Genomic DNA, 113,413 nt, shown 5'->3' on the forward strand with positions numbered 1-113,413 from the left:
CGCCGAGGATTCTGCGCATCGGCTCTCTCCGTTCGCTGTGGTGGTGGGTCGGTTGGTCTGTCATCCCGCCAGCTCGGCGCGGTACGCGGCGGACGCCCACGGCACCGCCAGCTCGCTCGGCAGCGCCGCCCGGTCGGCCGCCCGGCGCAGCACGTCGACGACGCCCCGTAGGTGGCGGACCCGCTCGCCACCCTGGCCGACGGTGGTCACCAGATCGCCGTCGAGCAGCCGGGGCTCCGGCGCGGGTCGCAGCGCGTCAAGCAGCGCGGTGAACGGGGCGGTACGGGCCAGCGGCGCGATCAGCGGCACACCCACCGGGTCGACCCGGTGGGCGAGCAGGTTCTCCAGCAGCCCCAGCCGCCCCGGCACCCGCCGGGTCACCACGTCCCCGGGCAGGCGCAACCTGTCGGTCGGGTACTCCAGGACCGCCTGCCCCGCCGTGCCGGTCACCACCACCTCGCCCGCCACGAACTCCTCGGCGGCAAGGGTCACCGCCACCAGCACCGGCGGGCCGGCGCGGAACCGGACCCGCAGCACGGCGGTGTCCTCCACCTCGATCGGCCGGACCCGGTAGCGTTCCACCTCGATCGCGACCGGCCAGGGCGTCGCCCCGGCGAGGGCCTCGGCGATCGCCAGGCACTGCATCACGGCGTGCGCGAGCGGGTTGACGAGTGCGCCGTCGAGCACCGGCCGGCCGTCCAGACTCCGTCGACCGGCCCAGGGGGAGCGGGCGTAGTAGGCGTCCGGCCGCTGCCAGGCGGCGATCGTGGAGATGCCGGTGACCGTGCCCAGCCGGCCGGCGGCAAGCGCGTCGGTGAGCGCGGTGAGGGCCGCCGAGCCGAGCGCCTGGAAACCGACCTGGGCCACCCGGCCGGCGGCGGTGAGAGCCCAGGTCAGCTCCTCGTGCTCGGCAAGCGACAACACCGGTGGCTTCTCCAGGAGCAGGTCGGCGCCGGTGGCCAGGGCGTCGCGGGCGATCGCCAGGTGGGTGTGCGGCGGCGTGCAGATCACCACCACGTCCGGCCGGGTGGCGGAGAGCATCGCCCGGTGGTCGGTGAAGACCGCCACCCCGGGTGGCACCGGGGCGGCCTGGTCGTCCTCCACCGGCCGTACGTCGACAAGGGCGACCAGGCGCAACTGACCGGTGGCGTGCAGGGGCGCGATCACCCGCCGGTGCCACCGGCCGTGCCCGTTCGCCCCGATCACCGCCACCCGGGGCGGCGGGGTGGCCCCACTCACCGCCGACCGGCCCGTGTCGACCCGGTCACCGGGCACCGGCCAGGGTGGCCTCGACGCCGTGTCGTTCCAACGCGGTCAGCCAGGCGATCACGTCGGCGCGGACCTCGTCGTCCTCGGCCACCTCCACCGGGATGACCTCCCGCAGCGCGAAGACCGCGTCGACCGCACCCGCCGGGCTCTGCGCCCCGTTGTCGAGCGCGGCCCGGATCGGCCCGGCCAGTGGGTCCTGGAACGGCAACGGGCGGCCGTCGTCGGCGTACCCCAGCGCGAAGCGCAACCAGGACGCCACGACAAGCGCGCCCCAGCGCGCGGACCGCCCGGCCGCGCGCAGGTCGGCGATGGTGTGCAGGACGCGCTGCGGCAGCTTCTGCGAGCCGTCGATCGCCACCTGGAGGGTGCGGTGGCGCATCGCCGGGTTACCGAACCGGGCGAGGGCCTGCTCGCCGTAGTCGACCACCTGGACCCCGTTCGGCGGGGTGAAGCTCGCCGCCACGTCCTCGGCGATCAGCCGGCGCAGCACGTCGCGCAGGTGGGGGATCTCCAGCGCGTCGGCGATCGTCTCCCGACCCGCCAGGGCTCCGAGGTAGGCGACGGCCGAGTGCACGCCGTTGAGGGTGCGCAGCTTCAGCCGCTCCCACGGGCCGGCGTCGTCGGTGAGCACCGCCCCGGCATGCTCCCAGCCCGGCCGTCCACCGGGGAAGTCGTCCTCGATCACCCACTGCGCGTACGGCTCGGCGGCCACCGCGGCCAGGTCGGTCACGCCGAGCGCCCGGCGGGCCGCCTCGATCGTCTCCGGCGTGCTCGCCGGAACGATCCGGTCCACCATGGTGCCCGGGCAGGTGACGTTGCCGGTCACCCAGTCGACGAGCCCGGCCGGCACGCCACCGGCCCGGTCGACCGCCTGGTCGAGCATGCCGCGCAGTCGCCGGCCGTTGGCCGGCAGGTTGTCGCAGCTCACCAGGGCCACCGGCCCGGCGTCCGCGGCGGCCCGGGCGGCCAGCCCGCGCAGCAGCAGCCCCGGCACGGTGCTCGGCGGGCCCCCACCGGCCAGGTCCGCGGCGAGGGCCGCGTCCGGGCAGAGCTGACCGGTCACCGGGTCGAGCTGGTACGCCTTCTCGGTGACGGTCAGGGTCACCACCCGCACCGCCGGGTCGGCGAGCAGCGCCACCACGGCGTCCGGGTCACTGGGGGCGTGCCGTACGCCGCTGAGGGCGCCCACCACCCGGGTGGTGCTGCCGGCGGCGGAGAGGGTGCTGACGCTGAACAGGTTGTCCTGCGCGGCGAGCGCCTCGACCAGGGCGGTGCTGCGCGGCGCGACGGCCACGATGCCCCAGTCGCCGCCGGCCGCGCCGACCGCCGCCTCGGTGAAGACGGCCTGGTGCGCCCGGTGGAAGGCCCCCAACCCCAGGTGTACGACGCCGGTCGGCACGGTGCCCGGCCGGATCAGCGGTCGGGCCTCGGCGGGTAGCCGGCGCAGTATGCCCAGGCCGAGCCGGGAGGCGCCGACGGTCACCGCCATGCCGGACCGTCCGGGAAGCGGAACTCGGCGATCGACGCCGGCTTCATGGTCGCGCTGTAGCCGGGGCGCTCGGGCAGCAGGTAGCGGCCGTCGCGGGTACGCACCGGGTCGACGAAGTGTTCGTGCAGGTGGTCGACGTACTCGATCATCCGACCGTCCAGGCTCGTGCCCACCCGCAGGTAGTCGAAGATCGCCAGGTGCTGGACGTACTCGCAGAGGCCCACGCCGCCGGCGTGCGGGCAGACCGGCACGCCGAACTTCGCCGCCAGCAGCAGCTCGGCCAGGACCTCGTCGACACCGCCGACCCGGCACGCGTCGACCTGCATCACGCCGATCGCCTCGGCCTGCAACAGCTGCTTGAAGATGACCCGGTTGGCGGCCACCTCACCGGTGGCGACCCGGCACCGGCCGCCGGTGAGCTGGGTCACCGCGCGGGCGATCCGGGCGTGCCCGAGGATGTCGTCGGCGTGGGTGGGCTCCTCGATCCAGTACGGGTCCACCTCGGCCAGCGCCGTCATCGCGGTGATCGCCTCGTCGACGTCCCAGACCTGGTTGGCGTCCATCATCAGCAGCGCGTCCGGGCCGATCTCCTCCCGGATGATCCGGGCCCGCCGCAGGTCGTCGGCGAGCGGGCCGCCGACCTTCATCTTCATCGCCCGCCAGCCGTCGGCGTACGCCTGCCGGGTCAACGCCCGCACCTTGTCGTCGGGGTAGCCGAGCCACCCGACCGAGGTGGTGTACGAAGCGAAGCCGTCCCGTTCGAGGGTGGTCAACCGGTCGGCCAGCCCGTCACGCCCCTTGTCCAGGATGGCCGCCGCCTCGTCCGGGGTGAGGGCGTCGCGGATGTGCCGGAAGTCGACGCTTGCCACCAGCTCCTCGGTGGGCAGTTCGGCGAGGAATCGCCACATCGGCTTGCCGGCCAGGGTGGCCCGCAGGTCCCACACCGCGTTGACGAGCGCGCCGGTCGCCATGTGGATGACGCCCTTCTCCGGGCCCAGCCAGCGCAACTGCACGTCCGCGCTGAGCGAGCGCCAGAACGCGACAGGCTCGGCAGCGATCTCCTCGATGGTCCGTCCCCGCACGTGGTGGGCCAGGGCACGGACCGCCGCGCAGGTGATCTCGTTGCCCCGGCCGTTGGTGAAGGTGAACCCGGCGCCGACCGGACCGGCGTCGGTGCCCAGCTCCACGTAGGTCGCCGAGTAGTCACCCCGGTTGATCGCGTCGGAGCCGTCGCCCCGGGCTGCGGTCGGGAACCGCACGTCGTGCACCTCGACGGAGGTGATGGTCACCGTCACCGTTACTCGCCTTTCCCGAAGTGGAAGACCCGTTTGGGCAGCCGGTACGCCAGGTCGACGATCGTCTCGGCGGCCTCGTCCAGCGGCAGCCGGTGTTCGGCGACGAGCCGGGCCAGGAAGCCGGCGTCCACCCGGCGGGCCACGTCGTGGCGGACCGGGATGGAGCAGAACGCCCGGGTGTCGTCGACGAACCCGGCGGTGTTGTAGAAGCCGGCGCTCTCGGTGACCGCCTCCCGGAACCGGCGCAGCACCTCAGGGGAGTCCAGGAACCACCAGGGCGCGCCGAGGAGCAGCGCGGCGTACCCACCCGCGAGGGGCGCCAGCTCCCGGGTGAAGGTGTCCTCGTCGAGGGTGTAGAGCACCACGGTCAGTCGCGGGTCGTTGCCGTAGCGCTCCAACAGCGGGGCGAGAGCGTGCACGTACTCGGTGGCCTGCGGGATGTCGCCGCCCACGTCGCGGCCGTGTCGGGCGTGCAACCAGCGGTTGTGGTTGCGCACCGCGCCGGGGTGCAGCTGCATGACCAGGCCGTCGTCGAGCGACATCCGGGCGAACTCCACGAGCATGTGCGCCCGGAACGCCTCCGCGTCGGCGGCGTCGGCCTCGCCGCGTCGGCCCCGGTCGTAGAGCCGCTCGGCCTCGGCCGGGGTCAGGTGGAGGGTGCGGGCGGTGGGGTGGCCGTGGTCGGAGGAGGTCGCGCCGGCGGCGACGAACGCGGCGCGGCGGGCCCGCAGCGCGGCCAGGTAGCCGGCGTACGTGGTGGTGTCCTCGCCGGCCCGGTCGCCGAGCCGGTCCAGGTTCGACGACCAACCCTCGTACTCCATGTCCACCACGTCGTCCGGGCGGAACGTGGTGACCACCCGGCCGCCCGGCCCGCCCCAGCCGTCGGCGGCGAGCTTGGCGTGCTGCCCGAGGTCGTCAAGCGGCGACTCGGTGGTGGCCAGGACCTCGATGCCGAACCGCTCGAACAGCGCCCGGGGCCGGAACTCCGGCTCGGCGAGCCGGGCGGCGATCTCGTCGTACACGGCGTCGGCGGTGCTCGGGCCGAACGGGGTGTGCACCCCGAACACGGTGCGGAAGGTCTGCTCCAGCCAGAGTCGCGACGGGGTGCCCCGGAACAGGTGCCAGTGCGCGGCGAAGCGTCGCCAGACCACCCGCCCGTCGGTCTCCACCGGGCTGCCGTCGCGGGTGGGCACCCCCAGGTCCGCCGGGGGTACGCCCTGGCTGAGCAGCATCCGGGTCAGGTAGTGGTCGGGCACGATGAGCAGCTGCGCCGGGTCCGGGAAGGGGCGGTCCTCGGCGAGCAGGGCCGGGTCGACGTGCCCGTGTGGCGAGATGATCGGTTGCTCCGCCGCCAGGGCGTACAGCTCCCGGGCCAGCGCGCGCTGGCCCGGTTCGGGCGGCAGGAGCAGGTCGGTGTGGTCGAACGTGGGCACGGGGTGCGGCTCCTCGTCTCCTGTGTCAGCGGGGGGTGAGCAGGTCGGCGACGCGGACGGGTTTGCCGGTCTCGAAGGACCGGTTGGCGGCCAGGCCGGTGAGCAGGGCCAACGCGCCGTCGTCGGCGGTCGCGGCGCGGCCCAACGGGTCGGGTCGACCCCCCAGGAGAACGCCGGTCATCCGGGCGTCCGCACCGCCGTGCCCGTGCCGACTGCGACCCTCCACCGGGATCTGCCGGGGTGGGGCCCAGAACGGGCGCAGGGTCAGCGTCGCGCCACCGCCCTCGGCCGGCGCGTCGGTGCCGTGCAGGGCGGCCCCCTTGACCGCGCCGGCGGTGCCCCGGTCGACGAAGTCGTTCTCGGCCACGTCCAGCTCCAGTCGGCCCCGGCTGCCGTTGACCATCACCCGGTAGCCCTCCCAGGGCGCGTACGCGGTGAGGTGGTAGGTCATGGTGGCGCCGGTGGAGTAGCGGGCCAGCACCGCCATGTCGTCCTCGATGCTCACACCGGGGGCGAAGACGTTGCGGTCGCGCTGGTAGCCGTCCTCGGCCTCGGCGTCGAGGTACAGCTCGCGCAGCCGGGGGTGGGCGTCGAGGCGCAGCGCGAACGGGTCGTCGGCGGCGGCGGGGGAGCCGTGCGCCCGGTCGTAGTCGCGCGCGTAGCCGTGCCGGCGACCGTCCTCGCCGTAGAAGAAGAGCCGGCCGGCCGCGTACACCTCGACGGGGGTGGCGGCCAGCCACCAGTTGACCAGGTCGAAGTGGTGGCTGGCCTTGTGCACCATCAGCCCACCGGAGGTGGCCTTGTCGCGGTGCCAACGGCGGAAGTAGTCGGCGCCGTGCCGGACGTCGAGCAGCCACTCGAAGTGCACCGAGCCGATCTCGCCGACCGCGCCCTCGGCGAGCAGCCGGCGAACCTGTTCGTGCAGCGGGTTGTAGCGGTAGTTGAAGGCGACAGTGACCCGGCCTCCGGTCTCGGTCACCGCGTCCAGGATCCGCCGGCAGCGGGGAGCGTCCACTGTCATCGGTTTCTCGGTGACGACGTCCCGGCCGGCGCGCAGCGCGGCCACCACGTACTCGTCGTGGGTGACGTCCACGCTGGTGACCAGGACGACGTCGACGCGTTCCTTCTCCAGCATGGCCGCGAAGTCCGCGGCCGGGTACGTGGGCACCGGGCGGTGACCCAGCTCGCCCAGCCAGCGGTTGTGTGCGTCCATCCGGGCCTGGTTGGTGTCGGCGAAGGCGACCAGCTCGGTGGTGTCGGCGTGGTCGAGCACCAGCGCCCGGACGAACATCTCGGCCCGCGCGCCGGTGCCCACGACGGCGTAACGGGCCCGTCCGGCGGCTCTCGGTGACATGGGGTCGCCTCTCCTGGGGCTGCAAAGGTTTGCAATGAAGTAATCACGATCGATCCGATCGCGTCAACGACGGCAACGGGATCGGCGTCATTTGTCAGTGTTTGCGGGGTGGCAGGTCACCAAAGGGAGTGCGGGTGCAACGAAGCCGTAACCATTGACCGTTGACACTGGCGCAACCGTTTGCATTAATGGGCCACACCCAGTGACCGCCACCACATCGGACGAAGGGGTCGCCGTGCCAGTCACCATCCGGGACGTCGCCCGGGCGTCAGGTGTGCACATCTCCACCGTGTCCCGCACCTTCTCCGCCCCGCACCTGGTCAACCCGGAGACCCGGGTCCGGGTGCTGGCCTGCGCGGAGGACCTGGGCTACCGGCCGAACCGCGCCGCCCGCGCCCTGATCACCGGGCGGACGCACAACATCGGGCTGATCATCGCGGACATCGCGAACCCGTTCTTCCCGCCGTTGATCAAGGCGGCGGAGAGTCAGGCCCGGCACCGCGACTACCACGTCTTCGTGGCCGACACCAACGAGGACCCGACCGCCGAGGAAGAGCTGGTCCACGCGCTTGCCAAACAGGTGGACGGGGTGCTGCTGTGCAGCCCCCGGATGAGCAACAGCCTGATCGAGCAGCTCAGCCGCGAGGTCCCACTGGTCGTGGTGAACCGCCAGGTGACCGGCCTGCCCTGCGTGCTGATGGACGTCGGGCAGGGCGCCCGGTCGGCCATCGAGCACCTGGTCGGCCTCGGGCACCGGCGCATCGCGCTGCTCGGCGGTCCGCGCAGCTCGTGGACCAACCGGGAGATGCGCCGTGCCGCCGGCGCGGCGGCCCGCGCCGGTGGCGCGGAGCTGACCGTGCTCGGCCCCAACGCGCCCACCGAGGTCGGCGGCTCCGCCGTCGCCGAGCAGGTGCGGCGCAGCGGCGTGTCGGCGGTGCTCGCCTACAACGACCTGATGGCGATCGGCCTGATCGAAGGGCTCGACGCGCTCGGGGTCCGGGTGCCGCAGGAGGTGAGCGTCGTCGGGGTCGACGACATCACCCTGAGCCGGCTGACCCGCCCCAAACTGACGACGGTGGCCACACCCACCGGGGCTGCCGGCCGGACGGCCGTCGACATGCTGCTGCAACAGGACATCGAGTCACCGCGCGGCGCGCGGGGGCCCGGTGCCGGCACGGCGCTCGGCGTCCGTCGTACCACCGCACAGGTAATGCTCCAGACCGACCTGGTCATCCGCGACTCGACCGGCCCGGGCCCGTACGCCCGACCGGCACGTCCCCTGGCCGCACCGCATGGCCCGGACCCGCATTGCCCTGCGGGCCCGGGCATCCCGACTGCGGCCACCGGTGACGCCGTCGCCTCCTAATGCCGAGGAGTGAGCGCACATGCACCCCGCAACGCCCCCCACCACTGACGCGCCCGCCGGGCGCGCCCACCGTACCCCGCTGCCCCGGCGGCGCCTGCTGCGTGGCCTGCTCGCCGTGACGGTCGCCGCACCGCTGATGTTCGGCGCCGCCGCCTGCGGAGACGACGGCGGGGCCGCCGACCCGAACGCGCCGGTCAAGCTGTCCATCTTCTGGTGGGGCGGCGACGCCCGGGCCAAGCTGACCGAGGACGCGCTGGCCCTCTACACCAAGAAGCACCCGAACGTGACCTTCGAGAAGACCTGGCAGGCCAACCAGGGCTACTTCGACAAGCTGGCCACCCTCACCGCGGGTGGCAACCCGCCCGACCTGTTCCAGATCGACGACAACTACCTCGCCGAGTACGCGGCCCGCAACACCACGCTCGACCTGACCCCGTACCAGGAGTCCGGCAAGCTGGACACCTCCAAGTTCCCCAAGAGCCTTTGGCAGTACGGCGTCGTCGACGGGAAGCTCGCCGGCCTGGCCGCCGGGGAGAACACCCAGGGTCTGGTCTACAACAAGACGCTGCTGGCCAAGCACAACCTGCCCGAGCCGACCACGGGGATGAGCTGGGAGCAGCACATCGCCTGGGCCGAGCGGGTCACCGCCACGACGAAGGTGCCCGGCACGCAGGACCCGAGCGCCGACTACAAGGCGTTCTGGGTCTGGCTGCGCCAGCAGGGCAAGGACCTCTACAAGGGCAAGGAGCTGGGGTTCACCGCCGAGGACGTGACCGCGTGGTTCGACCTGTGGAAGGGCGCCCGGGACCGTAAGGCCACCCCGACCGCCGACGTCATCCACGAGGGCAACTCCAGCGACGTCACCAAGCAGTTGGTGGTCACCGGCAAGTCGGCGACCTCCTGGGTCTGGGCCAACCAGATGCCGGACCTGAAGAAGAACACCAAGGACGAGCTGGGCGTGATCGCGTACCCCGGTGACCCGAGCGCGCAGTGGGCGCGGGCATCGATGTACTGGTCGGTGTTCAAGGGCAGCAAGCACAGGGACGTCGCGGTCGACGTGATCAACTTCCTGAACAACGACCTGGAGGTGGTCAAGCTGCTCGGCACGGACCGCGGTCTGCCGTCCAACCTGGACCTGCGCCGGGTGGTCAGTGACGACACCACCGACCCGGCCATGAAGCAGTCGATCGCCGTCGAGGCGGAGCTGACCCAGAAGTTCGGCGAGTCGCCGCAGGTGCCGATCAAGGGGCACAGCAAGGTGAAGTCCGAGCTGGTCAAGGCCGCCGAGAACGCGCAGTACGGCCGGGCCACCCCCGCCGAGGCCGCCGCCCAGTTCGTCGAGGCGTGCACGTCCGCGATCGCCTGACCGCCTCGCGAGGCAAGGAGAGGAGCTGTTCGTGGCGTTGACCACGGCGCCCGACCCGACCCGACGCGGCCCCGGAGCAGACCGGGCCCACGCCGAGAGGCGTGGGCCCGGACGCTTCCGGCACAGCGAGGGTCTGGCGGGGTACGTCTTCCTGTCGCCGTGGCTCATCGGCCTGATGGGTGTCACGGCGATCCCCATGCTGCTGTCGCTCTACCTGAGCTTCACCAACTACGACATCCTCACCCCCTTCTCCGAGGTGCGGTGGGTGGGGCTGGCCAACTACGAGCGGATGTTCACCGCCGACCCGTCGTACTGGCACGCGGTGCGGGTGACACTGACCTTCGCGCTTGTCGCGGTACCGCTGAAGCTGGCCGCGGCGCTCGGCGTGGCGCTGCTGCTCAACCGCGCCTGGCGCGGCGTCGGTCTGTTCCGCGGTCTGTTCTACCTGCCGTCCCTGCTCGGCGGCAGCGTCGCGCTCGCCATCGTCTGGGTCAACATGTTCAACCGCGACGGCGCGTTCAACTCGCTGCTGAGCCTCTTCGGCGTCACCGGCAAACCGTGGGTCAACGACCCCGACTGGGCCCTCGAAACCCTGATGGTGCTGGCCATCTGGCAGTTCGGCGCACCGATGGTGATCTTCCTGGCCGGGCTCAAGCAGGTGCCCACCGAGTTGTACGAGGCAGCCTCGGTCGACGGGGCCGGCCGGTTCCGCCAGTTCCGCAACGTCACCCTGCCGATGCTCTCCCCGGTCATCTTCTTCAACCTGGTGCTGGAGACCATCAACGGCTTCCAGGGCTTCACCGCCGCGTTCGTGCTCAGCAACGGCACCGGCGGGCCTGTCGACTCCACCCTGATGTACACGCTGAACCTCTACATCACCGGCTTCACCGACCTCAACATGGGTTACGCGTCGGCGATGGCCTGGGTGTTCCTGCTCGCCATCGCGGTCATCACCGCGGTCTTCTTCAGCACCGGACGGTTCTGGGTGCACTACTCCGACGGGGAGGACCGGTGATGGTGACGGCGACCCCGACGGCCGACGCGCCGACCGCAGCGCCGCCGACCGCGCGTCGCCGGCCGGGCGGACGGCCCGTGCTGCGACTGCTGATCCTGGTGGCGATCGTCGTGGTGGTGCTCTACCCGCTGATCTGGATGGTGGGCACCTCGTTCAAGTCCCAGGAGGAGATCGTCAACAACGTCGGGCTGCTGCCCGAGCGGTTCACCCCGGGCAACTACACCGCCGGCTGGTCCAACTTCGACGTCAGCTTCGGTCGGTTCTTCCTCAACAGCGTCATGGTCAGCCTGCTCACCGTCGTCGGCAACGGGCTCTCCTGCCTGCTGGCCGCGTACGCCTTCGCCCGGCTGCGGTTCCGACTGCGCGGCATGTGGTTCGCCGTCATGATCGGCACGCTGCTGCTGCCCCAGCACGTGCTGATAGTGCCGCAGTACATCCTCTTCCGGACGCTCGGGCTGGTCGGCGGCGACTGGCCGTACCTGCCGCTGCTCATCCCGCAGTTCCTGGCCACCGAGGCGTTCTTCGTCTTCCTCATGGTGCAGTTCATGCGCGGCGTACCCCGGGAGTTGGACGAGGCGGCCCGCATCGACGGCGCCGGCCCGTTCGGCATCTTCCGGCACGTCATCCTGCCGCTGAGCCGTCCGGCGCTGGTCACCACGGCGATCTTCTCGTTCATCTGGACCTGGAACGACTTCTTCCGCCAGCTGGTCTTCCTGTCCCAACTGGAGGACTACACCGTCCCGGTGGCGCTGACGCTGTTCATCGACTCGACGAGTCAGAGCGCGGTCGGCCCGATGTTCGCCATGTCGGTGCTGTCCCTGCTGCCGGTCTTCCTGTTCTTCGTCGCGTTCCAACGGATGCTCGTCGAGGGGATCAACACCAGTGGCATCAAGGGCTGAACCCGACGACGCCGGCGGGCGACGGGACTGGCGCGACGTGGTCCGCGACGCCGCCGACCTGGCGCTGCTCGGCATCCTGCTGACCCTCGCGGCGGCACCCCTGCTCACCGCCGCCGCGGCGGTCGGCACGGCAAGCGCGGCGCTGCACGACTGGACGCGTACCGGCAGTTGGCCGTCGGCGGGCACGACCGTGCGTCGGTTCGGCCGCTCGCTGCTGCCAGGTGTGCCGGTCAGCCTGCTCGCCCTCACCGTGGCCGGGCTGCTCGCCGTCGACCTGGCCGCGCTGGGCACCGACCGGGTGCCGGGCGGCACGGCGGCGCTGCTGGTGACGGCGCTGATCGCGGCCAGCCTGGCCGGGTACGCCGGGCTTGTCGTCGTCGAGGTGGGCGGCAACGGGGGCGGGCGGTGGCGGGCCTGCGCCCGGTCCGCCGCCCGCGCCTGCCTCGACGCGCCCACCCGCTGGGCCGCGCTCACCGGGGTCGTCGCGCTGGCCGGGCTGCTCGCCGTCCTGGTCACCCCGGTCGCGGTGCCGATCCTCGCCGGTTACACCATGGCCGCCCTGCACGCCGTCACCGTCCGCCGGCCGGTCCCGGCCCACCCCACCGCCGGCCGGCGGAGACCCGCCGACCCGGCCGTCGTCGGCGGGCGCGGGGAGCTGCCGTGACCGGGGCGGGGGAGCCGGTGCGGCTGACGGTCGGGGCCACGGAGGTGGCCGCGTACGTGCTCGACCCGGCGCTCGACGCGCGGCACGGGCCGCGACCGTACCTGCACCCGGTACGCACCCTCGGCGGAACGGTGGTCACCGACGCGCTCCCCGCCGACCACGTGTGGCACCTCGGCGCCTCACTCGCGGTGCAGGACGTCAACGGCAGCAACCTCTGGGGCGGGCGCACCTACGTGCGCGACGTCGGCTACACCTGGCGCGACGACCACGGCGTCATCGTGCACACCGGGGAGGTCGAGCGGTCCCCGGGCCGGTACGCGCATGATCTCCAGTGGCGCGACCGGGCCGGTCGGGTGCTGCTGACCGAGCGTCGGTGGCTCGCCGCGTCGGTGCTCGCACCGGACGTCTGGCGGCTCGACCTGGAGTCCGTCCTCGTCGCTGCGGACGACCGGGAGGTGCGCCTGGGCAGCCCGGCCACCAACGGTCGCCCGGGTGGGGCCGGCTACGGCGGGTTCTTCTGGCGGGCCGTCGCCGACGGCGAGCCGGAGGTGTTCACCGCCGACGCGGCCGGGGAGGAGACGGTCAACGGCAGCGCGGCGCCGTGGCTCGCGCTGACCGGCATTGGGTCGGGCGGTGGGGCGTACACCCTGGTCTTCGCGGGTCTTGGGCGTGGCGACAGGTGGTTCGTGCGGACCGGAATGTATCCGGGGGTCTGTGTGGCGTTCGCGTTCGACCGTCCGGCGGTGCTACCGGTCGGCGGCAGCCGGCACGGCCGGTACCGGGTGTGGGTGGTCGACGGGACCCTCGACCCAGACGGTGTGGCGGCCCTGGTCGCGGCGGTGCCGTGACCGCCGGGTAAGCCCGGCGGTCAGCCGGATCGATCGGTCAGCTCACGGATCGCCGCCTGGTACGCCGCCTGGGTGTGGTACGGCCAGTGCCCCTCGATCGGCGGTGGCACGGTGTCCGCCGGGTCGATGGTCAGGCTGCGGGGGTCACGTAGTCGGATGTCGACGTCGACGCCGGGCGGTGGCCCGTCCGGGCCCGCAGGGAAGGTCGGGCCGCCGATCGGGTCGGTGTCGCGCCACAGGTTGCGCCACCGCCACCCGATCCGCCCACCCAGGTCGTGAAGCGTCTGCGGCCCGAGGTATGCCGGGTAGAGCCGCGCGTAGGTGCGCCGCAGCGGTGAGCCGTAGGTCAACAGCGAGACCCGGGCCAGCACGGACGGCGGTAGTTGCAGGATGGTGGCGGCGGCGAGCACCGAGCCGTGGCTGTGCCCGGAGATGACCACCGGCCCCCGTTCGGTGAGCCCGGTGACCCGTTTCGCCAGCTCCGGGACGGCGCGGGCGGCGTAGCAGGGCGGCGCGAACGGGTGCACCGTCCGGGGCCAGAAGGTGCCGAGGTCCCACAGCACCGCCACCACCCGCCGAGTCTGCGCGGACCGGTACGCGCGGAAACCGAGGATCAGGAGGCAGATCACCAGCAGGCTGATCACCCAGACACCGGCGTCGGTGACGTAGGCGGCGAGCACGGCGAAGGCGCCCCCGTGCCCGCCCAGGCGGGCCGCGAGTTGGGTGGGACCGATCCCGATCACGTCGAAGGCGACGGTGGCCAGCCCGAGCGACGCGATCAGCAGGAACGCGACAAGGACCGGCCCCAACTCCTCGGCGACCCGGGACCGGGCGATGGTCTCCCGGACCAGACGCAGCCGGTGCACGTCCTGCGCCGACACGTCCGGGTAGTCCCGCTCGATGATCCGTGCCGCCAGTCCTCGTCGCCGTCGCCGGCTCAGCAGGAGCGTCACCGAGGTCACCGCCGCGCCGATCAGCAGCGCGGCGAGCCCGGCGAGCGCGGCCCACCAGTAGGCGACCGGGGGCTCCAGCGGCCCGACGATCGGCGGGTTGGGCCGGATCGGGTCGGGAATCGCGCCGTGGTCGAGGGCGTCCGCGACGCGGTAGACCAGGGTCGCGGTGAAGGCCGCGCCGACGCTCACCGCCGCGGCCGCCATGATCGGGGTGCCGAGTCCGCGCAGGACGGGACGTTCGTCGCCCTGGGCAGCGCGCTGCCGGGTGTACGTGACGACGGTGAGCACGACGAGCAGGACGCCCTGCGCGGCGACCACCCCGGCGGCGGCGCCCTCGTACCCGGGCAGTTTTCCCGAGCCGGCCGGCGTCGCGCCCGCGAGGGTGGCCGACCCGAGGCACAGCACGGTCACCACGACGCTGGCCGCCCAGAGGGGACGCAGGAACCGACGGGCCTTCGCCGGGCTGGCTGGCACGGGCAGGGCGAGCAGGACCACCCCGGCCCCGAGCAACCCGACGGCGATCCCGAACAGCGCGACCTCACCGGGCGCGCCGACCACGCCCGGCGCGACGCCGGCGAGCAGCGCGACGTTGAGCGTTCCGATGCCGAGCACGACGTGGATCTGTCGCAGCCAACTCGTGGTATGCGCGTCCTGCCAGAAACCGGCGTCGGTGAGGCTCGCGGCCCCGTTGCCGGACAGCGGTGGCGCCGACGACGGGCCGAACCCCTCGAAGGCCCGGGCCGACCGGGTGCCGATGGCCCAGACGACCCGCAGCGCCAGCAGGGGTACGACCGACAGCAGGGCCAGCCGGGGCCCGGCGGGGACGGCGTGCAACCACGCCAGGTAGGGGCGGTTGGCCCGGCACCCCGGGTACGGCACACACTGCCAACCGACCAGGTCCAGCGTGACGCCCACCGCCGCCAGCACGAACGTGGCCGTGAGGGTGCCGGCGAGCAACCGGCACAGCACGCCGAGCAACCCCCACCGGTCCGGCCCCGGCGGTCGGAGCCAGATCGCCAGGTTGCTCAGCATGAACGGCAGCAGCAGCAACATCGAGGCCGTCCGCACCGCCGCGCCGGCGGTCAGCGAACCCCAGCGGTACGCCTCGACGGCGACCCCACCGGTGGCCCCGCCCGCGGTGCCGCTCCCCGGTCGGGGTCGGAAGAAACCCGCGTGCGTGTCCCCGGCGACCCGGACGACGATCGGGTGGTCGAGGATCCGTTCGGCGGTGACGCCGGAGATGCCGTGGACGCGCAGCTCCACCGCGTCACGCCCCGGCGTCTCGTCCACGCCGTCAGGGTCACAGACAATCCACCCGGCCGCTGCCGATACCGCAAACGCCAACGGATGGGCTCTGCCCCGGGTGGGTTAGCGGGACGGTAGTGCCGCGGTTACGCGGATGGCTTTGACGATCGCCGGGATGGAGCCGATCAGCAGCACCAGGCCCCAGATGATCGCGATCACCGCGAAGACCAGCGCCGCCACGTCGTCGACGATGCTGACCAGGATCACCGGCACCAGATTGTGCAGGAACTCCAGCACCACGGTGCACAGCAGGGTGGTGAGGATCAGCAGGACGAGACCCTTGTTCTGCAGGAACCGCGGCTGGGCCAGCACCAGCATCCCGGCCCACACCAGCTTGAGCAGCAGCACCAGCCCGAGCAGCACCGCCGCCTCGCCGACCGGGAAGAACCCCCACAGCGCCAGGTACGCAAGCGTTCCGAACGGGACGGCCAGGAAGAGCGACACCATGATCATCAGCTCGACGAACGCGACGACCAACGCGACAAGCCCGACGAGGATCAGGATGATCGAGAAGATCAGGCTGGCGACACCCTGCACCCGACCCTGGACACGCTCGGGCAGCAGCAGGCCCAGGCAGAACAGCCCGGTGCTCCAGACCGCCACCGCGTCGATCAACGCCAGGTAGCCGGTGCCCCGACCGGACGGTTCGCTGACCCCGGACACATCGTCGATCTCCACGTCGAGCGCCCCGGCGCTGTCCGCGAGCGCCGCGCCGGCGTCGGCGCCGCCCAGCAGCAGCCCGGCGCCCAGCTCCACCCCGATCGCCAGGACGATGGCGAGCATGGCCATCAGCAGGAACGGCTTGCGCAGGTCACCCACGGCGGCACCTTCCTCTCGGTCCCTGTCGACTCAGGACGTGGCCACGACGACGGTGCAGCCGCCCAGGCCGGGGCAGGTGAGGCCGACCTCGGTGGCCTCGTCCACGGCGACCTTCGCCACCGCGCCGGTGCCGTCGTCGGCCGGCTCTACCTCGTCGCGGATGGTGAGGTCGGCGTCGCCGGGCGCCGGGGCGACGACGGTGAACCGGGTCGCGCTGCGCAGCACCAGGGTGCGCAGCCCGCCGGGGTCCGCGACCCGCACCACACAGGTGCCGGTGAACTCCAGCCGGCCCGTCTCGTCGGCGCAGTCGGCGCTGACCGTCGCCGGATCGACCGAGGATCGCTCACCGCCAAGCGCGCCCAACCTGTCGACGAACCCGTGCCGGGCCCCCGGATCACCCCGGTCGCCGCGGCCCGCGCCGACCGCGACCACGAAGAGCCCCACCAGCAGGACGGCGAGCAGCCCCAACAGCGCCTTCTGCCGACCACTCATCGCGCCACGGCCTGCGCCACGAGCTCGGTGAACCGGATCTCGTCGACACCCGCGAAGTAGCGGTTCGTGCCCTGCGTCTTGCCGACCACCAGCAACGCCACCTGGTGTGGGCCCTTGGTGAGCTGGACCGTGCCGACGTCCAGGAACTCCGTCTTGCGCACCGTCGGCGTGAAGCCGAGGAACGTGCCGCCGACCTGTTGGCCGTCGATGGTGAAGACGGTGTTGGCGTAGTCGAGGGAGGTGGTGCGTACCGCCGCGAAACGCCAGGTGCCGTCGGCCGGGATCTGCACCGTCACGGTGACCTTGTCGCCGATGGCCAACCCCTGGAAGAACAGCTGCTTGTCACCGGACCAGGTCACCCCACAGCAGTTGGGTTGCTCCTCCACCTTCGCCGCGCTCTTCCGCGGAGACTCCACCACCGCGGCCGGCACCAGACTCTCCGCCTCGACGGTCACCACCCTCGGCTCGCCGGGGACCGGGTCGCCGTCGCGGGTCAGCAACACCACCCCCACGGCGACCACCACGAGCACCAACGCCGCCGCGGCGGCGATCCACAACCATGGGGTACGCCGTGGCGGCGCCACCGCCCGCACCTCGTACGTGACCCGGCCGCTGGAGCGGGAGCTCTCCTCCGGCGCGGTGTTGGCCGAGTACGCGAACCCGGTCATGTCGTAGCGCCGGGGCGGGGTTCCCGCCGGCACGGCGAGCTTGACCAGGAACGACACCGAACCCTGGCCGGGTACCACCCGTTGCGGCTCGGCCACGGTGAACCACGCCCGCTGGGAGCCGTCACCGGGCGCCACGTCGAACACCACCGTGTCCGGCGCGTTGCCCGGGTTGGAGACGGTGAAGGTCAGCTCGCCGCTGTTGCGCGGGTCGAGGGTGAACTGCTCGGCGGCGGCGACGACCGCCCACTCGGTGGTCATGACGACTCCTCTGTCAGGACGATCTCGACGGTGGCCGAGGCGGGTTTCTCCGCCTCGACGATGCGGGTGATCACGGCGAGCTGACCGGCGGCGGCGGCCGGCACCCGTACCACGACGTGGAAGGGCTGCTCGGCGGGTTCGTCGATGGTGAAGCCCGACATCCCGGTGGCCAGCTCCAGGGCCCGGCGGATGCCGTACGGGGTGCCGCGCCAGCGGGCCAGCAGGGCGGCGTTGGCCACCAGGTCGCGCAGCCGACCCACCGGCAGTGGCAGCGGGGCGTCCGGCCGGGGCGAGGCCACCACGTGGTCCATCGCCACCCAGCGGGTCAACCGCACCACAAGCGCGTCCGGCGCCCGGTACGGGTCGAACAGGGCGTCCACCTCGGCGAGGACCGCCTCGTCCGGGGCGTGCAGCCCCTCCATCACGTCCAGCAGCGCCCAGAGCACGCTGCCCGGCACGCAGGCCCGCTGGTAGGCGGCGGGCAGCAGCCGTTCAATCGCCGAGCGTCGCATCCTGGCGCACCACCTCGATGTCGTGCTCGCCGGAGCAGAGCAGCCAGGTATCCGGAACGGTCACCACGTCGGCGGTGGCCTGGTTGGCGCTTGGCGTCCAGGTGACGGCGTCGGCGCTACGGTGTACGCCGCGTTCGCCGCTGGCCAGGATCAGCCGCTCCGCCGTGCCGGTGCCGCCGCCCGGCGCGCCGCCGCCCGTCGGGCCGCTCACCGCGATGGCGTCGACAGGCACGAACCGGGTCCGGTCCCGCAGCGGCAACCCGCAGTTGACCGACACCGGCTGCCACTGCGGCTGCGCGGCCAGGGTGTCCAGCCGCAGCACGCCGCCGCTCTGCGTGGCGGCCACCGCCTGCTGACCGGCGAACGCGAGGTCCCGACAGGTGCCGCCGATCCACCCGCTCTGCATCGACTGCCACTTCACGTCCGACTCGAACAGCCGCGTGCGGTGGCAGCCCTGCCCGGGCTTCTTCGGGTCCGGCTCGCCCGCGCCGCTCCACAACAGGGTGGCCGGGCCGTCGTACTGCACGGCGAGGACCCGGTTGTCGACGTTGGCCAGACCGACGTGGCTGAAACTGCCGGGTCGGCCGCCGCTCGTCGACAGGTACACCCCGAAGCTGGCCTGCGCCGCCACCGCCACCCCCGGCGCACCACGCTCGGAGACGAACGTGCGGACCGCGTAGAAGCCCCGGTCGGCGTCGGACGGGTCCACCAGGATCTGCAACGGCACCGCCCCGGGCAGCAGCGACACCTCGTACAGGCCGGTGTCGGTGGCCACCAGCAGCGCGCCCGCGCCGTCGCGGTCCAGCCAGGCCACGTCGGAGATCCGTGCGTCCAGGTCGGTGAGGAGCGACCACGTCTCGCCCAGGTCGGTGCTCAGGTGCACCCGGGAGCCGCCCGAGTCGCGCAGCGTCACCACCGCCACCGAACCGGCACGCGCGACGATGCCCGGACGCACCGGCGCGGGCGCGGGCGCCACCCGCACCACGGTCTCGTCGTCGAAGCGTCCGGCCGGCTCCCAACCGGCGCCGCCGTTGCTGGAGCGGAACAGCACCGGGCCACGCCCGGCGTACCAGGTGCGCGGCTGGTACTGGTCCACGGCGAGGGCGCGAACGTTGGCGTCGGGCGCCTCGTCGACCACGAACCGTACCGACTCGACGTAGCGCACCCCCGGCTCGGCGTGCTCCAGCAGCCGGTACACGTTGGATGCCCGCAGCGGCTCGCCGAACGGCCAGCCGGTCGGGTTGAGCGCGGTGGGCAGCGGGCTCAGCGTCTGGTGCAGCCGGTCGTGGATGCGGCGGCGGACCGCGTCCACGTCCTCCTCGCGGCGGACCACCACCCGGGCGCGTACCGACACCGCCTTGAACCGCGCCCAGGTGGCCCGTGAGCGGATGCCGACCATCCGGCGTTCCTCCAGGTCCGCCTCGACCCGGTGGCGGGCCTCGGGCACCTCGTGCTCGCGCAGCACGGCCACCGGCAGCCGGCCGCCCGGACGGGCCGCCTCCGGCACGTACGGCACCAGCACCACCTCCACCTCGCCCGGCCGGGCGAAGCTGTACACCGCCGCGCGGGTGAACGCCCGCGCCCGCGCCACCGCGCCGGAGCTGGTCGCGAGGACCTCGAAGTCGCGGGCGGTGACCGCGCGCTGCTGGGCGAAGAACTCGTAGGGGCCGCGCAGCAGCACGGACTCCAGCGCCTCCATGTCCCGGCCGCCGGCCGCCGGGGCGGGGTTGTCGACGCGTACCCCGGGTAGGGGGTCGCGCAGGTTGGTGAGCGTGCCCGCCGCCACGTTGCCGGTGGGCCCGCCACCGGCGCGGTACCAGAGTCGGACCTGTCGTCCGGCCGGCGGCACGGCCGCGACGGTCACCGCCGGCGCGGCGCTCGGCGCGGCCGGTGGGTCCGCGTCGGCCGGGACGTCGCCGTGCCGGGTCGCCCCGGCGGCGGGTCGCAGGTCGAGGGCCGGGGCGAAGGTGACGGTGCCCGAGCAGCGGTCGACCAGGTACGCCTTGGCCTGCGGGCCGAGCCCGGCGAAGCTGTCCACCGGTTGCCAGATCTCGAACGTGCGGCCGTCGTGCTCGCGGGCCGCCGCGCCCAGCTCGACGGTGCCGGTCGGCACCTCCACCCCGAGCAGCAGGTCCAGGGCCTCGGCGGTGTGCGTCAGCGGCGCGTGCGCGGCGCGCAGCACCTGCCCCGGCTGGCCGGTGCCCACCCCGAGCAGCTCCGCCTCGACGGGTTCGCACTGGTGCATCCGTACCGTCACCGACGTCTCGTCGGCGGGCAGCAGCGTCGGCTCGGTGGTGACGAAGACGACCGGCCGGGGGTCCGCGCCGCGGGCCGCCGCGACCCGCAGCCCGGCCGGGATGCGCACCGCGGCGCGGTCGGTGCCGGTGCGGGTGAAGCAGACGTCCGCCCAGGCCGCGGTCGGCGCGTGCCGGGTGACCCCGAGCAGGTTCAGGAACGAGACGTAGGCCTTCTCCGGCAACTGGTTCAACCGATAGATCATCACCTCGGTGAGGTGGGCGAACGTCTCCACGAGCGCCATCCCGGGGTCGTGCGCCGACAGGTCGGTCCACGCCGGGCAGGACTGCCGGATCCGTTCCCGGGCCTCGGTGACCAGGTCGAGGAAGCCGCGATCGTCCAGGTGCGGCACGGGCAGCGTCATGACGGTCCTCCCTCGGTGGGCTCGTCGGCCGGGAGCAGGTCCACGGAGAACACCAGGTGCCCGGGTGTCAGGCTGGCCCGCACCCGGTAGTCCAACCGGATCACCAGCCGCCACGCGTCGTCCCGGTCCGGCCCGGCGTCCACGTCGATCACCTCGACCCGGGGCTCCCACCGGGCGATGGCCTGCCGCACGTAGTGGATGGCCAGACCGGCAGTGGTGTCGTCGTTGGGCGCGAAGACCAACCGGTGCAGCCGGGAGCCGTACCCGGGTCGCATCAGCCGCTCGCCAGGTGTGGTCGACAGGAGCAGGAACAGGGCCTGTCGTACGCTCTCGTCGCCCTCGGTCATCGCCAGGCCACCGGCAGCGGTGAGCGCCAACCCGCCGGTCCGGCCGGCGTCGAAGCCGGCGCCGACGAAGCGGAACGCCCTCATCGGTCCGCCCCCAGGAACTGCTGGCGGGGGTCGCGCACGGTGTGCTTGACCAACCCCGGCGGGGTGCCGTTGGTGAACCCCTCCAGGTGCGACAGCACCACCCGGTGCCCGTCGACGCGGACCCAGTCGCTGTAGCCGACCCGGACGGTGAGGGTCTTCGTGCACGGTTTGATGGTCGGGCCGTAGTTCGGGCAGGCGATGATCTTTCGTCCCTGCGGGTCGTCGTCGACAAGCACGGGTACGCCGGTGACAGTCACCCACTGCCGCGACGGTTGGTTCTCGACCCGGCCGTCGTGGTCGCAGGTGATCACGGAGTCACGGTGGATCCAGCGCATCAGCCGCCTCCTTGGTGGTGGGCGCGGGCAAGCGTTCGGGCCTGCTCCGCCGCGGTGGTCGGGTCCTCGGTCGAGTCGGCGTGCAGGAAGTCCACGCTGCGGGCGCGCACCACCATGGCCCGGCCGGGTGCGGAGATCACCAGGTCGGAGGCCGCGTGCAGGGTGGCCAGGTCGGGGGTCAACTCCAGGAAGCTGCCGTCCTCGGTGGCCAGCCGCAGGCTGCGCCGCACGTCGTCGACGACTATCGACTGCCCACCGGCGGTACGCATCGTCCAGCGGCGGGCCTTCCCGTCGTCGATGCCCGCGTCGTACGGCTCCACGGCGCCGAACAGCGAACCGAGCACGATGCCCGAAGCCGGCTCGCCGCCGGGCAGCACCACCAGCACGGTGTCGTCCGGGTCGGGGAGCGCCACCAGACCCTTGCCCGGCCCGGCGCCGGGGCAGAGCACGGCGAGCCAACCGGCGTCCAGGTCCCCGTACGCCGGCAGGGTCAACCGGACCCGACCCAGCCCGTCCGGGTCGGCGACGTCGGTGACGGTGCCGAGGGTGACCACCGCGCCGCCGGTCGGGGTCGTGGAGCTGACCGGCGGCACCGTGGAGAAGCGGGTCAGGTGTCCGTTGCCGTCCACCGTGTGCACCACCTCGGTCAGCACGTACGCCCCGCGGACCGGGTCGGGCACCCCGCCGAGGTCGACGCGGCGGCCCGGCCGCAGCGCCGGGTCACCCTCGGCGACCCCCTCGGCCGTGACAAGCGTGGCCGCCCGGGTGTCCAGTCGAGCCTGGGCCAGCGCCGCCAACTCGTCGTCGCTGCGGCCGGGCTGGTCCACGGCGGTGCGCACACCGTCGGCACCCACGTCGGCCGGGTCCGGGCGGTCGTCCGCGGGTCGGCCGCAGCGCGCCTCGTCGGCCTGCTGGCTGATCACCTCGGCCCGCTGCGGGTGCCAGCCCAGTGCCGCGCTGGCACCACTGGCCTGGTCGGTGTTCGTGGACAGCCGCAGGGTGTGCACCTCCTTGCCGAGCGTCAGCGCCACCGGCTCCCCGTAACCGGCGAGGGTGACCAGCCGCACGGCGTCACCGTCGGTGGCCAGGTGCAGCCCGGCCCGGCCGGCCACCTCACGCAGCAGGTCCAGGTCGCTGTGCCGGTGCTGGAGCAACCGCTCCAGCCGGGGGCCGTCGACCTCGGCGGTCACCGCCAGCCCCACCGCGCCGCACAGTTCCCCGGCCAGCTCGACGGCGGTCACCGAGGTGAAGACCCGCAACCCCTGCCTCTTGCGCAGCCGGTGCAGCGGGTCGTACGCCCGCAGCCGCAGCACCGCCGCCCCGTCGGCGGCGTACTCCACCTCCACGCAGGTGACCTCACCGGTGAACAGGGCGTCCGCGTGGTCGACGAGCCGTACGTCGAGTGCCGTGCCGGGGCGCACCGCCGGGTCGAACGCGCCGGCCCCGGCGCTGGTGGCGAGCACCAGCTCGGCCTGGGTGGGCTGGTCGAGGCGGGCCGCCACCCGCAGCGAGCGGACCCGCTGACGTGCCGCGCCGACAAGTTCGGCGCCGTCGAGCAGGATCGTCAACGCCCGGGGCGCGATGCTCGTCACGGCGTACCCCCGAGGTCGCCGCGCGGACCCGTGCTGGTCGTGGTGTCCCACGATGGGCCGGCGACCGAGGTGCCCCCGTACGATGCCGCCACCGCACCGGCCACCGCCTGCGCCAGCCCGGTCACCGCACCGCCGACCGTCGAGCCGACCCCGGTGCCGACGGCCGGTGGGACGGCCAGGGTGGTGCCGGCCGGCACGGCCAGCGGGTCGGTGATCCGGTTGTGCTCGGCAAGCAGCCGCCAGCGCAGCGGCGAGCCGAGCGCGTCGTTGGCCAGCAGGTCGAAACGCACACCGGAGCGGCCCGGCTCGGCCGCGCCGTCACCGGCGGCGATCACCGCGCTGCCCGGCGCGGCGGTCGGGGTGCTGGCGGCGGCCAGCTCCTCGGCGAAGCCGGCCTCGGCCTGGTCGGCCGTCTCCGCGGCGCGGACCAGCTTCAGCCGCAGCCAGGACCGTCGCGGCGACCCGGTGCCGGTGAACGCGTCGAAGCGTTCCGCCACCGCGATGATCACCCCGGGCACGTTCCAGGTCTTGCCCCAGACCAGCCGGACCAGCGGCGGTCGCAGCCAACCATGCTCGACCGTGGAGTTCTCCGCGAGCATCCACAGCGGACGGGTGAGCACCCGGACGTCTGCCGGCCGCAGCTGCGCCTCCACGAAGTCGACGTCGAAGAGCAGGTCCAGCACCAGCTCGGTCCGGCCGCCACCGGTGAAGACCAGCGGGTCGTCGGCCAGGCCGGATCCGGTGAGCTGCCCACCGCCGGCACCCCGTTGGCGTACGCCGGCAAGCCGGGTCACCTGCACGGTCTCCGGGTTGAGCAGGCAGTCCACCCGTTCGCCTGTCGAGTCGATGAGGAAGGCGACACGCTCCATCAGTCGCCCGCCTGTTCCTGGTCCAGCCGGGTCGACTGGACGGTGTCCAGTGCCGCCCCGGCGACCGACCACAGAACGCTGTCGTCGGGCAGCGCCGGCCACGGGTCGACGCCCCTCGACGGCACGACGGGGCGCGGCGCGTCGGTGCCCGCCGCCCGTCCGCCGTCGGCCACCGTCGTCCTGACGTCGTACGACGCGCCGGGGGGTCGTGCCGGCTCACCGGGCAGGGCCAGCCAGGGCCCACCGTCCACGACGCGGGCAAGGTCCCCGCGTGCGCGGGTCGAGGTGTCCTCGACCGCTGTCGAGCCGGTCCAGGTGGCCTCGCGCCTGCCCGGGTTCGGCCACTCCACGTGCCCGTACGACGTCGAGCCCGTCGCCGCGTCCGCTCGCGACGACAGATCCTCGCTGTCGCGTCGGCTGTGCTGTTCCCGCCTGAGCCGGGGCGGACCGTCCGAGTCGCCCCGGAACCCGCCAGCGGAGAGGTGGTCGTCGGACGGTCCGGCGGGAGAGGGGTCCGTGGCTCGCCGGACGCCGTGGTCGACGTCGGCGGAGCGCCGTGGATCGAGCGGCGGGCGCGGAGTGGGTCCGGCCCCCGGTCGACGGGGTTGGCTTCTCGCTGCGTCGGGTGGCCCGAAGGTCATCGAGCGGACCGGCGGCGGGGAGCCACCGGGCCGGGCCGGCCTGCTCGCGTCGATTGTGGTGTCGGCGGCTGTGGTGTGGCTCCGGGCGGCCGGTCGCACCGCGGGCACCGCCGCGCCCGGTCCCGCCGGCGAGGTCATCCCGGGCGACCGCGTCGCTCCCGTCGGCCTGGCTGCCGGGGGCACCCGCTCTGCCGTGGACGACCGGGCGCTGCCGCCGGACGGGTCACCGATCCCGGTGCCGGTGGGCTGGTCACCGGCCTGCGACTGGCGGCCTGCCCCGCCGCGCCGGCTGGGGGCAGCCGACCTGGTCGGCCCGTTGTACCCGCTCGCGGCGGTACCCCGCCCGGTGGTCCCGCGAGCGCCGCCCGTGACCGGAGGGTGCCCGTGGGTCGCGCCGGCACCGCCCGGGTCGGCGGGAACGACCGGGTCGGCCCCGCTGCCGCGCCTCCCGTCCGCGACGGGATCGGTGCCGACGGCGTCGGTCCGAGCCGGCAGCCCGCCCCGGGCCCGGTCCTCGGCGTTGCCGGCCGGGGACGGGTCGAGGGCGAGGTCGTGCAGGAGACCGGGCGCGTGGGCGGCGACCAGGTCCAACCAGTGCTGCGGAGGTTCCCCGAAGCGGCGTGGCGCCACCACGGGCGTCTCCGGCGGCGGCTGCGGCGGAAGGTGTCCGGCGGGTTCGACCCGCCCGGCGAGGCGCTGGACCGCGCCGGCCGCCGAGCGCAACCGGCCGGCCAGCCAGCTACGCGGGTGCTGGCGCGGTGGCACCACCGGCCTCCAACTCCAGGCGTTCGTAGCGCAGGGTCAACGAGGCGATGGCGATCTCGTGGCTGAGGGTGTTGAGGTGCGCGCCGCGCCAGCGGGTCGGCCACGCTTCGATCAGGTTCCAGCGCAGCACCTCGGCCGTCCCGACCGAGTCGAGCAGCACCACCGAGACGTTGCGGCGGTTGAGGGTGCCCTGGGCGGTGGCGTTCACCCAGTCCCACAGCTCGCGCGAGGCGGTGAGGCCGAAGTGCAGCGTCACCGGCTCGTACTCGGCCTGACCGGGCACCATCCGCATCCGACCCAGGCCGTGCTCCCGGTACGGCTGACCGGGGATGTTCACCTCCAACCCGGTCATCTCGGTGAAGTGGCCGTTGGTGACGCCGTTGATGAGCAGTCGGAAGTTGTACGCCCGGTACGGGTCGACCGGGGCCCCGGGCTGCGGGGTGGCGGTGGTGGGCATGTCAGCCTCCGATCGTCTCGGTCTCGGTGCCGCCGGCCCACTGGCTCAGCTTGAACACCACGAACTCGGCCGGCTTGACGACCGCGATGCCGATGTGGGCGATCACCATGCCCGCGTCGCGGACGTCCGGCGGGTTGGTCTCCTCGTCGCACTTGACGAAGAACGCCTCCTCGGGGCTGCGTCCCAGCAGTGCGCCGTCGCGCCACACCCGGGTGAGGAACGCCCCGATGTCACGCCGGATCGAACGCCACAGGGTGAAGTCGTTGGGTTCGAACACCATCCACCGGGTGCCGTTGGCGATGGCCTGCTCGATGGAGATGCTGAGGCGTCGCACGTTGAGGTAGCGCCACTCGCTGGCCTCGGCGGCGAGCGTACGGGCCCCCCAGACGCGGATGCCCTCGCCGGCGAAGTAGCGGATCACGTTGACGCCCTTGGGGTTGAGCACGTCGTGTTCCGGTCGGGTAACCAGGTAGCCGAGGTCGACGGCGCCGCGTACGGGTTCGTTGGCCGGGGCCTTGTGCACCCCGCGCAGGGCGTCGGTGCGGGCCCAGATGCCGGCCAGGTGCCCGCTCGGCGGGGTGAGTTCCAACTCGCCGCTGATCGGGTCACGGACCCGCAGCCAGGGGTAGTAGAACGCGCCGAACTCGGACTGTCGGGGCCGGTAGGCCGCCCCGTCGTGCCCGCCGGAGCCGCCCGGCTGGGACGCGCCGCCGCCGGGACCGCCGCCCGTACCCTCGGCGGGCTTGGGGGGTTTGCCGGAGGACGGCGTGGCGACCCGGGTCAGCGCGGAGATGTCGTCGATGTCCGGTGCCGGGTCGCAGATCGCGACCATGGTGCGGGTGCGCTCGGCCATGCTGAGCAGCGCCTCGTGGGACACCACGTCGTGGAAACCGGGTGCGGCGATGATGGAGATCTCGTCGACGGCCTCCAGGAGTTGCAGACCCCCGCGCCGCTGGCCGGAGCCGGTGATCGCGCCACCCTCACCGACGTTGACCACCCAGCAGCGGGCGCCCCCGTTGTCCAGGAAGCCGAAGACGGCCCGGGCCAGCGGGGTGCTCTCCACCCGCTCGCCGCCGGCGAAGAGCCGCAGGAACTCCGTCCAGTTGTTGACCGGCACCGCCTTGCCCAGGTGGGCGGAGCGGTCCGGGGCGACTCCGACGAAGGCGGCGATGCTTGTGCTCACCGGCCCGATCGGTCGGGCGCCGCTGGGGACCTCCTCGACGTAGATGCCGGGGGAGAAGTAGCTGGGCATCGATCCTCCTGTGCCTGTGGGTGTCAGTGGGTCGGTGGCGCGCAGACGATGACGATGTCGTCCTCGGCCGCGTCCACGTCGGCGGTGAGGACGAGCCCGCGCCCGGTCAGCCGCAACCGGACCGGGCCCGGGTGCTCGGGGTCGTGCGGGACGCCACCGATCAGGAATCGGCCGTCGGTGTCGGTGCGGGTGGCGGACCCGGTGCCGGGCAGCTCGACCCGCATCGCGGCCAGTGGCTGGTCCTGGGGGCCGACCACCCGTCCGCTGAGGCTGCGGACCTCGAGCTGTCGGAGCCGCAGCGGCTGCAGCACCGGAGGCGCGGCCGGCGTCGGGTGCTCCACCTGCGCCGCCACGTCGATCAGCAGCGCCGGTCGGGGCGCCGTGCCGAACGCCGTCCACAGTGGTGCGTCGCCGGCCTCCAGTACGACCGGGTACCGACCGTCGCCGGTCGCGGCGGTGAGCACCCGGTCCAGTCGGGGCAGCCCGGCCGGCCCGGTGACGCAGAGCAGGTGGCGGACCGTGAACCGGTACGGTTCGCGGACCGCGCCGCTGGAGCGCGTCTGCCGGGCCGGGCGCAGTTCGAGCGGCCAGAGGGTGAGCCCGTCGGCGTCGTCGCACGCGCGGGGCGGGCCGACCGTTACGGGTTCCCCCGCCGAGCTGGTCACCCAGGCGACCAGCTCGGCGGTGGCGGTCTCGATCGGCCCGCGCCCGTGGGTGGTCATCGCGGCGGCGTCCCCTGGATCCGGTACGCGATGGCCTCGTTCCAGACGTGCGGGTAGACGCCGATCTCGAAGTACCGGGTGAAGCGGTTGATCGGCGCGTTGGTGTGGTCGTGGTAGAGCAGCCACACCGGCGCGATGGTGAACAGGACGTAGTTGGCCAGGACGAGAGGGATGTAGAGCGGCCCGAGCAGGCGGCCCTGGAAGATGTGCACGTCCTCGTGCCGTTGGATGCCCGAGCTGGAGCCGGCGCAGACGGTGCCGATGGTGGTGGCGTAGCGGGGCGAGACCCCCTCCACCACGCTGACCCGCCCGCTGCCCAGCGAGGTGGGCCGGTCCAGCGAGTGCCCGAAGATCAGGTGCACGGTCAGGTAGATGGCGCCGACGACCGTGTTGAGCAGACTCCAGCTGTGGTCGACGACGAAGAGGAAGATGCCGCGGGCGTCCGCGGCGTACACCCCGGCGGAGGCCACCGACCAGCCGAAGACCGCGCCGACCACCAGGCCCACGACGGCGCCGATCAGCAGCCCGATCGGACCGCCGGCGAGGAAGCCGAGCAGGGCGCCGAAGCCGACCTGTACGGCCGCGCTGAGAATTCCGAAGACCATGACGGCACCCCTCAGACCCAGGAGCGGAAGACGCGGGGTTCACGACCCTGTGCGACCTGCGTCGGCGACGGCTGGGTCGCCTGCCGGTTGCCGGGCGGGAACTGGTTGACGCCGAGCGCGGCGGAGAAGATGACAAGCGCGTTGAAGAACGCGATGACCCACTTCTCGCCGCCGGCGTCGTCGGCGAATGCCGCTGTCACATAGGACAGCAGCAGCGCGATGGCGATGGCGATCCACTTGCGGAGCTTGTCGCCGCTCGGGCCGATCAGCCCGCCGATGACGTTGGTGGCCAGCAGGGTGGCGGCGCTCGCCCCGGCGATGGTCCCCAGGGCTGCCCAGGTGAAGAGATCGTTCATGGCGACCCCCCTTTTCTGCGATGGTGCGACCGGGATGTGGTGGTGGTGAGGTCCGGATGGATCAGCCGGGCCCCGGGGCGCCGGCTGGTGGGCCGGGCGGCGGGGTCGGACCGGGCGTGGCCGGCGCCGCGGGGCGACGGCGCACCAGGAGTACGCCCACCGCGGCGATCAGCAGCAGGAGGAGGACACCGCCGACGACAAGCAGCCACGGGAACCCGCCGTCCTCCTCGTCGACGGCGGCGGCCGGTGAGGTGGAGGGTTTGGCCGGCGCCTCGGCCACGGCCCGCAACTCGGCCGGCTTGTCCTGGTTGGCGTCGACCTTCCAACTGACCGAACGGCCGTTGACCGTGCCATTGCTGTCGATCACCCGCCCGGGAAATGTCACCGAGATCTCGAACGACATGAGCTTGAGGAACGCCTGTTGGTTTTGTGGATTCTGCTCCGCAACCTTTCCGCCGTATTTCTTGGGGTCGAGTGGCAGTGTGAAGCGGTACAGGTCGCCGTCCCTGACCAGTTTGACGCTGTCCGTGTCGAAACCGGCGAGCGGCGCCTTGCGGTAACTGATCTGGGAGCCGTAGTAAGTGTCGTCCTGGTAGAGGGTCTCCTCGCCGGCCGGCAGGGCGGGGATGTTCTGCCGCAGCTCCGCGAAGGCGACCGGGATGTTCTTGTTCCGCGAGCTCAGCACGGACTTCTGCGCGGTCAGCAGCAGTTGCCCGTCGACCGTGTCGTCGGCGTTGACGGTCAACCCCATGTTCAGTTGCATGCAGCCGCTCAGTGCGGCGAGAAGGACGAGGCACACCGCGACGCGGAGTGCCGTACCGCGGTTGACTCTCCTGTTCATGGGCTCAGTGTGTGTGATCGCTTTCATCATCAGCAGTCAGCGATCGGTCACAACGAAGTCGCCGATTGTACCGGCGCGCTGTCGCCTTTGATTAGCTTCGACAACGACCCGAATGACTATTCTGGAGCTTTGTGGCGACGGCGGTTTCCCCGTCGACCGTAGGCTGGCCGGACGACTCAGCCCGCCGGCGGTCGCCAGTCCGCGTAGCGGGCCATGCTGCGCAGGGCCAGCCGGCCCGGGGTGAGCCGCAACGCGATGGTCCGCATCGCGAAGGCGACCGGGCGGGCGCCTCCCTGGCGCCGCCGGCGCAGACCGCGCCGAGCACCACCGCGTCCTCGATGGCCTGGCCGGCGCCCTGCCCGCAGCCCGGTGATCAGGTCCGACGCGTGGTGGGGGACGATCGCGTCAGGATCCTGTGCGCCGCCGGTGTGATGCCCTGGAGCGGCCCTTTGGAGCTGAGTCGTTCACGACATCGAGTCGGACGGGGTTCTGGACATCGAGCCTGATTCGTTGACGGCATCAGCTCCAAAGGGGGAGTGGACGACGTGCTCGGGGTCGCTGTTTCACCATGCGTCACCGTGAGCTGACGGTGGGTCGGAGAGGTTGGGCGATGGTGCGGTTCAGCGGCCTGCGGACGGCCGGCGGGCGGCTGCGGCACGGCTGGCGGCCGGTGCTGGAAGCGACAGTCGCGGCGACAGTGGCCTGGCTGCTGGCCACCCGGCTGCTCGGGCACCCGCAGCCCTTCTTCGCGCCCGCCGCCGCGCTGATCGTCCTCGGTCAGGCCCGGGGGCAGCGCATCCGCCGGGCCGTCGAGGTCGTCCTCGGGGTCGCCGCCGGGGTGCTCGTCGCGGATCTGGTGGTGCAGGCGCTCGGCCCGGGCAGCACCTGGACGGTCTTCACCGTCATCCTGCTCACCGTCCTCCTCGCGGTGGCGTTCGGCGCCACCGGCGTGACCCTGGTGCAGGCGGCGGTCTCCGCGCTCTACCTCGTGGTGGTCGCACCACCGGACGGGTCGTTGGTGCCGTTCCGCTTCGTCGACGCGCTCGTCGGTGGCGCGGTCGCGCTCGCGGCCAGCCTGCTCGTCGACGCCCGGCACCCGCTGGCCCCGCTGGTCGCCGAGGTGCGGCGGACCTTCGACGAGTTGGCCGGGCTGCTCGGCGGGATCGCCGACGCGCTTGACGACCAGGACGAGGCGGCGGCGGTCGCCGCGCTGCGGCAGGCGCGGGGAATGGACGCCCGGGTGGACGGGCTGCGCGACGGGGTGCTGGCCGCCGGTGAGGCGCTGCGGCTCAACGTCCGTCGGCGTCGGCACCTCGGTCGGCTGCGCTCGGTGGACGAGTCGATCCGGCAGATCGACTACGCGGTCCGCAACGTCCGGGTGCTGGCCCGTGCCGGTGTGACCCTCAGCCGGCTGCACACCCCGGTCCCGCCCGAGCTGGGCGTCGCCCTGCGGTCGCTGGCCGAGGCGGTCCGTCAGGCCGGTGCCGCTCTCGCCGCCGACCTGAACGGGCAGGAGGAGACCGCCGACCGGCACGGCACCCGGGCCGACGAGTCGGCGTTGGCCGCGGTGCACGCCGCTGGGCAGCTCTTCGGCTCCACGCAGACGCTCCCCCTCGCAATGATCATCGGGCAGGTCCGGGCCACCGCCATCGACCTGCTGCGGGGCGTCAACCCGGAGGACGACGCGGCAGTCCTCGCCCGCGTCGACGAAGCCCTGGGCCTCCCGCCCGTCTGACCCGACCGGAAGCGCGGTCAGGTGGTCAGCCAGGTGGTGGCGACATCGCGCACCGGGGTTAACCGTCAGCGTGGCCGGCCGAGCGTCGACTCAGGCGCTGGCCCGCGCCACCAGGGCGGACGGGAACAGGGTCACCGGGGCCGCCGGGCGCCCGTCCAGCAGGGCGGTGGCCGCGGCGACGGCGATCCGGCCCACCGGGTGGCTCGCCGTGGTCAACGCCGGGGCGGTCATCGCGGCCAACGGAACGTCGTCGAAGCCGGCCACCGCCACGTCACCGGGCACCCGCGCACCGGCGTCCCGCAGACCCGCGATCACCCCGAGCGCGGTGTCGTCGCTGATCGCGTAGATCGCGTCGATGTCCGGCCAACGGCGCAGCGCCTCGCCGGCCGCCGCCCGGCCGCGCGCCGCCCTGAAGTCCCCGGGGAGGATCCGCTCCGGAAGGCCGGCCTCGGCCATGAGCCGGCGGTACGTCTGCACGGGGCGTTCCGCGCACGGCAGCCACCGGGGGCCGGTCACCATGGCGATCCGGCGGCGACCCGAGGCGTACAGGTGACGCAGCACCGCCTCGGAGCCGGCGGCGTTGTCCACGTCGAACGACGGCACGGTCGCCGAGCCGACGCCGATCGAGACCACCCGACCGCGCAGCGACCGGGGCACCGCCGCAAGCACCTCCTCGGTGGTGTTGACCAGGATCACCCCGCACACGCTGCGATCGCCGTCGAGTTGGTCGAGGCTGCGCGGGTCGCCGTACGGCAGCCAGTGCAGCGCCACCCCGACCCCGGCGGCCGTGCACACCCGGGCGGCCGCGCCGACCACCTGGTGCACGTACGGGTCGTCGAGCACCGCCGCGCTGGTGCCCAGGACGGCCACGACCAGGCGTACGCCACCGCCGCGGACCAGCGCCCGGGCGGCCGGGTTGGGCACGTAGCTGAGCTGGTCGACCGCTGCGGTGACCTGCTGCCGGGCGGCCGGCGAGGCGAACCCCGTGCCGGCGATCACCCGCGACGCCGTGGACCGGGACACCCCGGCGACCCGGGCCACGTCCTCGAGGGTGGCCGGTCGCTGTGCCGCTGTCGTCATCGTCGCCTCCTGCGGCGGGCCCGCCCGGTCGGGACAAACGCCTGCTCACATCATGCCCCGGCCGGACCAGCGGCGGTAAGGGGCGGTTGCCGGTTGTGGTGGTAGCGCTCTCAGGTGTGCGATCGTGCCAGGAGATCACCCCGAGAAAGAGGACCCACCCCCGTGAGCGCCCCCACCAGTCGACCCGTAGCCCAGGACACCGCGTCGCCGACCCTGCGAAGAGTGCGGCTCGCCCGCAACGGTGTCGCCGTCACCTTCACCCTCAACGGGCTGGCCGTCGGCAGCTGGTTCTCCCGCGTTCCGGCGGCCCGGGAGGCGTTGGACCTCTCCGCCGGCCGGCTCGGGCTGCTGCTGTTGGCGATGAGCATCGGCGCGCTGCTCGCCATGCCCACCGCCGGCCTGCTCGCCCAGCGTCTCGGTGCGGCCCGCACCGTCGCCCTCGCCACCGGGGTGGTCGCCGTCGGCATGACCGTGGCGGGGCTGGGCGCCACGCTGACCGGGTCGTTCGCCGTCGTCGCGGCGGGCCTCGTCGCCTTCGGCTACGGCTCCGGCGCCTGCGACGTGGCGATGAACGTCGAGGGCGCGACGGTGGAGCGGCGACTGGGCCGTACGATCATGCCCCGTTTCCACGCCGGGTGGAGCCTCGGTTCGGTGGCCGGAGCGGCGCTCGGCGCCGGGGCGGCCCGCTTCGACGTGTCCGTCGGCGCGCACCTCGTCGCGGTGGCGGCGGTCGTGTTGACCGGTACGGTGCTCGCCGCCCGGACGTTCCTGCCCGTGGGCAGCGATCACAGCGGTGACCCGGCGGACGCCACCCCGGCCGCCCGTCGCCGGGCGCAACTCGCCGCCTGGCGGGAGCCGCGCACCCTGCTGATCGGGCTGTTCGTGCTGGTGGCGGCGTTCACCGAGGGCGCCGCCAACGACTGGCTGGCGGTCGCGTTCATCGACGGACGGGACCTGAGCGAGGCCGCCGGCGCTGCGGTCTTCGCCGTCTTCGTGGTGGGCATGACCGTCGGGCGCACCGTGGGCACCATCGCGCTGGACCGGTGGGGTCGGGTGCCGGTGCTCAGCGGCACCATCGGGCTGGCCGTGCTCGGCGCCGGCCTGGCCGTGCTCGCGGGCTCCGGGCCGGTGGCCGTCGTCGGTGTCGCGCTGTGGGGCCTCGGCGCGTCGCTGGGCTTCCCTGTCGGCATGAGCGCGGCGGCCGACGACGAGGCGCACGCGGCGGTGCGGGTGAGCGTGGTCGCGGTGATCGGCTACACCGCTTTCCTCGGTGGCCCGCCGTTGCTGGGGCTGATCGGCGACGAGGTCGGCACCCTGCGCGCCCTGCTGGTGGTGCCGGTGCTGCTGCTGCCGACCCTGCTGCTGGTGCCGGTGCTGCGCCCGCCTGTTCCGTCCGCAGGTAAAAACTAACCCACGGCACCGCCGAGCGGTATCGGGTGCGTGGCCGACTGCGCCACGCATCCGTGCTGGCTACGGTCGTCCGATGCCGACCGACGAGATCACCGCCGCCGCGGCGGGCATCTGGACCCTTGGCGACCGCACCGTGCGCCGGATGGGCTTCGGCTCCATGCGGATCACCGCGCACCCCGACCCGGACCGGGCCGTCGCCCTGCTGCGCCGCGCCGTGGAGCTGGGCGTCGACCACATCGACACGGCCGCGTTCTACGTCTCGCCCGGTGGCACCCTGCGTGTCGGCACCGGCCCGGCCCGCTACGCCACCGAGCTGATCCGCGCGGCGCTCGCCCCGTACCCGGACGACCTGGTGATCGCCACCAAGGTCGGCTTCGGGTACGACCCGGAAGAGGGCTTCACCGAGGCGCTCACCCCGGCGGGGTTGCGCGCGCAGGTGGAGGAGAACCTTCGCCGGCTCGGCCGCGACCAGCTCGACGTGGTCAACCTGCGCCTCGGCCGGGGGCCGGGCGCGGTGCCGCTGACCGATCGGTTCGGCGCGCTCGCCGACCTGCGGGCCGCCGGGCTGATCCGGCACCTCGGGCTCTCCAACGTCCGGCCCGAGCAGTTGGACGAGGTCGCGGGCATCGCCCCGGTGGTCTGTGTGCAGAACAACTACGGGGTGGACGCCTACCGGGAGCAGGACGCGTTCGTCCGGCTCTGCGGGGAGCGGGGCATCGCCTACGTGCCGTTCTTCGCTCTCGCCGGCACCGGGCGGGAGGCGGGCGCGAGCGCCGCGCACGGCGAGGCCGTCGAGGCGGTCGCCCGCGCGCACGGCGTCACCCCGCAGCAGGTACGCCTCGCCTGGACCCTGCACCAGGGCCCCCACGTGCTCGCCATTCCCGGCACCGCGGACCCCGACCACCTGGCGCAGAACGTGGCCGCCGGAGCCCTGCGCCTGACCCCGGAAGACCTGACCCGCCTCACCTGACCTCCCACCCCCCGGGGGTGCTGTCACGGGGCGTAGACCAGGTCCATCGTGTCGGTATGCCCGGACCATTGCAGGTCGAGCCGCCAGCAACCGGCCTGCGGCAGGTCGATGATCGACGGACCGGGGCCGCCGCGAACCTCCCGGATGACCCGGGTGTCGGTGCCGTCAAGCCTCGCGGTGATCTGCAGCGTCGCCGGTGCGGTCGGGTCGGGCGAGGTCGTAAAGGCGCGGGCCACCCACAGAATCTTGTTGTTCGACCCGTCCGTCCGGACCTGCCGGAGCGGGTGGGCGAACAGCACCGCCACGATGTCACCCTTCGCGCCGAAGACGTGCGGAACGCGGGCGTCCCCGCTGAAGCCAGCGTCCGCCCAGTCGGGCAGCGACCCCGTTTCGACCCGCGCCGCGCAGGCGGCCGGAACGCTCGCCGTTGCCGCATTCGACGTCGGCGTCGCGCCGCTGGTCGTGGTCGTGCACCCCGCCAGCAGGACCACCGAGGATGCCAGCATCAACCTGCCCCAGGAAACCATCTCGCCCCTTCCGGTACGCGTCAACGACTCACCCGCATCTCAACGACACCGCTCGACCCGATGAGGTTCCCTAGCGCAGTGAGCGGGCGATCTCGAGCGCGTCGGCCTTGCCGACGTGGCCTTCGAGCCGGTAGCTCACGTCGGCGTTCTGCCAGATCAACGTCGAGGCGGCCAGTCGGGCGGTCTCCTCGCGAACCTCGCCCGCGCGGTCCACGTACGACAGCACGTGTGGCCCGTCGACCCAGACACCGAAGTCGCCGTCGACCTGGACCCACTCCGCTCCCGGCGGGGTGACCTCCTTGTGGAAGGACAGGTTGAGGCGACCGTCGAACGCGTCGACGCGCAGCGCGCCCCCGTCGTAGAGCAGCGTCGCCACCCGGCAGACACCCGCAGGGTCGGGGTCGGCGACCAGCACCTGCTCGGGCGGGCCCACCATCGCGGGCACGCGGATCGGGAACCGCACCGCCCGCTGTGCCTCGTCCAGGGCGACGGTCCGCTGCCCGGGCAGCGGCGACGCGCTGCCACCGGGCTGCGTCGGGGCGGACGACGTGGCGATGCTCACCCCGGCGAAGCGCAGCAGCCCGGCGACGACGTCGGCGACAGCGGCCCGGGCCGGCGGCACCACCGCGACCAGGAGGGCGACGAGCGCCGCCGCGGCGAGCGAACGCCACCGGCGCCGCCGGGGCGCGGGCGTGCCCAGGCGTACGCGGACAGCAGCGCTCACGTCGGGCGGCTCGGGTGTCTCCAGCCAGGCGGACAGCTCACGCAGTTCCCGGTCGAGGTCACCCATGCCGCGCCTCCTCCCGGTCGAGCAGGCCACGAAGTTTCGTAAGCGCCCGGGAGGTCCGCGACTTCACCGTGCCCCGGGGCCACCCCAGTGCCGCCACCGTCTCCTCCTCGCTGAGATCGAGGAAGAACCGGCAGACGATCACCTCGCGGTCCCGTACCGGTAGTTGCCGCAGGGCGTTGACAAGCGTCTCCCGGCGCTCCCCGGCGAGGACCGCGTCCACCGCCCCGTCCTCGGCGATCTCGGGCGTCGGGTCGGCCGACGCCGCCCGCAGGACGAGCCCGTCGCGCCGGCCCCGGGACCGGTGCAGGTTGCGGGTCTCGTTGGCGACGATCGCGAGCAGCCACGAGCGGAAGGACGACTCGCCCCGGTAACGGGACAGCTTGCGGTACGCCTTCACGAACGCCTCCTGCGTGACGTCCTCGGAGTCCGAACCCGCACCGAGCAGCACCGCCGTCCGGTACGCGGACGCGGTGTGCCGGGCGACCAGGAGGTCGTACGCCTCCAGGTCACCGGCCCGAGCGCGGGTGACGAGAGTGTCGTCGTCCAGGGGAGGCCTCCGTTCGGATCACACTCATGACACCGCCCACGCGTCGCGGGTTCCACCCGGCGCGGATCAGGTTGCTCCCACCCGCCGTGCAGCGTATTGCCAGGATGTGGTGGTGCACTGGGAGGTGTCGAGGAGAGGGGCTGGTCATGAGCTGGTTCAGTCGCCGGTCACGGGGTGCCGAGGCGACCCCGACGAAGCTGGACCGGGAGGCGACCCGCGAGGACCTCGCGGCGCTGGAGGCGTTCGTCGCCAGTCGGCGGGGCGTGGAGTTCTACCTGGAACCGGAGACCACCGCGACGGACACCACGGTGGTGGCGATCGCCCACGACGGTGAGTGGATCCGCCGGCGCACCGGAACGCCCCGCGCCGCCGGGGCCATCGCCCGCAAGCACGCGGTGCCGTTGTACGAGGCGGGCCGCACCGGCTACCCGGAGCGGATGCGGGCGTGGAACCGCGCCCACCCGGAACGCCACGCCCGCTGAGCCCGCTCCGAGGGGTGTGCGCGGGGCTCCGCCCAGCGTCGATCATCACACTGCCGCGCTCGTCGACCACGACGGCGAGCGCGGCCTGAGTCGACCTCGGCGTCGGGACCACCGGGACCGCGCCAGCCACTGGCCCGGCAGGTCGAACCGGGGGACGGGCACGGTGATCGACCACCGAGATCGACAGCGGGCGCTGGTGTGGCGTTCGCCGGCCTGCGTCCGGAGGGTCGACCGGCACCGCCCGGCCGGGGCGGTCGGCGCAGGTCAGAGCTCGTTCGGACGTCCTTTGCTCTGCTGCCCGGTGAGCGCCGGTGACCCTCCGTGCCTGGTGCGCACAGGGCAGCAGAGCAAAGGACGGCGGGCATCGGTCGGGGGGCATGCCGCCGCGCGGAGCAATCCCCGCACCAATCGCCGAACCTCGATGGGTGGGGTCCGCCCGGCGGGGCCGGACCGGCGTTGACCGGCAGCGTAGGGGTGTGGCAGCATTCGCGGCCTGACGGCAGTGAAGGAAGTCGGTGCGATTCCGACGCGGTCCCGCCACTGTCACCGGGGAGCGATCCCCCCTCGTGAGTCACGGCCGTGTGTCTGCGGCTGGAAGGCCGGGGGAGAGCGTCGATCCGGAAGCCAGGATACTTCGGCCGTCGGGACGTACCCCAGGGCGTGGACACCCGAGGAGGACCCGATGACGCATGGCGTCTCTATCACCGACGATCACCGTCGTGAGCCGCGCGGCGGACACCCCGCCGCGCCGGCATCCGCACGCTCCCGCGCCGTTCACCGCTGAGTTCCACACCGCGCCACCCGTCGCCGCCGGCCCCCCGTCGGTGAGCCACCCGGGTCGCGGTGCCTGCTGAACCCCGCGCCCATCCCACGTCGCCGGCTCGCTCCCGCGAACGCGTCGACGTCACCCCCCGGAGCCTGCCGTGCGCATCCTGTTGCTCTCCACCGCCGACACCGACCTGCTGGCCGCCCGCGCCAGCGGCGCCGACTACCGGTTGGCCAACCCCGCGCGGGTCACCACCGACGAGGTTCCCGCCCTGCTCGGCGGGGTGAGCCTCGTCGTCGTACGCCTGCTCGGCGGTCGACAGGCGTGGCCGGACGGCCTCGCCGCGGTGCTCGCCACCGGTGTACCGACGGTCGTGCTCGGCGGCGAGGCGCTACCCGACGCGGAGCTGATGGCCATCTCCACGGTGCCGTCCGGGGTCGTCACCCAGGCGCTGGCGTACCTGGTCGAGGGCGGTCCGGACAACCTCGGGCAGATGGCCCGGTTCCTCTCCGACACGGTGCTGCTCACCGGCGAGGGGTTCGCCCCGCCCACGCCCACCCCGGCGTACGGCGTGCACGGCGACCACCCCGCCGCCCCGGACCGGCCCACCGTGGGAATCGTCTTCTACCGGGCGCACGCCCTCGCCGGTAACACCGGCTTCGTCGACGTGCTCGCGGACGCGGTCCGCGAGGCCGGCGGCAACCCGCTGCCGATCTTCTGCGGTTCGCTGCGCGGGCTGACAGCGGGCGCCGGCCCGCTCGGGCTCTTCGCCCGCTGTGACGCGTTGCTGGTCACCGTGCTCGCGGCGGGCGGCGCGGTCGCCGCGGACGCCTCCGGGGGCGGCGACGAGGACGCCTGGGACGTCGGCGCCCTGGCAGCCCTGGACGTGCCGATCATCCAGGCGCTCTGCCTGACCAGCACCCGGAAGCAGTGGGCCGACAGCGACGCCGGACTCTCCCCGTTGGACGCCGCGATGCAGGTGGCCATCCCCGAGTTCGACGGCCGGATCATCACCGTGCCGTTCTCGTTCAAACAGATCGACGCCGACGGGCTCTCGGTCTACGCCGCCGACCCCGAGCGGGCCGCCCGGGTCGCCGGGATCGCGGTGCGCCACGCCCGGCTGCGGTACCTTCCCAACCCCGACAAGCGGGTCGCCGTGGTGCTCAGCTCGTACCCCACCAAGCACTCCCGGGTCGGCAACGCCGTCGGGCTGGACACCCCGGCCTCGGCGGTCCGGTTGCTCGCCGCGCTGGCCGAGGACGGCTACGACCTGGGTGACGCCCCACCGCCCGCCGACGGCGACGCGCTGATCCACGCGCTGATCGCCGCCGGTGGGCACGACGTGGAGTGGCTCACCCCGGAGCAGTTGGCCGCCGCCGAGGCCCGGATACCGGGGGACACGTACCGGCGGTGGTTCGACCAGGTCCCGGTCGAGCTGCGTGAGCGGATGCGGGAGCACTGGGGTGAGCCGCCCGGCGAGCTGTACACCGAGGGCGGCGACATCGTGCTCGCCGGGCTGCGCTTCGGCAACGTGGTGCTGCTGATCCAGCCGCCACGCGGCTTCGGGGAGAACCCGATCGCCATCTACCACGACCCGGACCTGCCGCCGAGTCACCACTACCTGGCCGCGTACCACTGGCTGTCCACGCCGGCCGCGGACGGCGGCTTCGGTGCGGACGCCGTGGTGCACCTGGGCAAGCACGGCACCCTGGAGTGGTTGCCCGGCAAGGGTCTCGGTCTGGCCGCCGACTGCGCGCCCGACACGGTCCTCGGCGACCTGCCGCTGGTCTACCCGTTCATCGTCAACGACCCGGGCGAGGGCACCCAGGCCAAGCGGCGGGCGCACGCCGTGGTCGTCGACCACCTGGTGCCGCCGATGGCCCGCGCCGAGACCTACGGCGACCTGGCCAAACTGGAGCAACTGCTCGACGAGTACGCGACCGTGCAGGCCCTCGACCCGGCCAAGGTGCCCACCGTACGGGCCCAGATCTGGGACCTGGTGCGTGCCGCCGAGCTGCACCACGACCTGCACGCCGAGGCGATGCCCGACGCGGACGACTTCGACGACTTCGTGCTGCACCTCGACGGGTACCTGTGCGAGGTCAAGGACGTGCAGATCCGCGACGGGCTGCACATCCTCGCCGACGCGCCCACCGGCGAGCCGCGGGTCAACCTCGTCCTCGCGGTGCTGCGCGCCCCGCAGATCTGGGGCGGCGCCCAGGCCCTGCCCGGCCTGCGGCAGGCCCTCGCCGCCGCGTACTCCCTCGACGAGCGGGAGCTGCTCGCGGCGCCCGGACAGCGACTGGCGCTGCCCCCGGCGCTTACCGACGTGGCGGACGGCCCGGCCGGCACCGCCGCCGACGCGATCGACCTCATCGAGGCCCTCGCGCGGCGGCTGGTCCTGGGCATGGAGACCCTCGACTGGGCGGTGGACGCGGTCGACGCCGTGGTGACCGAGGTGACCGGCAGGCAGATCCCGGACGTCGCCGCGGTGCTGCACTTCGCCGCCACCGAGTTGGTGCCCCGCCTGGACCGGACCACCGACGAGCTGACCAACACCCTCGGGGCGCTGGACGGGAGGTTCGTGCCGCCCGGCCCGTCCGGCTCACCCACCCGGGGCCTTGTCAACGTGCTGCCCACCGGCCGCAACTTCTACTCCGTCGACCCGAAGGCCATCCCCAGCCGCAACGCCTGGGACGTCGGGGTGGCCCTCGCCGACTCGCTGCTGGCCCGGCACCTCGCCGACACCGGGTCGTACCCCCGCTCGGTGGGGTTGACCGTGTGGGGCACCAGCGCCATGCGCACCCAGGGCGACGACATCGCCGAGGTGCTCGCGCTGCTGGGCTGCCGGCCGGTCTGGGACGACAGGTCCCGGCGGGTCACCGGCGTCGAGGTGGTGCCGACCGCCGAGCTGGGTCGGCCCCGCGTCGACGTCACGGTGCGTATCTCCGGCTTCTTCCGTGACGCGTTCCCGCACGTGGTGGCGCTCCTCGACGACGCCGTCCGGCGGGTCGCCGCCCTGGACGAGCCGGACGAGGAGAACTACCTGCGGGCGCACGTGACCGCCGACCTGGCCGAGCACGGCGACGAGCGGCGGGCCACCGCCCGGATCTTCGGCTCCAAGCCCGGGGCGTACGGCGCGGGGCTGCTGCCCCTGATCGACGCCCGGACCTGGCGCAGCGACGCCGACCTGGCCGAGGTGTACGCGGTGTGGGGCGGCTACGCGTACGGCCGGGGCCTGGACGGTCGGGAGGCGCGCGCCGATATGGAGCGCTCGTTCGCCCGGATCGCGGTGGCGGTGAAGAACCAGGACACCCGCGAGCACGACATCGTCGACTCCGACGACTACTTCCAGTACCACGGCGGGATGGTGGCCATGGTCCGGCACCTCACCGGCACGTCACCTGCGGCGTACGTGGGTGACTCGGCGATGCCGCACGACGTGCGTACCCGCACGCTTGGCGAGGAGACCCGGCGGGTGTTCCGGGCGCGGGTGGTCAACCCGAAGTGGATCGCCGCGATGCGCCGGCACGGCTACAAGGGCGCGTTCGAGCTGGCGGCCACAGTGGACTACCTGTTCGGCTACGACGCCACCGCAGGTGTGGTCGACGACTGGATGTACGAGCACCTGGCCGCCGCGTACCTCTTCGACGACACCACCCGGGAGTTCCTGGAGCAGTCCAACCCGTGGGCGCTGCGCGGCATCACCGAGCGGCTGTTGGAGGCCGCCGACCGGGGGCTGTGGGCCAAACCCGAGCCGGCCACCCTGGACCGGCTGCGCGACACGTACCTGGCCAGCGAGGGCGACCTGGAGGACCGGGCATGAGTACGACTTCCACCTACCCGTTCAGTGCGGTGCTCGGCATGGACGACATGCGGTTGGCGTTGCTGCTCAACGCGGTGTCCCCGGCGATCGGCGGGGTCCTCGTGCGCGGCGAGAAGGGGACCGCCAAGTCCACCGCGGTCCGGGCCCTCGCCGCGCTGCTGCCGCCGGTGCGCCGGGTTGGCGGCTGCCGGTTCGGCTGCGACCCGGCCGAGCCCGACCCGGCCTGCCCGGACGGTCCGCACCCGGCCGACGCCGCCACCGAGACCCACCCGGCGCGCCTCGTCGAGCTGCCGGTCGGTGCCGCCGAGGACCGGGTGGTCGGTGCGCTGGACCTGGAGAAGGCGATCGGTGCGGGGGTACGCGCCTTCGAGCCGGGCCTGCTCGCCGCCGCGCACCGGGGTGTGCTCTACGTCGACGAGGTGAACCTGCTGCACGACCACCTCGTCGACCTGCTGCTCGACGCGGCGGCGATGGGTCGCAGCCACGTCGAGCGGGAGGGTGTCTCGGTCAGCCACGCGGCCCGGTTCCTGCTCGTCGGCACGATGAACCCGGAGGAGGGGGAGCTGCGCCCGCAGCTGCTCGACCGGTTCGGGCTCACCGTCGAGGTGACCGCCAGCCGGGACCCGGAGATCCGGGTCGAGGTGGTCCGCCGCCGGCTCGCCGCCGACGCCGACCCGGTCGGCTTCGCCGCCCGCTGGGCGGATGCCGACGCCCAGATCGCCGCCCAGGTGGCGGCCGCCCGTCACCGGCTTCCCGGGGTACGGCTCCCGGACGCCGCGTTGCGGCAGATCGCCGAGGTGTGCGCGGCGTTCGACGTGGACGGGATGCGCGCCGACATCGTCACCGCCCGCACCGCCCTCGCCCACGCCGCCTGGCTCGGCCGGGACCGGGTGACCCTCGACGACGTCCGGGTGGCCGCCCGGCTGGCCCTGCCGCACCGCCGCCGCCGTGACCCGTTCGACACCCCGGGGCTGGACGAGAAGCGCCTCGACGAGGCGTTGCAGCGCGCCCAGGACGCCCACCCCGACGACCCGGACGACGCCGGCCCGCACGACAGTGGCCCCGACGACAGTGGCCCCGGCAGCGGCGGCCCCGGCAGCGGCGGCCCGCAAGGAGGCGGCCCGGCCGGTGCGGGCGGCCCGAACGGTGGCGGCCCGGCCGGCGGCAGCGGTCTCCCCGGTGGTGACGACGCCGTCCAGGGTGAGCCGGAGCCGACCGGAGCACCGTCGGCGCGGGACGGCGCCGGCCCGGACGGTCGCACCGACGGCCCGGACGGCTGGCCACAGCGCCAGCCGGACGACCCGGGTGACGACGGGTGGCCGCAGCGCCCGGCCGACGACCGGCGCGCCGACGGCCAGAACGGGCGTCCGCGCGGTGCCCGGGAGTCGACGGCCGGTGACGACGATCCGACCCGGGTCGGGAAGTCCCAGCCGGTGGCCGTACCCCGGGGTGGGTTGAAGGCGCGGGTGCTCACCGCGCCCGGCCTGGGTGACGGGGTGCCGGGCCGTCGGTCGCGGGCCCGCACCGGGCGGGGCCGCACCACCGGCGCCCGGGTGCCGGCGGGTCGGGTCGGTGCGCTGCACCTGCCGGCCACGATCCGTGCCGCCGCGCCGCACCAGGCGGCCCGGGGTCGGCTCACCGGTCCGCTGCTCCTGCGCCGCGACGACCTGCGCGAGGCGGTCCGGGAGGGGCGCGAGGGCAACCTGGTGCTCTTCGTGGTGGACGCGAGCGGCTCGATGGGCGCCCGGCAGCGGATGGCCACGGTGAAGGACGCGGTGCTTGCCCTGCTCACCGACGCCTACCAGCGGCGGGACAAGGTCGCGGTGGTCGCGTTCCGGGGTGCCGGCGCCCGGACCCTGCTACCGGCGACGTCGTCGGTGTTGGCCGCCTCGACCCGGCTGGCCGAGTTGCCCACCGGTGGCCGTACGCCGCTGGCCGAGGGACTGCTCGCCGCCGCGGACCTGTTGCGGGTGGAGCGCCTGCGTGACCCGAAGCGCCGCCCCCTGGTCCTCGTCGTCACCGACGGGAGAGCCACGGCGGGCACCCGCCCGCTCGACCGAGCGGCGGCGGCGGCAGCGGTCCTGGCGGCCAGCGGCGCCGCGTGCGTCGTCGTCGACTGCGAGACGGGTCCAGTCCGCCTCAACCTGGCCACCCGCCTAGCCGCCCAGCTCAACGCCCCAAGAACCCCCCTGGAGTCCCTCACCCACCCCCACCCCCGCGATCGTGCAGTTCCGGTCGCGGCATAACGGACCAAGAACGCATATGACCAACAGAAACTGCAAGATCGCGCAAGCGGCGATCGCGGGACGGGGGACGGGCTGATGCCACAGGGACAACCGAGTTCGGTGCCCGCTGACGGGTTGACAACCCGGCAGCGGCGGCACCGGCCGCTGCTGATGGTCCACACCGGACAGATGAAGGGGAAGTCGACGGCGGCCTTCGGTCTGGCGTTGCGGGCCTGGACGGCCGGCCTGCCGGTCGGGGTGTTCCAGTTCGTCAAGAGCGCCAAGTGGCGGGTGGGGGAGGAGAACGCCTTCCGGGCGCTCGGTGAGGTGCACGAGCGCACCGGCCAGGGAGCGCCGGTGGCCTGGCACAAGATGGGCGAGGGCTGGTCCTGGATCCAGCGCGGCGGCGACGCCGACCACGCCGCCGACGCCCTGGAGGGCTGGCGGCAGATCCAGCGCGACCTGGCCACCGAGCGCTACGGGCTGTACGTGCTCGACGAGTTCACCTACCCGATGAAGTGGGGGTGGGTGGACGTGGACGAGGTGGTCGCCACGCTCGCCGACCGGCCCGGCTTCCAGCACGTCGTGATCACCGGCCGGGACGCCGACCCACGTCTGGTCGCCGCCGCCGACCTGGTCGCCGAGCTGACCAAGGTCAAGCACCCGATGGACGCCGGCCAGAAGGGCCAGAAGGGCATCGAGTGGTGAGCACGGATCTGGTGCTGCCCCGGGTGGTGGTCGCCGCCCCGGCGAGTGGCCACGGCAAGACGACGGTGGCTACCGGCCTACTCGCCGCGCTGCGGCGTCGGGGCCTGACGGTCAGTCCGCACAAGGTCGGCCCCGACTACATCGACCCCGGCTACCACGCCCTCGCCGCCGGGCGGGCGGGCCGCAACCTCGACCCGTTCCTGGTCGGGGCCGAGCGGATCGCCCCCCTGCTGCGCCACGGGGCGAGCGTTCCCACGCCCGCCGACATCGCGGTGGTCGAGGGCGTCATGGGCCTGCACGACGGCGCGGTGGGCCGCCGCGACTACGCCTCCACCGCGCACGTCGCCCGGCTGATCGAGGCACCGGTGCTGCTGGTGCTCGACACCACCGCGCAGGGCCGCTCGGCCGCCGCGCTCACCCTCGGCATGGCCGCGTTCGACCCGGCGGTACGTATCGGCGGGGTGATCCTCAACCGGGTTGGCTCACCCCGGCACGAGACGCTGCTGCGCGACGCCCTCGCCGAGGTGGGCGTACCGGTGCTCGGGGCGGTCACCCGCGCCGCCGAGGTGGCCGCGCCGGCCCGGCACCTCGGGTTGGTGCCGGTCGCCGAGCGGGCGCCCGAATCCGTCGCGATCGTCACCGCGCTCGCCGAGCTGGTCGAGGCCACGGTGGACCTGGACGCGGTGCTGGACCTGGCCCGGACCGCCCCGCCACTGACCGCCCCGGCGTGGGACCCGGTCGAGGCCGTCGGTGGGCCGGCCGGCGTCGAGCGACCACGGGTCGCGCTCGCCGGTGGTCCGGCCTTCACCTTCTCGTACGCGGAGACCGCCGAACTGCTCGCCGCGGCCGGCGCGGACGTCGTCACCGTCGACCCGCTGCGCGACCCGGCGCTGCCCACCGGCACCCGGGCGGTGGTGATCGGCGGCGGCTTCCCCGAGGCGTACGCCCAGGCGCTTGCCGACAACACCGCGCTCCGCGCCGAGCTGGCCGACTTCGACGGGCCGATGGTGGCCGAGTGCGCCGGGCTGCTCTACCTCGGGCGGTCCCTGGACGGGGTGCCGATGTGCGGCCGGCTGGACCTGACCGCCCGGATGACCGACCGCCTCACCCTCGGCTACCGGGAGGCCCTGGCCGTCACCGACTCCCCGGTGGCACGGGCCGGCGAGCCGGTACGCGGCCACGAGTTCCACCGCACCACCACCGACCCGGGGCACGGCGACGCGCCGGCCTGGCGCTGGGACGACACCGCGCACGGCTTCGTCGCCGGCCGGGTGCACGCGTCCTACCTGCACACCCACTGGGCCGGTCACCCGCGCGCGGCCCGCCGGCTGGTCGAGGCGTGCCGATGACCGCCACGCTCACCGGGGTCGGCGTCGGCCCCGGTGACCCGGAGCTGCTCACGGTCAAGGCGGTGCGTGTCCTGCGCGAAGCCGACGTGGTCTTCGTACCCGTGATGGCGGACCGGGTCGAGGCCACCGCGACCGCCGGGCCGACGCCGCCGGGTGCGGACGCCGGGCGGGCCGAGGCGACGGTACGGGAGCACGTCGCGGCGGACCGGCTGCGCCGGCTGCCGTTCGCGCTCGACGACCGGGGCGGGGTGACCGCCCGCCGGGCGGCGGCCTGGGACGACGCCGCCCGGGTGGTGGTCGAGGCGGTCGACGCGGGCGCGCGGTCCCTCGCGTTCGCCACCATCGGCGACCCCAACGTCTACTCCACCTTCGGCTACCTGGCGCAGAGCGTCCGCGCGCTACGCCCGGCGGTGCGGGTGGCGACAGTGCCAGGTGTCACCGCCATGCAGGAGCTGGCGTCGCGCAGCGGCACCCCGCTCTGCGAGGGGCGCGAGCCGTTGACCCTGCTGCCGGCCACGGCGGGCCTGGCGCTCTTCGCCGACGCCCTCGCCGGGCCGGGCACCGTGGTCGTCTACAAGGGCTGGCGACGGCACCCGGAGCTGCTCGCCGAGCTGCGCCGGCAGGGCCGGCTCGCCGACGCGGTCCTCGGACGCGGCCTCGGGCTGCCCGGCGAACGCGTCGGGCCGGTCGACGACACCGACCACGACCTGCCGTACCTGTCGACGCTGCTGGTTCCGGCCCGCCGCGAGCACCGAGGAGGAAAACTGTGACAAGCGACGGCACGGTGTGGTTCGTCGGCGCTGGCCCGGGGGCGGCGGACCTGCTGACCCTGCGGGCCGCCCGGGTCATCGCCGCGGCGGACATCGTGATCTGGGCGGCCAGCCTGGTGCACGCCGACGTGCTCGACCACGCCCGCCCCGACGCGGAGATCATCGACTCGTCACAGCTGCCCATCGAGGGGGTGCTGCCGCTCTACGAGCGCGCCGCCGAACACGGCTTGACCGTGGCCCGGATCCACTCCGGAGACCCGGCGCTGTGGGGCGCGGTGCAGGAGCAACTGGACCTGTGCCGGGCGCTCGGCCTGGCCGTCGAGATCGTGCCCGGGGTGTCGTCGTTCACCGCCGTCGCGGCGATCATCGGGCGGGAGCTGACCGTCCCCGAGGTGGCCCAGTCGGTGATCCTCACCCGCCTCGAAGGAGGCAAGACGCCGATGCCGCCCGGCGAGCGGGTCCGCGACTTCGCCCGACACGGCACCACCATGGCGCTGTTCCTCTCCGCCGCCCGCTCCGGGCAGGTGCAGGCCGAGCTGCTGGCCGGCGGTTACGCCGACGACACCCCGGCCGTGGTGGCGTACCAGGCGACCTGGCCCGACGAGCTGGTGGTGCGTTGCACCGTCGGCACCCTGGAGGCGACGGTCAAGCAGCACAAGCTGTGGAAGCACACCCTCTTCCTGGTCGGCGCGGCCCTGGCCGCCGAGGGCACCCGCTCGCACCTCTACCACCCCGGGCACTTCCACACCTTCCGCCGGGCCGAGCCGGCCGCCCGCGCCGAACTGCGCCGCCAGGCCAGCGCCCGCACCGGGGGGACCGCCACACCGGGGCACACACCATGACGTACGCCGAACCGCCGCTGCGCGAGCCGGACCTGCCGCGTACCGCGAAGGTCCGGCCCACCGCGCTGCGGACCGGCTGGACCACCGGCGCGTGCGCGACGGCGGCGGCCAAGGCCGCGGTCACCGCGCTTGTCACCGGCACCTCCCAGCAGGAGGTGGAGATCGGCCTGCCCGCCGGGCAGCGGGTGCGGTTCCCGGTCGAACGCTGCGAGGTGACCGGCAGCCCACCGGCCCGCGCCGAGGCGGTGGTGGTCAAGGACGCCGGGGACGACCCGGACGTCACCCACGGCGCGGAGCTGACCGCCACCGTGAACTGGACCGACGCCCCCGGCCTGCGGCTCGCCGGCGGCGCCGGCGTCGGCACGGTCACCAAACCCGGCCTCGGGCTCGCGGTCGGCGGCCCGGCCATCAACGACACTCCCCGCCGGATGATCGGCGAGGCGGTGGCCGAGGTGGTCGACCTCGCCGAGGTCGGTGTCCGGGTGGTGATCAGCGTGCCCCGGGGCGAGATCATGGCCCGCAAGACCACCAACCGTCGGCTCGGCATCCTCGGCGGCATCTCGATCCTCGGCACCACCGGGATCGTCCGTCCCTTCTCCACCGCGTCGTGGCGGGCAAGCGTCGTGCAGGCCGTGCACGTGATGGCCGCCCAGGGCGAGCGGACCGTGGTGCTCTGCACCGGCGGGCGTACCGAGCGGGCCGCCCGCGCGCTCCTGCCCGACCTTCCCGAGGTCTGCTTCGTCGAGGTCGGCGACTTCACCGGAGCGGCCGTGACCGCTGCCGTGGGTGACGAGATGACAGGCGTCGTCTTCGTCGGCATGGCCGGCAAGCTCGCCAAACTCGCCGCCGGCATCCTGATGACGCACTACACCCGCTCCAAGGTGGACCTCTCCCTGCTCGGGGAGGTGACCGCCGAGGCCGGCGGCGACAGTTCGCTGGTCGCCGCCGTGACCGAGGCGAACACCGGGCGGCACGCGTACGAGCTGTGGGAGGCCGCCGGCCTGCTCGCCCCGGCCGGCGACCTGCTCTGCCAGCGGGTCCAGGCGGTGCTGCGGCGCTTCGCCGGGCCGACGGTCACCGTGGACGTGGCGATGGTCGACTTCGCCGGGGCGCACGTCGTCGCCTCGTCCGGCCGGTGGTCCCGGTGACCCGGGCCGAGCCGGTGACGCCGGTGGGTGTGACCGTGGTGGGCCTGGACGCGGCCGGCGCGCCGCCGCACCCCGTGCTCGCCCCGGTGCTCGCCACCGCCGGACTGGTGGTCGGGGCCGCCCGGCACCTGGCCGCGGTGCCCGTACCGGCCGGCGCGGACACCATCACCCTCGGGCCGCTCGCCCCCGCTCTGCGCCGCCTCGCCGAGGCCGTCGACGCCGGGGTGCCGGCCGTGGTGCTGGCCAGCGGCGACCCCGGCCTGTTCGGCATCGTCCGGCGGCTGCGCGCGGCCGGCCTGCCGCTGCGGGTGGTGCCGGCGGTGTCGAGTGTGGCTGCCGCGTTCGCCGGTGCCGGGCTGCCCTGGGACGGCGCGGCGGTGGTGAGCGCGCACGGGCGCGACCCCCGAGCCGCGGTGAACGCCTGCCGGGCGCTGCCGCTTGTCGCGGTGCTCACCGCGCCCGGCGCCGGCGCGGCCGAGCTGGGCGCCGGCCTGGTCGGCTGGTCCCGCCGCCTGCTTGTCGCCGAGCACCTCGGTACCGCCGCCGAACGGGTCTGCGCGGTGACCCCCGAGCAGGCCGCCGCCGAGACCTGGGCGGACCCGCACGTCCTGCTCAGCCTCGCCGACGCCGGGTCCGCGCTCACCGACGCCGTGCCCGCCGCGGCCGACCTGGGTACGGCCGGGATGCGCGTCGACAACCAGCCCGCCGCCGCGCCGGCCGGTGGCTGGGCCCTGCCGGAGACCCGGTACGCCCACCGCGACTCCATGATCACGAAGTCGGAGGTGCGCGCCCTCGTCGTCGCCCGGCTGCGCCCCCGACTGGGTCGACTGGTCTGGGACGTCGGGGCGGGCAGCGGCTCGGTGGGCATCGAGTGCGCGCTGCTCGGCGCGGCCGTGCTCGCCGTCGAACAGGACCCCGGGGCCGCCGCGAGCATCTGGGCCAACGCCACCGCGCACGCCGTGCACGTCCGGCTGGTGACCGGCAGAGCCCCGGCGGCGCTGACCGACCTCCCCGAGCCCGACGCGGTCTTCGTCGGCGGTGGCGGCGTCGACGTCCTCGCCGCCGTGGTGGCCCGCCAACCCGAACGGGTGGTGCTCACCCTGGCCGCCCTGGACCGGGTCGCACCGGCCGTGGCCCTCCTGCGCGCCGCCGGCTACACGGTCGAGGGCAGCCAACTCTCCGCCGCCCGCCTCGCCGACCTGCCCGGCGGGTCGATCCGCCTCGCGGCCACCAACCCGGTGGTCGTCCTCACCGGGGAGCGCCCGTGACACACCAGAACCCGCCCGTCCGGATCGGTCTGGTGACGGCCACCGCCGCCGGCCGCCGGCACGCCGACACCCTGGCCGCCGCGTGGCCGCACGCCCGGCTGGTCGAGGGGGAGACCGTCGCCGACGCGCTGCGGGCCGCCTGGGCCGGGTGCGACGCGGTGATCGCGTTCCTGGCCACCGGGGCGGTGGTGCGGATCGTCGCGCCGCTGCTGGGCGACAAACGCACCGACCCGGCGATGGTGGTCGTCGACGAGGCCGCCCGGCACGCCGTGGCGCTGCTCGGTGGGCACGCCGGCGGAGGCAACGTCCTCGCCGAGCAGGTCGCCGCGCTGCTGGACGCCCGGCCGGTGATCACCACCGCCACCGACGCGGTCGACCTGCCGGGGCTGGACACCCTCGGCTGGCCCGTCCAGGGCGCGGTCGCCGCGGTGTCCCGGGCCATCCTGGACGGCCAGCCGGTCCGGCTCGTCGCCGACGCCGACTGGCCGCTGCCCGCTCTGCCCCCGAACGTCCGCGCCGCCGACGAGGACACCACCGACGACGGGTACCGGCTGCTCGTCACCGACCGGGTCGTGCCACTCGACGAGCGCACCGCCGTGCTGCGGCCCCCGTCGCTCGTCGCCGGGGTGGGCGGGAGTCGAGGCGTACCCGCCGCCGAGGTGGCGGAGCTGCTGCACCGGGTGCTGGCCGAGGCCGGCGTCGACCCGGCGAGCCTGCGCTGCCTGGCCAGCGCCGACATCAAGGCCGACGAGGCGGGCATCCGCGACACCGCCGACGTGCTCGGCGTACCCCTGGTGACCTGGCCGGCGACGCGGCTCGCGGCGGTCGACGTGCCGCACCCCAGCGAGGTGGTCCGCGCCGCGGTCGGCACGCCGAGCGTGGCGGAGGCCGCAGCCCTGCTCGGCCCGGACGGCCGGACGGGCGACGCGGCGCTGCTGGTCGGCAAGACCGCGACGGCGATGGCCACCGTGGCGGTGGCCCGGCACGCGCCACGCGGTCGGCTCGCCGTCGTCGGCCTCGGGCCGGGCGCCGCCGACCTGCGCACCCCACGCGCGGTGGCCGAACTGCGTCGCGCCGCCGTGGTGGTCGGCCTCGACCAGTACCTGGACCAGGTCCGCGACGTGCTCCGCCCGGGGACCCGGGTGCTCTCCAGCGCGCTGGGCGCGGAGGAGGCGCGGGCGCGCGCCGCCGTCGCCGAGGCCGCCGCCGGCCGGGCGGTCGCGCTTGTCGGGTCCGGCGACGCCGGGGTGTACGCGATGGCCAGCCCCGCCCTGGAGTACGCCGACGAGCGGATCGACGTGGTGGGCGTGCCCGGCGTCACCGCCGCCCTCGCGGCCGGGGCGCTGCTCGGCGCTCCGCTCGGCCACGACCACGCCTACGTGAGCCTGTCCGATCTGCACACCCCGTGGGAGGTCATCGAGCGGCGGGTGACCGCCGCCGCCGAGGGCGACTTCGTCACGCTGTTCTACAACCCGCGCAGCCGTGCCCGCGACTGGCAGCTCGGCAAGGCGCTCGGCATCCTCGCCGCGCACCGGCCGCCGGACACCCCGGTGGGTGTGGTGCGTAACGCCAGCCGCCCCGGCGAACAGGTCCACCTCGCCACCCTGTCCACGCTCGACCCGGCCATCGTCGACATGTACAGCGTCGTGGTGGTCGGCAACAGCGACACGCGGCTGGTCGGCGGCCGGATGGTGACACCCCGGGGGTACCGGTGGCGTTCGTGACCATCGACGCCTGCCAGGGCTGCGGCGCCTGCCTGCTCACCTGCCCCACCCACGCGATCCGGCCGGTCGCCGGTGGCCTCACGGTCCGCGCCGACCGCTGCACCGGCTGCCTGGAGTGCCTGGAGATCTGCCCGGTCGACGCGATCCGCGTCGTCGAGCCCGCCCCCTGTGAAGGAGCCCGATGAGCCGGGTGGTGCACCCCATCGAGGTCGAGTCGTACCGCATCCTGCGCGAGCGCGTCGACCTGTCGCACCTGCCGCCGCTGAGCCGAGCGGTGACCGAGCGGGTGGTGCACGCCAGCGCCGACCTCGCGTACGTCGACGAGCTCGTCTGCGACGAGGCCGCCCTGGAGTCGGGGCTGGCCGCGCTGCGCGCCGGAGCGCCGGTGGTCACCGACGTGGCGATGGTCGCCGCCGGTATCACCCGGGCCGGCCGGGAACTGGTCTGCCCGGTCGCCGAACCCGCCGCGGCCGACCTGGGCCGCTCCGCCGGCATCACCCGCTCGGCGGCGGCCGTGCGGATCGCCCTGACCCGGGTCGGTCCCGGTGCGGTGTGGGTGGTCGGCTGCGCGCCCACCGCGCTCGTCGAACTGCTCACGGTGGACGCCGCACCGGCGCTCGTCGTCGGCCTGCCGGTCGGCTTCGTGGGCGCCGCCGAGTCGAAGGCGGCGCTTCGGGCCAGTGGCCTGCCCGCCGTGTCCAACGTGGGGGAGAAGGGTGGCTCGGCGGTCGCCGCCGCCGCCCTCAACGCCCTGCTCTACGTCGAGGAGAAGTCATGACCGGGTTGGTCATCGTCGGGCACGGCACGCGCAGCGCGGCCGGGGTCGACCAGTTCGCCGCTCTCGTCGAGCGGGTCCGCCGTCGCGGTGACACCGGCGACGTCGAGGGCGGCTTCATCGAGCTGTCCCGCCCGCCGCTCACCGACGCGGTCGGCGCGCTCGTCGGGCGTGGGCACCGAGCGCTCGTGGCGCTGCCGCTGGTGCTCACCGGCGCCGGCCACGGCAAGGGCGACATCCCCGCGGCGATGGCCCGGGAGCAGCAGCGCCACCCCGGGCTGAGCTACCGCTACGGCCGCCCGCTCGGCCCGCACCCGTTGCTGCACACCGCCCTCGAGGAACGCATCGACGCCGCGTTGGCGGGTGCCGACCGGGCCGGCACGGAGCCGGCGGGTGCCGACCGGGCCGGCACGGAGCCGGCGGGTGCCGACCGGGCCGGCACGTGGGTCGCGTTGATCGGGCGGGGGTCCACCGACCCGGACGCCAACGCCGAGGTCGCCAAGGTCGCCCGGCTGCTCTGGGAGGGGCGCGGCTACGCCGGCGTGGAGCCGGGGTTCATCTCCCTGGCGCAGCCGTCGGTGCCGGCCGTGCTGGAGCGGCTGCGCCGCCTCGGTGCCCGGCGGATCGTCGTCGCGCCGTACTTCCTGTTCGCCGGCGTGCTGCCGGACCGGATCGTCGCCCAGTCGGCGGAGTTCGCCGCCGCCCACCCCGACCTGGACGTCCGCGTCGCCGAGGTGATCGGCGACTGCGACGCCCTCGCCGACCTCGTGCGCGAGCGGTACGCCGAGGCGCTCGGCGGCGACATCCGGATGAACTGCGACACCTGCGCGTACCGGGTGCTGATGCCCGGCTTCGCCGACAAGGTCGGTCGCCCGCAACGCCCGCACGACCACCCCGACGACCCGGTCGGCCACCACCACCACCACGGGCACGACCACCACCACGACCACGACCACGGTTCGGTCGCGGTCGTCGGTGGCGGGCCGGGGCCCGACGACCTGATCACGGTACGCGCGAAGGCGTTGCTCGACGCGGCGGACGTGGTGGTCGTCGACCGGCTCGCCCCGCAGGGCCTGATCGCCGGGCTGCGCCCGGACGTGCTGGTGGTCGACGCCGCGAAGGTGCCCCGGGGCCCGTCGATGGCCCAGGAGGCGATCAACGCGGCTCTGGTGTCGCACGCGAAGGCTGGTCGCCGGGTGGTCCGGCTCAAGGGCGGCGACCCGTACGTCTTCGGGCGCGGCCACGAGGAGGTGCAGGCGTGCGTGGCGGCGGGTGTGCCGGTGACGGTGGTGCCCGGGGTGAGCAGCGCGCTCGCCGCGCCGGCACTCGCCGGCGTGCCGGTCACCCACCGGGGTGTGGCCCACGACGTCACCGTCGTGTCCGGGCACCTGCCGCCCGGGCACCCGGACTCGCTCGTGGACTGGGCGGCGCTGGCGCGCGCCCGGGGCACCGTCGTGCTGCTGATGGCCGTCGACACCATCGCCAAGATCGCGACTGTGCTGATCGAGCACGGCCGGGCCCCGGAGAGTCAGGTGCTCGCCGTGCAGGACGCCGGGCTGCCCCACCAGCGATCGGTGCCCGCCCGGCTGGACGAGATCGGCGCCGTGGCCGCCCGGGAGGGCGTCGGCCCGCCCGCCGTCTTCGTCCTCGGCCCGGTGGTGGCCCTCACCGCCACCGGGCCGACAGAATGACGACTACTCGCTGCGGGCGGTCTCCGGCCCGGTGATGCGCTCCAGTAGCGGCAGGGTGGAGGCGATGACGCCGAGGCAGGCTGCCAACCCGACGACGACGATCACGTAGAAGCCCGGCTGCGGCGCGACGAGGGTGTAGTCCATCTGCGCCCGTAGGAACAGGTGGGCGGCGAGCAGGCCCATGCCGATGGCGACGGCGGCGACGGCGAGCATCGGCACGGCGCTCTCCAACGCCACCACCCGGCGCAGGACCCGCACCGGCGCGCCGCTGAGGCGCAGCAGGCTGAACGGGCGGCGGCGTTCGGTGAGACCGCCGATCACGCTGACCGCGAGGCTGCACCCGCCGAGCGCCAGGCTGGCCACGATGATGACGTTCGCCAGTTGTTCCCAGCCGCGCAGCGTGTCGGCGAAGTCCGACTCGAAGTCGCCGGGCACGTTCGGGCCCACCCAGAAGGTCGGGAAGGCGATCTCCAGCAGGGTGCGGGTGCGCTCGATGGCGGCGGCGGAGCCATCGGTGCCGACGACCATCGACACCACCGGGAGCCGCTGGAGGTCGTCGATGGTGAGCGACGCGGCGGGCCAGACCGTCGCGGACGACGCCGACTCCCGCCAGCGGCTGAGGCCCAACGGCACCTCGATGACGCTCGCGCCGTCGGCGCACCGGCCGTACGTGCTGGGTAGGTCGGTGCACGCGATCACCCCGACCTCGCCGCCGTCCATCATCGTCGGGTTCTCGCGGATGGCGGTCGCGGACCGCACGCCGGGAATCGCGTTCAGGTCGGCGACGAGCGTGTCGGGCACCGTCGACACCTTCTCGTCGAAGACGGTGGTCACCGTGCCCGCGTCGGTCGAACCGGTGGGCGCCGGGCCGCGGTTGGCGACGATCGTGGTGATCACGCCGACCGCCACGCTCGTCACGAAGAGCGCGAGCATGATGCCGCTGATCGCCCGGAAGCCGGCCTTCGGGTTGTCGGCGAGGCGTCGCGCGGCGATGAGCCCGGCCGGGCGGTTGGCGTAGCGGGCCATCACCCGGGCGCCGACCATCGTCAACCAGGGGCCGGCGACGATCAGGCCGACCATGATGAGCAGCAGCCCGGGCAGGAACACCGCTGCCTGGCCGTCGGACGTCGGAGGTCGGTAACCGATGGCGAGGAACAGCACGGCGACGCCGAGCAGCATCGGGATCAGCCGGTAGGCGCGCGGTGCCCGGGGGGTGACCCGCCGGGTGACGCCGAGCGGCGAGATCCGTACCCGGCGCAGGGAGACCTGGGCCGCCAGCGCCGCGCCGGCGGGGACGCCGAGCGCCACCAGCAGGGCGTCCAGCAGGCCCAGGGACATGTCGCTGGGGAAGAACGGCATGCCGGTGAACGGGATGCCCGCGAGCGGGTCGCGGAAGGCGTAGAACAGGCCGAAGCCGACGGCGGTGCCGGCGACGGCGGCGGCGGCCGCCTCCACCGCGGCGACCGTCGAGATCTGCCGAGTCGTCGCGCCGACCAGGCGCATCGCGGCGAAACGCTGCTCCCGGCGGGCGGCGCTGAGCCGGGTGGCGGTGCCGATGAAGATCAGCACCGGAAAGAGCAGCCCGCCGGCGACCACGCCCAGGATGAGGTTCACGGTGGCCTCGGGAAGCGTGGGCTTGTCACCGAGGTCGCCGACCTGCCGGGCGTTGGGCAGCTTGCCGACGCCCTCCGGCGTGCCGCCCACGATGGCGAGCAGGGTGTCCGGTGAGGTCAGCCCGGCGTCACCGACGATGCCGAGGTCACGCTCCGGGTACCGGTCGCCCAACTGGTCGGCCGGGTGCGCGGCGAACAGGTCCCGCAGCGCCGGCGAGGCGTAGAACTCACCGGGACCCGGAGTGGCCGGGATGCCGGCCGGAGTGGGCGCGTTCGGCCCGGTGGCCGCGACGTCGATCCTGATGATCTGCTTGCCGTGGAAGTAGTCGTCCCGGGTCGACCACCACAGCGGGTCGGCGTCGCCGCCGGTCGAGGCGCTGGGATAGATCGACGCGTACCGGGTGAGCTGGGCGTCGACGGCGTTGACCCCGGCGAGGGTGGTCAGCAGCAGCCCGCTGCCGACCGCGACGGCGGCGGCGATGACGAGCAGGCGGGTGAGCGCCTCACGGCCCCCGGCCACGGCGAGACGGAGCCCGAAGCGGATCATGAGGCGACCCGGTCCGGCGCGTTGACCCGCCCGTCGCGGACCATGACCTCGCGGTCGGCGTACGCGGCGATCCTCGGCTCGTGGGTGACCAGGATGACGGTCGTGCCCTGCTCTCGGGCGGCGCCGACGAGCAGGTCCATCACCTGCTCGCCGGTGAGCGAGTCGAGCGCGCCGGTCGGCTCGTCGGCGAAGAGCACCTGCGGCTCGGCGACCAGGCCCCGGGCCAGGGCGACGCGTTGCGCCTGCCCGCCGGAGAGCTCACCCGAGCGCCGCTGCTGCAGGCCGTCCAGGCCGAGGCGCGCGAACCAGTCGTACGCCCTGGACAGCGCCTGCCTGCGGGGGACGCCGCTGAGCAGCAGCGGCAGCGCGACGTTCTCCACCGCGGTCAGTTCGGGGACGAGTTGACCGAACTGGAACACGAAACCGAACCGGTCCCGGCGCAGGCTGCTGCGCTCGGTCTCGGCCATGGCGTGCACCCGGGCCCCGTCGAAGAGGATCTCGCCGGAGTCGGGCACCAGGATGCCGGCCAGGCAGTGCAACAGGGTGGACTTGCCCGAGCCGCTGGGGCCCATCACGGCGAGGACCTCGCCCGCCTCCACGGCGACGCTGGCACCGCGCAGGGCGGGGGTCTGGCCGAAGGAGAACTCGACGTCGCGCGCTTCGATCACCACACTCACGGTCGTACCTCTTTCCGCAGGGCGTCCAGTCGGGCGCCGGTCATCTCGATCCACCGGAGGTCCGCCTCCAGGTGGTAGAGGCCGTGGTCGGCGAGGAGCGCGTCGACCAGGCTGCCGGCGCGCTTGATCTCGGTCAGCTCCCGCATCCGCTGCAGGTGGGCGGTGCGCTGGGTGTCCAGGTATTCGGCGGCCGGCCGGTCCAGCATCAGGGCGAGCACGACCTTGGCGAAGAGCACCGTCTGCAGGTGCGGCTCCGGGTCGACCGGCTGGGTCAGCCACTGTTCGACCTCGGTCGCGCCGACGTCGGTGATGACGTAGCGCTTGCGGTCCGGGCCGGAGCCGGGGGCGACGTCGCTGATCACCACCTTGCCGTCGCGGGCCAGTCGGCTGAGGGTGGAGTAGACCTGACCGAACGGCAGCGGCTTGCCGCGGCCGAAGAAGGCGTCGTAGTCGCGCTTCAGGTCGTAACCGTGGCTAGGCTCCCGTTCGAGGAGGCCGAGAAGGGTCAGTGGCACGCTCATGCCAGCAGGCTACACCGAGGGTATACCTCGCGTATATACCCTCGGTGTGTTGACGGGGCGGTCAGCCGGCCAGGGCCCGGGCCAGGGCATAACCGGCGGTGGCCGCGGTGAGCCCGGCGGCCACGCTGCCGAGCACGTTTGCCAGCGCGAGCAGCCGGTGACCACCCTTGGTCAGCCGCAACGTCTCGTAGCTGAAGGTGGAGTAGGTGGTCAACGCGCCGCAGAACCCGGTGCCGAGCAACGCGCTGACCGTCGGGCCGGCCGGCCAGCCGACCAGGGCGCCGAGCAGCAGCGACCCGGCCACGTTGACGAGCAGCGTGCCCCAGGGGAAGACCGAGCCGTGCCGGGACTGCACGGCCCGGTCGGTGAGGTAGCGCAGCGGTGCGCCGACGGCCGCGCCCAGGGCGATGAGCAGGGCGGTCATCGGGTCACCCGGCGCAGCAGCCCGGCGGTGGCGGCGTCGCCCACCCCGACCGCGACGAGCGCCCCGAGCACCGTCGCGGCGAGGTACGCCACCGCGGTGCCTGGTGCGCCCGCGACGAGCGCCTGGTGGATGTCGACCGCGTAGGTGGAGAAGGTGGTGAACCCGCCGAGCACACCGACCCCGAGGAACGGGCGAGTTAGCGGGTGCCCGCCGTCGAGGTGCCCGAGCACCGCCATCAGCACGCCGATCAGCAGACACCCGAACGTGTTGATGGTGAACGTGGCCCACGGAAAGCCGGTCGGTGGGTGCGGAACGGCGTGTTGCAGGCCGGCTCGGGCCAGCGCGCCGAGCACCCCGCCGGTCGCGATCGTCGCGAGGGTCGTCATGGGGCGAGTCGTCAGCTCGCGGCGGTCGGCGGGGACACCCAGGTCGACGTCGGGGTCGGTACGCGGCTCGAACGGCTCTGGCACGGCTCCTCAGCGTAGTGCCGGCGTCGGCGGCGCTGCCGCAGTGTTCGGCCTCGGCGGCGTCAGCGGACTGCCGCGACGGCGGCGTCGGGGCCGCCCCGCCAGACCGTGCCGACCTCGCTGAAGCCGGCCGCGGTGAGGGCGGCCAGGTGCCAGGAGACCGGCGGGTTCCACTCGGGGCTGTGCCCGGTCGGGTAGATCGCCTGTCGCTCCGCGACGAGTGGGGCGAGCGCCGGGTCGGTGGCGGCCCGCTGCCACCAGTCCGACCAGGACAGCACCGAGCCGGCGGCGTACCTGGCGTTGCGCCGGTTCCGGGCCCGGTCCGCCAGCCGCTTGGTCAGCTCCGGCACGGCGTCGTCGGGCATGCGGTCGGCGTTGACGAAGACGCCGCCGGGTCGCAGCACTTCGCGCAGTTCGGCGTAGAGCTGCCCGAGCCGGTCGGCCGGCAGCCAGTGCAGGGCGGTGGCCGTGAGCACGGCGTCGTACTCCTGGTGGGGGAGCGTGGCGCGCCACTCGGGGGCGCCGAGGTCGGCGGTGACGATGGTGGCCCGGTCGTCCAGCGAGGCGTCGGCGATGGCGAGCAGTGCCGGGTCGAGGTCGACAACTGTCATCTCGGCGGCGGGGAAGCGGGCGAGGGTCCGCAGCGAGATGGTGCCGGTGCCGCCAGCCAGGTCGAGCACGCGCGGTGGCTGACCGTCGAGGACCGCGTCGACGGTGTCGAGCATGGCGGTGAACCGGTGTTCCCGGTCCGGCATGAACGCTTCCTGCTGGCGGTCCCAGCTCTCCTGCCAGGCCCAGGGATCCGCGATGTAAGGACTCATGGCATGGAGGCTAGTTACGGCACGCGCGCGTTGTCCAGACCTTGTTGCACATCTTTTGCAATTGCGGGAGGATGGCAGGGCGATGATCGAAGCGGCGCCGGGCCGGGCCCTCCGCCCGGCCCGGCGCCGTCATCGGGCCGGTCAGGCCGTGGTCTCCGCCAACTCCGCGTCGGCCCGCGCCGGCTGGTCGCGACGGGCCAGCCGCAGCGCCCCGAGGAGCACGCCGAGGCCGGCGAGGGTGAGCGCGGCGCCGGCCCAGATCGGCGAGGTGTAGCCGAGCCCGGCGGCGATGGTCACCCCGCCGATCCAGGCCCCCAGCGCGTTGCCGAGGTTGAACGCGGCGATGTTCGCCCCGGACGCCAGGGTCGGCGCCTGGTGGGCGTACCGCATGATCCGCATCTGCAGCGGCGGCACGGTGGCGAACCCGAAGCCGCCCATCAGGACCAGCGCGACGATTGTCAGCACCGGGTTCGTGGCGGTCAGCGCGAACCCGACGAGCACCACGGTGAGCACCGCCAGGACGGTGACCAGGGTGCGCGACAGTGATCGGTCTGCTGCCCGGCCGCCGAGCAGGTTGCCCGCGAAGAGCCCCACCCCGAAGAGGACGAGCAGCCACGGCACGGTGCTGGTGGCGAAGCCGCTGACCTCGGTGAGGGTGTAGGCGATGTAGGTGAACGCGCCGAACATCCCGCCGAAGCCCAGAACGGTGATCACCAGGGAGAGCCAGACCTGCGCGTGGGTGAAGGCCCGCAACTCGCCGCGCAGCCCGCCGGCCGGGCGGTCGGCGTCGGCGGTGTCCCCGGCCGGAATGAGCAGGGCCAGCCCGACGAGGGCCACCACCCCGATGGCGGTGATCGCCCAGAACGTCGACCGCCAGCCGAAGTGCTGTCCGAGGAAGGTGCCGAAGGGCACGCCGAGCACGTTCGCGATGGTCAGGCCGGCGAACATCATGGCGATGGCGCCCGCCCGGCGGGCCGGTGCGACCAGGCCGGCGGCCACCACGGCGCCGATGCCGAAGAACGCGCCGTGGCAGAGCGCGGCGACGATCCGGCCGGCCATCATCACGGCGTAGTCACCGGCGACGGCGGAGAGCAGGTTGCCGATGATGAAGAGCACCATGAGGCCGAGCAGCACCGGCTTGCGCGGTAGCCGGGTGACCGCAGCGGTGAGGAGCACCCCGCCGACGGCCACGCTGAGCGCATAACCGGAGATCAGCCAGCCGGCCACCGGCTCGGTGACCGCGAAGTCGGCGGCCACCTCGGGCAGCAGACCCATGATCACGAACTCGGTGAGCCCGATGCCGAAGGCACCGATGGCCAGCGCGATCAGGCCGGGTGGCAGGGACGTGTGGCGTACCGACATGGTCTTCCCATCGGGGAGGGGACAGATATAAAGCGCGTGCAACTACACGCGCCAGCAACAAAATACTTGCACGCGCTTTATACCCGCGCAAGCGTGATAGCCTGGGGTTCGTTCAGATCACACCGAGGGGGCCGGCATGGGCATCGCCGACGACGCGGTCGAGATCCGCGCGCAGGGCTGGCGCACCCTCGCCGCGCTGCACGGCCTGATCGAGACCTCCCTGGAGCGCGCCCTGCAGGGGTGCCACGAGTTGTCAGTCGTCGAGTACACGGTGCTCGACGCGCTCTCCCGGCAGGACGGCTGGCACATGCGGATGAGCCAACTCGCCCGCGCCGCCGCGCTCTCCGGCAGCGCCACCACCCGCCTGGTCACCCGTTTGGAGCAGCGAGGGCTGCTCACCCGGATCCTCTGCGCCGACGACCGGCGTGGCATCTACACCGAGCTGACCCCGGCCGGGTCGGAGCTGCTCGCCCAGGCCCGGCCCACCCACGACCGGGTGCTCACCGACGCCCTCGCCCAGGCGGAGGCCACCCCCGAGCTGGCACCGCTCGTGGACGCCCTGCACCGGCTGCCGGCCACCCGCTGACCGCCCGTCGGCCCGGACGAACGCGGGCGTACGGTACCCGCAGCCCCACCGGGACCGCCGCGCCAAGGAGGCAGCCGATGCAGGACCGCACCCCTCGTCCCGAGGAGCTGGAGCCGATCGAGCGCGCCGGCATCGACGAGCTGCGCGCCCTGCAACGCGACCGACTGCGCTGGTCGGTGCGGCACGCGTACGACAACGTGCCGCACTACCGCCGGGCGTTCGACGCGGCCGGGGTGCACCCCGACGACTGCCGGGACCTCGACGACCTGCCGCGCTTCCCGTTCACCGGCAAGGCGGAGCTGCGGGACAACTACCCGTTCGGCATGTTCGCCGTGCCCCGGGAGCGGGTCGCCCGCCTGCACGCCTCCTCCGGCACCACCGGCCGGCCGACGGTGGTCGGCTACACCCGCGACGACCTGCACACGTGGGCCCGCCTGATGGCCCGGTCGATCCGCGCCTCCGGCGGCCGCCCCGGCGACCGGGTGCACGTCGCGTACGGCTACGGGCTCTTCACCGGCGGCCTGGGCGCGCACTACGGCGCCGAGGAGCTGGGCTGCACCGTCATCCCGGTCTCCGGCGGTATGACCGAGCGTCAGGTCATGCTGATCCGCGACTTCGAACCCGAGGTCATCATGGTGACGCCCAGTTACCTGCTGGCCATCGTCGACGAGATGCGCCGCCAGGGCATCGATCCGCGCGCCACCTCACTGCGGGTGGGCATCTTCGGCGCCGAGCCGTGGACCGAGGACATGCGCCGGGAGATCGAGCAGCAGCTCGACATCCACGCCGTCGACATCTACGGCCTCTCCGAGGTGATGGGGCCCGGCGTGGCGACCGAGTGCGTCGAGACCAAGGACGGCCTGCACCTCTGGGAGGACCACTTCTACCCGGAGATCATCGACCCGGTCACCGGGGCCGTGCTGCCCGACGGTGAGCGGGGTGAGCTGGTGTTGACCTCCCTGAGCAAGGAGGCGATGCCGGTCGTGCGCTACCGCACCCGCGACCTGACCCGGCTGTTGCCCGGCACCGCCCGGCCGATGCGCCGGATCGAGAAGATCACCGGCCGGACCGACGACATGATGATCCTGCGGGGGGTCAACATCTTCCCCACCCAGATCGAGGAGCTGATCCTGCGCACCCCGCAGTTGTCGCCACACTTCCAGTGCGTCCTCGACCGGCGCGGCCGGCTGGACACCCTCACGGTGCGGGTGGAACGGCGAGCCGGTGTCGAGACGGCCGCCGCCGAGCGCGCCGGCGACACGCTTGTCCAGCTGGTGAAGAACACCATCGGCGTGAGCGTCGCGGTCGACGTCCTCGCCCCCGACACGGTGGAACGGTCGATGGGCAAGATGCGCCGCATCGTCGACAAGCGGCCGGCCGCCTGACCTCGGGCCGGCAACCCGACCACGTCCCGTACTGGTCCGACACCCACCCCGCGTGGCCACCCCGGACGGCCGGTCGACTGCGGCAGGATGGCCGGATGCCACACGTCGTGCTCTTCCACTCCGTGTACGGGCTGCGGCCCGCCGTCCGCGCCGCCGCCGACCGGTTGCGCTCCGCCGGGCACGAGGTCAGCACCCCCGACCTGTACGGCGTCACGGCCACCGACACCGTCGAGGAGGGTTTCGCGCTGCTCGACAAGGTCGGCCACGAGGTGGTGCTGGACCGGGCCCGGTCGGCGCTGCGTGACCTGCCCCCGGAGACGGTGCTCGCCGGCTTCTCGATGGGTGCCGGTGTGGCCGGGGCGCTGCTTGCCGAACGCCCTGCCGCCGCCGGCCTGCTCCTGCTGCACGGCACCGGTGGCGCGCCGGACGCGGTCCGACCCGGCCTGCCGGTGCAGCTGCACCTCGCCGACCCCGACCCGTACGACGCGCCGGACGAGGTCGACGAGTGGCAGCGGGCCATCACCGACGCGGGCGCGGACCTGGAGGTCTTCCGCTATCCGGGCGTGGGCCACCTGTTCACCGACCCGGACGTCGACGAGTACTCCCCGGACGCCAGCGCGGCGGCCTGGCCGCGCGTGCTGGCCTTCCTGGCCGCCCGCTGAGAGCCCGGCCGCCCGCGACCGTGCTCAGCGGGCGCTGACGCCGATGCGTGGGGGCGTGGCGGTGCCGTGCACCCGCCCGGCGTGACGGGCGAAGAGCCGGGGCGCGACGATCGGCATGAGGAGCCGCGCCGGCAGCGGGGCGTGCGCCAGCACGACACGAGTACCGGTCCTACCTGGACCGGTACGCGACGGTGCCCGACCCGGCGCGAGGGTGCGGAAGGACGTCGCCGACGGGCGGTCAGGCAGAGGCGGGCAGGCCGTCGGGTCGGCGTATCAACGGCGGGCGGGGCGTCGGCCGCAGCGTGCCGGGCGGATCGTCGACGTCGGCGAGTCTCCAGTTCCCCGCTGAACTCGAGGGCGTGGCGCGCGCCGCTGCTGCGAGCCGACCGGTGTCCTGGAGCGAGCTGCCGCCCGACGTACGGTCGGTGCCGGGGCTCGACACGGCGGGGCGGGCGGCCATCGTCGGGGTGGTGTTGCCCCGCCTCGGCGGGTGCGGGTCGGCGGCACCGTCCGGCCCCGCCGGGGTCAGCGCCGCGAAGACGGCGTCGAGGTGACCGGAGCGAGCGCCGACGGTGTCGAGGCGCACGATCTCGGCGTTCGCCGTCGAGTCGTTGACCACACCGGCGGCATGGTCGAGCCGGTCCGCGGTGTCGAGCTGCGGGAGGCCTGCGGCCCGGCGCTTGAAGACGGCCCGCAGGGCGCGGGGCAACCGCTCGGCGGCGACCTGGCGCAGCGCGGGCGCGGCGAAGGCGTACCCGTCCACGCGGTGCGGGAGCAACAGCCCGGCGGCGACCAGCCCGCGGAGGACGGGTGCGGCCCGGCCGGGTGTCCAGCCGAGTGCCCGGTCCACGGCCTCGCCGGAGATCGGGTCACCGAGGGTGCCGGCGGCCATCAGCACCGCCCGCCGCTCACCGTCGAGGTGGTCCAGCTCCGGCCCGACGGCCCGGCGGACCACCTCGGGCAGGGGGAGCGCCGTCGGGTCGGCACCGTCCACGACCGACGTGACGTACGCGGCCGCGTGCCCGGGGCGACCTCCCACCAGCGGCAGCAGCCGGTCGACAAGCGCCACCGGCTGCCCGGCCCTGGCCAGCAGGTGGCGCAGCAGCCGCCCGGACTGCACCGTGGCCAGCGGTCCGATCGTCACCGGGCGGGCCGGATCGGGCCGGGAGTCGGCCCACTGCGGCTGGTGCACGGTGAGCAGGGCCAGCGGCAGGCCACGCTCGGTCGCCGCGCTGAACAGCGCGTGCAGGAACCGGCGTACCGCCGGCGCGGCCCGGTCCAGGTCGTCGACGGCCACGACCAGCGGCCGGTGGGCTGCCAGGCTCAGCAGGACCTCCCGGCAGACCGCTGCGCCGGCGAGGGCGGCGGCCGAGCTGTCCGGGCTGGTGAGCATCCGGTGCAGCGCCGGGACCGCGGTGGCCACTCCGGTCGGTGGGAACAGCGGCGTCAGAGCCGCGACGAGCCGGTCGTGGAGCGCCGCCGGGCCGTCGCTGTGCCGGATCCCGGCGACGTCGCGGAGCAGGTACGCGACCGGCGCCAACGCCTGGTCGGGGTACGGCTGACAGGGTGCCACGCACCAGCGGACCGGCGATCCGTCCACCGTGGTCAGGCTGCGGGTCAGCTCGTGCAGCAGCCGGCTGCGGCCACTGCCGGTGGGGCCGACCAGGGAGACCCAGCGTGGTGTCCGGTCGCGGATGGCTGGACCCAGCTGGTCGCGGACGGTGGCCAGCTCGCGGCGTCGACCGACCAACGGGCCGTCGTGGCGGTCGACACCGGGGCGTACCGGACCGACGGCGTGCCAGAGCGGCGCCGGCGGCACCTGACCGGTCACCGGCGCCAGCTCACGCTTGGCGATCAGACCGGCGGTGGCGCGGGCGGTCGCCGCGCAGAGCGCCACCGCGCCGGGTGCGGCGTACTCCTGCAGGCGGGCCGCCGTGGTGATCACCGCGCCGCTGGCCGCGCCGTGCCCGCCGGTGACGGCGTCGCCCAGGTCGACCACGACCTCGCCGGTGGCGACCCCGACCCGCACGCGCAGCCGGATGTCGCCGACCATGGGCCGCCGGTCCAGCGCGGCCTGGATCTCGAGCCCGGCCCGCACCGCGCGGTACGCGTCGAAGCCGTCGGAGCGCCGAGCGCCGAAGAGCGCCATCACGGCGTCGCCGATGTACTTCTCCACCACCCCCTGCCAGCGGTGCAGCACACCGGCGACGGTGTCGAAGTAGGCCCGCTGCACCGCACGGACATCCTCCGGGTCGAGGCGGTTCACCAGGGCCGTGGAGCCGACGATGTCGGCGAAGAGAACGGTGACGACGCGCCTCTCCTGGGGCACCGGCCAGAGCGGGGTGACGGTCCGTTGCGCGTCGGCGATGATGCTGGTGGTCATGGGTATCGCACCGGCCTTTCTCCCCGCTGTTGCCTGATCACCCCGGAGATTGGCACTCCTGAGCCGACGGGGGATCTGCAGAACGACGTATGTCGGCCACCTGCAACCTTTAGTCGCAAAGTCGACGCGAGGAGTACCACAAGCGGCAGACGGCCGTAGAACGGTGTGGGGGGCTGTGATTAGGCTGCGGGGCATGGCCAGCGATGTGGACACCGCACCGCTCGTGGGCCGGGCCGAGCTGGTGCAGACGGTTCGGTCCGCGTTGCTCGGTGACGCCGCGCACGGGCAGACCGCAGCGGTCTTCCTGACCGGCGAGAGCGGTGTGGGTAAGACCCGGCTGTTGGGCGAGATCGGCGACCGCCTCCGGGAGCAGGGCGCCGTGGTGCTCACCGGCAGCTGTCTGGACATCGGCGACGCCTCCCCGCTGCACCCGCTGCTGCAGGCGCTGCGCAGGTTCGACACCGAGGTGTCCACCTCGCACGCTCGCACCTCCTCGGCGGTGCGCGGGCTGCTGCAGATGGTCGCCGACGAGACCGCCGGTCCGGACGGCGCGGGCGCGCTGCTGGAGCGGGTTTCTCGCGGCCTGCACCTGATCGCCGAGGGCCGCCCGTTGGTGCTGATCCTGGACGACCTGCAGTGGGTCGACCGCAGCACCCGGCAGCTCCTGCTCTACCTACTCGCCGGCCTGGGCGACCTTCAGCTGTCGGTGTTGGCCGCGGTGCGGGCCGAGTCGTTGCAGGGCGCGCACCCGCTGCGCCGGGTGCTCACCGAGCTGCGTCGGCTGCGCACCGTGCGGGTGCTCGACCTGGCCCCGCTGGGCCGCACCCACACCGAGATGCTCGCCTCCGCGGTGGCCGGCCGACCGCTCAGCGCGGACGCGGCCGAGCAGGTGTGGCAGCGCAGCGGCGGCAACCCGTTCGTCATCGAGGAGCTGGCCCGGGATCTGCGCGACGGCCGCGACGGTCTGTCCGAGACGCTGCGGGAGATCTTCCTCGAACGGGTCGACGCGCTGCCCCAGCACGCGCACGCCGTGGTGCACGCGGTGGCCGCCGGTGTCGAGCCGGTGCAGCACTGGCTGCTGGCCGAGGTGCTGCGGATGCCGGAGGACGAGCTGATCGCCGCTGCCCGGGCCGCGGTGGCGCACCGGCTGCTGGTCGGCGCCGACGAGGGCTACCGGTTGCGACACCGCCTCGTCGCCGAGGTGCTGGCGCACGAGCTGCTGCCGGCCGAGCGCTCCGGGCTGCACCGCCGCTACGCCGAGGCGCTGACCACGGTCCCGGGTGAGCTGCACCAGGCCCGGCTGGCGCACCACTGGCGGCTGGCCGGCGAGCCGGCGCGCGCCCTGCCGGCGGCGGTGGCCGCCGCTCAGGAGGCCGAGCGGCTGCACGGTTACGCCGAGGCGCACCGGCACTGGTCGGCGGCGTTGCAGTTGGCCGCCGAGCCGGGTCCGCTGACGGTGGACCGGATGGAGTTGCTCGAGAACGCCGCCGAGGCGGCCCACCACTGCGGGGAGCACGCGCGCGCGTTAGCCCTGCTGGAGGAGTTGGCCGCGCTGCGCGGCGGGGAGCCGAGCTGTGCGCTGCGCATCCGCCGCGCCCGCTACCTGGCCGCCGCCGGTCGCTCCGCACTGGCCGAGGAGGAGTACCAACGGGCGTTGAAGGCGGGGGACTGCTCCCCTCGGGACCGGGCGAGCGCCGCCGCCCGGCTGGCCGAGCTGCTGCTGCACCTGGGTCGGTACGCCGACGCCGGCGAGCGGGCCCGCGAGGCGCTGGCCCTGGCCGAGAACGTGGAGGGCTCGGCCACCGAGGTCGTCCTGGCCAGTGCCGCGCTGGGCTTCAGCGACGCCTGCCTGGAAGACCCGGACGCCGGTCTCGCGGTCATGCGCGACGCCCTCGACACCGCCGAGCGGGCCGGCCAGCCCGAGGACGTGGCGTGCGCGTACCTGCACCTGGCGGAGCTGCTGACCGGGCCGCTGAACGTCCTCGAGGAGGGCGTGGTGGTGGCCCGGCGGGGTGCCGAACGGGTGGCCGAGCTGGGCCTGGGCCGCACCTGGGGCACCCGGCTGCTGGCCATCGCCATCAACGGGCTGTTCCGGGTGGGTCAGTGGGCCGAGGCGGAGAAGGTGGTGGCCGTGGCCCTGCGGCACCGACCGTCCGGTGCGGACGCCGTGGAGTTGCTGCTGGCCCGGTGTCGGCTCTCGGTGGGCTACGGCGACATCGAGGCCGCCGGTCGGGACCTCGACGCGGTGGCGACCCTGCTCGCCGGCGGCGGGGCGCGACACGTGATTCCGCTGCTCACCCTGCGCTCCGGGTTGGCCATGTGGGAGGGCCGGCACGACGTGGCGCGGCAGGCGGTGCAGCGGGGCCTCACCGAGAGTCGCTCCGACGACGTGATGATCCTCTCCGCGTTGGTCTGGCACGGCCTGCGCGCCGAGGCGGAGGCCCACTCCAGCCGCGACGTCGAGGTGGACCCGACAGCGGTGCGCCGGCTGCGCGACGTGGCCGATCGGGTGGCCCGCAAGAGCGCCGGGGCCGCCCGGCCGGTGCGTTCGGTGGTGGAGGGCTTCCTGGCGCTGTGCGCGGCAGAGGTGAGCCGCCTCGACGGCAGCGACCCGGAGTTGTGGGCGGCGTCGGCCGCCGAGTGGGACCGCCGCAACCACCCCTACCCGGCGGCCTACTCGCGGCTGCGGCAGGCCGAGGCGCTGCTGGCTCGCCGTATCCGGGTGGCCACCGCCGGCAAGCTGCTGCGGGAGGCGTACCGGGTCGCGCAGGGGTTGGGCGCGGTGCCGTTGACCTCGGAGATCCGCGAGCTGGCCGGGCGGGCCCGGGTGTCGCTTGACGAGCGCGACAGCCCCGCCGGTCAGCGCAGCGCGCCGGCCGAGGCGTCCGACGACGAGCTGGCGGCGCTCACCGCACGTGAGCGGGAAGTGCTCGCCCTGGTCGCCGAGGGGTTGACCAACAAGGAGATCGGGCAGCGGCTGTTCATCAGCGAGCGGACCATCGGTGTGCACGTGTCGCACATCTTCGACAAGCTGCAGGTCCGTACCCGCGTGCAGGCCAGCGCGATCCAGTTGCGCAACCAACGGGGCTGACTCACCACTCCGACGTATCCCGGCGCGCGTGTGCGCGCCGGGATACGTCGTTCTACTGATCCCCCGGGCCGGTGTCGGCTGAGAGGCTGGGCCGCGTCGACGACGGCACGGGGGAGGCCGCCGACCACGATGGAGGAGAAATGATCGAACCGGTCTGGGGGCCCGTGCACCGGGACATCGTCGACCTGCTCGCCGATCACCCCGCGGACGTGCCGGCCGTGGTCGATCACCTGACCAAGTTGCAGGACATGCTGGTCCGGCTGCCGCCGCTGGAGGCCAGCTGCCCCCTCGCCGACTTCAACAAGCTCTACCTGACCATCACCAGCAGTGTGCTGGACGGGCTGTACGACGACCGCTTCGTCGACCCGGTCTTCCTCTCCCGGCTCGACGTCGAGTTCGCCGCCCGGTACTTCGACGCGATGCGCCTGTGGACCGACTCGAGCCCCGGCACCCCGAGGGCGTGGTCCTGCCTCTTCGAGCGGATGCGGGGGCCGGATGCCCGCCCGCTGCCCTCGGCCGCGGCCGGGGTGAACGCGCACATCAACTTCGACCTGCCGTTCGCCCTGGTGACCACGTTCGACCACCTGGAGTCGGAGCCGGTCGACGGCAGCGACCAGCACCACGACTACCTCGAGATCAACAACATCTTCGCCGACAAGATCCCCGGGCTGCGCCGGGGCTACCTGGAGCGGTGGCAGCTGCTCATCGACATGCTCAACGGCGACATCGACGACTGGTACCAGGGGGAACTGGTCGAGTACACGCGCGATGTCGCCTGGCGTAACGCGCAGAAGATCTGGCGGTGCCGGCACGATCCGGACGCCCGCGAGTGTGAGCGCACACGGTTGGACGACAACGCCGCGGCGCTTGGCCGGCTGCTGCTCTCGCCCCTCGGGGCGTTCCTGCAGTAGCCGGGACGGGGGGTCCCCGCGCTCCGCCCCGTGGGGGGCGGCGGAGCGCGGGGGCGCGTTCCACACGTTCCACCCCTGCGGGGCTGCCCGAGGTCGGGCCGGCCGCGCGGGGGGACAGCCGGTCGGCTCCGGGGGGTGTCGACCGTCTGCCACCGTCGGCCGGCCCGGGGGGTGTCGGCCGGCGGTGGGGGAGCGCCGGGCGGGGTCACGTCGACCGCGGGCGGATTCGGGGGTGTCGGCGGGCTCGGATCGGGTACGCCCGCGCCATGACCGTCCTGGCCCGGCGCCGGCCCGCCGCCCGCCCCCGGCCCGCGCGGCCCGGCCCTCTGCGGCCGGGTGGCCCGGTGTCGCGACCCACCGCTCGGCCCGGCGCCCGATGACCGGCGTCGTGGCCCGCTTTCCGTTCCGCTTCGATCCGGTGTTCCGTCCGGTGCTGGCGCTGCTGGGGGTCCGGCCGGCGACGACCTGGGTCGCCGTCACCGAGCGGGACCTGATGATCCGGTACGGACCGTGGCGGCTGCGGACCGCCCGGGACAACGTCACCGCCGTCGAGCTGAGCGGGCCGTACCGCTGGTGGCGGGCGATCGGCCCGCACCTGTCGTTGGCCGACGGTGGTGCGACCTTCGGCAGCAGCGCGGCCGGCGGGATCTGCCTGCGCTTCGGCGTACCGGTGCCGGCGCTGGTGCCCGGAGGGCGGCCCCGGCACCCGGCGGCGACGGTGACCGTCGCCGACCCGCCCGCGCTGGCCCAGCTGCTCGCCGTCCCGGACCTGTCCTGAGCAGGCCGAACAGCTGCCCGGTTCCGCCGACCGGGGCCTGCGGCACCGCCTACCGTCGGATCAGGACCTGTGAGGGTGGGACTGCCGATGGGTGACGAGCACCGGGCGAAGGCACGACGCTGGAGCGGCCGCCGCCACGCGCCGACCGGGCCGGACCCGGCGCTGCGGGCGGCCCGTGATCCGGCCCGCCCACATCCGGGCGGCCGGCAGGGGGTCGTGGTGCCCGAACGCGTGCCCACCCCCGCCCAGTCGGCGCCGCCGACAAGTCCGCTGCGCCGGTGGCTCTTCCAGCACCAGGTGCAGCCGCCGGGCCCCGAGGCGGGCGAGGGGCAGAACCGTCGGCACGCCTGGTGGCAGGTGATGTGCCTGACCGGCGTGGACTACTTCTCCACGCTGTCGTACCTGCCGGGCATCGCGGCGGTGGCGGCCGGTGCGCTCTCTCCGCTGGCGACCCTCCTGATCGTCGTGCTCACCCTGTTCGGCATGCTGCCGATGTACCGGCGGGTGGCCCACGAGAGCCCGCACGGTCAGGGCTCGGTGGCGATGCTGGAGCGGTTGTTGCCGTTCTGGCGGGGGAAGATCTTCGTCCTCGTGCTGCTCGGCTTCGTGGCCACCTCCTGGATCATCACGATCACCCTGTCCTCGGCCGACGCCACCGTGCACCTGTTGGAGAACCCGTACCTGCCGGACACCCTGCACGGGCCCCTGGTGCCGGTCGTGGTGACGGTGGTGCTGCTGCTCATCCTCGGTGGGGTGTTCCTGCTCGGTTTCCGTGAGGCGGTGGTGGTGGCCATCCCGCTGGTCGCGGTCTTCCTGGTGCTCAACGCGGTGATCGTCGTGGTCGCGGTGACCCGGATCGCCGAGGATCCGGGCATCGTGTCGGACTGGACGGCCGCGCTGAGCACGACCGGCGGCGGGCCGGGCCACGTGCTGCTCACCGCCGTGTTGGCGTTTCCGCTGCTGGTGCTGGGGCTGTCCGGCTTCGAGACCGGGGTCAGCATGATGCCCCTGATCGCGGCCGACGGTCCGGACAAGCAGGCCCGGCTCGCCGCCCGGATCCGCAACACGCGGCGGCTGCTCACCACCGCCGCGCTGATCATGTCCGTCTACCTGATCTCGACGACCTTCGTGACCTCGGTGCTCATCCCGAAGGAGGAGTTCCGGCCCGGCGGCGCCGCGAACGGGCGGGCGCTGGCGTTCCTGGCACACACCCACCTGGGTGAGGTGTTCGGCACCGTCTACGACGTGAGCAGTGTGCTCATCCTCTGGTTCGCCGGTGCCTCGGCGATGGCCGGGCTGATCAACATCGTGCCGCGCTACCTGCCGTCGTACGGCATGGCGCCGGAGTGGGCGCGGGCGGTGCGCCCCGTGGTGATCGTCTACACCGTCGTCAGCGTCGCCATCACCATCGCCTTCCGCGCCGACGTCAACGCCCAGGCCGGTGCGTACGCCACCGGGATCCTGGCGATGATGGTCTCCGGCGCGGTGGCGGTGACGATCTCCGCGGCCCGGCACCACCGGCGTAACTCGGCGATCGGCTTCACCGTGCTGACCCTGGTGCTGCTGTACGCGCTCCTGGAGAACGTCATCGAACAGCCGGACGGGATCACCATCTCCGCCCTGTTCATCCTCGGCATCATCGCGGTCTCGCTGGTCTCCCGGGTCACCCGGACCACCGAGCTGCGCGCCGAGCGGATCGAGTTCGACGAGGCGGCCCGTCGGTACATCACCGAGTCGCTGGCGCACGACGGGCAACTGCACCTGATCGCGAACAAGCGGCAGAAGGGGTCGGTGAAGGAGTACACGGTCAAGGAGCGGGCGCAGCGCGGGATGAACCCGGTGCCCGGGGCCGCGGACGTGCTGTTCCTGGAGATCGACGTGGTCGATCCGTCGGAGTTCAGTCAGGTGCTGCGCGTGCACGGGATCGAGGTGGGCGGCTTCCGGGTGCTGCGGGCCAACAGCCCGGCCGCGCCGAACGCGATCGCCGCGATCCTGCTGGCCCTGCGGGACGCGACCGGGGTACGGCCACACGCCCACTTCGAGTGGTCGGAGGGGAGCCCGATCGCGCACCTGGCGCGCTATCTCATCCTGGGGCGGGGGGACACCCCACCGGTGGTGCGGGAGATCATCCGCCGGACCGAGCGGGATCCGCTGCGTCGGCCCGGCATCCACGTCGGCGGGTGACGCTCGTCCCGTTCTACGACTCATAAAGATGAATAGGGGCACTCTTTCACGTTCACACCTTCTTGTCCGTATTGCGGACCTATGGTGACGTTTGTGGCCGACGAGCACGTCGGGCCCCCCGCGCCCGGATCGGCGCGCGGTCACGTCACGCAGGCAGGAAGGTAGGCACCGTTGATGTCCACGTACCGAGAGGGAGACCGCGCCAACCGACCCAGACGGCGGTCTCGATGGTTCTTAGCCAGCGGTCTGCTGGCGGGAAGCCTGGTCGTGGGAGCGGCGGGAGCGGCCGCGGCCGCCGACCGCGCTCTCACCCTCCCCGGTCTGGGCCGGCTGACCCCGGCGGCCGACGACGACCGCCGCGACGGCGACCTGCGGCCGCCGCAGCAGGGCCAGAACGGCGCCGAGCGGGCCCGCCCGACCACACCGGGCACCGGCAAGCGGGGCGTGGTGTCGGTGCCGTGCGACGCCGCGAAGCTGGTGGCGGCGCTGGTCACGGCCAACGCCGAGGGCGGCGCGGAACTCCGCCTCGCGCCCAGGTGCCGCTACACCCTCACCGAGGCGTTCCACGAGACCGACCAGTACGACGGCGGCATCCGTGACGCCCGGGAGGCCGCCGACGCGGCGGAGACCCCCGGGGACGCCGAGGCGCCGCCGCACAACCCGGCCGACGACACCGCTGGACTGCCGGTGATCTACCAGCCCATCACGATCGACGGTGCGGGCGCCACCATCGCTCGGGACGCCCAGGCCGCGGCCTTCCGCTTCTTCACGGTGCGCGACGGCGGCGAGCTGACCCTGCGGGACGTGGAGCTGCACAACGGCCGCTCAGCCATCGAGGGCGGCAGCGTGCACGTGGTGCACGGCGCCACCGCCGTGGTGGAACGGGTCACCGTCTCGCAGAGCACGTCGCTGTCGCCCGAGGGCGGCGGTGGCGGCATCTTCAACGACGGCAACATGGTGGTCACCGACTCCACGTTCGTCGGCAACAGCGCCTCCGGCGCCGCGGGCAAGGGCGGGGGCCTGCTCAACGGTGGCGTACTGACGCTGAAGCGCTCCGAGTTCCACCGCAACAGCGCCAACGCGTACGGCGGTGGACTCGGCAACTACCGTGGTGCGGCCGACGTGGAGAGCGTCTCCTTCACCCACAACAGCGCCACCCAGGGTGGCGGGCTGGCCAGCTTCTCGGCCCGGACGAAGGTCTCCGACACCGAGCTGCTGAACAACACCGCCCAGGTCGGCGGTGGCGCCGCCAACTCCGACGCGGTGCTGGTGATGCGCACGATGACCATCCGCGGCAACACGTCCACACTCAACGGCGGCGGCATCTCGACGGTGAAGGGTCTGACGCCGCTCGACGACAGCGTGGTCGAGGGGAACACCACCCACGGCCTCGGGGCCGGCATCTACGCCGAGAAGGCCAACCTGCTGGTCCGCGGCAGTGACGTGACAGGTAACGAGGCGGTCGGGGCCGCGTCCCAGGGTGGCGGCATCTACGCCACCGCGGGCTCGGTGGCGATCTACACCAGCAAGGTCACCCACAACGCGTCGACGCTGAAGCCCGGCGGCATCTTCGCCTCCCACGCCCAGATCAAGATCGACGACGAGAGCGTGGTGGTCGAGAACGAGCCGACCAACTGCGAGGGTAGCCAGGTGCCGGTCGCGCACTGCTTCCGCTGAGTATCGACCCGGACACCGCACCATCCTGAGCGCACCGCCCGCCTCGACGATCGTCCAGGCGGGCGGTGCGCCGTCGACCTCCTGGTCGACGGGCCGGCGTCAACCCACCGCCCGCAGGCGAGCGGAGAGGTCGCCGGCGAAGAAGTCGAGGAAGCCGTCCGGGTCGGGGCCGGCGTTCTGCAGGACGATGTGGTCGAAGCCGGCCTCGACGTACGACCGGACCTTGGCGACGTGCGGTTCCGGGTCGGGGCCGACGGCGAAGAGTTGCCGGATGTGCTTCTCCTCGACGTGCGCGCTTGCCGCGTCGAAGTTGACCGGGTTCGGCAGTTCGCTCATCACCTTCCAGCCGGTGACCAGCCAGCGGCTCGTCTGCATGACCGCCTGCACCGCCTGCTGCTCGTCGGTGGCCCAGGCCAGTGGCACCTCGGCGTAGCGCGGGCCCGAGCCCTGTGCGCGTCGGTAGTGCTCGACGATCGACGCGTCCGCTTCGGTGGCGAACAGGCCGTCACCCAACTCGGCGGCGAGCCGCGCCGAGGCCTCGCCGCTGGCCGCGACCGCTATCACCGGCAGGGTGTCCGGCAGGTCGAAGACCCGGGCGTCCTCCAGTTGCAGGTGCCGACCCTCGTACGACTGGTAGCCGCCCTGCCAGAGCAGCCGGATGATCTGAAGCGCCTCGCGTAGTCGCTCGTGTCGGCCCCGCACGCTGGGGAAGCCCTGCCCGACCACGTGCTCGTTGAGCCGCTCACCGGCGCCCACCCCGAGGGTGAAGCGGCCGTCGGAGATCAGCGCCATGGTCGCCGCGGCCTGCGCGATGATCGCCGGGTGGTAGCGGACCGTTGGGCAGGTGACACCTGTGGCCAGGCCCAGGGTGCTCGTCTGGGCCGCGATGGCGCCGAGCACGCTCCAGGTGAAGGACGAGTGCCCCTGTGCGTCCAGCCAGGGGTGGAAGTGGTCGCTCATCTCGACGAAGTCGAAGCCGGCCCGCTCGGCCAGGACGGCCTGTCGGATGATCTCCTGCGGGCCGTACCCCTCCGAGGCCAGCTTGTAGCCGATCTGCATGGCGTACCCCCGATGTCCGTCACACTGACAGGCGTCGGTTCCCGGCGCGGAGCCGGGCAAACGTGGCTGGACCCTGAAAACCAGCCTCCTAGGATGCCCTACGGGGTGTGTCGCGTCCGCGGCACCGAGACAGGGCCCCTGGGCTCCGGAAACACGTCAGCCCGTGCCCCCGGACCGGGGGACACGGGCTGACGGGCGTCTGTCCTACTTGGAGGGCTCGGGCAGCTTGCAGTCGACCTTCGGGTTGGCGCCGATGTAGTTCAGCGGCCCGGCCACGATGGTGACCAGGATGGTGCCGGCCTCGGCACAGTTGGTGTCGTCGCCGCTGTAGTAACCGCGCTGGCCGGCGGCGATCGCGCCGATCACCAACCAGATCACGACGATGACTCCGAGAATCGAGGTGCCGCGCATCGCTGCCTCCTGAGGTATGTGGTGGATCTGAGGTGCAGCCGTTGTACCCAATCGGGTCGCGCGGCTAACGGTTGCGTGCTACGACCTCCTGCCGGATCCTCCTTCCGGCCGATCCGGTCCGCCGTTGCGTACCGCTCGGGCATCCGCCGCCCGCACCGGGTCGCACCTGTCGGCTATCGGATCGACGACCGACCTCGCCGTCATCCGGGTCGGGGGACGTAGAACTGCCTCACGGCCCCGTCGAGGAGGACTCATGGACGCCCCGTCATCGCCCTTGTACATCGACCGCCCCGAGGACGTCGCGGTCGCGGCCCGCGCGCTGGCGGGCGGCGCGGTCGTCGCGGCGGCGTTCGCCAACTTCTACGTCATCGTGACGCGCCCCGACGCGGCCGTCGTGCGCCGGGTCAACCTGGCCAAGGGGCGGCCGGCCCACCAGGTCGGCAGCATCACCACCGCGATCGGGCGGATCCCGGGGATGTTCGACTGGACGCGGATCTCGCCGCGGTTGCCCGTCGGTCGGGTGCGGGCGCTGATGGACGCCCTCTACGGGGCCGGGCCGTTCGGCTTCCGCGGGCCTGCGGCGGATCGGCTCCCCGAGCACCTCACCCAGGTCGACAAGGGGTTGCGGACCACCCAGGTGATCGCTCCGGGTCTGACCTGCCCGTCCAACGCCTTCTTCGAGCGGGCGCTCGCCGAGACGGGGACGGACCACCTCTACATCACCTCGGCGAACCGGTCCCGGCATCTCACCGGTGCGGCGGAGGAACCGGCGCACTGGAAGGCGGGTGCCCTGGCCGCCGACTTCGCCCACCTCGACGATCTGGTGGTGCTGGTCCACCGGGACGAGGCGGTGGCCCGGGCCGCGTACCCGGGCTACCTCGCCACCTCGGTGACCCTGCTGTCGTTCCACGCGCCAGAGGGTGACCTCGAGGAACCGCCGGTGCTCACCGTGGACCGGCACGGCTCGCTGCACCTGGACGACGTCCGCCGGGCCGCCGCGCCGCTGGGCCTGCAGGTGCGTCTGGCGGGCACCGCCCGGCAACGCCTGCAGGTGCGGGGGTACGCCGGGGCGCTGGTGTAACCGGCTCACCCCGCGGCTGTCGGGGCTCAGTGCGGCGGCGACGGGGTCTCCGGCGGCTTGCCGTGGCTACGCCGAAAGTCCGCGTAGGCCACGCCGGCCAGCACCAGCAGCCCGCCGACGGAGGCGCACAGCGGCGGTAGGTACAGCAGGGCCGGGGCGATGGTCAGGAGCGCCAGCACCCCGCCGGGGCGGGACCACGACACCCGGCTGAACACCTCGTACTCGAAGGAGGCCCGGCCAGCCAGGAAGAGCGCCGGACCGCCGAGGATCACCGCCAGCCACGACGGTGGCGTACCTCCGGTCGGTTCGTGCAGCACCAGGTCGAAGCCGGATGCCGTGGTGACCACACCGGCGATCATCAACAGGTGGGTGTACGGCGCGCTGAACAGGAACGTGCCCGGTGACTGGGCCGCCTTGATGGCGGTCGGCAGCAGCTCGCCGGACTTGTGCACGTAGATCCGCCAGAGCAGCAGGGTGGTCAGGAACGCCACCGTGAACGCCCCGATGTTCTCGGCCTCGTTGTGCTCCATGCTGAACATGGTGCCGATGGTCAGGATGGCGTCACCGAGGGCGATGATGAAGAACTGCTGGTAGCGCTCGGAGAGGTGTTCCGCGGTGACGTTGCGTTGTTTCTCCGGCACGACCCCGAGCCCCGGCACCGGGTACGCGAGCCGGAAACCGATGTAGTCGATGGCGAGTGCGACGGCCCAGCAGAGGATGCGGGCGTCCCCGCTGACGAACGCCCCGATCAGCCAGGGGACCGCCGACACCGTGAACCAGAGGAAGATGCGGGCGGCCCGACGCTGGGTCTGCGGTTCGCGGCGTACCGCGGGCATCAGGAACAGCCCACGCCCCAGGTGGATCGCGACGTACGTGCCGGCGAAGACCAGCCCTCGGTCGTTGAACGCCTCCGGGATGGCCGTGGTCATCAGCAGCGCGCCGAACATCACGGCGCTGATCAGCAGCTTGATCTCGGTGCGTTCCGGGTTGTACAGGTCGGTGACCAGCGTGGTGATCGTCCAGGTCCACCAGACGGCGGCCAGCATGATCAGTGCCTCGGCGGCCCGGTGCCAGTCGAGCCGGTCGACAAGCCCTCGGGAGATGAGGGCCAGGGCGACCACGTACACCAGGTCGAAGAAGAGTTCGAGGAGGGTGACCCGGCGCGGGCCCTCCGGGTCGCGTACCGGCGGACCGCTGGCCTGCGGCGATCCGGGCTCCGGCGCGGCGAGGTGCACGGGTTACTCCTGCGGAACCGCTCGACTCGACGGACCTGGCCGGTCCACCTGAACGGACGGTAACCAGCGGTCGACCGCTTGACCCTGTCTTCATCCCGGCTTCCCCCGACCGGGTCGGTCGGCTCGCGTCCTGGCGGTGGTTACGTCGGCGGTTGCTCGTCTCCCCGGGAGGTGGCGAGGGCGTCGACGAGGCGGCGGGCGGAGCCGGCCAGGTTCCACCGTTGGGCGAGGTCGAGCAGACGGTCGGGGTCGGCGGGGGCGCTCGGCAGCGCGGTGGGCAGCTCGGGCAGGGGCACATCGAGGGCGACCCGGACCACCGTCGGCGCGACGCCCAGGTAGTCGCGCGCCGCGGCCAGCTTGGTGCGCAGGCCCGGTGCGAAGGACGAGTCGGAGTCGTCGAGCGCGGCCAGGATGCCGGCGATGCTGCCGTACCGCTCGATCAGCCGGGCGGCGGTCTTCTCCCCGACGCCCGCGACCCCGGGCAGCCCGTCACTCGGGTCGCCGCGGAGCGCGGCGAAGTCGGCGTACCTGTCGGCCGGCACGCCGTAGCGGGCCCGCACCGCGGCGTCGTCGCAGTCGTCGAGCTTGGCGACGCCGCGCCCGACGTAGAGCAGCCGGACCTGTCGGGCGTCGTCGACGAGCTGGAACAGGTCGCGGTCGCCGGAGACCACCTCGACCGGGCCCGGCTGGGTCACCGAGAGGGTGCCGAGCACGTCGTCGGCCTCGTAGCCGGTCGCCCCGACTGCGGTGATGCCCACCGCCGCCAGGACCTCCAGGATCATCGGGACCTGCGGGGAGAGGGTGTCCGGAACGATCTCGCCACCCTGCGGGGCGACCCGGTGCGCCTTGTACGACGGCAGCAGGTCGACCCGCCACGCCGGGCGCCAGTCGTGGTCGAGCGCGCAGACCATCCGGTCGGCGCCCCGCACCCGGATCAGGGTGGCGAGCATGTCGAGGAAGCCGCGCACCGCGTTGACCGGGGTGCCGTCCTCGGCCTTGGCGGCGGACTCCGGGATGCCGAAGTAGGCCCGGAAGTAGAGGCTGGCTGCGTCGATCAGCAGGATCGGGGGTCGGTGTGCCACGCCGGACAGCCTGGCACAACCGTCCGACGATCTGGCGTACGCCCGGCCGTCGGTGGTGTCAGCGCCGCTCGTCGTGCTGGTAGACGGTCTCCCGCCGGGCCAGGTACTGCACGACGTAACTGGTCACCAGCAGCAGGATGGCGACCACCACCTCGATCCAGGCGGCGACGCCGTCGGCGACGGTGACGCCGACGATGAGCAGGACCAGGCCGACGAGTGCGAGGACTCCGGCCCACAGTTGACGGCGGCGGCGGGTCGCCGCCCTGTTCGCCTGGTGAGCTGCCACGTCGGTCCTCCCGGTCGGGTTCGCCCGCGCGGACGACCCGATCCCAGGTTAGGGCCGCGGGGACGCGCGGGGCCGAAAAAACGGCAGTGCGGTCAGCGACCCTCGACACCGACCATCGAGCCGGCGGGGCGGCTCGGTTGGTCGCCCTGGCCGTGGTCGGTGAGGTCGCGCAGGTGCCGGATGGGGGAGAGGAGCAGTACCAGCGGCGCGCAGACAAGTGTCGCCGCGAAGACGAACAGGGTGGCGCGGGCGCCAAGCGGCCCGGCCAGCGCGCCGGCGACCAGCCCGCCCACCGGGATCGCACCCCAGGACACGAACCGCACGGTCGCCATCACCCGGGAGAGCAGGTCGGGTGGGCTGGCGATCTGCCGGTAGGTCCGGGTGATCACACTGAGCACCACTGTCCCGAGGGAGAAGACGGTGCTGCCGGCGGCGAAGGCCGCGTACGCCAGCCACCCGGTGCCCCAGGGGATCAGGAACGCACCGACGACCGTGGTGAATCCGGAGGCGATCAGGGCGCGGGCGGTGCCGATCCGGCTGGTGATCCGGGTGGTGAGCGCCGCCCCGACCAGTGCGCCGACCCCCTCGACGGCGAGCAGGACCCCGACCAGGCCGACCGGGGCGTGCAGCTCGCGGACCAGGTAGAGCGGGAACAGCGCGAACTGCGCGCCGCAGACGAAGTTCATCGCCGTCGCGGCCCACATGCTCGGCCCCACCACCGGGTGGTGCGTGACGTAGCGCCAGCCCGCGCGAATCAGCTCACCGATCGGTGGCCAGCGGTCCGGCGTGTCGACGCGGGTGGCGGGCAGGGTGCGCAGCAGGGCCGCCGAGACGAGGTAGCTGGCCGAGTCGACGAGCAGGGTGGGCACCGCGCCGAGTGTCTGCACGGCGAGCCCACCGAGGGATGGGCCGCTGAGCAGGGTGGCGGCATGGGTGGCCGAGGTGAGGCTGTTGCGGGACTGCAACTGCTCTCGTTCGACGATGCTGGGCAGGAAGGTCGAGTTGGCCACGTCGAAGAGCACGGTGGCGAAGCTGACCACGAGCGCGGTGACCACCAGGTGGGCGACGGTGAGGTGGCCCCACCACCAGGCGAGGGGGATGGAGGCGACGGCAACCGCGCGGGCCAGGTCGGCGCCCACCTGGGCGCCGCGCAGCGGCAGGCGCTGCACGATGACGCCAGCGGGCAGGCCGATGACGATCCAGGCGACGTAGCTTGCCGCGGCGACCACGCCGAGCTGGAACGCGGTGGCGTCCAGGACGGTGAGCGCGGTCAGCGGCAGTGCCACCGCGCCGACCGCCGACCCGACCATGCTTGTCGTGCCGGCGGTCCACCAGCGCCAGAACACCCCGGCCCTCTCGTCGACGTGCATGTCGCCGTCCCCCGTTCGTCAGGCAAGTGCGTTCCAATCTGGAACGGACTATAGTCGAGGCGGGACCACGGGAGGTAGCCGGTGCGGCGGGAAGATCTTGCTGATGCGGACTGCGGCATCGCGCAGGCGCTTGGCGTGCTGGGGGACTGGTGGACGTTCCTCATCGTCCGGGACGTCGCCAGCGGGACGACCCGCTTCGACGCGCTCCAGCGTGAGTTGGGCGTCAGCCGGCGGGCGCTGACCGAACGCCTGGCCGCCCTGGTCGGGCACGGTGTGCTGGAGCGCCGAGCGTATTCGCGACACCCTCCCCGGTACGACTACCTGCTCACCACCAGGGGCGAAGGGCTGTTGCCGGTGCTGATCGCGCTGCAGGACTGGGGGACGAGGCATCTCGTGGGTGACGGTGACGTGACCGCGACGGCCGACGCCGGCTCGGCCGAGGCGCGCCGTGCGCACGACCTGGTCGGCCGGCGGATACCCGAGGTCGTCCTGCCCGCCGCCGGCGGGCAGGCGGTGGCGGTGGCCGCGACGGGCGCCTGGACGGTCCTCTACCTGTTCCCCGGCGCGTACGCGCCGGAGGCGCACGACTACCCGCCCGGTTGGGCGGAGATCCCCGGTGCCCGGGGCTGCACCCTGGAGTCGACCACCTACGCCAAACGTCACCCGGACTTCGAGGCCGCCGGTGTGCGGGTGTACGGCGTCAGCACCCAGCGGCCCGACCAGCTCGCCGACTTCGCCGCGTACGCCGAACTGCCGTTTCCGCTGCTGTCCGACGTGGACGGCCGGTTGGGGGCGGGGTTGTCGCTTCCGGTGTTCCGGGCGGGTGGGGTGACCCGGTTCAAGCGGCTGACGCTGCTGCTCGATCCGGCGGCGGTGGTGCGGGCCGTGCAGTTCCCGGTCACCGACCCGGCCGGTTCGGTGCAGGAGATGCTCACCCTGGTCCGCGAGCACACCGCGGCCCCCGGCTGACGCGAACGCGTCGACCGGGGGCCGCGGTGAGCCGGCTGGTCCCGAGACCCTGCGGGGCTGGGGAGCTTGCGGGCCCTGCGTCAGGCGGGGAGCGTCCAGCGCTGGTTGGCGCCGGCGAAGCAGTCCCAGATCTGCAACCGGGCGCCGTCGGCGGAGGTGTTGTCGGTGACGTCGAGGCACTTGTTCGACTGCGGGTTGCGCAGCGTCCCGTTGGACTGTGCCTGCCAGACCTGCGCGCCGCTGCCGTTGCAGTCCCAGAGCTGGACCTTCGCGCCGTTGGCGGTGGAGCCGCTGGTGATGTCGGCGCACTTGCCGAGGGCGCGCAGCGTGCTGTCGCTCGCCACCGTCCAGGTCTGGGCGTTGGTGCCGTTGCAGGTCCAGATCTGGATGGCGGCGCCGTTGGCGGTGCTCGCCGAGGCCACGTCGACGCACTTGCCGCCGATGCCGGTGATCCGACCGGTCCGACCGGTCGGCGGCGGGGTCGTGCCGCCCATGATCGTGTCGTACATGGCGCTGAGCAGCGAGGTGGAGCCGCTGGTGTCCTGGGTCAGCTCCCAGTTCATCACGCCGCCGGCGTTGGCCAGCGCCCACTGCGTCTTGCGCTTGACCGTCGGGATGCCGTTCCAGCACTGCTGCGCGCCGCCGATGGTGGCGCAGTCCCGGTTGGCGTTCGCCGAGTCCATGCCGACGAGCGCCGAGTACGTGTAGTAGCCGGGGCGGCTGTAGAACGGGATGCCGAGCACCGCCTTGCTGGCCGGCAGGCCGCGGGCCTTCCACAGGTTGATGCTGTTGATCGACCAGTCGTAGTTGGCGTGCGGGTTTCCGCCGTCGTACGCCATGATGTTGAGCCAGTCGACCTGGTTGAACACGGCGGGCTGGACGCCGTCGAGGTAGTAGCCCTCGGAGACCACGGCGGCGGTGAGCAGCTTGCCGCGGCTGCGCAGCGCGCTGCCGAGCTGCGTCATCAGGGTCGTGTAGTTGGTGGCCGAGGCGCCCGGGTCGGGGTACTCCCAGTCCATGTCGACGCCGTCGAGGTTGTACTGGTTGACGAAGTTGACCAGGTTGTTGACGAAGTTCGTCCGGCTGGTGGCGTTGGCCGCGAGGGCCTCGAAGGCCGAGTCGTTGCCGTCATTCCAGCCGCCGACCGCGATCGAGACCTTGACGTTGTTGGCGTGTCCCTGCGACACCAGCGAGGAGAGCCGCGCCCCGTCGACGCCCTGGAGGCTGCCGTTGCTGTTCGGCAGGATGAACGCGTAGTTGATGTGGGTGAGCTTGTTGTACTGGATGGCGTTGATGTTGCCGGTCCAGGAGGGCATGTAGCCGACGCTCTTGAAGTTGTTCGGCAGCACCACGGCCTGCGCGGCGGTGGAGGTGACGGTGAGGGTGGCGGCGGCGGTGGCCAGCGCGAGGAGGCCGGCGGCGAGGGCGCGGCGCAGTGGTGAGGACATCGGGGGCCTTCCCGTGGGCGGGGGACGACGACACCGCCCGCGCGGTGTGGCGGGCGGGAGGTGCGGGGGACGCAGGAACGGGTGGGCCTCGAGGCAGCCAAATCTTAAAGAGTGTTAACTGTCAGAGTCAATCAACATCAATGGATTTCCGCCCAGTCGGTGCCCATGGGGGGTTTGCCCAAACGACCGTTAAGCTGGCGGGGTGGGAATCGACGAGCTGTACCCGCCGGACCGACTGATCGCCGCGCAGCACGCCACGGCCGCCGCCGGCCTGGACGCCCTGCTGCTCACACCCGGCTCCGACCTGCGCTACCTGACCGGGTACGACGCCCACGCGGGGGAGCGGCTGACCTGCCTGGTGCTGCCCGCCGAGGGCGAGCCCACACTGATCGTGCCCAGGTTGGAACGGCCCGCGGCGGAGGCGGCCCCGAACACCGGCGTACGCATCGTCGACCACGTCGACGGCTCCGACCCGTACCCCCTCGTCGTGGCCGCCCTCGACGGCCCGGTCGCGGCGGTCGGCCTCGCCGACCGGATGTGGGCCGAGCAGGTCCTCGCCCTGCGCGCGGCGCTGCCCCACGCCGCGCAACGGCTCGCCGGGGAGGTGCTGCGCGAGCTACGGATCCGCAAGTCCCCGGCCGAGATCACGGCGCTCGCCGAGGCCGGCGCGGCGATCGACGAGGTGCACCTGCGGATGGGCGAGTGGCTGCGCCCCGGTCGCACCGAGGCCGAGGTCGCCACCGACATCGCCGCGGCGATCCGCGCCGCCGGGCACGTCACCGTCGACTTCGTCATCGTGGCGGCCGGGCCGAACGGCGCCAGCCCCCACCACGGCACCTCCGACCGACCGATCGGAGTCGGCGAGCCGGTGGTCGTCGACATCGGCGGCACGATGGCGTCGGGCTACCGCTCGGACTGCACCCGCACCTACCTGGCGGGCGCAGCGGCACCTGACGACTTCCTGGACTACTACACGGTGCTGCGCGACGCCCAGCGCGCCGCCGTCGAGGCGGTGCGGCCCGGCCTGACCGGCGAGGCGGCCGACGCCGCGGCCCGGGCGCCGATCGCCGCCGCCGGCTTCGGCCCGCAGTTCCTGCACCGCACCGGCCACGGCATCGGTCTCGACGGGCACGAGGAGCCGTACCTGGTGGCCGGCAACGACCGGCCGCTGGAGGCCGGCATGGCGTTCTCCATCGAACCGGGCATCTACCTGGCGGGCCGGCACGGGGCCCGCATCGAGGACATCGTCGTCTGCACCACGGACGGCGTGCAACGGCTCAACACCACCCCCACGGAGCTCATCGCGCTATGACTGTCGACCGGATCCTCCCCACCGACGAGGCCCACGACCTGCTGGGTCTCGCCACCGAACTCGCCGACGGCGAGCTGGCCCCGAAGGCCGCGACCTTCGAGGAGCGCGCCGAGTTCCCCCGCGAGGTGCTGCGCACGCTGGGCCGGGCCGGCCTGCTCGGCCTGCCCTACCCCGAGGAGTACGGCGGCGCGGCGCAGCCGTACGAGGTGTACCTGCAGGTGCTGGAGATCCTGGCCAGCCGCTGGCTCGCGGTCGCCGAGGCGGTGAGCGTGCACACCCTGTCCTGCTACCCGGTGGCGGCGTTCGGCAGCGACGAACAGCGCAAGCTGCTGCCGGACATGCTCGGTGGGGAGTTGCTCGGCGCGTACTGCCTCTCCGAACCGCAGGGTGGCTCGGACGCGGCGGCGCTGACCACCCGGGCGGATCGCGACGGCGACGCGTACGTGGTCTCCGGCACCAAGGCGTGGATAACCCACGCCCGGACGGCCGACTTCTACAACGTCTTCTGCCGCACCGGCGGGCCCGGTCCGAAGGGGATCTCCTGCCTGGTCGCCGACGCCGGAACGGCCGGCATCACCCCGCAGGCGGCCGAACGGACGATGGGGCTGCGCGCCTCCCCGGTGGCGCAGATCGCCTTCGACGAGGCGCGGGTGCCGGCCGACCGGCTCGTCGGCGGCGAGGGGATGGGCTTCACCATCGCCATGTCCGCGCTGGACTCCGGCCGGCTGGGCATCGCCGCGTGCGCCGTCGGGCTGGCCCAGGCCGCCCTGGACTACGCGGTCTCCTACGCCCGGGAGCGGCAGCAGTTCGGCCGGTCCATCATCGACTTCCAGGGGCTGGGGTTCCTCCTCGCCGACGCCGCCACCCAGGTCTCCGCCGCCCGCGCGCTGACCCTGGCGGCGGCCCGGCTGCGCGACGCCGGCCGTCCGTACTCGATCGAGGCGGCCAAGGCGAAGCTCTTCGCCACCGACATGGCGATGCGGGTGACCACCGACGCGGTGCAGGTGCTCGGCGGCGCGGGTTACGTGGCCGACCACCCGGTGGAGCGGTACATGCGCGAGGCGAAGGTGCTCCAGATCGTCGAGGGCACCAACCAGATCCAGCGAATGGTGATCTCGCGGGCCCTCGCGAAGGACTGACGACGGTACGTGGCGGCGGGGCTGCGGTGGGTGCCTTCGCGCCCACCGTGGCCCGCAAGCCGGTTACGTCGTCGCCGCGCGACGGTTTTCCCGGTAGGTTGCACGCCGTGGAGGAGATCGACCGCGCTATCGTCGCCGCGCTGACCGCCGACGGCCGTCTGTCGTACACCGACCTGGCCGAGCGGGTGGGGCTGTCGGTGTCCGCCGTGCACCAGCGGGTCCGCCGGCTGGAGCAGCGCGGGGTGATCAAGGGGTACGCCGCCCGGGTGTCGTTCGAGGCGCTGGAGCTGCCGCTCACCGCGTTCGTGGCGATCCGGCCGTTCGACCCGTCGCAACCTGACGACGCCCCGGAGCGGCTGGCCCACCTGCCGGAGATCGACTCGTGCTACTCGGTGGCGGGGGAGGACTTCTACCTGCTGCTGGTGCGGGTGGCCAGCCCAACCGACCTGGAGCGGGTGCTCCAGGAGATTCGCACCTCGGCGAACGTCACGACGCGGACGACAGTGGTGTTGTCCACCCCGTACGAGAACCGGCCACCGAAGATCAGCGCTGCGGCACCGAGTCGGTCGCGGTCCCGGGCGCCGGAGGAGCCGGCTGGTTCCACCGCAGGATGACCTGCCGGCCGTGTTCGTGACCGAGCGCGCTGACCGTGGCGGTCTCCAGGCGTAGCCGCCCGCCGGCGGACGGGGGCAGGCCGATCCAGCGGGCACCGAGCACGCGCAGGCTGTGCGCGTGCCCGACAAGCGCGACCGTACCGCGGTCGAGCAGCGGGGTGACGCGGGCCAGCACCCGGTCGAGGCGTTCGCCCACCTGCGCGGGGGACTCGCCGCCGGGGCAGCCGTCGGTCCAGATGTTCCAGTGCGGGTCGTCGTCGTGGATGTCGACGGTGGTGCGGCCCTCGTACTCGCCGTAGTTCCACTCGCTGAGGTCCTCGTCGACGCCGTCGACGGTGAGCCCGGCCAGCTGCGCGGTGCGCAGCGCCCGGGAGCGGGGGCTGGCCAGCACGGTGACGAAGCGCCGGCCGGCGAGGAACGCGGCCAGGGTGCGGGCCTGCCGCTCGCCGTCGGGGGTCAGCTCCAGGTCGGTGTACGAGGTGTGCCGCAGGCTGGCGCTCCAGGTGGTCTCGCCGTGCCGGATCAGCAGGAGCTCTCCCATGAGGTCAGTTAACCACCGGCGGCGGCGCCATCTCCCGCCCCCACCACAACCTATCTTCCTAGGACGCAATAGGGGGTGTGCCAACCGGCACCGCCGGTTTCGGCACCCGGAGACCGGGCACACGAGCCAGGACAACCGCCAGACCGAGGAGGCGCGATGAGCTTCACCGAGAAGGCAAAGAACAAGGTTGAGCAGATGGCCGGCGCCGCGAGGGAGCGCGTCGGCGACATGACCGACAACGAGCGGATGCGTGGCGAGGGCGCCAGCCAGCAGAGCGACGCGCGCGCCAAGCAGGCCGGTCAGAACGTCAAGGACGCCGGTCGCAACGTGAAGGACTCCTTCACCAAGTGACCTGAGCGGTCCACGGGTCCCCGGGCGCACCGTCGTCCGGGGACCCGTCGTGTGCGGCTACTGTCGGCCGGTGACCGTACTGCGCTCCCTGGTGTTGTTCGCACTTGCCGCGTTGGCCGAGATCGGCGGCGCTTGGCTGGTCTGGCAGGGCTGGCGGGAGCAGCGCGGGCTGTGGTGGATCGCGGCGGGAGTGGTCGCGCTGGGCTGCTACGGCTTCGTCGCGACGTTTCAGCCGGACGCGAACTTCGGCCGGATCCTGGCCGCGTACGGCGGGGTGTTCGTGGCCGGGTCGCTGGGTTGGGCGATGGTGGTGGACGGCTTCCGCCCGGACCGCTGGGACCTGACCGGAGCGGCGCTCTGCCTACTCGGCGTGGCAGTCATCATGTACGCCCCCCGCAACACCCCCGCCTAGCCCCGCCCCTGACCCCGCGCCGCCCCTGCCCCACGCCCCACGCCGTCGATCATGGAGTTGTGGTGGGGGACAAAGCACTCGCAAGAACCCAAACCAGGCACCACAACCCCATGATCGACGCGCCATGCCCCCCGCGGCCCCCGTCTCGCGCCGATCTTGCACTTTCTGTTGCGGCACATGGGGCAAACCGCTCAATGCGACGACCGAAAGTGCAAGATCGGCGCGCCGGGGCACGGGCGGGGCTGCAGCGGGGACGGGGCGGTGAGGGTGGTTCGCGTTTGGGATGATCGGCCGCGTGATTCGCGCTCGGCTTCGTCCCTTGTGGTGTGGTGTGCTCGCGGCGGTTGCCATTGTCGGTGGTGCCGCGTGTACGGCGTCTCGGGTGCCGCCGCCGGACCGGCCCATGTTCGTCGGGTCGTCGACCCCGGCCGGTGCGCCGTCGGTCGGCACCTCTCCTACGGTGCCGTCGACGGGTGCTTTTCCGACGGTGGTGCCGTCGGGCGGCGTCTCGTCGCCGCCCGAGGATGCCACGGTGCCGGGGGCGGTGGCCACGGTGCCGGGTGCGACGCCGACCGGCACCAGAGCGCCGGTGGTGGATCACGGGCCGCGCACCGGCAACACGGTCGCGCTGACCTTCGACGCGGACATGACCGACGGGATGCTTGCCAGCCTGCGGTCCGGGAAGGTGAAGTCGTACGCGAACCTGCGCATCCTCGACCTGCTGGAGCGGGAGCAGGTGCCGGCGACGTTCTTCCTGACCGGCAAGTGGGTGCAGCGGTATCCGGACGTGACCCGGCGCATCGCCGGCAATCCGCGTTTCGAGTTGGCCAACCACACGTTTGGGCACGCGGCGTTCACCGCCAACTGTTACGACCTGCCCCGGCAGCCGGTCGGTGAGTTGGCCGGCGATGTGGCGAAGACGTTCGAGGTGATCAAGCCGTACGGGGGTCGGCAGACCCGGTACTTCCGGTTCCCCGGGTTGTGCCACGACGCGGCGGCGCTCGACGCGTTGGCGCCGTTGGGTGTGACGGTGGTCGATGGTGACGTGGTGAGCGGGGATCCGTTCGCGACGGCGTGGAAGCCGTTGGTGCGGGCGGTGTTGGACCATGTGCGCCCCGGGTCGGTGGTGATCATGCACGTGACCGAGGCGAACGCGGCGATGACCGATGAGGCGTTGCCGCACATCCTGGCCGGGTTGCGGGAGCGCGGGCTGGTCCCAGCGCCGTTGTCCGAGGTGCTGACCGCCGGCTGAGGGCCGCGTTCTGAGGGCCGCAGTCTGACGGCTGCGGTCTGACACTCGGCCGTCCTGGCTGTCACGGTCGGGGTCGGACCGGACATGGAGTGGGTGTGAGCTCCGGGACAGAGCATGACGAGGACCGCTTCCGGCGGGCGTACGCCGAGGATTTCGAGTCGCTGTTGGCGTACGCGTTGCGGCGCGTCGCGCATCCGGAGGATGCGGCGGATGTCGTCGCGGAGACCTTCCTGGTGGCGTGGCGTCGGCGGCGGGACATCCCGGTCGCTGGGGAGGCCCGGCTGTGGCTGTACGGGGTGGCTCGGCGGGTGTTGGCCAACCAGCTCCGGGGTGGTGTTCGCCGGCAGCGCCTCGGGGAGCGGTTACGTCAGCAGATCGTGGTTGCGGTCGCCGACCCGGGCAGTGAGGTGACCGAGCGGCTTGCTGTTCGGGAAGCGCTCGCGGGTCTGGCGGAGGTGGACCGGGAGGTGTTGATGCTGACCGTCTGGGAGGGGCTGCTGCCGCATGAGGTGGCGGCGGTCCTGGGGGTGCGTCCTGCGGTGGTTCGGACCCGGTTGTCGCGGGCGCGGGCGAGGTTGCGCGGGTTGGTCGGTGACGACCCGGGGCCGCCCGGACATGTGCTCGACGTGTTGACCACGTTCACCAGGAGGGAGGACCGATGAGCGTTGAGGAGCGTGTCGACCGGCTGGTTCGGGAGGTGGACCCGGGTCGGCTCGGTGTGCTGGGGGATCTCGGCGGGGCGAAGCAGGGTCTGCTGGAGGAGATCATGTCCGAGTCCGGGTTGGACCGGGTGGGGACGGTGGCACGGCGGCGGTCGCGGGTGCGGCGTTTCGCGGGGGTGGTGGCGGCGGCTGCGGTCCTGGTCAGCGTCGTGCCGGTGTCCATCGTGGTGGGTGGGCAGGCCGGGGGTGGTGGGGTTTCGCCGATCGCCACCGTCGACGCGGGTGTGGTTTTTTCGCCGCTGGCGGTGGCGGGGGCGGAGCGCAACCCGCGGCTGCTGATCGACCGTTCCGGCTGGAAGGTGACTGACCTGTCGGGGTTCGCCGAGGAGCAGGGCATGGTCCGTTTTCGGCGGGGTGGGCGGGAGGTCGAGATGAACTGGTATCCGGCGCTCGCGTACACCTCCCGCTATGCGGATCGTCGTGCCGACGGTCCTGCGACGTCGGTGCGGGTCGACGGTTGGCCGGCTGATCTGTTTCAGAACCTCAACGGTGATTTCACGGTGCTGGTGCATCCCCGTGACGAGGTCTTGGTGGAGATGAGCACGACCGGGAGGTGGTCGCGGGAGGACCTGGACCGGGTTCTGGCGGGCGTCGTGCGGGTGGACGTGCGGACGTGGTTGGCCGCGTTGCCGGCGGAGATGGTGATGCCGGTGCGGGAGCGGGCGGCGAGGGTGCTCGCTGACGTGCCGCTGCCGCCCGGGTTCGATGTCGCCGCCCTGGAGGACATCGGGGTGAGCGACTCGTACCAGTTCGGTGTGGGGGTGACGTCGCGGGTCGGCTGCCTGTGGGTCGTGGAGTGGTTGCGGGGGCGGGCGAGCGGGGACGAGGCGGCGGTGCGGCGGGCCGCGGATGCGTTGCGGGGGAGTCACGGGTGGCGGGTGCTGCGGGACCTGGACCGGGCCGGTGACTGGTCGGAGGTGTTCTGGGGGTACGCCGACGAGGTCGCGGCGGGGACGGTGCCGGCCGGGTACGTGCAGGGCCTGGGCTGCCGGTGACGGGCCGACGCCCCCGGATGCGCGCCGGGGGCGTCGGTGGGGTCAGTCGTCGCGGTGGTCGTTCCACCACTGCTGGCCGTCGGCGGGCAGGGTGTCGATCGGGTCGTAGTAGGCGTAGCGCTTGTTGAGCGCTTCCAGGTCGGCCGATTCGATGGAGGTGCGGTAGTTCTTCGTCCAGTAGGAGATGCCGCGCTCACGGTCGTAGTCGGTGAGCATGTGCACCCAGCGCTTTCCGACGAAGGGCACGTCGCAGACGATGCGGGGGGTGGCGTAGCCGGGGAGGTAGCCCATGATGTCGTGCTGGAGTTGTTGGGCGTGCCAGACGGGGACGCGCCAGTGTTCGGCGTTGGGGATCATGTCGCACATGTAGAAGTAGTACGGCAGGATCCCGGCTTCGCCTTGGAGGGCGAAGCAGAGGTCGAGTAGTTCCGGGGTGGTGGCGTTGACGCCGCGCATGAGGACGCCCTGGTTGCGGACGTCGCGGACGCCGACGTCGAGGGCGGTCTGGGCGGCCTTGGCGACAAGTGGGGTGAGCGACTGGGCGTGGTTGACGTGGGTGTGGATGGCGAGGTTGACGCCGCGGCGGGCGGCGGTGCGGGCGACGCGTTCCAGGCCTTCGACGACGTCGGGCTGCAGCCAGTGTTGGGGCAGGCCCATGAGGGCCTTGGTGGCGAGCCGGATGTCGCGGACCGTCTCCAGTTCCAGCAGGCGCATGAGGTACGACTCGAGGTTGCGCCAGGGGACGTTTGCCACGTCGCCGCCGGAGACGACCACGTCGCGGACGCCGGGGTGGGCCTTGAGGTAGGCGATGTGGGCGTCGTAGCGGTCGACGGGCTTGAGGGTGAGTTTGAGTTTGTCGACGGCGGGGGTGGAGTTGCCGACGAGGTCCATACGGGTGCAGTGCCCGCAGTACTGGGGGCAGGTGGAGAGCAGTTCGGCGAGGACCTTGGTGGGGTAGCGGTGGGTGAGGCCTTCGGCGACCCACATGTCGTGTTCGTGGAGGCTGTCGCGGCTGGCGTAGGGGTGTGAGGGCCAGTCGGTGCGGCGGTCGGAGGCGACCGGGATCATGTAGCGGCGGATGGGGTCGGCGAGCAGCGCCTCGGTGGTGAGGGGCTCGAACGGCACCATCGTGTTGATCATTTGTGGTGGCACCAGCATGGACATGGTGGCCAGGGCCGACTGGTCGGCCTGGAGGTCGGCGTAGAAGCTCTCGTCGATCAGGTCACCGAGGACGGCGCGGAGCTGCTTGATGTTCTTGACGCAGTTGACGCGCTGCCACTGGGCGGATTCCCACTGGTCGCGGGTGACGTGTCGCCAGCCGGGGAAGCGGGTCCAGTCGGGCTCGACCAGGGGGCGGCGGTGGTATTCGTAGGGCTGCCCGGCGGTCGGTGTGGCGACCGGGGCGTGACGGGGGTGGGGGATGGTCTGGGTCACGGCCCCTCCTCGGTGTTGCGGCTGATCAGCGGAGCCCGAAGGCTACTGGAAAATATTCGGTACAGAAACTAGTCTGCCGTAAGTTTTCCCGTTACGCGAGCCTTGACCGAGGCTTCGAGCGGCTGGACAGGGGAGGTCGGCGTGACGTCACCGGTGGGACTGCACCGCGTCGTGCAACCGGCGGGGGTGCTGCCGCAGGCGGCCTGGCGGCTGGACACGTCGGCGGCGATCGCGCCGAACGAGGTGCGGATCCGGGTGCAGCGGCTCAACCTGGACGCGGCGAGCTTCCGGCAGTTGTCGGAGAAGCACGGCGGTGACGGTGACGCGGTCCGCGCCGAGGTGTTGGAGATCATCGCGACCCGGGGGAAGATGCAGAACCCGGTGACCGGGTCGGGTGGGATGCTGATCGGCACGGTCGAGGAGGCCGGCCGGCGGTCCCCGCTGGGGCTCACGGTGGGGCAGCGGGTCGCCACCCTGGTGTCGTTGACGCTGACGCCGCTGGTGATCACCGACGGGCTGGCCGGGTGGGACGGGCGCAGCGAGCAGGTGCCCTGTGACGGGTGGGCGATCCTGTTCGCGCGGTCCATCGCCGCGGTGCTGCCCGCCGACGAGGACCCGCAGTTGTCCCTCGCCGTGCTGGACGTGTGCGGGGCGCCGGCGCTGACCGCCCGGGTGGTGTCGCGTTACGTCGAGGAGCGTCGGCGTGGCGGTGATCCGACACCGGTGCGGGTCGCGGTGATCGGTGGGGCCGGTAAGAGCGGGTCGCTGTCCCTCGCGGCGGCGCGGCGGGCGGGCGCCGCGCGTACCGTCGGGGTGGTGCCGGTGGCGGCGGAGCGCGACGCGCTGACGGCCGCCGGGCTGGCGTCGGTGGTGGCGGTGGCCGACGCGCGGGACCCGGTGGGGTTGTCCACGGCGGTGACCACCGCGCTGGGTGTGCCGGCGGACGTGACGGTGGTCTGCGTGGACGTGCCGGGGTGTGAGCACGGGGCGGTGCTGGCCACCGCGGACGGCGGCACGGTGATCTTCTTCTCGATGGCGACGAGTTTCTCGGCTGCGGCGTTGGGCGCGGAGGGCTTGGCGGCGGACGTGACGATGCTCGTGGGCAACGGGTACGTGCCGGGGCACGCGGAGTTGGCGTTGGGGCTGCTGCGGGCCGAGCCGGGGGTGCGTCAGCTGTTCGCGGCGCGGGTCGCGGCAGACTGAGGTCATGACGAACCCCTCGACGTTGTACCGCGGCGGCGTGCTGCACTGCCCCGCCGACCCGAGCGCCACCGCGCTGCTGGTGTCCGGTGGGCGGATTTCCTGGTTGGGCACCGACGGTGACGCGCCGCCGGCCGACCGGGTGGTGGACCTGGGTGGGGCGTTGGTGACGCCCGCGTTCGTGGACGCGCACGTGCACGCCACCGACACCGGGTTGGCGTTGTCCGGGCTGGACCTGTCCGGGGTGCGCTCGGCCGGGCAGTTGCTCGACGCGGTGGCCGGGTTCGCGGCGGGCCTGCCGGCGGACGCGGTGGTGCTGGGGCACGGGTGGGACGAGTCGACCTGGTCGGATGCGACCCTGCCGGACGCGGCGGCGCTGGACCGGGCGGCCGGTGGGCGGCGGGTGTACCTGTCGCAGGCGTCGATCCACTCGGCGTTGGTGTCGTCGGCCCTGTTGGCGGCGTGTCCGCAGGCGGCGGAAGCGGCGGGTTTCGACTCCTCGGGCTGGTTGCGGCGCGACGCGCACCATGTGGTGCGGGCGGCCGCGCAGGGGTCGGTGAGTCGGGCGCAGCGGGTGGCGGCGCAGCGGGTGGCCCTGGCCCACGCGGCGTCGTTGGGGATCGCGGCGGTGCACGAGTGCGGTGGCCCGGAGATCTCCGACGAGGATGACTTCACCGGCCTGTTGGGCATCTCCGGTGCGGGGTTGCCGGAGGTGTACGGGTACTGGGGTGAGTTGGGTGGCGCGGCACGGGCCCGGGAGTTGGGTGCGGTCGGCGCTGGTGGGGACCTGTTCGCCGACGGGGCGTTGGGGTCGCGTACGGCGCACGTGTCGCAGCCGTACGGCGACGGCGACGGTTGCGGGCACGGGTACCTGTCGGTGGAGCAGGTGCGTGACCACCTGGTGGACTGCGCGGCGCACGGTTTGCAGGGCGGGTTCCACGCGATCGGTGACGCCGCGATCGGCACCGTTCTGGACGGGTTCGCGGCGGCGGCGGGCACCCTCGGGTTGGAGCGGTTGCGGGCGGCCCGGCACCGCATCGAGCACGCGGAGGTCATGAACCGGCGGTTGATCGCGCGGTTCGTGGAGTACGGGGTGGTGGCGAGCATGCAGCCGGCGTTCGACAGGTTGTGGGGTGGCGCGGGCCGGATGTACGAGGCGCGGTTGGGGTTGGACCGGTCGTTGGAGTCGAACCCGATGGGTGCGATGCACTCGGTGGGGGTGGCGTTGGCGTTCGGGTCGGATTCGCCGGTGACGCCGTTGGACCCGTGGGGGTCGGTGCGGGCGGCGGCGGCGCACCACAACCCGGCGCAGCGGATGGGTGTGCGGTCGGCGTTCGCCGCGCACACCCGGGGCGGGTGGCGGGCGGTGCACCTGGACGTCGAGGGGGTCCTCGCGTTGGGTGCGCCGGCGACGTTCGCGGTGTGGTCGACGCCGGCGGGGGTGGAGCGGGGTCTGCCGGTGTTGCAGGCCGAGGACCCGGAGCTGCGGGGTCCGGGCGACCCGACGCCGTTGCCGGTGTGCCGGCGCCTGGTGCTGCGCGGTGAGGTCATCTACGAGGAAGGGTCGTCATGACCGGGAAGCTCGATCTGGATCCGGTGCTGGTGGCGCGGGCGCGGGAGTTGGCGCGTCGGGCCGGGCAGCCGGTGGTGGACCTGGCGCGCAGCCACACCACGGTGTCGGTGGAGCGGGCGGTGCTGCGGTTGGCCGGGGTGACCGGCGCGGACCCGGACGGTATTCCGTGGGTGAACCGGCTCGTCGACGCGGTCGCCGCGGACGTCGGGTTGGGGCACGGGGTGGCGGTGCCGGTGTTCGACGCCCTGGTCCGCGAGGGCAGCACGGATGTGACGTTGCTGGCGCAGAAGGCCGCCGCCGGGTCGGTGCGGTTCGCCCAGCCGACGGGGCGGGCGGCGACGGCGGCCCGGTCGGCGGCGCGTAAGGCCGTCGGGGCGGGCATCCGGCGTGTCGACCGGCGGCGCGCCGAGCGGGACCGGCTCGTGAAGCGGCACGGGGACCCGGCGCAGCGGCCGTGGATCTACCTGATCGTGGCGACCGGCGACATCTACGAGGACATCCCGCAGGCGCAGGCAGCCGCCCGGGCCGGCGCGGACGTGATCGCGGTGATCCGTTCCACCGGGCAGTCGCTGCTGGACTACGTGCCCGAGGGCGCGACCCGGGAGGGGTTCGCCGGCACGTACGCCACGCAGGAGAACTTCCGGTTGATGCGGGCGGCGTTGGACGAGTCGTCGAAGGAGGTGGGCCGCTACGTGCGGTTGACCAACTACGCGTCCGGGTTGTGCATGCCGGAGATGGCGACCCTGGCCGGGTTGGAACGCCTCGACATGATGTTGAACGACTCGATGTACGGGATCCTGTTCCGCGACATCAACCCGGTGCGCACGTTCGTCGACCAGCGGTTCTCCCGGCAGGTGCACGCGCGCGCCGGGATCATCATCAACACCGGTGAGGACAACTACCTGACCACCGCCGACGCGGTCGACGAGGCGCACACGGTGACGGTGTCGCAGCTGCTCAACGAGTTCTTCGCGCACGAGGCGGGGTTGGCGGACTGGCAGTTGGGCCTGGGGCACGCGTTCGAGATCAACCCGGAGGTGCCGGAGTCGTTCCGGTTGGAGTTGGCGCACGCGTTGCTGGCCCGGGAGTTGTTCCCGGACGCGCCGTTGAAGTGGATGCCGCCGACGAAGCACATGACCGGGGACGTGTTCCGGGGCAACCTGCTCGACGGGTTCTTCAACCTGGCGGGCGCGCTCACCGGTCAGGGGATCCTGCTGGTGGGGATGATGACCGAGGCGGTGGTGACGCCGTGGTTGTCCGACCGGGACATCGCCCTGCAGAACGTGCGGTACGTGTTGGGTGCGGCCGGTGGGTTGCACGAGGACTTCGTGCCGGCGGCGGGTGGGTTCATCCGCCGCCGCGCCAACCAGGTCCTCGGTGAGGCGTTGGACCTGTTGGCGCGCATCGGGGAGCAGACGCTGCTGACGGCGATCGCCGAGGGCACCTTCGGGATCATGAAGCGGCCCGCCGACCGGGGCAAGGGCCTCGACGGGGTCGCCGCGCACGAGGCCGGCTACTACAACCCGGCCACCGAGATCCTGGAAGGGGACGCGGCGTGAGCGCGCGAAGCGGTGGCGTGAGCGCCGGCGACGCCGGGAAGAAGATCGTGCGACCGTACGGGGACACCACCGGCGACGGGATGGTGCAGGTGTCGTTCACCCTGCCGGTGTCGCACGACAAGCGGGCCGAGGGCGCGGCGGTGCAGTTGGCCGCCAAGATGGGCATCGACCCGGCGATGGTGGTGCACGCCAAACCGATGGGCGACGGGTTCACGTTCTTCGTCGTCTACGGGCGGGTGAACCACCTGGTCGACCTGGGCGCCGTGCAGGTGGTGGAGCGCGACTTCGCCCTGCTGTCGGCGAAGGACGTCAACACGGTGATCAAGCAGCGGTTGCGGCGCAAGCTGTCCGTGGTCGGGGCGTGCATCGGCACCGACGCGCACACCGTGGGCATCGACGCGATCCTGAACGTCAAGGGCATCGCGGGGGAGAAGGGCCTGGAGTACTACCGGGAGTTGAAGGTCACCAACATGGGTGCGCAGGTCAGTGTGCCGGAGCTGGTGGAGACCGCCCGGGCGGAGAAGGCCGACGCGGTGCTCGTGTCGCAGGTGGTCACCCAACGCGACGCGCACCTGCACAACACCCGGGAGATGTCGGCGGCGTTCCGGGAGGCGATGCCCGCGGGCAAACGGCCGCTGCTGATCGTCGGTGGTCCCCGCTTCGACGAGACGATGACCGACGAGTTGGGCGTGGACCGGATCTTCGGTCGGGGCACCACGCCCGGTGAGGTGGCCAGCTACCTCGTGCACGCCCTGATCACACAACGGAAGGCGATGGCATGACCGACGCACGGCTCGGGGTGACGGTGACGCACCGGCGGTATGTGCCGTACTCGCACGCCCACTACGCCGGCAACCTCGTCGACGGGGCGTACGCCCTGGGGTTGTTCGGCGACGTCGCCACGGAGGTGTGCATCCGCACCGACGGTGACGAGGGCCTGTTCGCCGGGTACGCCGACGTGCGCTTCCACGCGCCCGTCCACGCCGGGGACGTGGTGGAGGTGACCGCGCGGGTGTCGCGGGTGGGCACCCGCAGCCGCACCCTGGAGTTGAGCTGCGCGGTGGTGTGCCGGGGCCGCCCGGACCGGTCCGCGTCCGCCGCGGAGGTCCTCGACCCGCCGGTGGTGGCGGTCACCGCGACCGGCACCGTGGTCGTCCCCGCCGCCGACCTGAGTCGCGAGGAGTGAGCCGGGGTCGCGACCAGGGGACGTTGGCGGTCTGCGCGGACGTCGGGTCCACGTACACGAAGGTGGCGGTGGTGGACCTGGCCGCCGGTGTCCTCGCCGGCGCGGCGGCGGCGCCCACCACGGTGGGCACCGACGTGCTGCACGGCCTGGACGCCGCGGTCACGGCGGCCACCGCCGGGCTCGGGGTCGCCGACGTGCCCTGGTACGTGTGCTCGTCGGCCGGTGGTGGGCTGCGGCTGGCCGTGGTCGGCTACGAGCCGTTGGTCACCGCGCAGGCCGGCCGGCGGGTCGGGTTGTCCGCCGGCGCGCACGTGGTGCACGTCGCGGCCGGTCGCCTCGGCGCGGCCGACCTGACGGCGTTGCGGGCCGCCCGCTGCGACGTGGTGCTGCTCGTCGGCGGCACCGACGGCGGCGACACCGACACCATCACCCACAACGCCACCCGCCTGGCCCGCGCCCGGTGGCGCACACCCGTGGTGTACGCGGGCAACGCCGACGTGCGCGGCCAGCTGACCGGGTTGCTGCGCGACGCCGGGGTGCCGGTCACCGACGCGGAGAACGTCCTGCCGCGCATCGGGGTGCTCGCCCCGGCGTCGGCGCGGGCGGCGATCCGGACGGTGTTCCTGCGCCACGTCATCGGTGGTAAACGACTGTCGAGGGGTTCCCGGTTCGCCCGGCTGGTGCGGGCGGCGACCCCCGACGCGGTCCTCACCGGTGTGGAGGTGCTCGCCGACACCCTCGGTGGTGACCTGGCCGTCGTCGACGTGGGTGGGGCCACCACCGACGTGTACTCGGTCCTCACGCCGGACGAGCGGGCCACCGGGCCGGGCCGGGAGGTCGCCGGCAGTCTGTGGCGGGCCCGCACGGTCGAGGGTGACCTGGGCATGCGGTGGAGTGCCCCGGGGGTGGTGCGCGCCGCCGTCGAGGAGCGGCTGCTGTCCGCCGCCGAGTCCGACGACCTCGCGGCAGCCGCGGCACGCCGGGCGGCCGACCCGGCGTTGCTGGCCGTCGACGACGGGGAGCGGGCCGTGGACCGGCGCATCGCGACCCTCGCCGCGACGGTGGCGCTGCGTCGGCACGCCCGGGGTGCCGCCACCGGGGAGCGCTCCGGGCGGGACCTGCGCGACGTGCGGCTGCTGGTGGGCTCCGGTGGTGTGCTGCGGCACGCGCCCGCGCACGTGTCCGGGCAGGTGTTGACGGCGGTCCTGGCCGACCACGCCGGCGGGTGGGCGCTGCCGCGCGCCGCCGCCGCGGTGGTCGACGCCGACTACGTGCTGGCCGCCGGAGGGCTGCTCGCCGAGGAGCACCCGGTCGCCGCGCGGGCGCTGCTGCGTCACCATCTGGGTACGTATTGAGACGCGCCGACCCGACACGCCGTGGCGCAACACACGACAGGCCGGTCGCGGGTTGACAACCGACGGGGGTCGGCACGTACCGTCTTTGAGTCCTACCACGGGAAGCGGCTGTTGTTCGCTTCGTCCCTTCGTCCGCTGGCCGAGCGACATGTTCGAGCGTCATCGTCGCGGCGGCCAGGTCCAGCGGGCGGGGGTCGGCGGGGCGGCGCGAACCGGCCGCGGTTACCGGTGTACGGGCAGGGTGAGGTGCACGGCCAGTAGACAACGGCCCGGCGGGGGCAGCCAGTCCACGTCCGGTCGGTCCGAAGGTCGTCGTGCCCCATCCTCGCCACACCGGCCGGGAAGGGCCTGGGAGCATCGGGGCGCGGCGAAAGCCGCGCCCCGATTTCATCCCCACCCCCCCGCACTCCCGCACCCCGCCCACGACCGCGCCGATCTTGCAGTTTGTGTCGTTGATGTGGGTGGGAATGCCCCTTGTGTCGGCGCAGAAAGTGCAAGATCGACGAGCGGAGGGTGGGGCGGGACCCGCAGGCGGGTAGCCTTCGCCGGGTGATCGAGGTGAAGCTGCGGTGACGATGCTGGACCGGGATGACACCCACACCGCCACGGTGATCAACACGCCGGTCGTCGCGGGTCGGCCCCTGCCACTGCGGGTCGCCGTGCCCCTGGCGGTGGCGGCCGGGCTGGCGCTGCTGGTGGCGTTCCCCCCGTACGGGGTGTGGCCGCTCGCGCCGGTCGGGGTGGCGTTGCTGGCCGCCGCCGCGCACCGGCGCCGGTTGCGCGCCGGCGCCGGCCTGGGCTTCCTCACCGGGCTGGCGTTCTTCGCCCCGCTGCTGGCCTGGACGAACCTGCACACCGGCTACCTGCCGTGGGTGCTGCTGTCGCTGTTGCAGGCCGGCTACCTGGCGCTGCTCGGCACCGCGACCGCCTGGGTGTCGCCGCTTGCCGACCGCGTCCGCTGGTCGTGGCCGGCGCTGACCGGGCTGCTGTGGGTCGGGCAGGAGGCACTGCGCGACCGCACCCCGTTCGGCGGGTTCCCGTGGGGGAGGTTGGCGTTCAGCCAGGACGACTCCCCGCTGCTGCGCCTGGCCGCGCTCGGCGGCGCACCCCTGGTCACCTTCGCAGTCGCGCTCGGCGGCGGGCTGCTGGTCACCGCCGCCTGGCAGGCCTGGGGCATGCTGCGCCCCAGCAGCCTCACCAACCCCACCAGTCCCACCAACCCCACCGGCACCGCCACGGCCACCGGGTCGTCGGCGCGACGGTGGACGCCGGTGGCCGTACCGGCGGCCCTGGCCGTGGCGCTGACCGCCGGGGCGCTGCTCGTGCCGGTGGCCACCGCCGGGTCCGGCGCGGACGTCACCGTGGCGATCGTGCAGGGCAACGTGCCGCGGCTGGGCCTGGACTTCAACGCCCAACGGCAGGCGGTGCTCAACAACCACGTCGACGCCACCATCGAGCTGGCCGCGCAGGTCGCCGGCGGGCAGCGGCGGCAACCCGACCTGGTGGTGTGGCCGGAGAACTCCAGCGACATCGACCCGCTGCGCAACCCCACCGCCGGCGCGCGGATCTCCCAGGCCGCCGACGCCATCGGCGCGCCGATCCTGGTCGGCGCGGTGCTGCTCGGCCCCGGGGCGGGGCAGGTCCGCAACGCGGGCATCCTGTGGCGTCCCGGCACCGGCGCGGACCTCGACCAGCTGTACACCAAACGGCACCCGGTGCCGTTCGCCGAGTACGTGCCGCTGCGCGACGTGGCCCGGATGGTCAGCAAGCAGGTCGACCTGATCCGCAACGACTTCGTGCCGGGAAGCACCCCGGGCGTGGTACGCGCCGGCCCCGCCGTGCTCGGTGACGTGATCTGCTTCGAGGTCGCCTACGACGAGGTGGTCCGCGACACCGTCACCGGCGGTGCGCAGCTGCTGGTGGTGCAGACCAACAACGCCACCTTCGACGTGGCGGAGGCCCGTCAGCAGATGGCCATGGTGCGGCTGCGCGCGGTGGAGCACGGCCGTCCGGCGTTGATGGCCTCGACGGTCGGTGTGTCCGGGTTCGTCGCACCCGACGGGCGGGTAAGCGATGCCACCGGGTTCAACACCCGGGAGGTCGTGGTGCGGCAGGTGCGGCTCGACGACGGGCGTACCCTCGCCACCCGCCTGGGCTGGTGGCCGGAGGTGGCGCTCGCCGCGCTGGCCGCGGCGGCCCTGGTCGGCGCGGCGGTGCTGCGCCGGCGGCAGCGGGTCAGGACCGGATAGCAACAGCCGGTACGCCGGCGGGAGCGGAGGAACCGTGATCCAGGCGACCGATACGATCCGACGTGCGGACGAGGTGCCCGGGGTGGGCCGGGTGCTGGTGGTGATCCCCACCTACAACGAGGCCGACAACATCGCCGTGATCGTGGGCCGGGTCCGGCGCGCCGCCCCGGCGGTGCAGATCCTCATCGCCGACGACAACAGCCCCGACGGCACCGGCGCGATCGCCGACGCCCTCGCCGACGGTGACGCGCACGTGCAGGTGCTGCACCGGCAGGGCAAGCAGGGCCTGGGCGCGGCGTACCTGGCCGGTTTCGGGTGGGCGCGCGAGCGCGGCTACCAGGCGGTCGTGGAGATGGACGCCGACGGGTCGCACGCCCCGGAGGACCTGCCGGCGCTGCTGGACGCCGCCCGCGACGCCGACGTGGTGATCGGGTCGCGGTGGACGCGCGGCGCGCGGGTGGTGAACTGGCCGCTGCGGCGGCTGCTGCTCTCGCGCGGCGGCAACCTGTACGCGCGCCTGGCGTTGGGGATGCCAGTGTCGGACGCCACCGGCGGGTACCGGGTGTACCGGATCAGCGCGTTGGACGCCATCGACCTGGAGTCGGTGACGTCGCAGGGCTACTCGTTCCAGGTGGAGCTGTCGCGGCTGGCGCACCAGGCCGGGGTGCGGATGGTGGAGGTGCCGATCACCTTCGCCGAGCGGGAGCGCGGCGACAGCAAGATGAGCCCGAAGATCGTGGCCGAGGCGCTGTGGCGGATCACCGCCTGGGGTGTGCGTGACAGGCGTCAGGCGGTCCGCCGGGGTCTGCACGGCACGGCCACCGGTCAGGCGCGGTGGCCGTGAGCGCGGCCGTGTCATGCTGGATGAGCGGAACACGTCCGTGGTGTCCGCAGGATGGCGATGAGGTGAGATGCGCCGAGGACTGAGGTTCGTACCGTTGGCCCTGTTGCTGGCGGTGGTGCTGGAGCTGGCGGTGTTCGTCGGCGTGGGACGCGCGCTGGGGTTCGGTGCGGCGGTGTTGCTGGTGTTCGCCGCGTCGCTGCTGGGGTTGGTGTTGTTGCGCCGTGAGGGGATGCGCGCCTGGCGTGGTTTCCGCTCCGCGGCGGCGGCCGGGCAGCCCCCGGGTGGGCAGGTGACCGACGGGCTCGTCGGGTTGGCCGGCGCGCTGTTGCTGGCGGTTCCGGGCCTGGTCAGCGGGCTGGTCGGGGTGCTTCTGCTGGTGCCGCCGGTGCGTCGACTGGCCCGCGCCGGGGTGCGACGCGCCACCGAGCGGCGGGTGTCGTCGATGGTCGCCGGTGACCTGTTCGGGCCCCGCACGGTGCGGGTGCGCCAGGGTGCGCCGCAGTCGCAGCCGACCCCGCAGCCGGAGCAGCCGGTGGTGGTCGACGGCGGTCGGGCCATCGAGGGTGAGATCGTCGAGCCCCGGCACTGAGACCAGACCACCCACAGACATGACGACGCCCCCGGGGAGAACCCCGGGGGCGTCGTCGTGGTGTCTCGTGCGGCTCAGGCGCGGCCGCGGCGGGTCCGAACCTCCTGCAGGCGCTCCTCCAGGATGTCCTCCAGCTCGGCGATGGAACGCCGCTCCAGGAGCATGTCCCAGTGGGTACGCGGGGGCTTGGCCTTCTTCTGCTCCGGCTCGTTGCCGTCGACGAGTCGGGCGACGCTGCCGTCGAACTTGCATTCCCAGGTCGTCGGGACCTCGGCGTCGACGGCGAACGGCACCTCGAACTGGTGGCCCTTGGCGCAGAGGTACTCGCGGGTCTGACGCGGCGCGAGCTCCGTGTTGCGGTCGGATTCGTAGCTCACCGCGCCAAGGCGGCTTCCGCGCAGCATACGCTCGCCCATGATCGACTTCCCCTCGTTCGTGGTGCTGGTCTTCTGGGTGTAACGGTGCGTCCCCGTCGCGCCATTCCCGCCCGAGGGCGTGAGGCGTCCACGGGTGGGCCGCGACCAAGGGTAGCCGGCCGGGACGGTCACCCGGTGAGGTGATCCCCAGGCGGGTCGCGACAACGGGTGTGTCCGCTGCCACCGGGGTGGTTAACCGCCCGAGCCTATCGAAGGTTGCGCCGCGAGCGTCAGGTGGCGTCGCCGGGAGTGGCGGCGCCCAGGCGGGCCAGCGCCAGCGCCAGGTCGCTGACCTGGTCACCGAGCTGTGCCACCCGCCGCTGGGCGAGGTCCCGGTCGGTCTCGGCGGCGTCGAGTCGTACCGTCAGGGCGGTGCGCTGACCCTCGGCGGTGGCCGCGGCCTGCCGGGCCACGGTCAGCTCGCCGCTGAGGGTGTCGCGGTGGGCGGCTAGGGCCGCCAGCTCGGCTTGCAGCCGCGCGGTGAGTTCCGCGGCCTCCTGCCGGGCCTCGTCGGCCTGCCGGGCGGCGACCTCGGCGCGGTCGCGGGCCCGGTCGGCCTGCTCGCGCGCGCGGGCCGCGTCGGCGGCCTCGGCGCGGGTGCGTGCCGCGTCGGCCCGGGACTGCTCGATCTGACGCCGGACGTCCTGCACCTCGGCCTGCCACCGCCCGGCCCGCTCGGTCGCCTCGGCGGCGGCCCGGGTGGCCCGTTGCGCCTCGGCGCGCAGCGCGTCACGTTCCACGCCCAGGTCGGCCACCCGCTGCCGTTCGGCGTCGCGCTCCGCGCGCAGGTCGCGCACCTCGGCGCGGGCCTGGTCGCGGTCGCGTTCGGCCTGGGCGCGCAGCGCCTCGGCGGCGCTGGCGTCGTGGCGGGCCCGGTCGCGGACGGCCTCGGCGTGCTGGGCCCGCTCGTCGGCGGCGGCGGCCTGCCGCTGCGCCAGGTCGGCGCGCTGGCGGGCGTCGTCGGCCTCGGCACGGGCGTCGCGGGCCTGCTCGCGGGCGCGCGCCGCGTCGGCGGCGGCGGTCTCGGCGTCGTCGCGGGCCTCGTCACGTTCGGTCTGCGCCGCCGCGACCTCGGTGGCGGCGTCCGCGCGGGCCTGGGCGAGCTGGCGCTGCACCCCCACCGGGGACAACTCGGCGTGCAGCGACTCGGTCAGCGTCTCGACGATCTGGTCGAGCCGGTCCACCGCCTCCCAGGTGCGGGCCACCTGCCCGGGCAGGCCGGGGGCGTTGCGGTGGCGCATCCGGCTGTTGCGGGAGGCGCGCTGGCAGGCGCCGTCGTTGTCGCGGCAGTAGCGAAACGGTCGACCCGCGCCGACCCGCTGCGGCACCGGCCGTCCACAGTGGGCACACGGGCGGGTCTCGGTGTCGGTGGTGGGGGGCTGGGCGTCCATCGAGGGCGAAGTCTAGTGCCGGCCGGTCAGCTCGTCGCCCGGGCCGCCGCGTCCAGGGTGTAGCGGCGTTGCAGCAGCACCGCCACGAGCATCGCCGCCGCCGGCAGCAACCCGAAGCCGTAGCGGACCGCCGCGAGCGCGGCGTCGGGCTGCACCGGCGACTCACCGGCCGTCGAGGCCACGAAACCACCCACGGTCAGGCACAGCGCGTAGGCGTACGGGCCCAGGGCCGCGCCGGTGGCCTCGGTGGCCGTCCACACCCCGGTGTAGGTGCCGGCCCCGGTGCTGCCGGCGGCGCGGATCACGTCGGGCAGCATCGAGAAGGGCAGCAACTGCATGCCCGCGAACGCCACCCCGAGCACCGCCACCGCGCCGATGAGCACCGGCAGGCCGGCCGGGCGGCCCACCGCCAGCACCAGCGCGCCGAGGGCGAACGCGCCCTGCGCGCCGAGCAGTGCCCGCTGCTTGCCGACCCGGCGGGCCAGCACCAGCCAGGCCGGGGTGACCAGCAGCGCCGGCGCCACGAACGCGGCCACCAGCACCGTGGTCAGGCCGGGCGCGCGCAGCTCGTACTCGGCGTAGTAGGGCACTCCGGCGAGGACCAGGTGGGTGGTGGTGGACATCGCCAGGTAGGCGGCGGCCAGCCACCGGAACTGGGGATCGCGCAGCGCGGTGCGCAGCGCCCGCCACCCGCCGTGCGCGGGCGCGGCGCTACCCGGCGCGGACCCGCGCAGCCGGGCGATGCCGGCGACACCGACGAGCATGGCCAGCAGCATTCCCACGGCGAGGACCACACCCATGCGCTGGTAGCCGCCCCGGGTCGCGGCGTCGCCGCCGGTGAGCAGCGGGGCCAGCAACCCGGAGACCAGGATGCCCAGGGTCAGCACCACCATCCGGAACGCCATCAGCCGGGTGCGTTCGTGGTAGCCGATCCGCAGGTCGGCCGGGGTGGCCAGGTAGGGAACCTGGTAGGCGGCGAAGAGCAGGTTGCCGGCGACGAAGAACACCGCCACCCACGCGGCCGCCGGCGCGCCGGTCAGGCCGCCGGGCACGGCGAAGAGCGCGGCGAACGCGACCGGCAGGGCGCACCCGAGCAGCAGCAGGCGACGCCGGTCGCCACGACGGGTCTGCTCGACGTCGGCGCGGTGCCCCACCCAGGGGTGCAGCAGCACGTCGGCGACCTTCGGCAGCAGCAGCGCGAGGCCGGCCAGCCACGGCCCGACGGCCAGCACGTCGGTGAGGAAGTAGAGCAGCAGCAGGCCGGGCACGGTCACCCAGACGCCCATGCCGAGCGAGCCGGCGGCGAAGCCCGCCAGCGGGCCGCGGGGCAGCGTCGCGTCGGTGGCGGCCGCGGGCCGCCGGTCCAGCCCGGTCATCGCCGCATCCTCTCCGCAATCCAACGGTTGCTGGATTCTAGGGGCAGAATGACGGCCATGACCATGCCCCGCCGCCGCCCGGGTCGGCCCCGCCGCGACGAGACCCGGCCGACCCGTGAGGTGGTCCTCACCGCGGCGACCGCGCTCTTCGCCGAGCGGGGCTTCGACGCCGTCGGGCTGCGGGAGGTCGCCGCCGCGGCCGGCGTCGACGTGGCCACGGTCGCCCACCACACGGGTACGAAGGCGGCCCTCTACGACGCGTGCTTCGCCCGGGTGTTCGCCGCCGAGCGGGAGGTGCTGACCGAGGCTGCCGAGCAGGCCCGCACCGCTCTCGACGCGGGCCCGGATGCGGCGCGGCGGGCTCTGCACGAGCTGGTGGACGTCTTCGTCGACTTCCTCGAGGACCGCCCTGAGACCACGGCGCTGTGGTTGCGCCGCTGGTTGGAGCCGCACCGGCACGCCGAGCTGGACCAGCGCTACGCCGACCCGCTGTACCGGCTGGTCGCGGAGCTGCTCACCGCCGCCGCGGCGGCCGGCGCGCTGGCCGAGCCGACCCCGCACATCACCGTACGGAGTCTGGTGTGGGCGACGCACGGGCACGTGGTGGCGCTTGCCGCGGGCGCGCCCGGCGCCCGGGAACGGCGCGAGTTCCGGGCGTTCGTGCACCGCCTGCTGGACGGGCTGTACGGGGCGCCGACCCCTTGACGGGCCGCCGCCGCACGACGATTATCCATCGGACGTTGGATTAGTGGGGGCGGCAATGGGCGTACCACCTCGGGTGGCGGTGATCGGCGCCGGCGCCGCCGGACTCGCCGCGGTCAAGGCACTGCGCGACGCCGACGTGCCGACGGTCGGTTTCGAGGCAGCCGAGCAGGTCGGCGGCCTGTGGGTGTTCGGGGCGCCCGACTCGCCCGCGTACCGGACGCTGCACCTCAACACCAGCCGTGGTCGCACCCAGTTCGCCGACCACCCGATGCCCACCGACTGGCCCGACTACCCCGACCACCGTCGGGTCGCCGGTTACCTCGCCGACTACGCCACCCGGTTCGGGTTGGGCGACACCATTCGGCTGCGGCACACCGTCGAGCGGGTCACCCAGAATCCCCCCGGCACCTGGACCGTGGCCGCCAACGGTCCGACCGGCCCGGTCGAGGTGACCGTCGACGCCGTGGTCGTCGCCAACGGGCACAACCGGGTGCCCCGGTTGCCGCAGCCCGGGTACCCCGGCACCTGCACCGCCGAGCAGATCCACAGCCACGACTACCGGGGCCCGGAGCAGTTGGCCGGCCGGCGGGTGTTGGTCGTCGGCGGCGGCAACTCCGCGATGGACATCGCCGTGGACGCGTCGTACGCCGCCACCCGCACCCTGCTGTCGCTGCGCCGAGGCGTCTGGGTGGTGCCGAAGTACCTGCTGGGTCGCCCCTCGGACACCCTCAACGGGGCGCTGGCCCGCCGGCTGCCCTGGCGGCTGCGCCAACGGGTCAGCCAGACGGTGCTGAGCACCACCGTCGGCAACCCCACCCGCTACGGGCTGCCCGCACCGACGCACGGCTTCCTGCAGGACCACCCGACGCTCTCCGACGCGCTGCTGTCGCGGCTGACCCACGGTGACGTCGAGGCCCGCCCCGGCGTCACCGCCCTCGACGGCGACCGGGTGGAGTTCACCGACGGGCGCAGCGACAGCGTCGACCTGATCATCTGGTGCACCGGCTACCGGGTGGACGTCCCCTTCCTCGACCCGGCGCTGCTCGCCGGTGGCGCCGACACGCTGCCGCTGTACCGGCACGTGTTCCACCCCGACGCCCCCGGTCTGAGCTTCGTCGGGTTGATGCAGTCCACCGGCTCCGCGTTCCCCCTGGTCGAGGCGCAGGCCAAGCTGATCGCGGCGCACCTCGCCGGCCGGTACGCGCTGCCGGACCCGGACCGGCAGCGCGCCGTCTGCCGGGCCGAGCTGCGGGCCGCGACCGCCCGCTGGGGTCAGCGCCGCCCGGCGATGCGAGTGGACTTCGACGTCTACCTGGCCGAGCTGGCCCGGGAGTTGACCGCCGGGACCGGCCGCGCCCGCTCCGGTGCGGCGGCCCCGGTGCAGGCCTCCCGGTGAGTGGTCGGTCGCTGGCCGGTCGGCGGGTGCTGGTCACCGGGGCGGCCGGGACGTTCGGCCGCCACCTCGGCGCGGCGCTGAGCGCGGTCGGCGCCCGGGTGGTGGGGCTCGACCTGCACGCCCGCCCCGACGACGACGTGCCGGTGCTCGGCTGCGACCTGACCGACCCGGACGCCGTACCGGCGGCGGTACGGGCCGCCACCGACCGCCTCGGCGGGCTCGACCTGCTTGTCAACAACGCCGGGGTCGGTGGTCCCGCGCCGGCCGAGTTGCCTCCCGACGAGGTGGTCCGCCGGCAACTGGAGGTCAACCTGCTCGCCGCCTGGCGCACCACCGCCGCGGCGCTGCCCCCACTGCTCACCGCACGCGGGCGGGTGATCTTCGTGGCCAGCCGGATGGCGGTGCTGCCGCTGCCGCTCGCCGCCGCGTACGGGGTGAGCAAACGGGCCCTGGTCGCCTACGCCGACGCGCTGCGCCACGAGGTGGGCACCCACGTCGGGGTGAGCGTCGTCTACCCGAGCATGGTCGACTCGCCGATCCACGACAGCACCGCCGAGGCCGGGTTGTCCCTGCGGGGGGTGTCCCGCCCCGAGCCCGTCGAAGGGGTCGTCGCGGCGATCCTGCGCACCGCCGCCGCCCGGCGGGCGCCCCGTGACGTGGCGACCACCGCACGCGGGCGCCTCGAGATGGCCGTCGGCCGACACGCGCCGGCGCTTGCCGACCGGCTGGTACGCCGTACCCTCGCGGCTCGCCTCGCCGCCGGTGACCTGGACGCCGCGCCGCTTGCCGCCGGGATGCTCGGCCGCCACCGGGGGCGGTGACCGCCAGGTCAGGGTGTGGCGACGGCCGCGCGTGAGCGGTCCGCGGCGATGCGGACGGCAAGCGCCGCGAGGGCCGTGCCGGTCACCCACCGCTGCACCCGCAGCCACACCGGCCGGCGGGCGAAGAACCCGGCGAGGGCGCCGGCGCTGAGCACGATCAGCGCGTTCACGCTCAACGCCACGGCGATCTGGGTCAGACCGAGCAGCAGGCTCTGCGTGGCCAGGTGCCCCCGCGTCGGGTCGACGAACTGCGGTAGCAGCGACACGTACAGGATCGCGATCTTCGGGTTGAGCAGGTTGGTGACCAGGCCCATGGTGAACAGTCGCCGGGGCGGGTCCGGTGGCAGCGGCTCGGGCCGGAACGGCGAGTGCCCGCCCGGGCGCAGCGTCCGCCAGGCCAGCCAGAGCAGGTAGCCGGCCCCGGCGAGCTTCACCACCGCGTACAGCGCCGGCACCAGGACGAAGACGGTGGCCAGACCGGCGACCGCCGTCGCCAGGTAGACGCCGAAGCCGGCGGCCACCCCGAGCAGCGAGACGAGCCCGGCTCGGCGACCCTGCGCCACCGAGCGGGAGACCAGATAGACCATGTTCGGGCCGGGCGTGAGCACCAGCCCCAACGCCACAAGCGCGATACCCAGCAGTGCGCCCGTACTCACCATGGCGATCCCCCGTCCGATAGTCCCCACCCGGACCGTAATCGGGATGAACGCCCCGGCCCAGAGCCACCTGACGGGCCGTGGCCTGCGATCCGGGGTGATCCATTCGCGTTCGGTGACCCGGGTGGCACGGCGGCGGGAATGCTCCCCGTCGCGGACGCGCTGACCCCTGGCGAGTGCGTGTCGCCGGCCGGAGGCGGCGCGTTACGGTGGCCAGGGAGGTGCCGCACGGTGACCGAGGCGTGGGAAGCGTCAGTGGAGGCCAAGATCCAGGATGCCGTGCAGCGCGGCGAGTTCGACGACCTGCCCGGCATGGGCAAGCCGATCCCCGGGCGCGGCACGCCGTACGACGAGGCGTGGTGGATCAAGAGTTTCCTGGAGCGCGAGGCACTGCCCAGCGACCTGCTGCTGCCCACCTCGCTGCAACTGCGCCGACGCGTCGAGCAGGTCCCCGACGAGGTTCGGGACCTGCCCACCGAGCAGGCCGTCCGCGACTTCGTGGGGCAGCTGAACAGGCAGATCGTGGCGTGGCTGCGGTTCCCCGACGACGGGCCCCGGGTGGCGGTGCGCCCGGTGAACACCGAAGACGTGGTCCGCCGCTGGCGTGCCGAGCACACGCCTCCCCGCTTCCCGACACCCAGCACCGACCGGGTCGCTGCCGTCGCCGTAGCGCGGCGACCCCGCCGCACCTGGTGGCGGCCGTGGCGTCGCCTGTCGCGCTGACCCGCCTGGCCGGCCGCGTACGCCGCCGGCAGACTGAGCGGATGTTGATCGAGCTGCGGGCGTCGGGCACCTCTGCGACGACGCCGGACCTCGCGCTGCGCCCCTGGCACGAGGACGACCTCGACGCCCTGCTGGACGCGTACCGGGACCCGGTGCTGCGCCGGTGGACCCGGCTGCCGTTGACAAACCCCACCGAGGGCCGGCAGTGGCTGGCTCGCACGCGGCGGGACTGGGCCACCGGCAGCCGGTACGCCTTCGCTGTCCTCGAAGACCAGGCCGACGGCCCACGGCTGGTGGCGAACGTGGTGCTCAAGGGGGTCACGCCGCAGCGCCCGGCACCCGAGGTGGGGTACTGGACGGCGTCCTGGGCGCGTGGTCGGGGCGTCGCACCGCGCGCGGTCACCGCGCTGAGTCGCTGGGCGTTCGACAGGTTCCCCGAGGTGGCGCGTCTGGACCTGCTGCACCAGGTGGACAACGTCGCGTCCTGCCGGGTGGCGCAGAAGTGCGGCTTCGAGTTCCAGGAGATCCTGCCGGCCCGGCCGCCCTTTCCACTCGACGGTCACCGGCACACGCTCGACGCCGGTTGACGGGGTCGACACCCCCTCAACCGGCCCATCCGCACCTGACGCGAACGGATCCGAACACCTCCGAACGCCCACCACCGGCCCGGACGGCGCGAGCGCGGATACGGTCTGGCCAAGCGCCCCGGCGACGGCCGGCGCGGAGGGGACGGGGCGAGGTGAGCGTGCGGGCCGCGACGTACGCCGAGGTGTTCGCGGTGCGCGAGTACCGCCACCTGTTCGGCGCGTACCTGCTGTCCCTGGCCGGTGACCAGCTCACGGCCGTAACCGTGGCGTACCTCGTCTTCACCGAAACGGGCTCGGCCGCGCTGGCGGCGCTCGCCTACGCCAGTTCCTACCTGGCCTGGCTCACCGGCGGACCGCTGCTGTCCGGCCTCGCCGACAGGTTCCCCCGGCGACGCGTGATGATCGCGTGTGACCTCGGCCGTGCGGCGCTGATCCCGCTCGCGGCGCTGCCGGACCTGCCCGCGCCGGCCCTGGTGGTGCTCCTCTTCGTGGTCAACCTGATGCGGCCACCGTTCGTGGCGGCGCGGGCGGCGTTGATGCCGGACGTGCTCGACGGCGACCGCTACGCCGTGGCCAACGGCGTGGACAACATCTGCGCCCAGGTGGTGCAGGTGCTCGGCTTCGCCGTCGGGGGGAGCCTGGTGGCGTTGCTGTCGCTGCGCGGCGCGCTGCTCGTGGACGCCGGCACCTTTCTGGCCTCGGCCGTGCTGATCGGAGTGGGCGTGCGTTCGCGCCCCGCGCCCCGGCCGCCGTCGAGCCCGCCCCGGCCGGGTCGGGCGGTCGGGCTGCGGGTGGTCTTCGGTGACTCCCGGCTGCGGTCCTACGTTCTCGTCCTCTGGACGGCGAGTGCCTTCACCTACGCGGCCGAGGGGTTGATGGCACCACTGGCCCGACAGTACGGCGGCGGTGCCGGCACCGTCGGACTGCTGCTGGCGGCGGCGCCGTTGGGGATGGCCCTCGGCGGGGTCGCGCTCACCCGGTTCTGCGCACCGGCGGCCCGGCCCCGGCTCATCCTGCCGTTGGCCGCGATGTCGGCCGGGGTGCTGACGGTGGCCTGGCTCGTCCCTCCGCTGTGGATGATGCTCCTGCTGTTGGTGCTGGCCGGGGCGGCGAGCGCGTTCGCCATCCCGCTGAACGCGCTGTTCGGTCGGGCGGTGCCGGGGCAGTACCGGGGCCGTGCGTTCGGGGTGGCCATCACCGGTCTGAGCGGCCTGCAGGGGACGGCCATGGTCCTTGCGGGTCTGGCCGCCGACAGGTGGCCGGCCACCACGGTGATCGGGTTCAGTGGACTGTCGGGTGCGGTGGCGGTCCTCGTTCTCGTTCCGCTGTGGCCACGGGGTCGAAGAAGCGCGCCCGGGACGTTCGAGCCCGCGGCCGAACAGGCCCGAACGACTTCGAACACCGACACCCCTACCGCCGGCGCAGGCAGTGGCCGACTCTGAGGTCAGCTGGCGGGCACGGGGCCGCCATCGAGGGGGAGAGGAGTGGGGCATGCGCAGCGTTCACAACCGTGGCATCAGCTGGACCTGACCGGAGCGCTCCAACCGGGTGGTCGCCCGGGCAGGCGACCACCCGCCCCCTGCACGGCGGCCCGGTCAGCCGACTGCGGCCCGCCACACCCAGGAGGTACGCCGGGCCCGGCCGGGCAACTCACCGCGGCCGGTCATCCAGAGCAGCACCTCCGGTGCCGCCCCGGCCGGGGCGTCCGGGAAGAGCCGCCGCAGCACCAGCGCGCTCAGCCGCTGCGGCGGCTGCCACGGCACACCGAGACCGAGGGTGATGTCGTGGGTGTGTAGCACCGTCTCGGCCACCCCCATGGCGGCGAAGCCGGCCGGGTCGCACGGGCCGAAGTGCCAGGCCCGCACGTCCGGCGCGGCGCCCTCGACGGCGGCGGCGAGCAGACCCGCGCAGGCCCGCACCACGGTGAGCACCTGCGCCGGGCTCGCATCGGAGGAGACCCGCAGGTCGTACGGCAGGTAGCCGTCATCCGGGCGGCCGGTGACCTGACCCGCGTACGCGAGCAGATCGTGCGCGACGTGCGCCGCGGTCGTCCAGCAGCTCCACGTCAGCGAGCCGGCCGGCGTCGACCAGTCGCGTTCCCGGTGCGGCACCAGCACCCGGGTCATCTCCTCGGCCGCGTCCCGCAGGTCGGCACCGGTCACCGCGGGCATTCGCCGGCCCGCCGTGCTGCGCCGGAGGTCGGAGTCCCGTCACGTGTGGAGACAGTCGAGGCATGCAAGAATCCATCCTCGCATGTGGGGGGAGGCGGGCACGGTGTTGCCCAACCTGGTGGTGGACACAACCGTGCTGCCTCCGCGGGACCGGTTCGCGTTCTGGTACGCCCTGGTCGCCCAGGAGACGGCGCCGGCGCACATCAGCAGCGGTCAGCTGGACAACTTCGTCGCGTACGCGCAGGCCATCGACCTGGGTCGGATCCGGATGACCTCGCTGCGCTACCCGTCGCTGGACGCGATCCGGCCCGCGAAACTGGTCCGCGGCGCCGAGGGGGACGTGTACCAGCTCGCGCTGCCACTGACCGGTCGCAGCACCCTGATCCAGGAGCGCACCGAGTCCACGCTCGAGGCCGGCAGACACCTCACCCTGCTGGACACCGCGCGGCCACACGTCGCCCGGCACCGCACGGACGGTCCCGCTCCGGCAACCACGATCACCGTGCAGATACCCCGGACGGCGCTGCCCCTGCCAGCGGACCGGCTCCGCCGCCTGCTGGCCACGCCGCTGCCGTCGCACCTCGGCGTCGGCGGCCTGCTGGTCCACCACCTACGCAGCATCGCGGCGCACCCGGAGCAGTACGAGCCGGC

At 73.5% G+C, this 113,413-nt stretch carries 106 protein-coding genes and 1 riboswitch (2 of these 107 only partly in view); of the genes, 56 read left to right on the forward strand and 50 right to left on the reverse strand.

Annotation, left to right across the window (positions count from 1 at the left end):
* The 6 genes in view from ACWER9_RS00230 to ACWER9_RS00255 are tightly spaced (at most 41 nt apart) and all read right to left on the reverse strand, a layout consistent with a single transcriptional unit that may run on beyond the window.
* Nucleotides 1-19 carry the start of a pectate lyase family protein gene (locus tag ACWER9_RS00230; RefSeq protein ID WP_452299694.1) on the reverse strand. The gene continues 1,334 nt to the left of window position 1, outside the view, so only the first 19 of its 1,353 coding nucleotides appear in the window; its start codon is at nt 17-19; its stop codon lies off the left edge, out of view.
* 41 nt (nt 20-60) lie between these two features.
* Entirely contained in the window at nt 61-1,275 is a 1,215-nt protein-coding gene (locus ACWER9_RS00235) for a Gfo/Idh/MocA family protein (protein WP_452299695.1), read from the reverse strand.
* A complete protein-coding gene (locus ACWER9_RS00240; RefSeq protein WP_452299696.1) occupies nt 1,265-2,758 on the reverse strand; it encodes a mannitol dehydrogenase family protein in 1,494 nt (497 codons plus the stop codon). Before ACWER9_RS00240 ends, ACWER9_RS00235 begins: the two co-directional genes overlap by 11 nt.
* Nucleotides 2,749-4,053, reverse strand: coding sequence for an enolase C-terminal domain-like protein (locus ACWER9_RS00245; RefSeq protein ID WP_452299697.1), 1,305 nt, complete (start codon nt 4,051-4,053; stop codon nt 2,749-2,751). Before ACWER9_RS00245 ends, ACWER9_RS00240 begins: the two co-directional genes overlap by 10 nt.
* A 2-nt stretch (nt 4,054-4,055) precedes the next feature.
* Nucleotides 4,056-5,486 (reverse strand): glucuronate isomerase, encoded by a 1,431-nt coding sequence (uxaC, locus tag ACWER9_RS00250; RefSeq protein WP_452299698.1) that lies wholly within the window; start codon nt 5,484-5,486, stop codon nt 4,056-4,058.
* 25 nt (nt 5,487-5,511) lie between these two features.
* On the reverse strand, nt 5,512-6,840 hold the full coding sequence (locus tag ACWER9_RS00255) for a Gfo/Idh/MocA family protein (RefSeq protein ID WP_452299699.1): 1,329 nt from the start codon (nt 6,838-6,840) through the stop codon (nt 5,512-5,514).
* Nucleotides 6,841-7,075: 235 nt separating this feature from the next.
* Between ACWER9_RS00255 and ACWER9_RS00260 the strand changes: the two genes are divergently transcribed.
* From ACWER9_RS00260 to ACWER9_RS00285, 6 genes are read left to right on the forward strand one after another with little or no spacing between them, the layout of a single operon-like run.
* Nucleotides 7,076-8,206, forward strand: coding sequence for a LacI family DNA-binding transcriptional regulator (locus ACWER9_RS00260; protein ID WP_452299700.1), 1,131 nt, complete (start codon nt 7,076-7,078; stop codon nt 8,204-8,206).
* A gap of 19 nt (nt 8,207-8,225) precedes the next feature.
* Nucleotides 8,226-9,572, forward strand: a complete 1,347-nt coding sequence (locus ACWER9_RS00265) for an ABC transporter substrate-binding protein (RefSeq protein ID WP_452299701.1) — start codon at nt 8,226-8,228, stop codon at nt 9,570-9,572.
* Between the two features lie 31 nt (nt 9,573-9,603).
* Complete coding sequence (locus ACWER9_RS00270) at nt 9,604-10,587, forward strand: carbohydrate ABC transporter permease (RefSeq protein WP_452299702.1); 984 nt, start codon at nt 9,604-9,606, stop codon at nt 10,585-10,587.
* Nucleotides 10,587-11,486 carry a carbohydrate ABC transporter permease gene (locus tag ACWER9_RS00275; protein ID WP_452299703.1) on the forward strand — a complete coding sequence of 300 codons (900 nt, stop codon included), beginning with the start codon at nt 10,587-10,589 and terminating at the stop codon, nt 11,484-11,486. The genes ACWER9_RS00270 and ACWER9_RS00275 overlap by 1 nt, the downstream gene beginning before the upstream one ends.
* The gene (locus tag ACWER9_RS00280; protein ID WP_452299704.1) at nt 11,470-12,150 is read left to right on the forward strand and encodes a hypothetical protein; all 681 of its coding nucleotides are present in this window, start codon (nt 11,470-11,472) and stop codon (nt 12,148-12,150) included. Before ACWER9_RS00275 ends, ACWER9_RS00280 begins: the two co-directional genes overlap by 17 nt.
* A complete protein-coding gene (locus tag ACWER9_RS00285; protein ID WP_452299705.1) occupies nt 12,147-12,998 on the forward strand; it encodes a DUF6807 domain-containing protein in 852 nt (283 codons plus the stop codon). The genes ACWER9_RS00280 and ACWER9_RS00285 overlap by 4 nt, the downstream gene beginning before the upstream one ends.
* A 20-nt stretch (nt 12,999-13,018) precedes the next feature.
* On the opposite strand, the gene ACWER9_RS00290 is transcribed toward ACWER9_RS00285, so the two are convergent.
* The 17 genes from ACWER9_RS00290 to ACWER9_RS00370 all read right to left on the reverse strand — a co-directional run bounded on the left by ACWER9_RS00290 (nt 13,019) and on the right by ACWER9_RS00370 (nt 29,530).
* A complete protein-coding gene (locus tag ACWER9_RS00290) occupies nt 13,019-15,241 on the reverse strand; it encodes a hypothetical protein (protein ID WP_452299706.1) in 2,223 nt (740 codons plus the stop codon).
* Between the two features lie 78 nt (nt 15,242-15,319).
* Nucleotides 15,320-16,075: a hypothetical protein gene (locus tag ACWER9_RS00295; RefSeq protein ID WP_452299707.1), complete on the reverse strand. Its 756-nt coding sequence runs from the start codon at nt 16,073-16,075 to the stop codon at nt 15,320-15,322.
* A 30-nt stretch (nt 16,076-16,105) separates the two neighbouring features.
* Nucleotides 16,106-16,567 (reverse strand): hypothetical protein, encoded by a 462-nt coding sequence (locus ACWER9_RS00300; protein WP_452299708.1) that lies wholly within the window; start codon nt 16,565-16,567, stop codon nt 16,106-16,108.
* Nucleotides 16,564-17,493: a hypothetical protein gene (locus ACWER9_RS00305; protein WP_452299709.1), complete on the reverse strand. Its 930-nt coding sequence runs from the start codon at nt 17,491-17,493 to the stop codon at nt 16,564-16,566. The genes ACWER9_RS00300 and ACWER9_RS00305 overlap by 4 nt, the downstream gene beginning before the upstream one ends.
* Nucleotides 17,490-18,005 (reverse strand): phage tail protein, encoded by a 516-nt coding sequence (locus tag ACWER9_RS00310; protein WP_452299710.1) that lies wholly within the window; start codon nt 18,003-18,005, stop codon nt 17,490-17,492. The genes ACWER9_RS00305 and ACWER9_RS00310 overlap by 4 nt, the downstream gene beginning before the upstream one ends.
* The gene (locus ACWER9_RS00315) at nt 17,986-20,664 is read right to left on the reverse strand and encodes a putative baseplate assembly protein (protein WP_452299711.1); all 2,679 of its coding nucleotides are present in this window, start codon (nt 20,662-20,664) and stop codon (nt 17,986-17,988) included. The genes ACWER9_RS00310 and ACWER9_RS00315 overlap by 20 nt, the downstream gene beginning before the upstream one ends.
* Complete coding sequence (locus tag ACWER9_RS00320) at nt 20,661-21,095, reverse strand: GPW/gp25 family protein (protein ID WP_452299712.1); 435 nt, start codon at nt 21,093-21,095, stop codon at nt 20,661-20,663. Before ACWER9_RS00320 ends, ACWER9_RS00315 begins: the two co-directional genes overlap by 4 nt.
* Nucleotides 21,092-21,430 (reverse strand): hypothetical protein, encoded by a 339-nt coding sequence (locus ACWER9_RS00325; protein ID WP_452299713.1) that lies wholly within the window; start codon nt 21,428-21,430, stop codon nt 21,092-21,094. The genes ACWER9_RS00320 and ACWER9_RS00325 overlap by 4 nt, the downstream gene beginning before the upstream one ends.
* Nucleotides 21,430-23,022, reverse strand: coding sequence for a phage baseplate assembly protein V (locus ACWER9_RS00330; RefSeq protein ID WP_452299714.1), 1,593 nt, complete (start codon nt 23,020-23,022; stop codon nt 21,430-21,432). Before ACWER9_RS00330 ends, ACWER9_RS00325 begins: the two co-directional genes overlap by 1 nt.
* Nucleotides 23,019-23,891 (reverse strand): CIS tube protein, encoded by an 873-nt coding sequence (locus tag ACWER9_RS00335; RefSeq protein ID WP_452299715.1) that lies wholly within the window; start codon nt 23,889-23,891, stop codon nt 23,019-23,021. The genes ACWER9_RS00330 and ACWER9_RS00335 overlap by 4 nt, the downstream gene beginning before the upstream one ends.
* Nucleotides 23,891-25,297 carry a hypothetical protein gene (locus tag ACWER9_RS00340; RefSeq protein WP_452299716.1) on the reverse strand — a complete coding sequence of 469 codons (1,407 nt, stop codon included), beginning with the start codon at nt 25,295-25,297 and terminating at the stop codon, nt 23,891-23,893. The genes ACWER9_RS00335 and ACWER9_RS00340 overlap by 1 nt, the downstream gene beginning before the upstream one ends.
* Nucleotides 25,272-25,754, reverse strand: a complete 483-nt coding sequence (locus ACWER9_RS00345) for a phage tail protein (protein WP_452299717.1) — start codon at nt 25,752-25,754, stop codon at nt 25,272-25,274. Before ACWER9_RS00345 ends, ACWER9_RS00340 begins: the two co-directional genes overlap by 26 nt.
* Before the next feature lies 1 nt (nt 25,755).
* The gene (locus ACWER9_RS00350) at nt 25,756-27,006 is read right to left on the reverse strand and encodes a phage tail sheath family protein (protein ID WP_452299718.1); all 1,251 of its coding nucleotides are present in this window, start codon (nt 27,004-27,006) and stop codon (nt 25,756-25,758) included.
* A 23-nt stretch (nt 27,007-27,029) separates the two neighbouring features.
* Entirely contained in the window at nt 27,030-27,728 is a 699-nt protein-coding gene (locus tag ACWER9_RS00355) for a carboxypeptidase-like regulatory domain-containing protein (RefSeq protein ID WP_452299719.1), read from the reverse strand.
* Entirely contained in the window at nt 27,725-28,333 is a 609-nt protein-coding gene (locus ACWER9_RS00360) for a glycine zipper family protein (protein WP_452299720.1), read from the reverse strand. Before ACWER9_RS00360 ends, ACWER9_RS00355 begins: the two co-directional genes overlap by 4 nt.
* 11 nt (nt 28,334-28,344) lie before the next feature.
* Nucleotides 28,345-28,689: a hypothetical protein gene (locus ACWER9_RS00365; protein ID WP_363613626.1), complete on the reverse strand. Its 345-nt coding sequence runs from the start codon at nt 28,687-28,689 to the stop codon at nt 28,345-28,347.
* A 61-nt stretch (nt 28,690-28,750) separates the two neighbouring features.
* Nucleotides 28,751-29,530 (reverse strand): LppM family (lipo)protein, encoded by a 780-nt coding sequence (locus tag ACWER9_RS00370; protein ID WP_452299721.1) that lies wholly within the window; start codon nt 29,528-29,530, stop codon nt 28,751-28,753.
* A 610-nt stretch (nt 29,531-30,140) separates the two neighbouring features.
* Here ACWER9_RS00370 and ACWER9_RS00375 point away from each other — a divergent pair.
* Complete coding sequence (locus tag ACWER9_RS00375) at nt 30,141-31,265, forward strand: FUSC family protein (protein WP_452299722.1); 1,125 nt, start codon at nt 30,141-30,143, stop codon at nt 31,263-31,265.
* A 90-nt stretch (nt 31,266-31,355) separates the two neighbouring features.
* Here the strand turns inward: ACWER9_RS00375 and ACWER9_RS00380 are convergent, their stop codons facing one another.
* Nucleotides 31,356-32,345: a LacI family DNA-binding transcriptional regulator gene (locus ACWER9_RS00380; RefSeq protein ID WP_452299723.1), complete on the reverse strand. Its 990-nt coding sequence runs from the start codon at nt 32,343-32,345 to the stop codon at nt 31,356-31,358.
* 162 nt (nt 32,346-32,507) lie between these two features.
* On the opposite strand from ACWER9_RS00380, the gene ACWER9_RS00385 reads away from it, so the two are divergent.
* Together ACWER9_RS00385 and ACWER9_RS00390 are read left to right on the forward strand one after the other, a co-directional pair.
* On the forward strand, nt 32,508-33,755 hold the full coding sequence (locus ACWER9_RS00385) for an MFS transporter (protein ID WP_452299724.1): 1,248 nt from the start codon (nt 32,508-32,510) through the stop codon (nt 33,753-33,755).
* A 73-nt stretch (nt 33,756-33,828) separates the two neighbouring features.
* Nucleotides 33,829-34,725 carry an aldo/keto reductase gene (locus ACWER9_RS00390; protein ID WP_452299725.1) on the forward strand — a complete coding sequence of 299 codons (897 nt, stop codon included), beginning with the start codon at nt 33,829-33,831 and terminating at the stop codon, nt 34,723-34,725.
* A gap of 23 nt (nt 34,726-34,748) precedes the next feature.
* Here the strand turns inward: ACWER9_RS00390 and ACWER9_RS00395 are convergent, their stop codons facing one another.
* The 3 genes from ACWER9_RS00395 to ACWER9_RS00405 form a co-directional block, all read right to left on the reverse strand.
* The gene (locus tag ACWER9_RS00395; RefSeq protein WP_452299726.1) at nt 34,749-35,231 is read right to left on the reverse strand and encodes a hypothetical protein; all 483 of its coding nucleotides are present in this window, start codon (nt 35,229-35,231) and stop codon (nt 34,749-34,751) included.
* Nucleotides 35,232-35,322: 91 nt separating this feature from the next.
* Nucleotides 35,323-36,042 carry a hypothetical protein gene (locus ACWER9_RS00400; protein WP_452299727.1) on the reverse strand — a complete coding sequence of 240 codons (720 nt, stop codon included), beginning with the start codon at nt 36,040-36,042 and terminating at the stop codon, nt 35,323-35,325.
* Nucleotides 36,035-36,490, reverse strand: coding sequence for an RNA polymerase sigma factor (locus ACWER9_RS00405; RefSeq protein ID WP_452299728.1), 456 nt, complete (start codon nt 36,488-36,490; stop codon nt 36,035-36,037). The genes ACWER9_RS00400 and ACWER9_RS00405 overlap by 8 nt, the downstream gene beginning before the upstream one ends.
* A gap of 245 nt (nt 36,491-36,735) precedes the next feature.
* Here ACWER9_RS00405 and ACWER9_RS00410 point away from each other — a divergent pair, with 245 nt between their 5' ends.
* The 13 genes from ACWER9_RS00410 (at nt 36,736) to cobA (ending at nt 54,163) form a co-directional block, all read left to right on the forward strand.
* Nucleotides 36,736-37,071 carry a hypothetical protein gene (locus tag ACWER9_RS00410; RefSeq protein WP_452299729.1) on the forward strand — a complete coding sequence of 112 codons (336 nt, stop codon included), beginning with the start codon at nt 36,736-36,738 and terminating at the stop codon, nt 37,069-37,071.
* Nucleotides 37,072-37,551: 480 nt separating this feature from the next.
* Nucleotides 37,552-37,728, forward strand: a riboswitch (cobalamin riboswitch).
* Nucleotides 37,729-37,994: 266 nt separating this feature from the next.
* Nucleotides 37,995-41,663 carry a cobaltochelatase subunit CobN gene (gene cobN / locus ACWER9_RS00415; protein ID WP_452299730.1) on the forward strand — a complete coding sequence of 1,223 codons (3,669 nt, stop codon included), beginning with the start codon at nt 37,995-37,997 and terminating at the stop codon, nt 41,661-41,663.
* Nucleotides 41,660-43,909 carry a VWA domain-containing protein gene (locus ACWER9_RS00420; protein WP_452299731.1) on the forward strand — a complete coding sequence of 750 codons (2,250 nt, stop codon included), beginning with the start codon at nt 41,660-41,662 and terminating at the stop codon, nt 43,907-43,909. The genes cobN and ACWER9_RS00420 overlap by 4 nt, the downstream gene beginning before the upstream one ends.
* 75 nt (nt 43,910-43,984) lie before the next feature.
* Nucleotides 43,985-44,596, forward strand: coding sequence for a cob(I)yrinic acid a,c-diamide adenosyltransferase (cobO, locus tag ACWER9_RS00425; protein WP_452299732.1), 612 nt, complete (start codon nt 43,985-43,987; stop codon nt 44,594-44,596).
* Nucleotides 44,593-45,945 carry a cobyrinate a,c-diamide synthase gene (locus tag ACWER9_RS00430; RefSeq protein ID WP_452299733.1) on the forward strand — a complete coding sequence of 451 codons (1,353 nt, stop codon included), beginning with the start codon at nt 44,593-44,595 and terminating at the stop codon, nt 45,943-45,945. Before cobO ends, ACWER9_RS00430 begins: the two co-directional genes overlap by 4 nt.
* The gene (gene cobI / locus ACWER9_RS00435; protein WP_452299734.1) at nt 45,942-46,715 is read left to right on the forward strand and encodes a precorrin-2 C(20)-methyltransferase; all 774 of its coding nucleotides are present in this window, start codon (nt 45,942-45,944) and stop codon (nt 46,713-46,715) included. The genes ACWER9_RS00430 and cobI overlap by 4 nt, the downstream gene beginning before the upstream one ends.
* Complete coding sequence (gene cobM / locus ACWER9_RS00440) at nt 46,712-47,557, forward strand: precorrin-4 C(11)-methyltransferase (RefSeq protein ID WP_452299735.1); 846 nt, start codon at nt 46,712-46,714, stop codon at nt 47,555-47,557. The genes cobI and cobM overlap by 4 nt, the downstream gene beginning before the upstream one ends.
* Nucleotides 47,554-48,705 carry a cobalt-precorrin-5B (C(1))-methyltransferase gene (locus ACWER9_RS00445; protein ID WP_452299736.1) on the forward strand — a complete coding sequence of 384 codons (1,152 nt, stop codon included), beginning with the start codon at nt 47,554-47,556 and terminating at the stop codon, nt 48,703-48,705. Before cobM ends, ACWER9_RS00445 begins: the two co-directional genes overlap by 4 nt.
* Entirely contained in the window at nt 48,693-49,973 is a 1,281-nt protein-coding gene (gene cbiE / locus ACWER9_RS00450) for a precorrin-6y C5,15-methyltransferase (decarboxylating) subunit CbiE (RefSeq protein WP_452299737.1), read from the forward strand. Before ACWER9_RS00445 ends, cbiE begins: the two co-directional genes overlap by 13 nt.
* On the forward strand, nt 49,970-51,697 hold the full coding sequence (gene cobJ / locus ACWER9_RS00455) for a precorrin-3B C(17)-methyltransferase (protein WP_452299738.1): 1,728 nt from the start codon (nt 49,970-49,972) through the stop codon (nt 51,695-51,697). Before cbiE ends, cobJ begins: the two co-directional genes overlap by 4 nt.
* Nucleotides 51,685-51,882 carry a 4Fe-4S binding protein gene (locus ACWER9_RS00460; protein WP_357350671.1) on the forward strand — a complete coding sequence of 66 codons (198 nt, stop codon included), beginning with the start codon at nt 51,685-51,687 and terminating at the stop codon, nt 51,880-51,882. The genes cobJ and ACWER9_RS00460 overlap by 13 nt, the downstream gene beginning before the upstream one ends.
* Nucleotides 51,879-52,475: a precorrin-8X methylmutase gene (locus ACWER9_RS00465; RefSeq protein WP_452299739.1), complete on the forward strand. Its 597-nt coding sequence runs from the start codon at nt 51,879-51,881 to the stop codon at nt 52,473-52,475. The genes ACWER9_RS00460 and ACWER9_RS00465 overlap by 4 nt, the downstream gene beginning before the upstream one ends.
* Entirely contained in the window at nt 52,472-54,163 is a 1,692-nt protein-coding gene (gene cobA / locus ACWER9_RS00470) for a uroporphyrinogen-III C-methyltransferase (RefSeq protein ID WP_452299740.1), read from the forward strand. The genes ACWER9_RS00465 and cobA overlap by 4 nt, the downstream gene beginning before the upstream one ends.
* 3 nt (nt 54,164-54,166) lie before the next feature.
* On the opposite strand, the gene ACWER9_RS00475 is transcribed toward cobA, so the two are convergent.
* The 7 genes from ACWER9_RS00475 to ACWER9_RS00505 form a co-directional block, all read right to left on the reverse strand.
* Nucleotides 54,167-56,323 (reverse strand): FtsX-like permease family protein, encoded by a 2,157-nt coding sequence (locus tag ACWER9_RS00475; RefSeq protein ID WP_452299741.1) that lies wholly within the window; start codon nt 56,321-56,323, stop codon nt 54,167-54,169.
* On the reverse strand, nt 56,320-57,000 hold the full coding sequence (locus ACWER9_RS00480; RefSeq protein WP_452299742.1) for an ABC transporter ATP-binding protein: 681 nt from the start codon (nt 56,998-57,000) through the stop codon (nt 56,320-56,322). The genes ACWER9_RS00475 and ACWER9_RS00480 overlap by 4 nt, the downstream gene beginning before the upstream one ends.
* Entirely contained in the window at nt 56,997-57,521 is a 525-nt protein-coding gene (locus tag ACWER9_RS00485; protein WP_452299743.1) for a PadR family transcriptional regulator, read from the reverse strand. The genes ACWER9_RS00480 and ACWER9_RS00485 overlap by 4 nt, the downstream gene beginning before the upstream one ends.
* Before the next feature lie 61 nt (nt 57,522-57,582).
* Complete coding sequence (gene crcB, locus ACWER9_RS00490) at nt 57,583-57,945, reverse strand: fluoride efflux transporter CrcB (RefSeq protein WP_452299744.1); 363 nt, start codon at nt 57,943-57,945, stop codon at nt 57,583-57,585.
* Complete coding sequence (locus tag ACWER9_RS00495; RefSeq protein WP_452299745.1) at nt 57,942-58,415, reverse strand: fluoride efflux transporter FluC; 474 nt, start codon at nt 58,413-58,415, stop codon at nt 57,942-57,944. The genes crcB and ACWER9_RS00495 overlap by 4 nt, the downstream gene beginning before the upstream one ends.
* Before the next feature lie 59 nt (nt 58,416-58,474).
* The gene (locus ACWER9_RS00500; RefSeq protein WP_452299746.1) at nt 58,475-59,233 is read right to left on the reverse strand and encodes a class I SAM-dependent methyltransferase; all 759 of its coding nucleotides are present in this window, start codon (nt 59,231-59,233) and stop codon (nt 58,475-58,477) included.
* A 141-nt stretch (nt 59,234-59,374) separates the two neighbouring features.
* Nucleotides 59,375-60,595, reverse strand: coding sequence for an MFS transporter (locus tag ACWER9_RS00505; protein WP_452299747.1), 1,221 nt, complete (start codon nt 60,593-60,595; stop codon nt 59,375-59,377).
* A 136-nt stretch (nt 60,596-60,731) separates the two neighbouring features.
* On the opposite strand from ACWER9_RS00505, the gene ACWER9_RS00510 reads away from it, so the two are divergent.
* From ACWER9_RS00510 to ACWER9_RS00520, 3 genes are all read left to right on the forward strand, one after another.
* Nucleotides 60,732-61,181, forward strand: a complete 450-nt coding sequence (locus ACWER9_RS00510; protein ID WP_452299748.1) for a MarR family winged helix-turn-helix transcriptional regulator — start codon at nt 60,732-60,734, stop codon at nt 61,179-61,181.
* A gap of 77 nt (nt 61,182-61,258) precedes the next feature.
* Complete coding sequence (gene paaK / locus ACWER9_RS00515) at nt 61,259-62,566, forward strand: phenylacetate--CoA ligase PaaK (protein ID WP_452299749.1); 1,308 nt, start codon at nt 61,259-61,261, stop codon at nt 62,564-62,566.
* A 95-nt stretch (nt 62,567-62,661) separates the two neighbouring features.
* The gene (locus ACWER9_RS00520) at nt 62,662-63,228 is read left to right on the forward strand and encodes a dienelactone hydrolase family protein (protein WP_452299750.1); all 567 of its coding nucleotides are present in this window, start codon (nt 62,662-62,664) and stop codon (nt 63,226-63,228) included.
* Nucleotides 63,229-63,252: 24 nt separating this feature from the next.
* On the opposite strand, the gene ACWER9_RS00525 is transcribed toward ACWER9_RS00520, so the two are convergent.
* Together ACWER9_RS00525 and ACWER9_RS00530 are read right to left on the reverse strand one after the other, a co-directional pair.
* Complete coding sequence (locus ACWER9_RS00525; RefSeq protein WP_452299751.1) at nt 63,253-63,381, reverse strand: hypothetical protein; 129 nt, start codon at nt 63,379-63,381, stop codon at nt 63,253-63,255.
* 85 nt (nt 63,382-63,466) lie between these two features.
* The gene (locus ACWER9_RS00530; protein ID WP_452299752.1) at nt 63,467-65,611 is read right to left on the reverse strand and encodes an AAA family ATPase; all 2,145 of its coding nucleotides are present in this window, start codon (nt 65,609-65,611) and stop codon (nt 63,467-63,469) included.
* 193 nt (nt 65,612-65,804) lie between these two features.
* Here ACWER9_RS00530 and ACWER9_RS00535 point away from each other — a divergent pair, with 193 nt between their 5' ends.
* The 5 genes from ACWER9_RS00535 to ACWER9_RS00555 all read left to right on the forward strand — a co-directional run bounded on the left by ACWER9_RS00535 (nt 65,805) and on the right by ACWER9_RS00555 (nt 74,252).
* Nucleotides 65,805-68,702: a helix-turn-helix transcriptional regulator gene (locus ACWER9_RS00535; RefSeq protein ID WP_452299753.1), complete on the forward strand. Its 2,898-nt coding sequence runs from the start codon at nt 65,805-65,807 to the stop codon at nt 68,700-68,702.
* 140 nt (nt 68,703-68,842) lie between these two features.
* On the forward strand, nt 68,843-69,613 hold the full coding sequence (locus ACWER9_RS00540; RefSeq protein WP_366606846.1) for a DUF5995 family protein: 771 nt from the start codon (nt 68,843-68,845) through the stop codon (nt 69,611-69,613).
* 376 nt (nt 69,614-69,989) lie between these two features.
* Nucleotides 69,990-70,391, forward strand: coding sequence for a hypothetical protein (locus ACWER9_RS00545; RefSeq protein ID WP_452299754.1), 402 nt, complete (start codon nt 69,990-69,992; stop codon nt 70,389-70,391).
* A gap of 87 nt (nt 70,392-70,478) precedes the next feature.
* Nucleotides 70,479-72,575 (forward strand): amino acid transporter, encoded by a 2,097-nt coding sequence (locus ACWER9_RS00550; protein WP_452299755.1) that lies wholly within the window; start codon nt 70,479-70,481, stop codon nt 72,573-72,575.
* A 174-nt stretch (nt 72,576-72,749) separates the two neighbouring features.
* Nucleotides 72,750-74,252 carry a hypothetical protein gene (locus tag ACWER9_RS00555; protein WP_452299756.1) on the forward strand — a complete coding sequence of 501 codons (1,503 nt, stop codon included), beginning with the start codon at nt 72,750-72,752 and terminating at the stop codon, nt 74,250-74,252.
* Between the two features lie 99 nt (nt 74,253-74,351).
* On the opposite strand, the gene ACWER9_RS00560 is transcribed toward ACWER9_RS00555, so the two are convergent.
* Entirely contained in the window at nt 74,352-75,311 is a 960-nt protein-coding gene (locus ACWER9_RS00560; RefSeq protein WP_452299757.1) for a TIGR03557 family F420-dependent LLM class oxidoreductase, read from the reverse strand.
* A gap of 204 nt (nt 75,312-75,515) precedes the next feature.
* Entirely contained in the window at nt 75,516-75,722 is a 207-nt protein-coding gene (locus ACWER9_RS00565; protein WP_030327576.1) for a hypothetical protein, read from the reverse strand.
* 253 nt (nt 75,723-75,975) lie between these two features.
* Between ACWER9_RS00565 and ACWER9_RS00570 the strand changes: the two genes are divergently transcribed.
* The gene (locus ACWER9_RS00570; RefSeq protein WP_452299758.1) at nt 75,976-76,803 is read left to right on the forward strand and encodes a hypothetical protein; all 828 of its coding nucleotides are present in this window, start codon (nt 75,976-75,978) and stop codon (nt 76,801-76,803) included.
* Between the two features lie 26 nt (nt 76,804-76,829).
* Here the strand turns inward: ACWER9_RS00570 and ACWER9_RS00575 are convergent, their stop codons facing one another.
* The 4 genes from ACWER9_RS00575 to ACWER9_RS00590 all read right to left on the reverse strand — a co-directional run bounded on the left by ACWER9_RS00575 (nt 76,830) and on the right by ACWER9_RS00590 (nt 80,776).
* Nucleotides 76,830-78,038, reverse strand: a complete 1,209-nt coding sequence (locus ACWER9_RS00575) for a low temperature requirement protein A (RefSeq protein ID WP_452299759.1) — start codon at nt 78,036-78,038, stop codon at nt 76,830-76,832.
* A gap of 140 nt (nt 78,039-78,178) precedes the next feature.
* Nucleotides 78,179-79,120 (reverse strand): 5'-3' exonuclease, encoded by a 942-nt coding sequence (locus tag ACWER9_RS00580; protein WP_452299760.1) that lies wholly within the window; start codon nt 79,118-79,120, stop codon nt 78,179-78,181.
* Between the two features lie 58 nt (nt 79,121-79,178).
* Nucleotides 79,179-79,406, reverse strand: a complete 228-nt coding sequence (locus tag ACWER9_RS00585; protein WP_452299761.1) for a hypothetical protein — start codon at nt 79,404-79,406, stop codon at nt 79,179-79,181.
* 92 nt (nt 79,407-79,498) lie between these two features.
* Complete coding sequence (locus ACWER9_RS00590) at nt 79,499-80,776, reverse strand: MFS transporter (RefSeq protein WP_452299762.1); 1,278 nt, start codon at nt 80,774-80,776, stop codon at nt 79,499-79,501.
* Nucleotides 80,777-80,857: 81 nt separating this feature from the next.
* Here ACWER9_RS00590 and ACWER9_RS00595 point away from each other — a divergent pair, with 81 nt between their 5' ends.
* Nucleotides 80,858-81,745 (forward strand): winged helix-turn-helix transcriptional regulator, encoded by an 888-nt coding sequence (locus ACWER9_RS00595; protein WP_452299763.1) that lies wholly within the window; start codon nt 80,858-80,860, stop codon nt 81,743-81,745.
* A gap of 80 nt (nt 81,746-81,825) precedes the next feature.
* Here ACWER9_RS00595 and ACWER9_RS00600 read toward each other — a convergent pair whose 3' ends face one another.
* Nucleotides 81,826-83,193, reverse strand: coding sequence for a glycosyl hydrolase family 18 protein (locus ACWER9_RS00600; RefSeq protein ID WP_452299764.1), 1,368 nt, complete (start codon nt 83,191-83,193; stop codon nt 81,826-81,828).
* A 202-nt stretch (nt 83,194-83,395) separates the two neighbouring features.
* Here ACWER9_RS00600 and ACWER9_RS00605 point away from each other — a divergent pair, with 202 nt between their 5' ends.
* From ACWER9_RS00605 to ACWER9_RS00615, 3 genes are all read left to right on the forward strand, one after another.
* Entirely contained in the window at nt 83,396-84,505 is a 1,110-nt protein-coding gene (locus ACWER9_RS00605) for a M24 family metallopeptidase (protein WP_452299765.1), read from the forward strand.
* Nucleotides 84,502-85,644, forward strand: coding sequence for an acyl-CoA dehydrogenase family protein (locus tag ACWER9_RS00610; RefSeq protein WP_452299766.1), 1,143 nt, complete (start codon nt 84,502-84,504; stop codon nt 85,642-85,644). The genes ACWER9_RS00605 and ACWER9_RS00610 overlap by 4 nt, the downstream gene beginning before the upstream one ends.
* 107 nt (nt 85,645-85,751) lie before the next feature.
* Complete coding sequence (locus ACWER9_RS00615; protein ID WP_452299767.1) at nt 85,752-86,258, forward strand: Lrp/AsnC family transcriptional regulator; 507 nt, start codon at nt 85,752-85,754, stop codon at nt 86,256-86,258.
* On the opposite strand, the gene ACWER9_RS00620 is transcribed toward ACWER9_RS00615, so the two are convergent.
* A complete protein-coding gene (locus tag ACWER9_RS00620; protein WP_452299768.1) occupies nt 86,188-86,799 on the reverse strand; it encodes a histidine phosphatase family protein in 612 nt (203 codons plus the stop codon). The two genes, ACWER9_RS00615 and ACWER9_RS00620, sit on opposite strands and share 71 nt — an antisense overlap.
* Nucleotides 86,800-86,955: 156 nt before the next feature.
* Between ACWER9_RS00620 and ACWER9_RS00625 the strand changes: the two genes are divergently transcribed.
* The 5 genes from ACWER9_RS00625 (at nt 86,956) to ACWER9_RS00645 (ending at nt 90,531) form a co-directional block, all read left to right on the forward strand.
* On the forward strand, nt 86,956-87,150 hold the full coding sequence (locus tag ACWER9_RS00625) for a CsbD family protein (RefSeq protein ID WP_088989634.1): 195 nt from the start codon (nt 86,956-86,958) through the stop codon (nt 87,148-87,150).
* Nucleotides 87,151-87,220: 70 nt separating this feature from the next.
* Entirely contained in the window at nt 87,221-87,562 is a 342-nt protein-coding gene (locus tag ACWER9_RS00630) for a YnfA family protein (RefSeq protein ID WP_452299769.1), read from the forward strand.
* A 532-nt stretch (nt 87,563-88,094) separates the two neighbouring features.
* Nucleotides 88,095-88,814 carry a polysaccharide deacetylase family protein gene (locus tag ACWER9_RS00635; RefSeq protein WP_452299770.1) on the forward strand — a complete coding sequence of 240 codons (720 nt, stop codon included), beginning with the start codon at nt 88,095-88,097 and terminating at the stop codon, nt 88,812-88,814.
* Between the two features lie 95 nt (nt 88,815-88,909).
* Nucleotides 88,910-89,476 carry an RNA polymerase sigma factor gene (locus ACWER9_RS00640; protein ID WP_452299771.1) on the forward strand — a complete coding sequence of 189 codons (567 nt, stop codon included), beginning with the start codon at nt 88,910-88,912 and terminating at the stop codon, nt 89,474-89,476.
* Nucleotides 89,473-90,531, forward strand: a complete 1,059-nt coding sequence (locus ACWER9_RS00645; protein ID WP_452299772.1) for a hypothetical protein — start codon at nt 89,473-89,475, stop codon at nt 90,529-90,531. The genes ACWER9_RS00640 and ACWER9_RS00645 overlap by 4 nt, the downstream gene beginning before the upstream one ends.
* A 42-nt stretch (nt 90,532-90,573) precedes the next feature.
* Here ACWER9_RS00645 and ACWER9_RS00650 read toward each other — a convergent pair whose 3' ends face one another.
* Nucleotides 90,574-91,965, reverse strand: a complete 1,392-nt coding sequence (locus tag ACWER9_RS00650; RefSeq protein ID WP_452299773.1) for a KamA family radical SAM protein — start codon at nt 91,963-91,965, stop codon at nt 90,574-90,576.
* A 141-nt stretch (nt 91,966-92,106) separates the two neighbouring features.
* Between ACWER9_RS00650 and kdd the strand changes: the two genes are divergently transcribed.
* The 9 genes from kdd to ACWER9_RS00695 all read left to right on the forward strand — a co-directional run bounded on the left by kdd (nt 92,107) and on the right by ACWER9_RS00695 (nt 102,520).
* The gene (gene kdd / locus ACWER9_RS00655) at nt 92,107-93,168 is read left to right on the forward strand and encodes an L-erythro-3,5-diaminohexanoate dehydrogenase (RefSeq protein ID WP_452299774.1); all 1,062 of its coding nucleotides are present in this window, start codon (nt 92,107-92,109) and stop codon (nt 93,166-93,168) included.
* A gap of 4 nt (nt 93,169-93,172) precedes the next feature.
* Nucleotides 93,173-94,738: an amidohydrolase gene (locus ACWER9_RS00660; RefSeq protein ID WP_452299775.1), complete on the forward strand. Its 1,566-nt coding sequence runs from the start codon at nt 93,173-93,175 to the stop codon at nt 94,736-94,738.
* Nucleotides 94,735-96,297 carry a lysine 5,6-aminomutase subunit alpha gene (kamD, locus tag ACWER9_RS00665; RefSeq protein ID WP_452299776.1) on the forward strand — a complete coding sequence of 521 codons (1,563 nt, stop codon included), beginning with the start codon at nt 94,735-94,737 and terminating at the stop codon, nt 96,295-96,297. The genes ACWER9_RS00660 and kamD overlap by 4 nt, the downstream gene beginning before the upstream one ends.
* Nucleotides 96,294-97,079, forward strand: a complete 786-nt coding sequence (kamE, locus tag ACWER9_RS00670; protein WP_452299777.1) for a lysine 5,6-aminomutase subunit beta — start codon at nt 96,294-96,296, stop codon at nt 97,077-97,079. Before kamD ends, kamE begins: the two co-directional genes overlap by 4 nt.
* Nucleotides 97,076-97,483 (forward strand): 3-aminobutyryl-CoA ammonia lyase, encoded by a 408-nt coding sequence (gene kal / locus ACWER9_RS00675; protein ID WP_452299778.1) that lies wholly within the window; start codon nt 97,076-97,078, stop codon nt 97,481-97,483. Before kamE ends, kal begins: the two co-directional genes overlap by 4 nt.
* Nucleotides 97,484-97,506: 23 nt before the next feature.
* The gene (locus ACWER9_RS00680; RefSeq protein ID WP_452299868.1) at nt 97,507-98,838 is read left to right on the forward strand and encodes a glutamate mutase L; all 1,332 of its coding nucleotides are present in this window, start codon (nt 97,507-97,509) and stop codon (nt 98,836-98,838) included.
* A gap of 575 nt (nt 98,839-99,413) precedes the next feature.
* On the forward strand, nt 99,414-101,087 hold the full coding sequence (lnt, locus tag ACWER9_RS00685) for an apolipoprotein N-acyltransferase (RefSeq protein ID WP_452299869.1): 1,674 nt from the start codon (nt 99,414-99,416) through the stop codon (nt 101,085-101,087).
* A 34-nt stretch (nt 101,088-101,121) separates the two neighbouring features.
* Nucleotides 101,122-101,931, forward strand: coding sequence for a polyprenol monophosphomannose synthase (locus ACWER9_RS00690; RefSeq protein ID WP_452299779.1), 810 nt, complete (start codon nt 101,122-101,124; stop codon nt 101,929-101,931).
* 67 nt (nt 101,932-101,998) lie between these two features.
* On the forward strand, nt 101,999-102,520 hold the full coding sequence (locus ACWER9_RS00695) for an FxsA family protein (RefSeq protein WP_452299780.1): 522 nt from the start codon (nt 101,999-102,001) through the stop codon (nt 102,518-102,520).
* A gap of 74 nt (nt 102,521-102,594) precedes the next feature.
* Here the strand turns inward: ACWER9_RS00695 and ACWER9_RS00700 are convergent, their stop codons facing one another.
* The 3 genes from ACWER9_RS00700 to ACWER9_RS00710 all read right to left on the reverse strand — a co-directional run bounded on the left by ACWER9_RS00700 (nt 102,595) and on the right by ACWER9_RS00710 (nt 105,703).
* Nucleotides 102,595-102,936 carry an RNA polymerase-binding protein RbpA gene (locus tag ACWER9_RS00700; protein WP_091398247.1) on the reverse strand — a complete coding sequence of 114 codons (342 nt, stop codon included), beginning with the start codon at nt 102,934-102,936 and terminating at the stop codon, nt 102,595-102,597.
* 230 nt (nt 102,937-103,166) lie between these two features.
* Nucleotides 103,167-104,327 (reverse strand): hypothetical protein, encoded by a 1,161-nt coding sequence (locus ACWER9_RS00705; RefSeq protein WP_452299781.1) that lies wholly within the window; start codon nt 104,325-104,327, stop codon nt 103,167-103,169.
* Between the two features lie 26 nt (nt 104,328-104,353).
* Complete coding sequence (locus tag ACWER9_RS00710) at nt 104,354-105,703, reverse strand: MFS transporter (RefSeq protein ID WP_452299782.1); 1,350 nt, start codon at nt 105,701-105,703, stop codon at nt 104,354-104,356.
* A gap of 57 nt (nt 105,704-105,760) precedes the next feature.
* On the opposite strand from ACWER9_RS00710, the gene ACWER9_RS00715 reads away from it, so the two are divergent.
* The 3 genes from ACWER9_RS00715 to ACWER9_RS00725 are packed head-to-tail and all read left to right on the forward strand — an operon-like array spanning nt 105,761 to nt 108,625.
* Complete coding sequence (locus ACWER9_RS00715) at nt 105,761-106,408, forward strand: TetR/AcrR family transcriptional regulator (protein ID WP_452299783.1); 648 nt, start codon at nt 105,761-105,763, stop codon at nt 106,406-106,408.
* A 55-nt stretch (nt 106,409-106,463) separates the two neighbouring features.
* Nucleotides 106,464-107,804, forward strand: coding sequence for a flavin-containing monooxygenase (locus ACWER9_RS00720; protein ID WP_452299784.1), 1,341 nt, complete (start codon nt 106,464-106,466; stop codon nt 107,802-107,804).
* Nucleotides 107,801-108,625, forward strand: coding sequence for an SDR family NAD(P)-dependent oxidoreductase (locus tag ACWER9_RS00725; RefSeq protein WP_452299785.1), 825 nt, complete (start codon nt 107,801-107,803; stop codon nt 108,623-108,625). Before ACWER9_RS00720 ends, ACWER9_RS00725 begins: the two co-directional genes overlap by 4 nt.
* Nucleotides 108,626-108,633: 8 nt before the next feature.
* Here the strand turns inward: ACWER9_RS00725 and ACWER9_RS00730 are convergent, their stop codons facing one another.
* Nucleotides 108,634-109,284, reverse strand: coding sequence for a LysE family translocator (locus ACWER9_RS00730; protein ID WP_452299786.1), 651 nt, complete (start codon nt 109,282-109,284; stop codon nt 108,634-108,636).
* 228 nt (nt 109,285-109,512) lie between these two features.
* Between ACWER9_RS00730 and ACWER9_RS00735 the strand changes: the two genes are divergently transcribed.
* The 3 genes from ACWER9_RS00735 (at nt 109,513) to ACWER9_RS00745 (ending at nt 112,033) form a co-directional block, all read left to right on the forward strand.
* A complete protein-coding gene (locus ACWER9_RS00735) occupies nt 109,513-110,004 on the forward strand; it encodes a DnaJ family domain-containing protein (protein WP_452299787.1) in 492 nt (163 codons plus the stop codon).
* Entirely contained in the window at nt 109,983-110,591 is a 609-nt protein-coding gene (locus ACWER9_RS00740) for a GNAT family N-acetyltransferase (RefSeq protein WP_452299788.1), read from the forward strand. The genes ACWER9_RS00735 and ACWER9_RS00740 overlap by 22 nt, the downstream gene beginning before the upstream one ends.
* Nucleotides 110,592-110,743: 152 nt before the next feature.
* The gene (locus ACWER9_RS00745) at nt 110,744-112,033 is read left to right on the forward strand and encodes an MFS transporter (protein ID WP_452299789.1); all 1,290 of its coding nucleotides are present in this window, start codon (nt 110,744-110,746) and stop codon (nt 112,031-112,033) included.
* A 153-nt stretch (nt 112,034-112,186) separates the two neighbouring features.
* Here the strand turns inward: ACWER9_RS00745 and ACWER9_RS00750 are convergent, their stop codons facing one another.
* Entirely contained in the window at nt 112,187-112,762 is a 576-nt protein-coding gene (locus tag ACWER9_RS00750; protein ID WP_452299790.1) for a maleylpyruvate isomerase N-terminal domain-containing protein, read from the reverse strand.
* A gap of 82 nt (nt 112,763-112,844) precedes the next feature.
* Here ACWER9_RS00750 and ACWER9_RS00755 point away from each other — a divergent pair, with 82 nt between their 5' ends.
* Nucleotides 112,845-113,413: the 5' portion of an AraC-like ligand-binding domain-containing protein gene (locus ACWER9_RS00755; RefSeq protein ID WP_452299791.1), read on the forward strand. The gene runs 436 nt beyond the window's last position; 569 of the gene's 1,005 nt are visible here — the first part of the coding sequence; its start codon is at nt 112,845-112,847; the stop codon falls past the right edge of the window.

The organism is Micromonospora sp. NPDC003944, assembly GCF_053605225.1.

Excerpts from the sequence above, each read along its gene's own strand:
- ACWER9_RS00350 (WP_452299718.1), bottom strand. The coding sequence starts at position 27,006 with ATGCCCAGCTACTTCTCCCCCGGCATCTACGTCGAGGAGGTCCCCAGC.
- ACWER9_RS00475 (WP_452299741.1), bottom strand. The coding sequence starts at position 56,323 with ATGATCCGCTTCGGGCTCCGTCTCGCCGTGGCCGGGGGCCGTGAGGCG.
- ACWER9_RS00320 (WP_452299712.1), bottom strand. The coding sequence starts at position 21,095 with ATGAGGGCGTTCCGCTTCGTCGGCGCCGGCTTCGACGCCGGCCGGACC.
- ACWER9_RS00410 (WP_452299729.1), top strand. The coding sequence starts at position 36,736 with ATGAGCTGGTTCAGTCGCCGGTCACGGGGTGCCGAGGCGACCCCGACG.
- ACWER9_RS00345 (WP_452299717.1), bottom strand. The coding sequence starts at position 25,754 with ATGCCCACCACCGCCACCCCGCAGCCCGGGGCCCCGGTCGACCCGTAC.
- ACWER9_RS00485 (WP_452299743.1), bottom strand. The coding sequence starts at position 57,521 with ATGAGCGTGCCACTGACCCTTCTCGGCCTCCTCGAACGGGAGCCTAGC.
- ACWER9_RS00315 (WP_452299711.1), bottom strand. The coding sequence starts at position 20,664 with ATGACGCTGCCCGTGCCGCACCTGGACGATCGCGGCTTCCTCGACCTG.
- cobI (WP_452299734.1), top strand. The coding sequence starts at position 45,942 with ATGACCGCCACGCTCACCGGGGTCGGCGTCGGCCCCGGTGACCCGGAG.
- ACWER9_RS00365 (WP_363613626.1), bottom strand. The coding sequence starts at position 28,689 with ATGAACGATCTCTTCACCTGGGCAGCCCTGGGGACCATCGCCGGGGCG.
- ACWER9_RS00570 (WP_452299758.1), top strand. The coding sequence starts at position 75,976 with ATGGACGCCCCGTCATCGCCCTTGTACATCGACCGCCCCGAGGACGTC.
- cobA (WP_452299740.1), top strand. The coding sequence starts at position 52,472 with ATGACCGGGTTGGTCATCGTCGGGCACGGCACGCGCAGCGCGGCCGGG.
- ACWER9_RS00375 (WP_452299722.1), top strand. The coding sequence starts at position 30,141 with ATGGTGCGGTTCAGCGGCCTGCGGACGGCCGGCGGGCGGCTGCGGCAC.
- ACWER9_RS00560 (WP_452299757.1), bottom strand. The coding sequence starts at position 75,311 with ATGCAGATCGGCTACAAGCTGGCCTCGGAGGGGTACGGCCCGCAGGAG.
- ACWER9_RS00565 (WP_030327576.1), bottom strand. The coding sequence starts at position 75,722 with ATGCGCGGCACCTCGATTCTCGGAGTCATCGTCGTGATCTGGTTGGTG.
- ACWER9_RS00395 (WP_452299726.1), bottom strand. The coding sequence starts at position 35,231 with ATGCTGGCATCCTCGGTGGTCCTGCTGGCGGGGTGCACGACCACGACC.
- ACWER9_RS00255 (WP_452299699.1), bottom strand. The coding sequence starts at position 6,840 with ATGTCACCGAGAGCCGCCGGACGGGCCCGTTACGCCGTCGTGGGCACC.
- ACWER9_RS00300 (WP_452299708.1), bottom strand. The coding sequence starts at position 16,567 with ATGAGTGGTCGGCAGAAGGCGCTGTTGGGGCTGCTCGCCGTCCTGCTG.
- ACWER9_RS00555 (WP_452299756.1), top strand. The coding sequence starts at position 72,750 with ATGTCCACGTACCGAGAGGGAGACCGCGCCAACCGACCCAGACGGCGG.
- ACWER9_RS00520 (WP_452299750.1), top strand. The coding sequence starts at position 62,662 with ATGCCACACGTCGTGCTCTTCCACTCCGTGTACGGGCTGCGGCCCGCC.
- ACWER9_RS00715 (WP_452299783.1), top strand. The coding sequence starts at position 105,761 with ATGACCATGCCCCGCCGCCGCCCGGGTCGGCCCCGCCGCGACGAGACC.
- ACWER9_RS00625 (WP_088989634.1), top strand. The coding sequence starts at position 86,956 with ATGAGCTTCACCGAGAAGGCAAAGAACAAGGTTGAGCAGATGGCCGGC.
- ACWER9_RS00645 (WP_452299772.1), top strand. The coding sequence starts at position 89,473 with ATGAGCGTTGAGGAGCGTGTCGACCGGCTGGTTCGGGAGGTGGACCCG.
- ACWER9_RS00310 (WP_452299710.1), bottom strand. The coding sequence starts at position 18,005 with ATGCGACGCTCGGCGATTGAACGGCTGCTGCCCGCCGCCTACCAGCGG.
- ACWER9_RS00720 (WP_452299784.1), top strand. The coding sequence starts at position 106,464 with ATGGGCGTACCACCTCGGGTGGCGGTGATCGGCGCCGGCGCCGCCGGA.
- crcB (WP_452299744.1), bottom strand. The coding sequence starts at position 57,945 with ATGACCGCCCTGCTCATCGCCCTGGGCGCGGCCGTCGGCGCACCGCTG.
- ACWER9_RS00390 (WP_452299725.1), top strand. The coding sequence starts at position 33,829 with ATGCCGACCGACGAGATCACCGCCGCCGCGGCGGGCATCTGGACCCTT.
- ACWER9_RS00535 (WP_452299753.1), top strand. The coding sequence starts at position 65,805 with ATGGCCAGCGATGTGGACACCGCACCGCTCGTGGGCCGGGCCGAGCTG.
- ACWER9_RS00400 (WP_452299727.1), bottom strand. The coding sequence starts at position 36,042 with ATGGGTGACCTCGACCGGGAACTGCGTGAGCTGTCCGCCTGGCTGGAG.
- ACWER9_RS00695 (WP_452299780.1), top strand. The coding sequence starts at position 101,999 with ATGCGCCGAGGACTGAGGTTCGTACCGTTGGCCCTGTTGCTGGCGGTG.
- ACWER9_RS00355 (WP_452299719.1), bottom strand. The coding sequence starts at position 27,728 with ATGACCACCCACGGGCGCGGGCCGATCGAGACCGCCACCGCCGAGCTG.
- ACWER9_RS00465 (WP_452299739.1), top strand. The coding sequence starts at position 51,879 with ATGAGCCGGGTGGTGCACCCCATCGAGGTCGAGTCGTACCGCATCCTG.
- ACWER9_RS00360 (WP_452299720.1), bottom strand. The coding sequence starts at position 28,333 with ATGGTCTTCGGAATTCTCAGCGCGGCCGTACAGGTCGGCTTCGGCGCC.
- ACWER9_RS00700 (WP_091398247.1), bottom strand. The coding sequence starts at position 102,936 with ATGGGCGAGCGTATGCTGCGCGGAAGCCGCCTTGGCGCGGTGAGCTAC.
- ACWER9_RS00540 (WP_366606846.1), top strand. The coding sequence starts at position 68,843 with ATGATCGAACCGGTCTGGGGGCCCGTGCACCGGGACATCGTCGACCTG.
- ACWER9_RS00545 (WP_452299754.1), top strand. The coding sequence starts at position 69,990 with ATGACCGGCGTCGTGGCCCGCTTTCCGTTCCGCTTCGATCCGGTGTTC.
- ACWER9_RS00610 (WP_452299766.1), top strand. The coding sequence starts at position 84,502 with ATGACTGTCGACCGGATCCTCCCCACCGACGAGGCCCACGACCTGCTG.
- ACWER9_RS00705 (WP_452299781.1), bottom strand. The coding sequence starts at position 104,327 with ATGGACGCCCAGCCCCCCACCACCGACACCGAGACCCGCCCGTGTGCC.
- ACWER9_RS00530 (WP_452299752.1), bottom strand. The coding sequence starts at position 65,611 with ATGACCACCAGCATCATCGCCGACGCGCAACGGACCGTCACCCCGCTC.
- kamD (WP_452299776.1), top strand. The coding sequence starts at position 94,735 with ATGACCGGGAAGCTCGATCTGGATCCGGTGCTGGTGGCGCGGGCGCGG.
- kal (WP_452299778.1), top strand. The coding sequence starts at position 97,076 with ATGACCGACGCACGGCTCGGGGTGACGGTGACGCACCGGCGGTATGTG.
- ACWER9_RS00265 (WP_452299701.1), top strand. The coding sequence starts at position 8,226 with ATGCACCCCGCAACGCCCCCCACCACTGACGCGCCCGCCGGGCGCGCC.
- cobO (WP_452299732.1), top strand. The coding sequence starts at position 43,985 with ATGCCACAGGGACAACCGAGTTCGGTGCCCGCTGACGGGTTGACAACC.
- ACWER9_RS00240 (WP_452299696.1), bottom strand. The coding sequence starts at position 2,758 with ATGGCGGTGACCGTCGGCGCCTCCCGGCTCGGCCTGGGCATACTGCGC.
- ACWER9_RS00750 (WP_452299790.1), bottom strand. The coding sequence starts at position 112,762 with ATGCCCGCGGTGACCGGTGCCGACCTGCGGGACGCGGCCGAGGAGATG.
- paaK (WP_452299749.1), top strand. The coding sequence starts at position 61,259 with ATGCAGGACCGCACCCCTCGTCCCGAGGAGCTGGAGCCGATCGAGCGC.
- lnt (WP_452299869.1), top strand. The coding sequence starts at position 99,414 with ATGCTGGACCGGGATGACACCCACACCGCCACGGTGATCAACACGCCG.
- ACWER9_RS00420 (WP_452299731.1), top strand. The coding sequence starts at position 41,660 with ATGAGTACGACTTCCACCTACCCGTTCAGTGCGGTGCTCGGCATGGAC.
- ACWER9_RS00500 (WP_452299746.1), bottom strand. The coding sequence starts at position 59,233 with ATGAGTCCTTACATCGCGGATCCCTGGGCCTGGCAGGAGAGCTGGGAC.
- ACWER9_RS00710 (WP_452299782.1), bottom strand. The coding sequence starts at position 105,703 with ATGACCGGGCTGGACCGGCGGCCCGCGGCCGCCACCGACGCGACGCTG.
- ACWER9_RS00325 (WP_452299713.1), bottom strand. The coding sequence starts at position 21,430 with ATGCGCTGGATCCACCGTGACTCCGTGATCACCTGCGACCACGACGGC.
- ACWER9_RS00370 (WP_452299721.1), bottom strand. The coding sequence starts at position 29,530 with ATGAACAGGAGAGTCAACCGCGGTACGGCACTCCGCGTCGCGGTGTGC.
- ACWER9_RS00660 (WP_452299775.1), top strand. The coding sequence starts at position 93,173 with ATGACGAACCCCTCGACGTTGTACCGCGGCGGCGTGCTGCACTGCCCC.
- ACWER9_RS00305 (WP_452299709.1), bottom strand. The coding sequence starts at position 17,493 with ATGACCACCGAGTGGGCGGTCGTCGCCGCCGCCGAGCAGTTCACCCTC.
- ACWER9_RS00275 (WP_452299703.1), top strand. The coding sequence starts at position 10,587 with ATGGTGACGGCGACCCCGACGGCCGACGCGCCGACCGCAGCGCCGCCG.
- ACWER9_RS00590 (WP_452299762.1), bottom strand. The coding sequence starts at position 80,776 with ATGCACGTCGACGAGAGGGCCGGGGTGTTCTGGCGCTGGTGGACCGCC.
- ACWER9_RS00380 (WP_452299723.1), bottom strand. The coding sequence starts at position 32,345 with ATGACGACAGCGGCACAGCGACCGGCCACCCTCGAGGACGTGGCCCGG.
- ACWER9_RS00620 (WP_452299768.1), bottom strand. The coding sequence starts at position 86,799 with ATGGGAGAGCTCCTGCTGATCCGGCACGGCGAGACCACCTGGAGCGCC.
- ACWER9_RS00445 (WP_452299736.1), top strand. The coding sequence starts at position 47,554 with ATGACGTACGCCGAACCGCCGCTGCGCGAGCCGGACCTGCCGCGTACC.
- ACWER9_RS00600 (WP_452299764.1), bottom strand. The coding sequence starts at position 83,193 with ATGTCCTCACCACTGCGCCGCGCCCTCGCCGCCGGCCTCCTCGCGCTG.
- ACWER9_RS00510 (WP_452299748.1), top strand. The coding sequence starts at position 60,732 with ATGGGCATCGCCGACGACGCGGTCGAGATCCGCGCGCAGGGCTGGCGC.
- ACWER9_RS00335 (WP_452299715.1), bottom strand. The coding sequence starts at position 23,891 with ATGGAGCGTGTCGCCTTCCTCATCGACTCGACAGGCGAACGGGTGGAC.
- ACWER9_RS00730 (WP_452299786.1), bottom strand. The coding sequence starts at position 109,284 with ATGGTGAGTACGGGCGCACTGCTGGGTATCGCGCTTGTGGCGTTGGGG.
- ACWER9_RS00550 (WP_452299755.1), top strand. The coding sequence starts at position 70,479 with ATGGGTGACGAGCACCGGGCGAAGGCACGACGCTGGAGCGGCCGCCGC.
- ACWER9_RS00505 (WP_452299747.1), bottom strand. The coding sequence starts at position 60,595 with ATGTCGGTACGCCACACGTCCCTGCCACCCGGCCTGATCGCGCTGGCC.